Origin of the sequence: Bradyrhizobium sp. BWA-3-5 (genome assembly GCF_032917985.1) — a bacterium.
GTDB lineage: Bacteria > Pseudomonadota > Alphaproteobacteria > Rhizobiales > Xanthobacteraceae > Bradyrhizobium.
Genome location: NZ_CP136626.1, coordinates 4,504,802 through 4,618,222, shown reverse-complemented (window position 1 = coordinate 4,618,222; position 113,421 = coordinate 4,504,802). Strand labels below are relative to the sequence as shown.

Here is a 113,421-nt window from a genome sequence, read left to right as displayed (position 1 = left end):
TCGTGCCGCCGGAAACCCGGCTTCCCGCGCGCAACGACGGCGTCAAGGCGTGGGACGAGTACAGCGCGGATGAACGGCGCGTCTTCACGCGGCTGCAGGCGGCGTTTGCCGGCATGCTCGATCACGCCGACCAGCATCTGGCGCGGCTGATCGGCTTCCTCGACACTGCCGGCATCCGCGACAACACGCTGGTCCTGGTCCTCTCGGACAACGGCGCGAGTCAGGAAGGCGGCCCCTGGGGTTTCGTCAACGCGATGGGGCCGTATAATTTCCGCCCGGAGCCGATGGCGGAAAAGCTGCGAAGGATCGACGATATCGGCGGTCCGGACTCGCACAGCAATTTTCCGCATGGCTGGGCGATGGCGTCGAACACGCCGCTGCGCCGCTACAAGCAGAACACCCATGGCGGCGGCATTCGCGATCCCTTCATCATGAGCTGGCCGAACCGGATCAAGGCAAAGGGCGAACTGCGCCATCAATTCGTCCACGCCTGCGACCTGACGCCGACCCTGCTCGACCTGATCGGGATCGAGGCGCCGGCCGAAATCGGCGGTGTCGCGCAGATGCCGCTCGAAGGAGAGAGCTTTGCGCGCTCGATCAGCGATCCATCCGCCCCCTCAAAATCGTCGCCGCAATATTTCGAGATGTTCGGCCATCGCGGCCTCTGGCATGACGGCTGGAAGGCGGTGTCCTTCCACCCCTCGGGCACGCCGTTCGAGAACGACAAATGGGAGCTGTTTCACCTCGCGCAGGATTTTTCGGAAACGAACGACCTCGCGGAAAAGCACCCGGAGCGATTGGCGGAAATGATAAGACGGTGGTGGAGCGAGGCCGAGAAGCACAATGTGCTGCCGCTCGACGACCGGTTCGGCCCGCGCTTTGCCGAGAACGCGGCGCGCTTCCACGGCGCGCGCAACAAGTTCACCTTCCACGCCGGCATGGGCCATGTGCCGACCGACGTCGCGCCCGATGTGCGCAGCCGCAGCTACACCATCGAGGCCCATGTCGAGATCGGCGCTGAGGGGGCCGAGGGCGTGCTGATCGCCCATGGCGACGCCACGTCAGGCTATAGCCTCTACATCAAGGATGGCCTTTTGGTGCACGACCTCAACATCGGCGGCGGCCATGAGATCTTGACTTCCAATCGCAAGGTGCCGGCGGGCGCACACCGGCTCGGCGTCCATGTCGAGCGTCTGGTGCGCAAGGAAGCGCCGGCCAAGGGCGCCCGCACCGGCGTGACGGCCTATACGCTGCTGATCGACGGCGAGCCGGCCGGCACGCTCCAGACCCAGCTCGCCTTCAACAATTTCATCTCCTGGTCCGGCCTCGACATCGGCCGCGACCGCTCCAGCCCGGTCTCGCATTACGAGGCGCCGTTCGAGTTCACCGGGCAATTGCTGCGGGTGACGGTCGACATGCACGATGACCAGAAGCTGGACGGCGAGGGGGTTGGCGCGGCCGAGATGGCGCGGCAGTAGGGCAGCTGACCGAAGCTGTCGTCGCCCGCAGGCGGGCGATCCAGTATCCCAGAGACGCCCGCGATGAAAACGAGAGCCGCGGCGTACTGGGTTCCCCGCCTACGCGGGGAATGACAGTTTGGGCGGGGCGAGACTGCCTAATCCGCGAAACCAACGTCAAGTCATTCGGCCGCCTGCTTGACCGAGCGGTGGGCGTCCAACTGGGCTTCATGGTCAGGATTGGACGAACGGCCCCATCGTGCAAACGCATTAGAAAGACGGTCGAGATAGAGATAGACCACCGGCGTGGTGAACAGCGTCAGCGCCTGGCTGACAAGCAGGCCGCCGACCATGGCGTAGCCGAGCGGCTGGCGGATTTCCGATCCGGTGCCGTTGCCGAGCATCAGCGGCACGCCGCCGAGCAGGGCTGCCATCGTCGTCATCATGATCGGACGGAAACGCAGCAGCGCCGCCTTGCGGATCGCCGCTTCCGGCTCCAGGTTTTCGTCGCGCTCGGCCGTGATGGCGAAGTCGACCATCATGATGCCGTTCTTCTTCACGATGCCGATCAGAAGCACGATGCCGATCAAGGCGATCAGGCTGAAGTCGAACCCGAACAGCATCAGGATGGCGAGCGCGCCGACGCCGGCGGAGGGCAGCGTGGACAGAATCGTGATCGGATGGATGTAGCTTTCGTAGAGGATACCGAGGATCAGATACACCACGACGAGCGCCGCGAGGATCAATAGCGGTACGGTGCCGAGCGACTGCTGGAATGCCTGCGCGGTGCCCTGGAAGCTCGAATTGAGCGTCGCCGGCGCGCCGAGTTCGACCATCGCCCGCTGCACGGCGTCGGTCGCCTGTCCGAGCGCCACGCCCTGGGCGAGGTTGAAGCTGATCGTGGTCGCCGGAAACTGGCCCTGATGGCTGATCGACAGCGGCCGCACCGGCACGCTGGTCCAGGTGGCAAAGGTCGACAATGGTACCTGGTCGCCGGTCGTGGGCGATTTGACGTAGATCTTGTTCAGCGTGTCGATGCTGCCCTGCAGCTCCGGCAGTACCTCGAGCACCACCTTGTAGGTGTTGAGCTGGGTGAAATACTGCGTCACCTGGCGCTGGCCGAACGCGTCATAAAGCGTGTCGTCGATCAGTTGCGGCTGGATGCCGTAGCGCGCGGCGGTGTCGCGGTTGATCTTCAGCTCCACCGTGGTGCCGTTGGACTGCTGGTCGGTGGCGACGTCGCGCAGCTCGGGCAGCGTCTGCATCTTGGCCAAAATCTTCGGCGCCCATTCGTTCAGCTCCGCAAGGTCAGCGTCCTGCAGCGTGAACTCGAACTGGGTCCGCGTCGGCCGGCCGCCGAGCCGCACGTCCTGCGCCGCCTGCATATAGAGGCGGGCGCCTTCGACCTTCTCCAACTGGGGACGCAGCCGGGCAATGATCTGCTGCGCGGTCGCCTTGCGTTCGTCGCGCGGCTTTAGCGTGATGAAAAGATTGCCGTTGTTGCCGGCGCGGCCGCTGCCGCCGATCGCCATCGCGACCGAAGCGACATCCGGATCGGCCTGCACGATCCGGCCGAGCTCCTCCTGACGCCGCGACATCTCGGCGAATGAAATGTCCTGGCTCGCCTCCGAGGTCGCCGTGATCAGGCCATTGTCCTGCTGCGGAAAGAAACCCTTCGGGATGATGACGAACAGGTGGACCGACAAGGCCAGCGTCGCGAAGAAGATCATCAGGGTGGTGAACTTCCAGCGCAGCGCGAGGTCGAGGCCGCGTTCATAGGCGCGCAGCATCGCGTCAAAGGCGCGCTCGCTCCATTGGTAGAACCGGCCATGCCTGGTCTCGCCATGGGCGCGCAGGAAGCGCGAGGCCATCATCGGCGTCAGCGTCAGCGCCACGATCATCGAGACGAAGATGGTCATTGCCAGCACCACGGCGAATTCGCGGAACAGCCGCCCGATGATGCCGCCCATCAACAATAGCGGGATCAGCACGGCGACCAGCGAGACGCTGATCGACACGATGGTGAAGCCGATTTCGCTGGAACCCTTGAAGGCGGCCGCGAGCGGCTTTTCGCCTTCCTCGATGTAGCGCGTGATGTTTTCCAGGACGACGATGGCGTCGTCGACCACGAAGCCGACCGCGATGGTCAGCGCCATCAGCGAGAGATTGTCGAGCGTGTAGCCGAATACCCACATCAGCGCGCAGGCGCCGAGCAAGGCCAGCGGCACCGTCACCGTCGGGATCACGGTGGCCCAGAAGCTGCGCAGGAAGATGAAGATCACCATCACGACCAGCGCGATGGTCAGGAGCAGGGTGAACTGCACGTCCTCGACCGCGGCGCGGATGGTCTGGGTGCGGTCGCTGATCACCTCGATCTTGATCGCCGGCGGAATCGCCGCGACCAGCCGCGGCAGCGTCGCGTTGATCTTGTCGACGGTGTCGATGACGTTGGCGCCAGGCTGCTTGAAGACCACCAGGAACACGCCGCGCTTGCCGTTCGCCCAGGCCGCCTGCTTGGCGTCTTCCGGCCCGGTGACGGCCTGGCCGATATCTCGGATGCGCAAGGGGCCGCCGTTGCGGTAGGCGATGACGACGTCGTTCCAGTCCTTGGAGTTCGGCAACTGGTCGTTGGCGTAGATGGTATAGGCGCGGTGCGCGCCGTCGATATTGCCCTTTGGACTGTCGACGGTCGTGATCGCAATCTGGCTGCGCACGTCTTCCAGCGACAGGCCCTTGGCCACGAGCTTCGCCGGGTCGATCTGGATCCGGATCGCCGGCTTCTGCTGCCCGCCGATGATGACCTGGGCGACGCCGGAAATCTGGCTGATCTGCTGCGCAAGCTGGGCATCGACGGCGTCGCTCACAGTGGTGAGCGGCAGCGTGTCTGACGTTGCTGACAACAGCAGGATCGGCGAATCCGCCGGGTTGACCTTGCGGTAGGTCGGCGGCGAGGGCAGGCTCTTCGGCAGCTGGCCGCTGGCGGCATTGATCGCGGCCTGGACGTCGTTGGCGGCGGCATCGATTGGGCGGTTGAGGTCGAACTGGATGGTGATCGCCGCGGTGCCGAGATAGCTCGTCGAGGTCATCTGCGCGACGCCGGGAATTTGCGCGAGCTGACGCTCCAGCGGCTGCGCCACTGAAGATGCCATCGTTTCCGGGCTGCCGCCAGGCAGGGAAGCCGAGACCTGGATGGTCGGAAAGTCGACCTGCGGCAGCGGTGCGACCGGCAGCAGCGGATAGGCGACGAGGCCGACGAACAGGATCCCCGCCATCATTAGCGAGGTGCCGATCGGATAGCGGATGAAGGGGGCGGAAATTCCCTCGCTCATTCGCCGGCCGCCTTGCTCTGGGCCTGATCGGCGCTTGCGACCGCGGTCGTCACCAGCGTGCCCGGCTGAACCTTGAACTGGCCCGCCGTGATGACCTGCTCGCCGGGCACCAGCCCTTCGTCGACGACGGAGCGGCCGTCGATCGAGCGCGTCACCTTGATCTTGCGGAGCTCGGCCTTGTTCTCCTTGTTGACCAGATAGGCGTAAAGGCCGTTGGGGCCGTGCTGAACGGCGTCGTCCGGGATCACGGTGGCGTCCTTCAGCGTCGCGACGAGCAGCCGGGTCGAGACCGACTGGCCCGGCCACAGCGCGTGGTCCTTGTTGTCGAACACCGCCTTGAGGCGGACGGTGCCGCTCGACGTGTCGACCTGGTTGTTGATCAGGGAAAGCGTGCCGGTGGAAAGCACCCGCTTGCCGTCGGTGGAGAGCGCGATCGTTCTGGGAGAGCCGGCGTTGAGCGCCGCCTTGATCTCGGGCAACTGGTCTTCCGGCGCGGTGAAGATCACCGTGATCGGCTCGATCTGGGCGATGGTCACGATGCCGGTCTGCGTCGCGGCATTGACGATATTGCCGACATCGACCTGGCGCAGCCCGACGACGCCTGAGATCGGCGCCTTGACGGTGGCATAGTCGAGCTGGGTCTGCGCATTCTCGATCATCGCAGCGTCGGCCTGGATCTGCGCCGTCAGTTGCGCCACGGTCGAGCGCTGCGTGTCGGTCTGCTGCCGGGTCGCGAACTCGCCGAGCTTGGTGTAGCGCTGCAAATCGAGGTTGGCGTTGGCGAGATTGGCCTCGTCCTGCGCCTTTTTGGCCTTGGCCTGATCAAGCGTCGCCTGGAACGGCCGCGGGTCGATCTCGACCAGCGTGTCGCCTTCCTTGACGACCTGGCCTTCCTTGAAGGCGACGCGGTTGATCTGGCCGTCGACGCGGCTGCGGACGACGACCGTATTAAAGCCCTGCACGGTGCCAAGACCGGTCAGATAGACGGGAAAATCGGCCTTTTCGACCGCTGTGGTCCGCACCGGAACGGCGGCGCGGGCAGGCGAGGCTCGCCGCGCCTCAGCTTGCGCCTGATGGTCCGCGCCGTGAAAGCGCTGCCAGCCCAGATAACCCAGTGCAGCGGTCGCTGCGATCAGCAAGACCCAACGGACGGTGCGCGACCTCGACATAGCGGCTCACGGATTGACGGAGTTTCCCCAATGCCACGGATATAATGTTCGTGAGCGCGTCGTGTACAAACACTAAGGCTTGAGAATCCTAAACAATTGGAAAGGTTTGCACCGCCGGGCGTGCGACTTTGACGCCACTGTCCGCAGGCTTGCGATCTCTGCGTGTCCTTTTGCAAGCGGGGTTGAATGCGAGGAGGTTGTCGTTCATATCGCGCGCTTCAATGCTGACGAGGATCGGGAGTGCGCGATGGACGAACTGAACGGACGCATGATGGCGTGTCAGATTCTGATCACGGGACTGATCGCGCGCGTCGCAAACGATTCTCCCGACCCACTCCGATTCCTCACCGACTTTCGCGACGAGATCAAAGCCGTCGTCAAAGGCGTCAATATCGCCGGCATGGAGAACACCGAACGCGTTCGGCAGGTCGCGCAGTCGACCGTCGACGAATTGTTTTCGCTGATGAAGCCGCCGAGCAGTGAAGAATAGCGAGGAGGCGAAAACGCAATCCATCTCTGATTTTGCAGCGTTTGCTACGTCTCTTTAGAACGATTATTAGAACGCTTACAAATTAGATTTAGAACCGTTTCAAACTACCAATTTAGAATCGTTGTGATCTGGACCGATTCAATCGCAGTGTTGCCCCGATCGCGTTGACCCGAAAATTTCCGCTCGGTACCTACCGCACGGGACCATTCGCCGCATATCGATTTGCCGCGAATTGAAATTGATCAGGGGCACGTGATGAATGTTGTGAAGGCGCCGAGGTCGCTTCGTCTTGAAGCGGCGGTCTACTCACTCGGTCAGACGGTTGAAAGCAATTCCGGCAAGAAGGTCTCCGCAGTGGCGGGCCTCATTGCCGTCGCGTCGTTCTCCGGCGCTGAAGCGCAGCAGTCAAGCCTCCCGCCGGTGACGGTCGATGCCCCCGTCGCTCGCCCGCGTCCTGCCGCTTCAAGGCCCTCGGCGGATCAGCTCCGCGCCCGCAGCGCGCTGCGCCGCGCCGCCCGCCGCGCGCAGCCGGCGCAGGTCGCCGCCGTGCCGTTCCCCAACGCCGGCGCTCTGGCAGCCGACGCCAACCCCTATGCCGATGCGGCGGCGCCCTACAAGGTCGACCGCCTGCAGGCCTCCGGCAAGTTTCCGGAGCCGCTGCTCAACACGCCGAAGACCATCACGGTCATGAGCAAGGAAGTGCTCGCGGACAAGAACATCACCTCGCTGCGCGAAATCGGCCGCTCCACCGCCGGCGTGACGCTGGGGTCGGGCGAGGGCGGCAACGCGTTCGGCGACCGCTTCTTCATCCGCGGCTTTGACGCCCGCAACGACGTCTTCATCGACGGCATCCGCGATCCCGCGGTCTCGATCCGCGAAAACTTCTTCACCGAGCAGATCGAGATCCTGCGCGGCCCGGCCTCGTCCTATGCCGGCCGCGGCACCGCCGGCGGCGCCATCAACATCGTCACCAAGCAGGCTGCCGACCGCAACTTCTATAATGCCGAGAGCACGTTCGGCACCGACCATACCAAGCGCGTCACGCTCGACGTCAACCAGGTGATCTCGCCGACCTTTTCGGTGCGCACCGGCGGCATGTTCCAGGACGCTGGCGTCGCCGGCCGCAACTACGTGACCGACGATCGCTGGGGCGGCTTCATCTCGACCAAGTGGACGCCGACCGACAGCATCAAGATCACGACGAACTACGTCCACACCGATCTCAGCGGCTATCCGGATTTCGGCGTGCCCTATTACAAGCAAGGGAATGGGCCGGTCACCGATTTCGGTGTCCCGCGCGAGACCTGGTACGGCTTCCTCAACCGCGACTTCCAGACGGCGCGGCAGGATTTCGGCACGCTGACGGGCGAGTTCAAGGTCACCGACAGCATCACGGTGACCAGCCGCACCCGTGCCGAGCATTCGATGCTGGCCTATATCGGCACGCTGCCGAACACGACAGCGGCGCAAACGGCGAATCCCAACCCGCTGACGTGGACGTTCACCGCGAGCCCGCAGAGCCGCAACCAGTGGGTCGATATCCTGGCGAACCAGGAAGATGCCACGTTCAAGTTCGTCACGGGGTCGGTCAAGCACACGGCGACGGTGGGCGTGGAATTCGCCAACGAGCGCATCGGGATCGACCGCTATACGGGGCTTTCATCGGAAGCGTTTGGCAACAACCCGCCGGTGAATGGCTCGTTTCAGAACCAGTCGATCTATGGGCCAACCTACACGTTCTTCCCGTTCGGCATTCCGTCGCTTGCCGGCAACCCGGTCCGCTACAATGTCGACAGCAAGGCCTTCTACGTCATGGACACCGCCAACTGGCAGGACACGATCATCCTGAACGGCGGCGTGCGCTACGACGGATACGACATGCGTGGGGCGAACAACACGCAATCGTCCACGGTCAATTCGGATTTCGTCAATTATAACGTCGGCGCCGTCTTCAAGCCGATGCCCATCGGCAGTCTGTATGCCGCCTACGCGACGTCGACCAACCCGTTCGGCTCCGAACTCGATGCGACAGGTTTCGATTATGGTGGACTTCCGCTGACCGGTGTCATCTTTGGTCCCGAGCGCAACAAGGCGGCCGAAGTCGGCACCAAGTGGGAGCTGTTCGATCGCCATCTGCTGGTGACCGGCGCGCTGTTCCATACCGAGAAGGACAATGCGCGCGAAACCGTGCCCGTGAACGGCCAGAACACGCTGCAGTCGGGCGCGGCCTACCAGGTCGAGGGCATCGACCTCGAGGTCAGCGGCAAGATCACCGATCGCTGGAGCGTGTTCGGCGGCTTGGTGCTCATGCGGTCGAAGGTCACGCAGTCTGCAATCCCGGGCAACATCGGACTGCAGATGGCCAACATCGCCCATGAATCCTTCAGCATGTTGAGCAAGTATAAGTTCGACAATGGCTGGGAGCTTGGCGGGCAGGCGGTCTATCGCTCGAAGATCTATGGCGGCACCTTTGGCGCCAACCAGGGTACGGAGCTTCCGAGCTACTGGCGCTTCGATGCCTTTGTCGAGAAGAAGCTCGACAAGAACTTCACCGTAAAACTCTACGCGCAGAACCTGACCAACAAGCTGTACTACGACACGCTCTACCGCAGCGCCGTGCCATTCGTCGCGGTCGCCCCAGGGCGGGCATTCTACATCGTCACCTCTGCGAAGTTCTGATCGTGCTGGTCTGCGTCCCCAACGTGCTGAGCAAGGATGATGTGGCGGACTTCCGCCGCATCATGGACGCCGCCGACTGGGAGGACGGCCGTTCCACCGCCGGGGCGCAGTCGGCGAGGGTCAAGCGCAACGAGCAGCTTCCGCCTGATGGCGAGGTTGCGCGCGCACTTGGCAATCGGGTGCTTTCGGCGCTGACGGCCAGCCCGAAATTCATCTCGGCGGCGATCCCGCTGCAGATCTTCCCGCCGCTATTTAACCGCTACGTGGCCGCTGGCGGGCACCATTTCGGCCTCCATGTCGACAATGCGGTGAGGGGAGATCGGCTCACTGGCTTGCGGATCCGGACCGACCTGTCGGTGACGCTGTTTCTGTCCGAACCTGACGAGTACGACGGCGGCGAGCTGGTGGTGGAGGACCTCTATGGTTCCCACGAAATCAAGCTCGCAGCCGGGGACCTCGTGCTTTATCCTGCGTCTAGTTTGCATCTGGTAACGCCGGTCACGCGCGGTATGCGGGTGGCGTCTTTTTTCTGGCTGCAGAGCATGGTACGGGATGCGCATGCCCGGAGCCTGATCTTCGATCTCGATACGTCGATCCAGGCCCTGGTGGAGCGGCTGGGACGAGACGACCCTGAAACGGTCAAATTGACCGGTATCTATCACAACCTGATCCGCTACTGGGCCGAAGTATGAAGAACATGCCGTTTTCTCGCGCGACGACTTTTGCGGTGATGGCCGCGCTGGCGATGCTGGCGCTGGCGGCGCCGTCCATGGCCCAGCAGAATGCCAGCCCTGCAGCGCCGTCGGCGCCCGTGGCCCAGCAGGCGCCCGCGGGATCGCAGCCCCCGGCTGCGCAGCCTCAGCAGGCGACAGCGCCATCTGCACCTTCAGATGCCGCGGCGACACCGGTCGAACGTGAGGCGAAGGCTTTGAAGGCGGCCACGGCCGAGCTCAAGGAATTGTCACCCTGGACGATGTTCAAGTCGGCCGACGTGGTGGTCAAGGCGGTCATGATCGGCCTTGCCTTTGCATCGCTGGTGACCTGGACCATCTTCATCGCCAAGATGATCGAGCTGGCCGTGGTGCAGCGCAAGGTGCGCTCGGCGCTTGGCAAGATCGCCGACGCGCGGTCGCTGGCTGAAGCGCAATTCGCGCTGGGGGCCAAGGGCAGCGTGCTGGCTGCCTTCCTGGCGGCGGCCATGCGCGAGGCGCGGCTGTCGGCGGGCATCTCCAGCGATGCCGGCATCAAGGAACGCGCCGCCTCGAGCTTTGCGGAAATCGTCCGCGCCGAGGCGCGGCGTATCCGGCTCGGCATGGGCCTTCTGGCCACCATCGGCGCGACGTCGCCCTTCGTCGGCCTGTTCGGCACGGTCTGGGGCATCATGAACAGTTTTATCGGCATTTCGAAATCGCAGACCACGAACCTTGCCGTGGTGGCGCCCGGCATCGCCGAAGCGCTGCTCGCCACCGCGATCGGTCTGGTCGCGGCGATCCCGGCCGTCATCATCTACAATCACTTTTCGCGGGTGACCAAGGGCTATATGGAGCTGGTCAGCCGTGCGTCGGGCGCCGCGGGCCGGCTGTTGTCGCGCGATCTCGACCGCACCCATGTCAGCGGGCAACATGTCCGCGGAGCGGCGGAGTAGGCAATGGGCGCCTCGATCGCAGAACACGACCTTGATGACGACAGCGATTTCGCGGAATCGCACGAGATCAACGTCACGCCGTTCATCGACGTCATCCTCGTTCTCCTGATCATCTTCATGGTCGCGGCGCCGCTGTCGACTGTCGACCTGCCGATCGATCTGCCGACCTCGACCGCAACGCCGCAGAAGAAGCCGGACAAGCCGACTTATGTGAGCATCAAGCCGGATCTCTCGGTGGCGATCGGGGAGAACATGGTCAAGCGCGTCGACCTGGTGCGCTCGCTCGATGCGATGCCGGATGCCAGCAAGGAGCGTTACATCTTTCTGCGCGCCGACCGCGCTGTTCCTTACGGCGAATTGATGGACGTGCTCGAAATCCTGCGCGCCGGCGGCTATTCCAAGCTCAAGCTGGTGGCGCTCGAAGGCGTTCCTGATGCGGCGGCGGCGCAAGCGGCGCCGGCAAAACCTTGACCGGCCTCGAGGACCAGAAACCCTCCAGGCGGCTCTGGATTTCAGCCGCGGTGATCGCGCTCGCGCTGCATGTCGGCGGCGCGGCGCTCGCGATTGCGCATTTGCAGACCGAGGAAGCCGATGACGCCCTTGGCGCGACGGCGATCGAGATCGGGATCGAAATGGCCGCCGTGCGCCGCGAGGTGACCGACCTGCCGCCGGGCCCAGATACCGATGCTTCCGCAGCTTCGCCCCAGCTCAACGAGCAGAAGGCGGAGGTCAAGGAAACCGACCTGCCGCAGGACAAGCCGAACGAGCCCGAAGAGGCCGACCGGATGGTGACGGAGAACGAGTCCAAGAAGCCGAAAGAGGACGAGCAGAAGGTTGCGGCGGTGCAGACCCAAGCGTCCACCGAGTCGGTTGCCGCCGAGGCGACGGCGACGCCGAGCTCGGAGGCGATACCGGAAGGTCAGCGCTCCGTCGCGCCGGTGATTGGTACGGGGGAGAGCGCGCGGCGCATACGCGCGACCTGGCAGAAGGAGCTGGTCGCCCATCTCGACAAGCACAAGCGCTACCCGAAGGAGCGGCAGCAGAAATCCGCCGAGATCCAGGTTCGCTTCACGCTCGACCGCATGGGCCACGTGCTCGCGACTGAAATCGAAAAGGGCTCGGGCGATGCGGCCTTCGACGAGGCGGCGCTGGCAATGGTGCGGCGCTCCGATCCGGTGCCGATGCCGCCGCCTGTCATCGCCGACGAAGGCCTGACCTTCACGTTGCCGGTGATCTTCCGCGTCAAGACCAAGAGCTGACGCCGCGTATGCGGTCTCGGCGTAGCGATGCCAAGTGAGAATTGGACTGGCCGGGAACCCACGAATTGGCAGTTCTACCAGGCGTTGACTTCCTTACGATCGGCTGTGGCTCGCTCTCAAAGGGAGATGAACATGGCCAGTCAGCTTTCGCGGACAGCGCTGCCGGCCAAGCAAGCAAACGTCCAGGCGATTCACGGCACGCCGGAGCTTCCTTCCGCCGTCCCGCTGATGGCGCTTTCGACCGGTTTCTGGGCCTTCAAGACTCTGGCTGCGGCGCACGAGCTGGATCTCTTCAGCCGCCTTGCGGGCGGCGCCGGCGTCACGGTTGCCGGGCTGGCGGAAACGCTCGGTTTGCATCCACGCCCGGCCGAAATGCTGTTGACCGGCTGCGCCGCGCTCGGGCTTCTGGAGAAAGAGGACGGCCGTTATCGCAATACGCCGTTGAGCGAAGCCTACCTCGTGCGCGGCAAACCGTATTACTTCGGTGGCTTCGTACAGATGGCCGACAAGCGGCTCTACGCGGGCTGGGGAAGCCTTGCAGAGGCGCTGCGCACGAATCGGCCAACCACATGGGACCCGGCGGTGCAATCCTCGATGTTCGACGGCGAGGATCCGACGATGGTGGCCCTCTTCTGGGAGGCGATGCATTCGCTTTCCACGATGACCGCGCGCAAGCTCGGCGAAGCGGTCGATTTCAATCATTTCCGTCGCCTCCTGGACATCGGCGGCGGATCGGGCGCGTACGACATCGAGCTTTGCAAACTATATGGGACCTGCGCGCGACCGTATTTGATCTGCCGCATGTGGCCGCGATCGCCGCGGGAACAATTGCCGAGGCCGGCTTGACCCATCGGATCGCGACCGATCATCTGGTTCGACGCACCCGCCGCGAACGGCGCCGTGATCGGTCGCAAACCATAAGGCGCAACAAAATCGAAAATCATGCTGCGGATTTCTGTGCGGCTTGCGCTGGTGATTGCGTCGGTTATCGCACTTCTGGCGTTCGCGGCGAAGGTCGACGATTCACAGATCGCGCGCGGCAAATATCTCGTGACGATCGGCGGCTGCAACGACTGCCACACGCCGGGATACTTCCTGGGCAAGCCCGACATGTCACGCTTTCTCGGCGGCTCGGATGTAGGCTTCGAGATTCCGGGTCAAGGTGCCTTTGTCGGCTCGAACATCACGCCCGACAAAAAGACCGGCATTGGTAGCTGGACCCCGGAGCAGATCGTGAAGGCGATACAGGCTGGCGAACGGCCGGACGGCCATATTCTGGCGCCGATCACGCCCTCGCACGCTTTTGCGACACTGACACGGGATGACGCGATGGCGATCGCGGCTTTTCTGCAAAGTTTGAACCCGGTCAGCAACCAGACTCCCGGTCCGTTCAAGCCCGGCGAAAAGGTCTCGACCTTCATGTTCCGGATTTTGCCACCGGGCGAAGCCGCGGCGGCGGCCAAGTAGTCCGGGTCCGGTCCAGACGGTACGCCGCATTAGGAGTTGGGGCGGAACCTGGTGTCCGCAGGTTCAAATCCTACTGTGCATGGGGTTGTTTTCGATATTTTGCCTGCGGGCCTGCGCTGAAGGGCGTCTGAGCGGCGTCCGCTACGCCAAAACGCAAAACCCTCTCCCGGAACGGGAGAGGGCTGCATGAGGTCATCCGAAGCCGACGCTCACGTCTTCTTCAGCATCGGGCAGGCGCTCTTCTCGAGCGGGATGAAGGCTTCTGCCGCCGGGATCGTGGCGACGAGGCTGTAGTAGTCCCACGGATACCTTGAATCGGCCGGCTTCTTTACTTCGAACAGATAGGCCGGGTGGATCTTGCGGCCGTCGGCGCGGACCGAGCCCTTGCCGAACAAGGGGTCGTCGGTCGGCAGTTCCTTCATCTTGGCGACCACGGCGCGGCCGTCATGCGGATTGCCGCCGAGCGCTTCCAGCGCCTTGAAATAGTGGATCAGCGAGGAATAGACGCCGGCCTGCACCATCGTCGGCGGGCCTTTCTTATGCTTCTCGACGAAGCGCTTCGAGAAGGCGCGGGTCTGGTCGTTCATGTCCCAGTAGAACGTCTCGGTGAAGTTCAGGCCCTGCGCGACCTTGAGGCCCAGCGCATGAACGTCGGTGATGAACATCAGCATGCCCGCGAGCTTCTGCCCGCCGGAGACGATGCCGAACTCCGCCGCCTGCTTGATCGAGTTCGTCGTGTCGCCGCCGGCGTTTGCGAGCCCGATGATCTTGGCCTTCGAGCTCTGCGCCTGCAGCAGGAACGAGGAGAAGTCGGCATTGTTGAGCGGATGCTTGACGCCGCCGAGCACCTTGCCGCCATTGGCGATGACGACCGCCGCCGTGTCACGCTCCAGCGCATGACCGAAGGCGTAGTCGGCGGTGAGGAAGAACCAGCTGTCGCCGCCCGATTTCACCAGCGCCTTGCCGGTGCCGTTGGCGAGCATCCAGGTGTCGTAGACCCAGTGGATGGTGTTCGGCGAGCACTGTGCGCCGGTGAGGTCGGATGATGCCGAGCCGGAGTTCAAATTGACGACGTTCTTCTCCTTGGCGAGGTTGGCAATGGCGAGGCCCACGCCCGAGCTTGCGAGATCGACGAACACGTCGACCTTCTCGACGTCGATCCACTGCTTGCCGATATTGGTGCCGACGTCGGGCTTGTTCTGGTGATCGGCCGAGATCAGATCGATCTTCCAGCCCTTGGCGAGCAGCCCGGAATCCTCGATCGCCATCTGCGCGGCGATGGTCGAGCCGGGGCCGCCAATGTCGGCGTAGAGACCGGACTGGTCGCCGAGACTTCCGATCTTCACGACCTTGTCGAGCGTTTGCGCAAACGCGCCGCCGGCAAATACCAGGCTCGTGGTCATGACCAATGCTGCAATGGATCGCTTCATCACTCCTCCAGAAATCTTTTTTGAGCGTTCGTTGAAATAGCAGAGCCATTATGGCGGGCCTGGCGTTTGCCGCCTAGTCGTTGCGGCCAATCGTCATGCTGCGAATATTCCGCGGCGCGGCCAATTCGCGCGGGGATCGCCGATGATGTGAGAAAATGCGCGCGTCAGCGCCAGAGCATGCGAATGCTGACGTAGACGACGGCGAGACAGATGAAGATCAGCGCCACCGGCAGGCGCGGCTTTGCCGCCGCATCCGGTGCGGCTTGCTTCGGCCGCGCGGGCGGGCGGCGGAATGCAGTGACGTTGCCGTGGTCCTTCGGCGGCTCGCTGGCGCGGGAAGGGATCTGCGGCGGCGTTCCGCTGCCGCCCATCTCCGCATAGTAGCGCTTGTACATGAGCTGGATGGTGGCTTCGGAAGCATCGGCCTCCGTCTGGTTGGCGAGCATTTGCCGGTAGCTTTCGAGAAAGCTCTGCGCCTCCGGGGGCAGCGCGGAAAACCCGTTCAGCTTGGCCATCATTTTCCAGGTCGCAAAATCTGCCCTCGCACGCGTATCGGCGCGTCGTGCAATCAACATGTCGGCAGCTTTTGTTGGCATGGTCCGGGCGGTTCTTCCCTATGTCATTCTATCTGAAATTTAGGCGTTGCCGGTGATGAAGAGAAGGGCGGAGATCACATAGCCGGTCAGTGTCCGCAGTATCGCCGAAATAACATCAAGATTTAGGCCGAGCTGCGCGCCGATCACCGGAAGCAGGATGAGAAGTCCGAGCAGGATCAGCATTCCATGGGGTTCCAGCCGTGATAGCGGGTAAGCGAGCACCCGCGGCAGCAGCCCGACGGCCACCCGGCCACCATCCAGCGGGGGGATCGGCATCATGTTGAAGATCGCCAGCACAATATTGATCAGGAAAGCATTTTTCAGGTTGTCCGCGGTCCATTTGGCGGCCTCGGCCGGCACCAAGGGCAGGGCGTGGAAGGCAAACGCCGCGATAACAGCCAGGATGATGTTGGTGGCAGGGCCGGCGAGCGCCACCCAGACCATGTCGAGCCTGGGATGGTTAAGGTTCCGGAAATTCACCGGGACCGGCTTGGCATAGCCGAACAGGAACGGGGAATGCGACAACAGCAGAACGCCCGGCAGAATCACCGTCCCGAACGGATCGATATGCTTGATCGGGTTGAAGCTAACCCGGCCGAGCTGCCAGGCGGTATTGTCGCCGAGCTTGTATGCCACAAAGCCGTGGGCGGCCTCGTGGAAGGTGATGGCGATGAGAAGGGGGAGGATCCAGACGGAGATGTCGTACAGCGAGATGTTCAAACGGCATGCCCCGGTTTGCGCTTCGAGGCCGCCAACCTAGCACGCCTGCCTTACTGGGGAACCGTCTCCTGATATTGCGGTAAATCATCATCGAGCCGCACCCAGGCGATCTTTTCCGAGACCCAGATGTGTTCGGTCGGGGCAAAGGCGTTGCGGTCGTCGAACGTCGCCAGCGCGACGCCGATCGCGGTGCCGTTGGTGCGCCGGGAAAACAGCCTTGTGCCGCAGACCTTGCAGAACACCCGGTCGACTGCCTCGGAGGAGGGATAGCGCTCGGTCTCTCCCTCGACCGTCAGCGCGCGCTGGTCGAACAGCGCACGGGCAAAGAACGGCGAGCCCATCGCCTTCTGGCAGTTGCGGCAATGGCAGATCCGGACATTCAGCGGCTCGCCTTCGGCCTTGAAGCGGACTGCGCCGCAGAAACAACCGCCTTCCCGGATCGTGCCCATTTCAGTACGTCGCCCGGCCGCCGGAAATGTCGAACACTGCGCCAGTCGAGAAGGCGCAATCCTCCGACGCCAGCCACGCCACCATCGCCGCGAGCTCCTCGACCAGGACAAAGCGGTTCTTTGGAATCTTCGACAGCATGAAGTCGATGTGCTGCTGCGTCAGCTGATCGAAGATCGCGGTTTTCGCCGCTGCTGGCGTCACCGCGTTGACGAGGATGTCGTGCTGCGCAAGCTCCTTGCCGAGTGATTTGGTCAGCGCGATCAGGCCGGCCTTCGAGGCGGAATAATGCGCGGCGTTCGGGTTGCCTTCCTTGCCGGCGATCGAGGCAATGTTGACGATGCGGCCGTATTTCTGCCGGATCATCGCGGGCACGACTGCCTTGCAGCAGATGAAGGGGCCGTCGAGATTGATACGTAGCACCTTGCGCCATTCGTCGAGATCGGTTTCCCACACCGTGGCATTGACGCCGGCGATGCCGGCATTGTTGACGAGGATATCGATCTTGCCGAACGCCTTCAGCGTCTCGTCGCGGGTCTTCTCGACGGCGGCGAGATCCGAGACGTCGACCTTGAAGGCCGAGACGGCAGGGCCGATTTCCCTGGCGGTCTTTTCAGCCAGCGGCAGGTCAAAATCCCAGATCGCGACCTTCGCGCCGGATGCGATGAATCGCTCGGCGATGGCGCGGCCAAACCCCTGCGCCCCGCCGGTGACGACGGCGCAGCGGCCGTTGAGATCGATCTTGTTCATGGAGTTTTTCCTCTCGAACCCTGCTTCGCGAATGGTCTGCTCCCTCGCCCCGCTCTTCGCGGGGAGAGGTTAAGGTCACAACGTCCAGCCGCCGTCGATGAGGTGTGCGACGCCGGTGGTGAAGGCGCTTTCGTCGCTGGCGAGATAGACCGCGAGCGCGGCGATTTCCTCCGCGGTGCCGAGCCGTCCCATTGGCTGCCGTGCGATGAACATCGCGCGTCCGTTCGGGCCGGCGGCCGCAGCGCGCTGCAGCATCGAGGGCGTCTCGACGGTGCCGGGGCAGATGCAGTTGCAGCGGATGCCCTTGCCGATGAAATCGGTGGCAACCGACCGCGTCAGCGCCGCGACCGCAGCCTTGGTCGCGGCGTAGACGTAACGGTTCGGCGCCGCCTTGAACACGCCGGCGGCGGAGGAGATGTTAACGATGGTGCCGCGGCCGTTCTCCAGCATATCAGGCAGGAACGCGCGGATCGTGCGGTGCATCGACTTGACGTTGAGGTCAAACGAAAAATCAAAATCGTCGTCAGAGCAGTCGAGTATCGTGCCGTGATGCACGAAGCCGGCGGCGTTGAGCAGGATGTCGGTCTTGCCGGCACGCTTGGCCATGGCGGCGACCGCTGCAGTGTCGCGTACGTCGAGCCTCGCGACCTCAGCGATGCCTTCGTTCTTGAGCGCGGCGAGCTTGGCCTCGTCGATGTCGGTGGCGAACACCGTGGCGCCTTCGCGCGCGAAAGCCAGAGCGCAGGCGCGGCCAATTCCGACGGCGGCGGCGGTGACGAAGGCGCGCTTGCCCTTCAAGCGGTCTGACATGGTTTCTCCCTTAGGCGATCGAGGATTGTTTCAAGGTGTCATACGCGGGCTTGACCCGCGTATCCATCTTCTTCGCATAAGGATGGATTGCCGGGTCAAGCCCGGCAATGACAGTGTGGCTGCCTAATGATTATCCCGCGCCACGCCGACGGTGCCGGCGATATTCTGATAGCGCGTGGCGAGCTCCATACAGGCGCCGGTGGCCTGCTGGCCGACGGTCGAGCGATAGACCTCCTGCCACGGCGTCTGGTTGGCCGGGTAGGGAAAGCCGCCCTTGGCCTTCAATTCAGTGCGGCGCCTCTTCAGTTCGTCGCTTGATATCAGGATGTTGGCGTCGCCGGTATTGAGGTCGATGCGCACCTTATCGCCGGTCTGCAGGATCGCGAGCCCGCCGTCTGCGGCGGCTTCAGGCGAGGCGTTGAGGATCGACGGCGAACCCGAGGTGCCCGACTGCCGTCCGTCGCCGATGCAGGGCAGCGAGAGGATGCCGCGTTTGATCAGCGCCGCCGGGGGCTGCATGTTCACGACCTCGGCACCGCCGGGATAGCCGATCGGTCCGGCGCCGCGGATGAACAGCACGCAATGCTCGTCGATGTTGAGCGAGGGGTCGTCGATCCGCTCGTGATAGTCCTCGGGCCCTTCGAACACGATCGCACGTCCCTCGAACGCGTTGGGGTCCTTGGGGTTGTTCAGATAGCGTTCGCGAAACTCCTTGGAGATCACGGAGGTCTTCATGATCGCGGAATCAAAGAGATTGCCGCGCAGCACCAGGAAGCCGGCATCTTTAACCAGCGGCTTGTCGTAGCTGCGGATCACGTCGCCATCGGGCTTGGGCGCTGTGCTGCAGTTCTCGCCGATGCTGCGGCCGTTAACCGTGATGGCGTCTTCGTGGATGCGCTTCTGCGCCATCAATTCACGCACCACCGCCGGCACGCCGCCGGCGCGATGGTATTCCTCGCCGAGATAGAAACCAGCCGGCTGCATGTTGACCAGGAGCGGAATGTCGTGGCCGTGCTTCTGCCAGTCGTCGATCGAGAGCTCGACGCCGATATGCCGCGCCAGCGCATTGATATGAATCGGCGCGTTCGTGGAGCCGCCGATCGCCGAGTTCACCGCGATACAGTTCTCGAATGCCTTGCGGGTCAGGATGTCGGAAGGCTTGAGGTCCTCCCAGACCATCTCGACGATCCGCTTCCCGGTCTCGTAGGCGATCTGGCCGCGCTCGCGGTAGGGCGCGGGGATCGCCGCGCATCCCGGCAGCGACATGCCGAGCGCTTCAGCGAGAGAGTTCATGGTCGAGGCGGTGCCCATCGTGTTACAATGGCCGACCGACGGCGCGGAGGAGGCCACGATCTCGATGAATTCATTGTAGTCGATCTCGCCGGCGGCAAGCCGTTCGCGCTGCTTCCAGACGATCGTGCCGGATCCGGTGCGTTCGCCATTGAACCAGCCGTTCAGCATCGGGCCGCCCGAAAGCACGATGGCGGGCAGATTGACGGTCGCCGCCGCCATCAGGCAGGCCGGCGTCGTCTTGTCGCAGCCGGTGGTCAACACCACGCCGTCAAGCGGATAGCCGAACAGGACTTCGACCAGGCCGAGATAGGCGAGGTTACGGTCGAGCGCCGCGGTCGGCCGCTTACCGGTCTCCTGGATCGGATGGGTCGGAAACTCCATCGCGATACCGCCGGCCGCGCGGATGCCTTCTCGCACTCGGTGCGCCAGTTCGAGGTGATGGCGGTTGCAGGGCGACAGGTCGTTGCCGGTCTGGGCGATGCCGATGATTGGCTTGCCGGACTGCAGTTCCTCGCGCGTCAGGCCGTAGTTCAGGTAGCGCTCGAGATAGAGCGCGGTCATCCCTGGATTATGCGGGTTGTCGAACCATTCGAGGGAACGCAGCCTGCGGCCCTTGCCGTTGGTCGGGGCCTTGTTGTCGGTTTTTTTCATTGGATTCCTCCCGCACTGCAAATTGGTCGCGGCTTAGAGCATGGGGCAGCCTTTGCACCATGCTGAAAATTACTTCCGCTGCAACGCGGCCGCCGCACCAATTCGAATTTTTGTCGATGCGATCTTAATCTGGCACAAAAGGTAGCGCTACCATTTTCTGCCGCACCGCTGGCCGGGGCAAGGGGCGGCGCATCAGATGTTCGAGGGTGTCGAGCTTTCGCGGACCATCAGTTGAAAGCCGAGGTCGATCACCGGCTCCTGCGGGCGGCGGCCCTCGATCGCGTCAATTACCATGGTGACAGCGTGCCGTCCCATTTCGTAACGGTTGGTGCGCACGCTGCTGAGCGAGGGAACCGCGGCGGCGGCAAATTCCAGATCGTTGAACCCGACGATGGCAACATCGTGCGGTACCACGATCTGGCGGCGCTGACATTCGAACAATGTCCCGAGCGCCAGGTCGTCGTTGACGCAGAAGACGGCATCGATGTCGGGCGCCTGTGCGAGCAAATCAGTGAACAGCGTCCCGCCGAGCGTCACGGTGGTGGGCACCGACGTGGTGACGACGAGGCTGGGGTCGAACAGCGATGCCCCCTTCATGGCATCACGATACCCGTCGAGCCGCCGCTGCACGCGTGGGTCCATGCGCGCGCCGAGAAAACCGATTCGTCGGCGCCCCTGTTCGAGGATGTGCGAAATGGCCGAAAATGCCGCATCATAGTGTGAGAAGCCGACCATCATGTCGACGGGACTGTCGCCGATCTCCATGATCTGCGTGACTGGGCAATTCATGGAGTCCAGGACCTTGCGCGATTCCGCGGTCTGGTTGATCCCGGTGACGATCAGGCCCGCGGGCTTCTGCGCCCGGAACAGGCGCAACAGCTTTTCCTCCTGCAGGATGCTGTAGCGCGTATTGGCAAGCTGGATGGTGTAGCGGCTACCTTCGGAAGAATCGTAGATGCCTCGCAACACATCGGCGAATACGTTGTTGGTGAGGGAGGGGATGACGACGCCGATGACTTCGGTGCGGTGCGAGGCGAGGGCACGTGCAGCGAGATTGGGCACGTAGCCCAGTTCCTTCACCGCGCTATCGACGCGTTCCCGCTTCGCTAGTGACAGTGCTTCGGGATTTCTGAAAAAGCGCGATGCCGTAATGGGACTGACGCCAGCGAGCTTGGCGACTTCGGTGAGGCGGATTTTGCCAGACTTGGTCTGTTTTCGTCCCATCTTGCGCTCATACCACAACAAATTAGACGTTTGAACAATTATTGACAGCGCTACCATTGGATTGCTAAAAGCCGCCAAACTGCGGATGATAGGGCCCGTTGAATTCGGCTTCCGGGCGTTAAAGTCGAAAAGACAGCAAGGCGCCGCTGCCCGCTTGCGGCGCCAATAACAGAAAATGAGGGGAGTGAATTCGATGTCGTCGGTACAGATTCGCGACGTGCGCAAGTCGTTCGGTAATTTTGAAGTTTTGCACGGCGTGTCGATTCCGATCGAGGACGGCGAGTTCGTCGTGCTGGTAGGCCCCTCCGGCTGCGGCAAGTCGACCCTGCTGCGCATGCTGGCGGGCCTTGAAAACATCACCTCGGGCACGATTTCGATCGGCGAGCGCGTGGTCAACAATGTCCAGCCGAAAGAGCGCGACATTGCGATGGTGTTCCAGAACTACGCGCTCTATCCGCACATGACGGTCGCCGACAATATGGGCTTTTCGCTCAAGCTGCGCGGCGCCAAGCAGGAGGAGATCGGCAGTCGCGTCAAGCGCGCCGCCGAGATCCTGGCGCTGACGCCGCTGCTCGAGCGTTATCCGCGGCAACTCTCCGGCGGCCAGCGCCAGCGCGTCGCCATGGGTCGCGCTATCGTGCGCGATCCGCAAGTGTTTCTGTTCGACGAGCCGCTGTCGAACCTCGATGCCAAGCTGCGCGTCGCCATGCGCACCGAAATCAAGGAGCTGCATCAGCGGCTGAAGACCACCACCGTCTACGTCACCCACGACCAGATCGAGGCCATGACCATGGCCGACAAGATCGTGGTGATGCATGATGGCATCGTCGAGCAGATGGGCACGCCGCTCGAACTTTACGACAAGCCGGACAATCAGTTCGTTGCCGGCTTCATTGGTTCGCCGGCGATGAATTTCCTCAAGGGCAAGCTGAAGGTGAACGGCGCGGCCACGTTCGAGGGGCCGAACGGTGTTGCGCTGCCCCTGAAGACGGCGCCCAGCAATTCCGACGGCAAGCCGGTGGTCTATGGCGTGCGGCCGGAGCACTTCACCATTGCCGATGATGGCGCGGAAGCCGAAATCATCGTGGTCGAGCCGACCGGCTCGGAAACCCAGGTGTTCGCCAAGCTGGGCGGCGAGCAGGTCGTCGCCGTGTTCCGCGAGCGCCACCAATTCAGTCCGGGCGACAAGGTGCGGCTCAAGCCGGATCCGTCGCTCGTGCACTTGTTCGATGAGGCAACAGGAAAGCGACTGAATGGCTGAGTAATAGGTAAGGTGGCTGAGCAATAACTAAAAAACATTACAAAGGGAGGATGGACTATGCACGATTTTACCCGCCGCTCTCTGCTTCAGGGTGGCACCGCGCTTGCCGCGGCCGGCGCGCTCACCGGGCCGGCACTGTTCGATTTCGCCAAGGCCTGGGCGCAGAGCTCGCCGTGGAAAGCCGAGTCCGGCGCCAAGCTGACGGTGATGCGCTGGAAGCGCTTCGTGCCGGCGGAAGACGATGCGTTCAACGCCATGGTCGCGGCGTTCAAGTCCGCGACCGGCACCGAGATGAACGTGTTCTCTGAATCCTTCGAGGACGTGCAGCCAAAGGCCTCCGTCGCCGCCAACACCGGCTCGGGCCTCGATCTCGCCTGGGGCCTGCACACGCTGCCGCAGCTGTTCCCGACCAAGGTCCTGAAGATGAACGACGTTGCCGATTACCTCGGCAAGAAATATGGCGGCTGGACCGACGCGGCGCAGAAGACCTGCATGCTCGGCAATGACTGGCTCGGCATTCCCGTCGCCACCATCGGCGGCTACATGACGTACCGCAAGTCAGCGACCGACAAGGCCGGCTTCAAGGAGTTCCCCAAGGACTTCCCAAGCTTCCTCGAAATGTGCAAGGCGATGAAGGCGAACAACACGCCGGCCGGCTTTGCGCTCGGTCACGCCTCGGGCGACGCCAACGCCTGGCTGCACTGGATCCTGTGGGGCCACAACGCCTGGACCGTCGACAAGGACGACAAGGTCATCATCAACTCGCCGGAAACGGCGAAGGCGCTGGAATACTGCAAGGCGCTCGCCGATACCTTCGTGCCCGGCACGGCCTCCTGGAACGACTCCTCGAACAACAAGGCGTTTCTGGCCGGGGAATTGTACTGCACGGCGAACGGCATTTCGATCTACGTAGCGGCCAAGGACGATGCCAGCAAGAAGGAGCTGGCCGAGGATACCTATCACGGTCTCTGGCCGGTGGGCCCGATCGGCAAGCCGACGGAACTGCAGCTTGCGGTGCCGATCCTGGCCTTCAACTTCACGAAGTATCCCAATGCCGCGAAGGCCTTCGTCGCCTTCATGCTGGAGAAGGAAAATTACGACAAGTGGCTAACCGGCGCGCGGGGTTATCTGACCCACACGCTCAATTCCTATGACGCCGCGCCGGTGTGGACCGCCGATCCGAAGAACGCGGTATTCGCCCAGGCTTCCAAGCGCGCGCTGCCGGCTTCCGGCATCGGCAAGGTCGGGGAGAAGGCCGCGACTGCGATCGCCGACTTCATCGTCGTCGACATGTTCGCTAACTACTGCACGGGCGCCAAGGATGCCAAGGCTGCCATGACGGAGGCCGAGCGGCAGCTCAAGCGCATCTATCGCTAAGATGTGAAAGCGGGCGGCGGCTCGTTCGCCGCCCGTTCGACTTAGGCTAACGGGACACCGTTCAGAAAACCGCCAGGATCGGCCCAAAAAACTGGTCCAAAGGAAACTGGCTCAAGGAAACCGGCTCATGGCTGACATCGCACTCACGCCGGCAAAGGCCAAATCGCAGCTTCGCGAAGCGACGTCGTGGGACCAGCTCAAGCACAACAGGAATTGGCTCGGCTTCTGGTTCATGGTGCCGGCAATGGCATTCCTGATCCTGTTCCTGGCCTATCCGTTGGGGCTCGGCATCTGGCTGTCGTTCACCGACCAGAAGATCGGCAGGATCGGGCAATTCATCGGCATCGAGAACTACGAGTGGCTGTGGGACGACGCGATCTTCTGGCTCTCGGTGTTCAACACGCTGCTCTATACGTTCGTCGCCAGCGCCATCAAATTCGGCATCGGCCTTTATCTGGCGCTGCTGCTCAACGAGAATATGCCGTTCAAGGCGATGCTGCGCGCCGCGGTGCTGATCCCCTTCATCGTGCCGACCGTGCTGTCGGCGCTGGCCTTCTGGTGGATCTTCGATTCCCAGTTCTCGATCATATCGTGGTCGTTGAAGCATCTCGGTATCATCAACCAGAACATCAATTTTCTCGGCGACACGACATGGGCGCGGATCTGCGTGATCTTCGCCAATATCTGGCGCGGCGTGCCGTTCGTCGCGATCACACTGCTGGCGGGACTGCAGACGGTGTCGCCCTCGCTCTATGAGGCGGCGACGCTCGATGGGGCCTCGCGCTGGCAGATGTTCCGCTTCATCACCTATCCCTTGCTGACGCCGATCATCGCGGTCGTGATGACCTTCTCCGTGCTGTTCACCTTCACCGACTTCCAATTGATCTGGGCAATGACCCGCGGCGGACCGGTCAACGCGACGCATCTGATGGCGACCTTGTCCTACCAGCGCGCGATCATTGCCGGGCAACTGGGCGAGGGTGCCGCCATCGCGAGCGCCATGATCCCGTTCCTGCTCGCGGCCATCATGGTTTCCTGGTTCGGCTTGCAGCGCCGCAAGTGGCAGCAGGGAGAGAACAATGACTGACCTCCCAACCACTCACGTCAATCTCAAGGGTGTGCTGACGTCTTCCGCAAGGGAGGACCACTCCGAGGGCATGAGCTATCTGCAGTCGGTGCCGCGGCGGATAGTGACGCTCTATCTGCCGCTGTCGATCATCGTGTTCGTGCTGCTGTTCCCGTTCTACTGGATGGCGCTCACAGCCGTGAAGCCGGACGCGCAGCTCCTGGATATGGAAACCTACTCTCCGTTCTGGACCTGGAATCCGACCTTCAAGCATTTCTACAAGCTGCTGTTCGAAAGCCACTATCCGATGTGGCTCTGGAACACGATGTATGTGGCGGTTTGTGCGACGTTCCTGTCGATCGTGGCTTCCGTGCTCGCCGCCTATGCGATCGTGCGGCTGCGCTACAAGGGCGCCAATCTGGTCGGCGGCCTGATCTTCCTGGCTTACCTGGTGCCGCCGTCGATCCTGTTCATTCCGCTCGCCACCGTCGTGTTCCAGTACGGCCTGTTCGACTCGCCGCTCGCGCTGATCCTGACCTATCCGACGATCTTGATCCCATTCTCGACCTGGCTGTTGATGGGTTATTTCAAGACCATCCCGTTCGAATTGGAGGAATGCGCGCTGATCGACGGCGCCAGCCGCTGGCAGATCCTGATCAAGATCGTGCTGCCGCTGGCGATCCCGGGCCTGATCTCGGCGTTCATCTTCTGCTTCACGCTGTGCTGGAACGAGTTCATCTACGCGCTCACCTTCCTGCAATCGACCGCAAACAAGACCGTGCCGGTCGCGATCGTCAACGAGTTCGTCGACGGCGACGTCTATCGCTGGGGCTCGCTGATGGCGGGCGCGTTGGCCGGCTCGCTGCCGCTGGTGATCCTCTACGCCTTCTTCGTCGAACACTATGTGTCGGCCATGACGGGGGCCGTGAAAGAGTAAGCGGCCGCAACAATCATCAATGAAACCATCGCTGTCGTCCCTGCCAAAGCAGCGACACATAACCACCGGCGGCAATTGTTGAGACGAAGCCGTCGACCATCGTGCTTTGACACGCTCGGCCGCGGCGTATGGGTCCCGGCTCAAGGCCGGGGCGACGAATAAGAATAAGGAGACGGGTCTTGCACATTCTCATTCTCGGCGCCGCCGGCATGGTGGGCCGCAAATTGACCGAACGGCTGCTCCGCGAGGGCCGGCTCGGCAAGCATGATATCACCCGCATGACGCTGCAGGACGTGGTGGCGCCCGCCAAGCCCGCAAATGCCTCGATCCCGATCGAAGTTATAGCTTCCGACTTTGCCGACCCGGGCGCGGCGGAGCCGCTGATCGCCCATCGGCCAGAGGTGATCTTCCATCTTGCCGCGATCGTCTCCGGCGAGGCCGAGGCCGAGTTCGACAAGGGCTACCGGATCAATCTCGACGGCACGCGCTATCTGATCGACGCCATCCGCCATGCCGGCGGCGGCTACAAGCCGCGGCTGGTGTTCACCTCCTCGATCGCGGTGTTCGGCGCGCCGTTCCCGGAAAAGATCGGCGACGAATTTTTCCATACGCCGCTGACAAGCTACGGCACGCAGAAGTCGATCTGCGAACTTCTGATCAACGACTATACCCGCAAAGGCCTGCTCGACGGCATCAGTATCCGCCTGCCGACGATCTGCGTGCGGCCGGGCAAGCCGAACAAGGCGGCGTCGGGCTTCTTCTCCAACATCATCCGCGAGCCGCTGGCGGGCGAGGAGGCGGTGCTGCCGGTCTCCGAGGACGTGCGGCACTGGCACGCGTCGCCGAAATCGGCGGTCGGTTTCCTCGTGCATGCCGGCACCATGGATCTTGATGCAGTGGGGCCGCGTCGCAATCTGAGCATGCCCGGCATGTCGGTCACCGTCGGCGAGCAGATCGCGGCGCTCGACCGCGTCGCCGGCAAGAATGTCACCGCGCGCATCAAGCGGGTACCTGATCCGACCATCATCGGCATCGTCTCCGGCTGGCCGCGCGATTTCGTCACCGACCGCGCGCTCAAGCTCGGCTTTACCACCGCCGAGAAGACGTTCGACGACATCATCCGGATTCACATTGAGGATGAGCTCGGCGGCAAGTTCGCGGCTTGAAGTGATCTCACGCCAAATCGCGCGGATGCGGTCATGAGCAAGGTAGCCTGCATCGGCGAATGCATGGTCGAACTGAAGCAGGCCCAAGAGAGCGGGGCCGGCGGCCTGTATTCGCGCGGCTTTGGCGGCGACACGCTCAATACCGCCGTCTACCTTGCGCGCCTTGGCGTTGGCGCCGACTACATCACCGCGCTCGGCGACGACGCCTTGAGCGATGAGATGATCGCCGGCTGGGCGGCGGAGGGCGTCGGAACCGCTTGGGTAGCGCGGCTGCCGGGCAAGCTTCCGGGCCTCTACATGATCCAGACCGACGACAAGGGCGAGCGGCGCTTCTTCCATTGGCGCGACAGCGCCGCCGCGCGCAGCCTGATGGATTTGCCGGAGACGCCTGATATCCTCGATTCATTGGCCGGTTATGATGTGGTCTATCTCTCCGCGATCACACTCTCGCTGTACGGCGCGGCGGGCAGGACAAGGCTGTTTGCGGCCCTGAACCGCGCCCGCGAGAGGGGCGCACGTTTCGCCTTCGACACCAATTTCCGCGCCCGCGGCTGGCCCGACCTCGATGTCGCACGCACGGTTTTCCAGGAGGCGTTTGCGCTAGCCGATATCCTGCTGGCGTCCACGGAGGATCTGCTGCCGCTGTATCCAGCAATGAGCAACGAAGCCTTGCTGGCGCGGATTCCGGGCACTGAAGTGGTGCTGAAACTGTCCGAGCCGGCGAGCATCGTGCGCCTCGAAGGCGTCTCCTATCCGATCAAGGCAAAGCCGGTGGAGGCGCCCGTCGTCGACACCACCGCGGCCGGCGACAGTTTCGCGGCGGCCTACGTGGCCGCGCGCCTGGTCGGTGCCGACCCGATCGAGGCCGCCCGCGCTGGGCATCGTCTCGCCGGCGTTGTGGTATGTCATCCCGGCGCGATCATCCCGCGCGCGGAGATGCCGTCCGGCCTCATCCAAAACCACGCCAATTCTCATTGAGGCATCGCCATGACCGCAGCCGCCAGGCAGGAACAACTCGTAGGCATCTTCAAGTCTGCGACCGTGATCCCCGTGCTCACCATCGAGCGGATCGAAGATGCGGTGCCGCTGGCACGTGCGCTGGTGGCCGGCGGCATCCGCGTGCTGGAAGTCACCTTGCGGACCCCGGTCGCCGCCGAGGCCGCCAAGGCGATGATCGCGGAGGTGCCGGACGCCATCGTCGGCATCGGCACGATTTTGAACGGCGACGATCTGGCGCGGGCGCGGGCGCTAGGGGCCAAATTCGGCATCAGCCCGGGCGCGACGCCGGAGCTCCTCAAGGCCGCCGCGGCAAGCGACCTGCCTTTCGCGCCGGGCATCGCCACCGCGTCCGAGCTGATGCAGGCGCTGGCCGCCGGCTTCGATATCGTCAAATTCTTCCCGGCCGAGCAGGCCGGCGGTATCAAGGCACTTCGGGCCCTGGCAGGGCCGTTTCCGAACATCCGGGTTTGCCCAACCGGTGGCATCGGCGAGGCCAATGCGGCGACCTGGCTGGCTGAGCCGAACGTGGTGGCGGTCGGCGGTTCCTGGCTCTGTCCGGCAGCGGACATCCGCGCTGGCAACTGGGCCGGCATAACCGCCATGTGCGCGCGGACGCTGAATCGCTGAAACCGGCGTGAAGTCTTTTTCCCGATAGGCTACAAAGGCTTCCGAAACCGGAACAAGGGAGAACGACCATGACAGCCAGCATCGTGGGGTGGGCGCACACGCCATTCGGCAAGTTCGACGCGGAAACCGTCGAGAGCCTGGTGGTGAAGGTTGCGACCGATGCGTTGGCGGACGCCGGCATTTCCGCCGAAGACGTCGACGAGATTGTGCTCGGACATTTCAACGCCGGCTTCTCGCCGCAGGATTTTACCGCCTCGCTGGTGCTGCAGGCCGACCCCAAACTGCGCTTCAAGCCGGCGACCCGGGTCGAGAACGCCTGCGCCACCGGCTCGGCGGCGGTGCATCAGGGCATCCGGGCGATCGCCTCCGGCGCGGCCAGGACCGTGCTGGTGGTCGGCGTCGAGCAGATGACGCGGACGCCGGGACCGGAGATCGGGAAGTATCTCCTGAAGGCTTCCTATCTGCCCGAGGACGGCGACACGGTCGGCGGCTTTGCCGGAGTGTTCGGCAAGATCGCGCAAAGCTATTTCCAGAAATATGGCGACCAGTCGGATGCGCTGGCGATGATCGCGGCGAAGAACCACAAGAACGGCGTTGCCAATCCCTATGCGCAGATGCGCAAGGATTTCGGCTACGAGTTCTGCCGCGCCGAGAGCGAAAAGAACCCGTTCGTCGCTGGCCCCCTGAAGCGCACCGACTGCTCGCTGGTGTCGGACGGCGCAGCGGCGCTGGTGCTGATGGATTCCGAGAGCGCAAAGACCATGGGCAAGGCGGTGAACTTCCGCGCCACGGCGCATGCACAGGATTTCCTGCCGATGTCCAAGCGCGACATCCTGCAATTCGAAGGCTGCACGGTGGCCTGGCAGCGCGCCCTGGCGCAGGCCGGTGTGCAGCTTTCCGATCTGTCCTTTGTCGAAACCCACGACTGCTTCACCGTCGCCGAGCTGATCGAATATGAAGCGATGGGCCTGACGCCGCGCGGGCAGGGTGCCCGTGCCATCAAGGAAGGCTGGACTCAAAAGGACGGCAAGCTGCCGGTCAATCCGTCCGGCGGCCTCAAGGCCAAGGGCCATCCGATCGGCGCCACCGGCGTTTCCATGCATGTGATGACCGCGATGCAGCTCGTCGGCCAGGCGCCGGAGGGTATGCAGCTCAAGAACGCCAGTCTGGGCGGCATCTTCAACATGGGCGGCGCGGCGGTCGCGAACTACGTCTCCGTGCTGGAGCCGGTGAAGTAGCCGCAAAACGTGGTACCGTAGCGTGGGCAAACGCGCTTGCGCCGCGCCCAGCGTTAACAGCGCGAGATGAGACTGGTGGGCGCGCTTCGCTGTGCCCACCCTACGTTTCCGGAGCGTGCACTATGGCTAACGAAAGTTCGCTGTCTCAGGCAGAACTGAACAACCGGATCAGAATTCTGGAAGACAACATCCGGCAGTTGATCGAACAGGCCGCGGCCGCCTCCGGCGAACAGAACGAGGCGCGCATCGCCGACCGCCTCAGCCAGCAAAACGAAGAGCTGGAACGCCTGACCAAAGAGCGCGACGCCAGAGCCAAGAACGAGCCCCCGAAGAAATAGAAGCTGCTCCGCGCATACGGCCATACGCTGGGCGCGCCTTGATCTTCGCAAGCGCCTGCCGTTACTTGGCTGCCACAATTGCCGGCCGGGAAATGGCCGCATAGCGGGAGCAGGGCGTTCATGGGACCACTAGCTGGCATCAAGGTCATCGACATGACCACCGTGCTGATGGGGCCCTACGCAACCCAGATGCTCGGCGATTACGGCGCCGACGTCATCAAGGTTGAATCGCACGACGGCGACGTGACTCGGCAGATCGGCCCGACGCGCCATCCCGGCATGGGGCCGGTGTTCCTCAACACCAACCGCAACAAGCGCTCGATCTGCCTCGATCTGAAGAAACCCGCCGGGCGCGACGCCGTGCTGCGGCTGATCAAGTCAGCCGACGTGCTGGTATATAACGTGCGCCCGCAGGCGATGGCGCGGCTGAACCTCGGCTATGACGTGGTCTCGGAGGCCAACCCGCGCCTGATCTATGCCGGCGTATTCGGCTTCGGCCAGGATGGGCCCTATGCGGCCAAGCCGGCCTATGACGACCTTATCCAGGGCGCGACCGCGCTGCCGGCGCTGATGGCACAGACCGCCGACGGCGTGCCGCGCTACGTCCCCAACGCGCTGGTCGACCGCATCGTGGGCCTGACGGCGGTCGGCGCGATCTGCGCCAGCCTCGTCGACCGCAACCGTTCCGGGCGCGGCCAGCGCGTCGACATCCCGATGTTCGAAACCATGGCCGGTTTCGTGATGGGCGACCACATGGGCGGCCTGACCTATGAGCCGCCGCTCGACAAGGGCGGCTATGCGCGGCATCTGTCGCCGGATCGCAGGCCCTACAAGACCTCCGACGGCTATATCTGCGTGATCGTCTATAACGACAAGCAGTGGCAGAATTTCTTCGATGCCACCGGCCGCGACGATCTTCGCGTTCATCCGAAATTTGCGACCTTCGCCGGCCGCGCCGCCAATATCGACGTGGTCTACGCCGAGCTGGCGCGCATCCTCGAGACCAAAACCACCGCCGAGTGGATGGCTATCCTGGAGAAGGCCGACGTACCGGTGATGCCGATGCACGATCTCGAAAGCCTGCTCGGCGATCCCCACATCGCCGCGACCAATTTCTTCCCCGTGGTCGACCATCCGACCGAGGGCCGCATCCGCAACATGCGGCCGTCGGCGCGGTTCTCTGAGACTCCGGTCGAGACGCAACGGCTGGCGCCGCGCCTCAGCGAGCACAGCGCGGAAATTCTGCAAGAGGCCGGTTTTTCGCCGGACGAAATCGCAGTGCTGGTGCGCGACGGCGTCACCAAAACCGCAGCCAACAATTGAGGACGGGATAGATGGATTTTGCGCTGTCGGCCAACCAGGAATCGATCATCGATGCGGTCGGAAAAATCTGCTCGCGTTTTGACGACGCCTATTGGCTGAAGAAGGACAAGGAGGGCGGCTATCCCGCCGACTTCCACCGCGCGCTGGCGGATGCTGGCTGGCTCGGCATCTGCATCCCCGAGGAATTTGGCGGCTCGGGACTTGGCATTACCGATGCCGCGCTCATGATGCGGACGATTGCGGAATCGGGCGCCGGCATGTCCGGCGCGTCGGCCGTGCACATGAACGTGTTCGGGCTCAATCCCGTCGTCGTGTTCGGCACCAAGGAGCAATGCACGCGCATGCTGCCACCGATCATCGACGGGCGCGACAAGTCGTGTTTTGCGGTGACGGAGCCCAACACCGGACTCAACACGACGCAGCTAAAGACCCGCGCGGTGCGTAAAGGCGACAAATACGTCGTCAACGGCCAGAAGGTCTGGATCTCCACCGCGCAGGTCGCCAACAAGATCCTGCTGCTGGCACGCACCACCCCGCTTGAGGAGGTGAAGAACCCGACCCACGGGCTCAGCCTGTTCTACACCGATTTCGACAAGCAGCGCGTCACCGTGCACGAGATCGAGAAGATGGGCCGCAAGCCGGTCGATTCCAACGAGCTGTTTTTCGAGAATTTCGAGATCCCGGTCGAAGACCGCCTCGGCGAGGAGGGCCGCGGCTTCGAATATATCCTGCACGGCATGAATCCCGAGCGCATCCTGATTGCGGCCGAAGCGGTCGGGCTCGGCCAGATCGCGCTGTCGCGGGCCGCGGGCTATGCCAAAAACCGCATCGTGTTCAACCGTCCGATCGGCATGAACCAGGGCATCCAGCATCCGCTGGCCAAAAACTGGATGGAGCTGGAAGCCGCCTGGATGATGGTGCTACGCGCCGGCTGGCAATACGACCAGGGCATGCCGTGCGGCCCGGCCGCCAATGCCGCCAAATATCTCGCCGCCGAAGCCGGCTTCCACGCCTGCGAGCAGGCGGTGATGACGCATGGCGGTTTTGGGTACGCGAAGGAATATCACGTCGAACGCTATTTGCGGGAATCCCTGATCCCGCGCATCGCGCCGATCAGCCCGCAGCTTATTCTCAGCTTTATTGCGGAGAAGGTGCTCGGTTTGCCGAAGTCGTATTGAGATGGAAGGCGGTCTCTCCACAGCGTCATTCCGGGATGGTCCGGAGGACCAGACCTCAGGTGCGCAATTGCGCACGGGGGAATCTCGAGATTCCAGGTTCGTCGCTTCGCGCCGCCCCGGAATGACAGTGATCGAGAAATTCCAATGAGCTTCATCACCGGCGTCGGACTAACGTCCTATGGTAAGCATGAAGGCTCGTCCTCGCTCGATCTCATGAGCAAGGCGGCTGAGCTTGCCATTGCCGATGCCGGGCTCAAGCGATCCAAGATCGACGGCGTTCTCTACGGCTATTCCACGGTCTCGCCGCACATCATGCTCGCCACCGTGTTCGCCGAGCATTTTGGCATTCGGCCGTCCTATGCCCACGCCGTGCAGGTCGGCGGCGCCACCGGGCTCGCCATGACCATGCTGGCGCATCATCTGGTCGATGCCGGCGTCGCCAAACATGTGCTCGTCGTCGGCGGCGAGAACCGTCTCACTGGTCAGAGCCGCGACGCCTCGATCCAGGCGCTGGCGCAGGTTGGGCATCCCGATTACGAGGTGCCGCTGGGACCGACGATCCCCGCTTATTACGGCCTCGTTGCGTCGCGCTACATGCACGAATATGGAGTGACGGAAGAAGACCTCGCCGAATTCGCGGTGTTGATGCGCGCCCACGCGCTGGCCCATCCCGGCGCGCAGTTCCACGATCCGATCACGGTCGCCGACGTGATGGCCTCGAAGCCAGTGGCGCTGCCGCTCAAATTGCTGGATTGCTGCCCGGTGTCCGATGGCGGCGCCGCGTTCGTGGTCAGTCGCGAACCAACCGGCGCGAGCCGCATTCGCGTGCGCGGCTGCGCGCAGGCGCATACCCATCAGCACGTCACGGCCGCGCCTGGCTTAAGCGAACTCGGCGCCGAGATCGCGATTGCCAAGGCCAAGGCTGCGTCCGGCGTCGCGATCTCGGATGTGCGCTACGCCGCCGTCTACGACAGCTTTACGATCACGCTCGCAATGCTTCTCGAAGACCTCGGCCTCGCCGGGCGCGGCGAGGCCGCGGCACGGGTGCGGGCAGGGTATTTTGGCCGCGACGGCACTGTGCCACTCAATACCCATGGCGGGCTGTTGAGCTACGGCCATTGCGGCGTCGGCGGTGCGATGGCGCATCTGGTCGAGACCCATCTGCAGATGACCGGGCGGGCCGGCCCGCGGCAGGTCCGCGATGCCTCAGTCGCGCTATTGCATGGCGATGGCGGCGTGCTGTCCTCGCATGTCAGCATGTTCCTGGAGCGGGTACGATGACCGAACGGCTAGCTGATTGGACCAGGGGCGCGGAGGCCATCGTCTATCAATCCTGCAGCGCTTGCAGGAAGGTGCAGTATTTCCACCGTGCGTTCTGCGCCGCCTGCGGCGCGCCTGATCCGGTCGAGAAGCGCGCCAGCGGGGCAGGGACGGTCTATGCAACATCGCTGGTCTGCCGCGCCGCGACATCAGAGACGCGCGCGCACGTTCCCTACAACATCGTGCTGGTCGACACAGTAGAAGGCTTTCGCATCATGGCTCACGGAACCAACGATCTTGCGATCGGCGATAAGGTGGCCGCAAACTACCGGCCGTTTGCGGGAAGGCTGGTTCCCTATTTCGAGAAGACGAGGTGAGTTTCAGGCGAAATGCTCACGCAGCGAAGCAACCCAGATTACGCGGAACGGGTAAAAATCTGAGTGCTTCGACGCGTCAACATTCAGTGCCAGTAGAACACAACACTGGCGATGACGAGCATCGCTGTTACCGCCAGCGTTTGCGCAAGCGCTTCCGAGGCCGCCTTCCTGGTGGCTTCCTTCATGCCTAACTCCCTAGACTTGGGCACTTGACTTGGGCATGAGTCATCGTTGCCCGTGAAGGCCCGATGAGCTCAGTCTGGTTTACTCGGAACACCCCGCGACGAGTATTCGCTCTCTTGAGTCCCCACTCAGCGAATATCGACAGGTGTGAAAATCGACCAGCATTGAGGCGGCAATTTGGCTCGCTCGCAGCCGGTTTGTGCACGAGAAAGGGAGTTTTTTGGCGCGTCTGGAGCGGCTTAGGAGGGGGCTTCACCCCGCCGGAGAGTCGTCTCCGTGGTTGATCGGCCCGCTGCTGCGGTGCATGATCCCTCTGTCAGCAAATCAGAAAATCGTGAAAACCCCAAGGTGACGAATGGCACGCATCGACTACAGCGATCCCGCCAAGCACAACGAACGCACCCGCGAATTGCTCGGTAAAAACCGCAATGCGAACATCTTCCGGATGATGGCGCATTCGCCGAGCTATCTCGAACAGTATTGTCGGTTGGGTGGTGCGATTCGACACCGGGGTGAATTGGACCCGATCGTGCGGGAGCTTGCCATCACCCGCACCGGTATCCTGTGCGAGGCGCCCTACGAAATCGTCGCCCACAAGCGGATCGGCAAGAATGTCGGCGTCACCGACGAGCAGAACGAGGCGCTGGAGAACTGGGAAGCGGCGACCTGCTTCAATGACGTGCAGCGCGCTGCGCTCGCCTTCACCGATGAAATCGTCAGGCAGCACAAGCCGACGGATGCGACATTCAACGCCATCGCGTCCAAACTCACGCCGGCTGCCTTGGTCGAGCTGCAGCTCTCGGTCGGCTTCTACATCATGACGTCGAAGTTTCTGGAGACCTTTGCCATCGACATGCAGCCCGTCACCGAAGTGGTGGGCTGATCGGCGATTGTCTCAGCGCAAGGGCCCGTATCGACGTAGCGCTTCCAGCGTCAATCCCTTGCCGACGGCACCAAAAATGTCGCCTTCGACGATGCGCGCCGCCGGCACCGCCTTGGTGATCGCCTTGCGCACATGGGCGAGCTTTACCGAGCCGCCGGTCAGGAACACGGCGTCGATCGCCTCGGCGGTCAGTCCGGCCTGAACCAGACAGTTCTTGATGCGCGCCGAAATGCGCGTCGCGAGCTGCCTGGTGTGAGTGACGAGGTCGCCCTGGCTGATGGCAGCGCTCAACTCCGCCGCGACCCAGGCGAGCGGGATTTCTGACCGGGCTTTCTCCGACAGCGCGATCTTGGCGTCTTCGACTTCCATCGCCAGCGTATGGCCGCGCTGTTCATGGATCACGCGGATCAGCCGGTCGAGCAGTTCCGGCTTCGCCGCCTCCTGCCGCACCTGGCGTATATCGGCCAGCACGCGCGGCTCATACATCCGGTTGATGCTCGACCACGTCGCGAGGTCGTGGAAATAGCTGGAGGGCACATCAAGCCCGGCGCGCTTCATGGCGCTGCCGAAGCCGAACAGCGGCATCACCACGCCGAGGCTGAGCTGACGGTCGAAATCGGTGCCGCCGATACGGACGCCGTCATTGGCCAGGATATCGGCCGCGCGATCGGCCTTGCCGTGACGCTCGGGCCCGAGCCGCACAATCGAAAAGTCTGAGGTACCGCCGCCGATATCGGCGATCAAGGCGAGTTCCTCGGCCCTGATCTGCCGCTCATAGTCGAGGGCCGCCGCAATCGGTTCGAACTGGAACGTGACGTCCTCGAAACCGATTCCTTTGGCAATCGTTCGCAGGGTGTCTTCGGCCTTGCGATCGGCATCTGGCGCATTGTCGACGAAGTGGACCGGGCGGCCGTGGACGACATTGCGCAACTCTCGACCGGTGGCCTGTTCCGCACGGCGCTTGATCGCCCCGAGGTAGTTGGCAATCACATCGCGGAAACCGACCCGCGCGCGGCCGAGGCGGGTGGTTTCCTCGATCAGTGATGTCCCGAGCACTGATTTGAGGCTGCGCATCAGGCGGCCAGCCGTGCCTTCGACATAGGCCTCCATGGCCCTGCGGCCGATCAGGACATTGCCATCCGCCGCGTAGAAGATGGCGCTCGGAATCGTGGTGTGCGCCGATTCTAGCGGTGCCAGATCGGGTGTCCGGCCGTCGATGGTGCCGAGCGTCGTATTCGACGTTCCGAAATCAAGGCCGCAGATCGACATGGGAAGCTCCGGGAAGGGAGCGCCCGTTTACACATTCCGGGGCCATCAATCCACCCTTATCTCATTGTGATTTCGCGGCGAATCTCATGTGTTGCTGATCAGCCGACAGGGCCGAATCCACAGATCAATTTCTTTCGTCCAGCGCCTTGGCAAATCAATCCGGGATGGTCCATAAGCTGCGTCCCGCGGCGGGTTATGCTGCCGCAAACGGCTTTGGAATGAGGTCGCGTGGCAAACATCAACCGACAGATTGCGCAAGAGCTTGGCGTTCGCGAGGAACAGATCGCGGCAACCGTCGAATTGCTGGACGGCGGCGCTACCGTTCCGTTCGTGGCGCGCTACCGCAAGGAAATCACCGGCGGGCTCGATGACGCCCAGCTGCGCACCCTCGAAGAACGCCTGACCTACTTGCGCGAGCTCGAAGAGCGCCGCGTTGCCGTCCTCAATTCGATCCGCGAGCAGGGCAAGCTCGATGCCGCGCTGGAAGCCCAGATCATGGCGGCGGATAGCAAGGGCCGCCTGGAAGACATCTATCTGCCGTTCAAGCCGAAGCGCCGCACCAAGGCCGAGATTGCCAAGGAAGCCGGCCTCGAGCCGCTGTCCGAATTGCTGCTGACGCAGCCGCAGAACGATCCGCAGGCCGTTGCCGCGAGCTTCGTCAATGCCGAGAAGCAGGTGGCGGACGTCGCTGCTGCGCTGGAAGGCGCGCGTGCGATTCTGGTCGAACGATTCGCGGAAGATGCGGACCTGATCGGCCGGCTGCGCGAGGATGTCTGGTCGGGCGGGCTGATGACCTCGACCGTGCGCAAGGGCAAGAAGACCGAGGGCGAAAAGTTCAAGGACTATTTCGACTACAACGGCGCACTCCACAAGCTGCCGTCGCACCGCATTCTCGCGCTGTTCCGCGGCGAGAAGGAAGAAATCCTCGAACTGCAGATCCAGCCCGAGGTGAACCCGCCCGCGGCCGGCGTTCCCGGCACGTATGAGCTCAAGATCATGCAGCGCTTCGGCATCACCGATCAGGGCCGGCCGGGCGACCGCTGGCTGATCGATACCGCGCGCTGGGCCTGGCGCACGAAAATCCAGGTGCATCTCAACATCGACTTGCGGATGCGGCTGTGGACCGCGGCCGAGACCGAGGGCGTGCGTGTGTTCGCCTCGAACCTGCGCGACCTCCTGCTGGCGGCGCCGGCCGGCGCGCGCGTCACCATGGGCCTCGATCCCGGCTACCGCTCCGGCGTCAAGACGGCGATCGTCGACGCGACGGGCAAGGTGGTTGCGACCACGACGATCTATCCGCACGAGCCGCAGCGGCAGTGGAACGAGGCGCTGGCGATCCTCGGCAAGCTTGCGGTCACGCACAAGGTCGATCTGATCGCGATCGGCAACGGCACGGCCTCGCGCGAGACCGACAAGCTGGCGACCGAGCTGGTCAAGATGCTGCCGGATCTGAAGATGTCGAAGATCGTGGTATCGGAGGCCGGCGCGTCGGTCTACTCCGCCTCGGCCTTCGCCTCCGAGGAACTGCCCGAACTCGACGTTACCTTGCGCGGCGCGGTATCGATCGCGCGGCGCCTGCAGGATCCGCTCGCCGAACTCGTCAAGATCGATCCGAAGGCGATCGGCGTCGGGCAATATCAGCACGACCTCGGCGAAACCAAGCTGGCGCGCTCGCTTGATGCCGTGGTCGAAGACTGCGTCAATGCCGTCGGCGTCGATGCTAATACAGCCTCAGCGCCGCTGCTCGCGCGGGTGTCGGGCATTGGGGCAGGCTTGGCGCAGAGTATCGTGCAGCACCGCGACGCCAACGGGCCGTTCAAGTCGCGCAAGGCGCTGAAGGATGTGCCGCGGCTCGGACCAAAGGCATTCGAGCAATGCGCCGGATTTCTGCGCATCAACGGCGGCGAAGACCCGCTGGATTCGTCCGGCGTGCACCCCGAGGCCTATCCGGTGGTGCGGCGGATTCTTGCCGCGACCAAGAGCGATATCAAGGCGCTGCTTGGCAACGCCGAGATCGTGCGCCAGTTGAAGCCGCAGGCTTTCGTCGACGAGACGTTTGGCCTGCCGACAGTGACCGACATCCTGCGCGAGCTGGAAAAGCCCGGCCGCGACCCGCGCCCGGCGTTCAAGGCCGCGGTGTTCAAGGAAGGCGTCGAGGAGATCAAGGACCTCAAGCCGGGGATGATCCTGGAGGGCACCGTGACCAACGTCGCGGCGTTCGGTGCCTTCGTCGATATTGGTGTGCATCAGGACGGCCTCGTGCACATCTCGGCAATGTCGAAAAACTTCATCAAGGATCCGCGCGAGGTGGTGAAGCCGGGCGATATCGTCAAGGTCAAGGTGCTGGAGGTCGAGGTTGCCCGCAAGCGCATCGCGCTGACGCTTCGGCTTGACGATGAAGTCGGCGCTAAGAGCGAGCGGGCACCGCAAGGCAAGCCGCGCGAATTCTCCAAGGCATCGATGACGTCGTCCGCGCCGCGGAAGGCGCAAGAGCAGGGCGGCGCACTCGCCGAAGCGCTGCGGCGTGCGGCCGAGAAGAGCGGGCGCGGCAAGGCGGGATAGGCGCCTGGGCGTTCCCCGGACGCTGCGCAGCGCGGAGCGATGCGCAGCTGATCCGGGGTCCAGTGCGGCGGTCATGGTCCCGGCTCTGCGGAGCAGCGTGAAGAACGCTGCACCGCGTCCGGGACACGGAAGTTCACCCCGACGTCAGCAAATTCAGCCTGGCGTTCGCCATGATCAGCCGGTCGGCCAACAGCTGCGCAAGGTTGCGCATGATCTGTTCGCCGGCGCGCGGGTGCTGTTTGCGGAAACGTTCGAAATCGCGCAATGGGATCTCATACGCCGTGGCGGCCATGTCGGCGAAGACATCGGCCGAACGGCGCGGCTCCAATAGCGCCATCTCGCCATAGGGCATTCCGGCCGTCAACGTCGCCAGGCGGATGCCGTCGGGCAGGGTGACATGGACCACGCCGCTTCTGAGGAAGAACAGCGAAGCGGCCGGCTCGCCGGTCGTGATGATCTTTTCATTGGCCTGATAGGTCCTGACCGTGGCGAGTGATGCCAGGTCGGTTAGTTCCTCCTCCGTCAGTCCGGCGAGCAGTGACTGTTCGGCGAGTTCAGTTGCCTCGAAGAAGTCGATCGCCCCGCCATAGCGGTACACCACCTGATCTTCGGCCCATTCGATCGCGGCGTCGAGCAAATAGTAGTTGCGGATGTTGCTGAGCCCCTCGGTCCATTCCGCGATCATCTTCCAGTCCGGCGATGCGCGGCGGATGCCTGATAGGATCACGGTGACGTGGTATGCCGCGAGCTCGCGGAACTCCTCGGCGAGCAAACGGGCGCCGGCGCGCGTCATGGCGGTGACGCGGCGCAGGTCGAAAATGACGAGTTGCGGACGCGGCCTGGCCGCAAGCTGGCGCGAGACGTAGTCGACATTTGAGAATGACAGCGTCCCGACCAGCTCGATGACGCGGACGTCCTGGTGGTGGGCGGCGAGGATGCTCTGTTCCTGCGCGCGGCGCACGCGCCGCGACGGACTATTGCCGATGTCGTAATCGGCGATGATGCTGTTGCGGGCATCGTCGCTGCGGTTGAGCATATGCAGGTCGTAATGCGCCGAAATCGCCTCGCAGACCTTGATGCCGCGCACGCTGTTGCCATGCTTGTCGAGCTTTGGCGAATAGCTGCCAAGCCCGAGCCGGGCCGGGAGCGCAGCCAGAATGCCGCCGCCGACGCCGCTCTTGGCGGGGATGCCGACCCGGTAGATCCATTCGCCGGCATAGTCGTACATGCCGGAGGAGGTCATCACCGAAAGCGTCCGCGAGATGGCGTAGGCGCTCATCACCCGCTCACCGGTCACCGGGTTGATGCCGCGGTTGGCGAGCGTCGCCGCCATCACAGCGATATCGCGCGCCGTCACGAGGACGGCGCATTGCCGAAAATAGACTTCCAGCACCTCGGCCACCTTGTCCTTGATGACCGCGTTGGTGCGCAAGAGATAGCCGATCGCGCGGTTGCGGTCGCCGGTCAAGCTTTCGGAAGCATAGACCGCGTCGTCGACGTCGAGCTCGCGGCCGGCAAAACGGCCCAGCGCCTGCCTGATGTGCTCGAACGCAGCGTCGCCCTTGGCCTCGTGGATCAGGCCGGAGCAGGCGATCGCGCCGGCATTGACCATTGGGTTGAAGGGATGGTTTTCGGCATTGAGCCGGATCGAGTTGAAGGGATCGCCCGAGGGCTCGACGCCGATCACGCTTTCGACCCGTGCCGCGCCGAGCGTGTCCAGCGCCAGCGCAAACACGAACGGCTTTGACATCGACTGGATGGTGAAGGGGACCTGCGTATCGCCGACCTCATAGACATGGCCGTCGAGGGTGGCGAGGCTGATACCGAAATGGTCGGGGTTGGCCTTGCCGAGCTCCGGGATGTAGTCGGCGACCGCGCCGCGGGTCTCGGGCGTGAAGTCATCGTGACAGGCGGTCAGGAACCGCAGCAGCGGCGGCTTCGAACGGGTCCAGACGGCCGGAGGCGCCGGGAAAGGAGGAGGCAATGCTTTCATCGCCTCCTCTTGTGCAACGCAATCAGGGAGCGTGCAACTGGTTCGGCGCCAGCGCTGCCTGACGGCGGATCAGGAAAAGGGCAAGGAGGATCGCCGGTATGATGATCGCAAGCCCCAGCGCCGTGATCTGCGTCTGCGACAACGGCATGATGCCGCCGCCGGGCGTCGCGATCACGAAGCCGCCGATCACGAGCAGCACGCGCAGCGGCCATTCCATCATGCCGGCGCGCCTGAGGTCGCCGACGAAGGCCTGATAGCCCTGGATGCCGCCGCAGATGAAGACAATGCCGAAGCAGGCAAGTCCCGTCAGGCCCAGCGCCTCCAGATAGGGATTGCTTCCCTGCAGCAGGAGCGCCGGGTTCAGCACGAAGAAAAACGGGATGAAGTAGATGATGCTGCCGACCCACATGCTCTCCCAGCCCGTCTTCATGGCGGGCGCGCCGGCGATTCCGGCGGCGGCAAAGGAGGCGATGGCGACAGGCGGCGTGATCGACGACAGCATGCCCCAGTAGAAGATGAACATGTGCACGGCCATCTTGTTCAGGCCGAGCTTCTCCAGCGCCGGCGCCACCAGAATCGCCAGGAAGATGTAGCAGGACGTCGTGGTCAGCCCGAGGCCCAGGATCAGGCTCGTGATCGCGCACATGATCAGCAGCAGGAAGGCATCGCCCCCTGCGATATTGAGCAGGTCGTTGGCGAGGCTCGAGATCACGCCCGTCAGCGAGAATGCGCCGATCAGCAGGCCGCAGCCGGCGAGGATCGCGATCAGCTCGACGAAGGTCTTGCCGTTCAGTTCAAGGAACTGAAGCCACCGCTGGCCGCCCCAGTTCTTGCCGGGAAAGAATTCGTTGAGGGCGGCCAGCAGGCACATTCCCCACAGCACGGCGTTGAGCACGTCGAACCAGAGCATGGCGGCTGTCACCAGAATCGAGAACGCAAGGACGGCGGTATTGCCCCGTTTCCACGGTGCCGGGCCGGACCATTGGTGCAGGATGACGAGGAGCGCGGTGGCGTAGAACGGCGCATGGCTCTCGCGCTTGAAATACAGCAGCATCACCACGAGGATGACGATGACGAACAGGTAGTACCAGCCGTCCTTGAAGGCATCCCAGAATCGCGGCAGCTCGGCGCGCGGGATGCCTTCCAGCTTGTGGCGGGCGGCGTAGGCGTCGACCTGCGCGAACAGACCGACATAATACAGCACCGACGGGATGGTCGCGGCGAGCGCGACGTCGGCATAGCTCGTGTTCATGAACTGCGCCATCACGAAGGCGGTGGCGCCGAGCACCGGCGGGGCCAGCACCGCGCCGGTCGACGCGCACGCTTCGATCGCGCCGGAATAGGAGGGCGTAAATCCCGTCTTCTTCATCGCCGGGATGGTCATGGTGCCCGCGGTCAGCACGTTGGAGACGATGCTGCCGCCGACCGTGCCGAGCAGGCCGGACGCGAACACGCAGACCTTTGCGGCGCCGCCGCGGAACGTTCCGCACATCGCAAAGGCGATATTGATGAAGAACTTCCCGGCGCCTGTCATCATCAGCGCCGTGCCGAACACCAGGAAGCCGATCACCGTGTCGGCAAAGGCCTGGATCGGGATGCCGAGCAGGCTTTCGCCCGAAAGCATGTGATAGGAGGTGGTTTGCTCCAGGGTCGATTGCGTGCCGCGGAACGGGCCCAGCCACTTCGAATCGGCAAACATCGGGTAGAACGTGAAGGGAAGCACGCTGAGCAGCAGGCTCCAGCCGCCGGTGCGGCGCAGCGCTTCCATCAGCACGAACCACATCACGATGCCGGCGGCGATGACGTTTTTCGGTGCGCCGTCGAACTCCCAGCCGAGCGCTGCGGCCTTGCGGATGTTGAGCATCAGCCAGACCGCGGAGCCGAACGTCAGCACGAACAGCAGCAGGTCGTACCAGGGAATCCGGTCGAGCGGCGCCTTCTCCGATCCCGGAAAGATCAGGAACGTGAAGGGAAGCATCAGCGCTATCAGGAGATAGAAATATTCGGTGTTGAGCTGGGTGAAGTCGATGAAGAACCGCAGCGAGAACTGCTGGTTCATGCACAACAGGATGGTCGCGGCGGTCGCCACCATCAGCGTCCAGCGCCACGCGCCCCGCAAGGTGCGGATGCGCGTGACCTCGGATTCCTGCAGGTCGGCCGAAGCTGCAAGGTGCGGATCGGTAATCTCGATTCCGGCCAGCACCGTTGGACTGCCGGCGGCCACTGACGCAGACGCCTGCGAACTATCGGAGGAGGGGGCTGACATTTATCGATTCTAATAGTTATTGCAGACGCCGGCTTACAGAAAATGCGTGACGGATTTATTCGAACCCGTTCGGCATGTTGGCCTTGGTCAGCGCCGCCGCGCGTGCCTTCATCCAGCCGTCGAGAAACGCCTTGTCATCCGACGGCGGATTGGACTTGCCGTAGTCCGTCCACGCCGCTGCCAGAACCTGCTGGCGCTTCAAGAGCTCCTTGTTATGGGCTTCCTGGGCGTCGGTCCACTGACCGGCTTCCTTCAGGGCCTTTGCGGCGCCCGGGTGCACCGGCACCACCCAGTTCTTGGTCTGACGGTCGGCCCCGAGGCCCGCCGCGCCCGGCGCGGAATCCTTGTAAGCGTCGTAGCCGGTGATCATCGCCTTGGTGATGGCGTAGACGTCAGCTTCGGGCAGCGTGCCGTAGACCATGAAGATCGGGTAGGGGTAGTTGCCGAGTTCGACCGGCTTGTCCTTGGAAATGCCGGCGCCGCAGGTCGCAACATGCGGGAAGAAGAACGATCCGACCTTTTTCACGCGCTCCCAGCCGGCCTTGTCGCTGGCAGGCAACGGCGGCCAGACGACGCCGCGCGGCGATGTCTCCAGCTCCTTCGCCGGACCGGTGATGGTGGTGGCGAAGGCGGCGTCGACGTCGTTGTTGATCATGCCTTTCCACATCGCGCCGTAGCTCGAGAACTCGACGACCTTGACGTCGCTCTGCTTGAGGTCGCCGAACGCCAGCACTGCAAGTGCATTCTGGTTCAGCGCGGGCGAACCGACCACGAAGCCGACACGCTTGCCCTTGAGCTGCTTGATCTCGGTGACGCCGGTGTCCTTGGCGACGCCGAGCGAGCCGGCGTTGCAGTCGACCGACGACAGCACGAGTTGCAGCGGCTGCGGTCCCCATTCCTTGGTGCCGAACTCGAACACGCCTTCCTGGGCGAAATAGGTGCCCGAACCCATCGCCGACATCACCGCTCGCTTGGCGCGGAGCGGCGCCAGCCGAGCCACGTCGTTGCCGGCGGGCAGTACGCGGACGTCGGTGCCGTACTTGTCTTTCATCATCTTGCCGACGCCAACCGCGATGTTGAAGCCGGCGGTGCCCGTATCGTAGGCGGTGACGACCATGGTCGCCGGCAGCTTGACGTCCTCGGCACAGGCCACGGACAAGGTCAGCCACGAAATACCTGCAAGTGCGGCCGGCGCGAGCGCTTTCAAGCGATGAATCATCATTTTCCCCTGAGATTGTTTTTCGCGATGCGAGATACCTCGTTACCGTCAATCATGTCATCGGCTGCTGGCGATGGCAACGTTAGGCACGTACGACTAAACATCTAAGCTGGACAGATTGTCGCGGAAACTTGTGGGCGAATAGTTCTATGCCGCGATCTCGTTAAGCTTCGATGATCGCGACCACCTGTCCTTCGGCGATGACATCGTCGAGCTCGACCAGGATCGCCTTGATTTTTCCTGCTGCCGTCGACGTAACCGGAATTTCCATCTTCATCGCTTCAACGAACGCGACCTCGTCGCCATCGCCGACATTGCTACCGGTTGCAATGGGGATCGCGCACACGCGTCCGGCGACTTCGGTGACGATTTTGATATCTGGCATTTCCGTTCTCCCAAGGACCGTCTGACGGACTGGTTGTCCTCGTGAACGGCTTTTTGTTGTGGCGGCAGATTGCCTGAGGTAGTTTGTTCTGCAAGTGGAATTTTATTCCGCAGAGCGGAATGGAGCCAATAACAATGGGAAGACGCTCGGAACGGCTTAGCAAGCAGGGAATGCTCGCCAGCGACCTCAGTGGCGAGGGGGATGTGATCCAGGTGGTGTCGCGGGCGTTCGACGTCCTGCGTTGCTTCGAGGGTCATGAAGCGAGACTCGGCAATCTGGAGATTTCCAGCCGTTGTGGTCTGCCGCGCTCGACGGTGTCGCGGCTCACCCACACGCTGACGCGGATGGGCCAGCTCGTCTATCTGCCGCGCGACCAGAAATACCGCATCGGCCCCAGCGCAGTGGCGATGAGCACCTCGATGATGAAGGGGTTGCAGCTTCGGAACCTGATCAGGCTGCGCCTGCAGGACGTTGCCGATCAACTGCCGGGGACCGTCGGCTTCGTGATTCCCGACCGCTATCATCTGGTTTATCTCGAATTCGCGCGCGCCGCGAACGCGCTCGGCCTGCACGAGGGAACCGGCAGCCGTATCTCGATGACGAGCACGGCGGCGGGTTTTGCCTATACCGCAGCGCTCGACACCGACGTCGGCGACGCCCTGATCGCCGAAATGGAGCGTGAGATCCCGGATGCTGCCGGGCAGTTGAAGTCGCGCATCGAGGACAACCGCCGGCACTTACGCGAACGCGGCTATGTCGTCGGCTGCGGCACCTGGAGCCCGCACATCAACGGCTGCGCGGTGCCGGTGTGGTCGCCGCAATATCAGACTTTCGTCGTCGTCACGATCGGCCTTCTCTCCGCAATGTTCGATGAGGAGCGGCTACACAGAGAGGTGGCGCCGCAGATGATCGAACTCGGCGCTGCGATCGGCGGCCTGCTCGAAGGTAGCGAGGGCGACATCTTCACGAACCGAATCGAGAGAAAGCCGCTCCCGGTGCCGGCCCATAACAACAAGATCATCAAGACGGAGGATATGAATGAACTGGAAGCCGGAGCTCGACGAGCTCGCTCGGCGCGAAGCGTTCGCGCGCGAGATGGGAGGCGTTGACAAGGTCAAGCGCCAGCATGACCAGGGCCGGCTTACGGTTCGTGAGCGTATCGACAGACTGATCGACAAGAATACCTTCCACGAGATCGGCGCGATTTCCGGCATCGCCGAATACGACGAAAACAGCGAGCTGAAGCACCTGACGCCGGCCAACTGCGTGTTCGGCCGCGGCAAGGTCGACGGCCGTACCGTGGTCGTTGTCGGCGACGATTTCACCGTGCGCGGCGGCTCCGCCGACGCTTCTATTTCCGCCAAGCCGCTGATGGCCGAGGAGATGGCGCATGATTTCCGCCTGCCGATCATCCGGGTGATCGAAGGTTCCGGCGGCGGCGGCTCGGTGAAGACGATCGAGACCCGCGGCGCGGCCAATCTGCCCGGCGGCGTCGGCGGGACGCGCTGGTACTGGTTCACGACGGCGAACATGGCGCGCGTGCCCGTGGTCGCACTCGGGCTCGGCTCGGTCGCGGGCCTCGGCGCGGCGCGGCTCGCTGCCAGCCACTATTCGGTCATGACGCGGAATTCCGCGATGTTCGTCGCCGGTCCGCCGGTCGTGAAGCGACTCGGCCAGGACCTGACCAAGACGGAACTCGGCGGCGCCGACATCCAGACCCGCGCCGGCGGCGTCGACGATGCCGTCGATACCGAGGAGGAGGCGTTCGAGCGCGCCCGGCGGTTCCTGTCCTATCTGCCGTCCTCGGTCTTCGACCTGCCGCCGACCATTCCCTGCGATGACGATCCCGAGCGCGCGGAGGAATCGCTGCTCAAGGCGGTGCCGCGCAGCCGCCGCCAGGTCTACAAGATGCGGCCGATCATCGAGGCCGTCGTCGACAAGCGTTCATTCTTCGAGGTCAACGCCAATTTCGGCCGCCCAATCATCACGGGCCTTGCCCGGCTTGAAGGTCGCGCGGTGCTGCTGCTGGCCAGCGATCCCTTCCACTACGGCGGGTCGTGGACGGCGGAGGCCTGCCAGAAGCTGGTGCGCTGGGTCGATTTCGCCGAGACCTTTCATCTGCCGGTCGTCTATCTGATGGATTGCCCCGGCTTCATGATCGGGCTTGAGGCGGAGAAATCGGCGACTATCCGGCATGGCGTGCGCGCGATGGCGGCGGTCAACCAGTCCACTGTGCCCTGGTGCACCATCATCGTGCGCAACGCGTTCGGCGTCGCCGGCGTCGTGCATCAACCGGCCAACCGCTATTCGATGCGCTACGCCTGGCCGTCGGCCTATTGGGGTTCGCTGCCGCTGGAAGGTGGCATCGAGGCGGCTTACCGCGCCGACATCGACGCGGCGGAGGACCCCACCGCGAAGCTGAAGGAGATCGAGGACCGCCTCAACAAGCTGCGCTCGCCGTTCCGCTCGGCCGAAAAATTCTGGATCGAGGAGGTGATCGACCCGCGCAAGACGCGTTCGCTGCTCTGCGAATTCGCGCGATTGGCGGAGCCAATCCGGCAGGTGGGTCCGCCGACGAACATGTCGACGCGGCCGTAGGCTTGCCGGTAGCGAATGGCCAATAGCGAGTGGGGTTTTCCATTCGCTATTCGCTACTCACCATTCGCCCATTAGGTCGCCACGGTCTTCGCCGGCGTCCGCGAGATCGCCAGCACGATCAACGCCGCCACCACGCAGAGCGCACCGGCGACGAAGAACGCCGGCAGGTAGCTCTGCAGCAGCGTCCGCGACAGGCCGGCGCCGAAGGCGGCCGTGCCGGCGCCGAGCTGATGGCCGGCAAAGATCCAGCCGAACACGAGGTTCGCGCGCTCGGCGCCGAACCGCTGCGCCGTGAGCCGCACCGTCGGCGGCACGGTCGCGATCCAGTCGAGCCCATAGAACATCGCGAACAGCGAAAGCCCGTAAAGCGTGAAATCGGAGAACGGCAGGAACAAGAGCGACAGGCCGCGCAGCCCGTAATACCAGAACAGCAGATAGCGGTTGTCGTAGCGGTCGGACAGCCAGCCGGAAGCGATGGTGCCGACGAAATCGAAGATACCCATCGCCGCGAGCAGGCTTGCCGCCTGCACCTGCGGGATGCCGAAATCGAGGCACATCGGAATCAGATGCACCTGGACGAGGCCGTTGGTCGAAGCGCCGCAGATGAAGAAGGTCGCGAACAGGATCCAGAATACGCCGGATTTCGAGGCGTCGCGCAGGGTGCCGAGCGCGGCCGCCATGATCGGCGTGGTGTTCGGCGGCGGCGCCGGTAGCGGCTCGGTGCCTTCCTCGCCGAATGGCCTTAAGTTCACATCGCTCGGCCGGTCGCGCATGATCAGGAGCACGCCGAAGGCCGATACGCCCAGCATGACGCACACCAGCGTCAGCGCGACCCGCCAGCCATAGGCTTCTGTCAGGCTCGCCAGCAGCGGCAGGAAGGCGAGCTGTCCGGTAGCGACGCTTGCCGTCAGGATGCCGACGACGAGGCCGCGCCGCGCCACGAACCAGCGCGCGGCAATCGTAGCCCCCAGTACCAGCGCGGTCATGCCGGTGCCGATCCCGATCACGACGCCCCACAGCAGCATCAGGTGCCACACCTTGGTCATCGCCAGCGACGCAACGAGGCCGGAGACGACGATGAGCTGCGCCGAGAGCGCCACGTTGCGCAGGCCGTAGCGGTTCATCAGCGCGGCCGCGAACGGCGCCATCAGCCCGAACAGGATGAAGCGGATCGACAGCGCCGAGGAAATCTCGGCCGTGGTCCAGCCGAATTCCTTCTGCAGGGGCACAATGAAGACGCCGGGCGCGCCGACCGTGCCGGCTGATATCAGGGCGGTCAGGAAGGTCACTGCGACCATCGCCCAGCCATAATGGATGTTACGGCGAGCGAGGGCGGCGGACAGCCAGTTCGAGATCATTTGGCCTCGGTCGATTCGGATGGGAAGGTTAGTTCGGCTTTGCCTATTGTGACGCGCGGTACGTCTGACGGAAATGCCATACTTCCCTCATTTCAGGACACGGCGTCAACGGCGACACGCAGATCGTCCATTGGATTATGCTGATAATATTACCCGTGATGGAAATCGCAATAGGCTCGGGCTCGCGCCCCGCCGCGAAGCGGGGATGGTGGAAATAGAGCCGGCAGGGCTCATCCCGCCTCCACCTATCTTCTTGTGGCGTCTATTTCTTGCGGTCGAGAAATCCCTGCATCAGCCGCTGTGGCTCGCCGGTCAGGAACGACTTTCCGAACACGCCGACGCTCAAATTGACCGACTCGGTCAGCGGCAGCTCCTCCCATTGGCGGAGCAAGTCCTTCTGGATGCGCAGCGCTTCCGGGCCGCATTCGAGCAGCGCCTTCACCGTGTGCTCGACCGCGTCGTCCAGCCCGCCTTCCTTGGCGACGACGTCGACGAGGCCCCAGGCGAGCGCGGTGGGCGCGTCGATATTTTCCGCGGTCATCACCAGCCAGCGGGCGCGGCCCCAGCCGATCAGCCGCGGCAAGAGCGCCGCGTGGATCACCGAGGGGATGCCGACGCGCACCTCCGGCATGCCGAATTTGGCGTCGTGGGCGCAAATGCGGAAATCGCAGGCAGCGGCGACTTCGAGGCCGCCGCCGAGGCACCAGCCGGGCAGGCGCGCGATTACCGGTGCTGGAAACTGGCGCACGGCCTCGCAGAGGTCGCGCAAGCGCGTGATGAAGGCTTCGGCGGATTTCTGGTCGAGCTTCGCCATCTCCTTGATGTCGGCCCCGCCGATCATGCTCTTTTCGCTCTGGCCGGCAAGGATCACCGCGCGGATGCTTTTGTCGCCGGCGAGCTTTTCAAATCCCTCACGCACGCCATCGGTGACGGCCGAGGAGAGGATGTTGAGCGAGCCTGCATTGCAGATCGCAAGGCGCACGACGCCTCTGCTATCGCGCGTGATGCCGCAATGGGGATTGAGCATTTCCATGGTTATCGTTGTGGCTCCCTTGATGGCTTCTTGGGCGGGCGCGCCGAGGGTGCCACTTCCTCGGCAAGGGCGGGCCTTGTCAAGGGTCGCGGGCGCAGGGCGGCCCGCGCCTCAAGCCGATGCGGAATGGATGCGCCGCGAGGCCGCCTCGTAGGCCGCGGCTTCCGTCGCCGCCAGCCGTTCCAGCCGCACCGGGACGTGCTTGTGATAGGGCGTGCCGGCAATGGGATCGCGGTTGCCGCTCTCGGTCAGCACATTGACGCGCGGGCCGTTATTCAGCCGCTCGCCGTCGGCGGCCGGATAGTCCTGGCCATAGCCGTGCGGCAGCGCAAGCTGGCCGCTGCGCATGCTGTCGTCGCGCTTGCAGCGCGCAACCACGCGGCCGGCGGCGGATTGCACCGCGATCCAATCGCCATCCGCAGCGCCGAGCGATGCCAGATCGGCGGCGCTGATCAGCAGCGCACCATCGGGATCGTCGCGGCGCCAGGCCGGATCGCGAAAGATCTGGTTGGCGTTGAACATGCGCCGCTGTCCGGCGGCGAGCACGAAGGGATAGTCGCCACGAGGGACGGCGTCCGCCGGGTCGAGCCTGCCGAGCCATTCCAGCATCGGTGCGATCGCAAGGTGGACCTTGCGGTCCGGATGCGAGATCAGCGACCATACCTCGTCGTAATCGTGCTCGGTGAAGGCTAAGCCGTTGCGCGATCCGATGATGGCGTCGAACAGCACTTCACCGAGCATTTCGTCCGGGATTTCACGGTCCGCATCGAGTGCGCGGCGCACGGCGTGCGGCGAGCGTTTGGCGCAGAGATGCGCGGCCTGCCACAATGGCGCGGCAGCGGCCGTGCCGTCGGGCAGAGTGGCGCCCAGCGTGTTGTAAAGCACAAGCGCGCCGAGCGCTGCTGCTTGCGGATTGGCGCCCATGAAGGCGCGCAATTCCGCGGCGAAGGCGAGGCGGGAACGGAAGGCGGTTGCGCGCAGTGGCGCCAGCGCGTTGTCGCCGGGCAAAAGGCCCAGCGCGCGGCTGAGCCGCGTATAGATTTCCGGTTCGGGCAGGGTGCCTGCCAGAGGCGTCACCACGCCGGCGCGGACATGGAAATAGTTTTTCGGGAATTCGAAGTTGAACAGCGTGAATTCGGTCTTCTCATATTGCGAGGAGGCCGGCAGCACGTAATGCGCCAGTTGTGCCGTCTCGGTCATGGCGACATCGACCACGACGACGAGATCGAGCGCTCGTAGGGCCTGCTCGACCTGCGCGGTATTCGCCGCGGTGTTGGCGGGGTTGGAACTGTCGATCCATACCGCGTGCAGGCGGTCGGGGTGATCTGATAGCACCGCATCCGGAAACAGGTTGGGCGGCAATAGTCCGCCGATCACCTCGATATCGGCGGCGGCAAAGCGCTGGTTCGGCGAGTTGCCCCACAGCGGCACCAGCCAGCTATGCAACTGGTTGGTGCCCTTGCGGCCAAAGCTGCCGGTCAGCATGATCAGCAGCTTTTCGAGATAGGAATTGAGGGTCGAGTTGACGCCCTGCTGGATGCCGAGTTCGACGCGGACAGTCATCGCTTTAGCCGCAACGATCATGTCGACGCATTGCTCGATCTGCGCGAGCGGGATGTCGGCGGCAGCAGCCCATTGCTCGACCGGAATCCGCGTTAGCGCGTCCCTGACCTCCGCATAGCCGGTGGTGTGCACCGCGATGAAGTCATGATCCACCACGTCGCGCTGGATCAGCCGGGCGAGGATCGCACCCAGCAGGAAGGCATCGGTGCCGGGACGGCATGCCAGATGCAGGTCGGCGCGTTCGGCGGTCTCCGAGCGGCGGGGATCGATCACGATCATCCTGCGGGTGGGATCCTTGCGGATGTCGTTGAGATGGTCGCGCGCATTGGGAAAGCCGTGGGCGATCCAGGGATTGGCGCCGATCACGAACAGCAGGTCGCAATGGTGCACGTCCTCGGCGGTGTGGCAGGTCTGGCTGCCGAACATGTGGCCGTTGACCCAGAAATCACCGGTCTTCTCCTGCGACAGCGCGTTGAAGACATGGCGCGAGCCGAGCGCGCGCAATAGCGCCGTGGCATAGGCGCCCCCGGCATGATTGCCCTGGCCACCGCCGCCATAGAGCGCAAGGCTGTTGCCGCCGTAGCGATCGACGACGTCGCGCAGCCTTGCGGCAATCTCGGCAATCGCGGTGTCCCAGTCGATCGCGTCAAAGCCGCCATCGGCGCGCCGGCGCAGCGGCGTGGTCAGGCGGTCGCGATGATGCGCATAGAAGGGAATGCGCGCCGCCTTATTGCAGAGATAGCCTTTCGATTTCGGGTTGTCGCGGTCGCCGCGCACCTTTGTGATGCGGTCATTTTCGATCCTTACCTCGAGGCCGCAATTCACATAGCAGAGATTGCAGGCGGTCTTCCGCCAGTCGGTGCTCGGCATGGCCATCTCTTCCCTGTTGGACTCGGTCAGTATATATGATGATCGTAATTCAATCAATCGGCCCGCCGGCCGTCATTGGGAGAGCGATCATGACCGCGGACAGCGCCCAACGAGCCCTGGAAATTTCCGACCTGTTTTCCTTCGATACGCGCCGGCATCGCGTGGTGGACTGGCAGGCGCCGGGCCCGGTGGCGAAGGCCGCCCTCGGCATGTCCGGGCTCGAGATCATGTGCGCGATCCGCGACGGCATGTTGCCACCGCCGCCGATGGCGCGCCTGATCGGCTTCACGATGACCGTCGCAGAACAAGGACGGATCGTAATGGAACTTGATCCGGAGGAGAGCCTGGAAAACACCATTGGTTTGCTCCATGGCGCAACATCAGCGGCACTATTGGATACCGCCATGGGATGCGCCATTGCGACCATGCAGCCGGCGGGACAGACGTCGGTCACGCTAGACCTCAAACTGACCTATCTGCGGCCGCTCTCGGTACGGTCGGGCCGGATCGCGGCGGAGGGCAAGGTGGTAAAATTAGGCCGCCAGACCAGCTACGCAGAAGGTTTCGTTCGCGACGGCGCAAGCAATCTTGCGGTGCACGCAACCGCGACATTTTCGATGATTGGGGCTGAAAAAGCGAAATAGCTGCAGCTTTTTCCGGCCACAACTGTTATTATATGACTAGGGACATGCAATAGGACCCCGCATGCGTTATTCGAAAGAGCACAAGCAGGAAACTCACGCCAGGATCGTCAGAAAAGCCTCGGTGCGGCTGCGCGAGAAGGGCGCGCATGGCATCGGCGTTGCCGACCTGATGAAGGAGGCGGGCCTGACCCACGGCGGATTCTACGCCCATTTCGATTCCCGCGAGGCGCTGGTGATCGAGGCCTTTGCCTATGCGATGGATCGCTCGGTCGAGCACTGGCGCAAGATCGCTGCTGAAATGCCGCCGGAGAAACGGTTGTCGACGATCGTCGATACCTACGTCTCGACGGTGCATCGTGACGATCCCGGCCGCGGCTGCGCGGTTCCGACGCTCGGCGCCGAGATCGCCCGCGAGAGCGCCAAGACGCGCAAGGCGTTTTCCGCCAAGCTCGATCAGTTGATCGATGTCATGGCCGACCAGATTCCTGACGTGCCGCGCAAGACGGCCCGCCGGCAGGCCATGGGCACGCTGGCGACGATGATGGGCACGCTGGTGATGTCCCGCGTCGCAGGCAGTGGTGAACTGTCAGACGAAATTCTCGCCGCCGGCCGCGAGGCCGCGCTGGCGCGCGCGGTGCCAGCGAAGAAGGCGCGGGCGAAGGTGAATTAGAACAAACAACCTCTCCCCGTCGTCCCGGCGAAGGCCGGGACCCATACGCCGCGGCCCATGGAAGGGGCACAAGGGGAGACGGGTTTTGTCGTCATCTACATCGGTGAGCATACTGGGTCTTCACCGCTCCCCGAACAGCGCGCGCTCACGCTCCACCGTCTCATGGATGTAATCGGCGACCGCGCGTATGCGCGCGAGATCCTTGCTGTCGGCGTGCATCAGCATCCAGAACGAGCGCGAAATCCTGACCTCGTCCGGCAGCACGGCGCGCAATTCCGGGTGCGACGTCGCCATGAAGTGCGGCAGCACGGCGATGCCGAAGCCAGCGATGGTGGCGTTGAGCTGCGCGATCAGATTGGCGCTGCGGAATTTGGCCGAGATTTTTGGCGAGACCTGCGGCAGGTAGTCCAGCTCCGGCGTGAACAGCAATTCCTCGATATAGCCGACGAAACGATGCTGCGGCAGGTCGCTGCGGCTCCTGATTTTTGGCGCCTGGTCCAGATAGGCCGGCGCGGCATAGAGTCCGAGGCTGTAGTCGAGCAGCTTGCGGCCGACGATGCGGCCCTCCTTAGGCATCGAGAGGCTGATCGCAATGTCGGCCTCGCGCTTCGACAGGCTGAACAGGCGGGCGGTGGCGACGAGCTGGAGGTCGAGATCGGGATACCGCTCGGTGAACTTCACCAACCGCGAGGCGAGGAAGTGGCTGCCAAAACCGTCGGGCGCGCCGATCCGAACCGTGCCGGTGAGCTGGGCGCGCGAGCCGCCAACCGCCTCCTGGTTGGCGACGATGGTCGATTCCATGGCTTCCGCACTGTCGGCAACACGCTGGCCGGCTTCGGTCAGGAGGTAGCCGGTCTTGCGGCGGTCGAACAGTTTTGCGGAGAGGTGCCGCTCCAGCCGGTCGACGCGGCGGATCACGGTGGCATGGTCGACCGATAGCTGCTTGGCGGCAGCCGAAACCGAGCCGCCGCGCACGATCGCCAGCACAAAACGGAAGTCATCCCAGTCGATCGTCCCGGAGCCTTGATCCAGCATTTCCGCACATCTAAGGTGCAATATATTGGACTTGTATCCCAAGAAATGCAGGTCAAAAAGGGGCTCGAAAGCGATCCCGGACGGGACCTTAGGGAGATCATTCATGCGCTCAATCGGACACTTCATCGGCGGCAAAGAGGTCAAGGGCACGTCGGGCCGCACGGCCGACGTTTTCGAGCCGATGACCGGCGACGTCCAAGCCAAGGTGGCGCTGGCCTCGAAGGCGGAGGTCCGTGCCGCCGTCGAAAACGCCGCGCTGGCCCAGCCCGAATGGGCCAACACCAATCCGCAGCGCCGCGCGCGCGTGATGATGAAGTTCGTCGAACTGGTGCAGCGCGACTATGACAAGCTCGCCGAGCTCTTAGCGCGCGAGCACGGCAAGACCGTTCCCGACGCCAAGGGTGACATCCAGCGCGGCCTTGAAGTGGCCGAGTTTGCCTGCGGCATTCCGCATCTGATGAAAGGCGAATATACCGAAGGGGCCGGTCCCGGCATTGACATCTACTCGCTGCGGCAGCCGCTCGGCGTCGTCGCCGGCATCACACCGTTCAATTTCCCGGCGATGATCCCGATGTGGAAGTTCGCGCCCGCGATCGCCTGCGGCAACGCCTTCATCCTGAAGCCCAGCGAGCGCGACCCGGGCGTGCCGATGCTGCTCGCCGAACTGATGATGGAAGCGGGGCTGCCGGCCGGCATCCTCAATGTCGTCAACGGCGACAAGGAAGCCGTCGATGCCATCCTCGACGATCCCGATATCAAGGCCATCGGCTTCGTCGGCTCGACGCCGATCGCGCAGTACATCTATGAGCGCGCCGCGCAGACCGGCAAGCGTTGCCAGTGCTTTGGCGGCGCCAAGAACCACGCCATCGTGATGCCAGATGCGGACATGGACCAGGCCGTCGACGCGCTGATCGGCGCCGGCTACGGCTCGGCCGGCGAGCGTTGCATGGCGGTGTCGGTCGCCGTCCCCGTCGGCAAGACCACCGCCGACCGCCTGATGGAAAGGCTGATCCCGCGCGTCGAATCCTTAAAGATCGGCACCTCGATCGATCCCTCGGCCGACTACGGCCCGCTGGTGACGCGCGAGGCGGTCGAGAAGGTCAAGAGCTACATCGATATCGGCATCAAAGAAGGCGCGACGCTCGCCGTCGACGGCCGCGGCTTCAAGATGCAGGGCTATGAAAAGGGATTCTATCTCGGCGGCTCGCTGTTCGACAATGTCACCAAGGACATGCGGATCTACAAGGAAGAGATCTTCGGCCCGGTGCTCTCGGTGGTGCGCGCCCATGACTACAAGGAGGCGCTGGCGCTGCCGTCCGAACATGATTACGGCAACGGCGTTGCGATCTTCACCCGCGACGGCGACGCCGCCCGCGACTTCGCCGCCAAGGTCAATGTCGGCATGGTCGGCATCAACGTGCCGATCCCGGTGCCGATCGCGTACTACACCTTCGGCGGCTGGAAGAAGTCCGGCTTCGGCGACCTCAACCAGCACGGCCCGGACTCGGTTCGCTTCTACACCAAGACCAAGACGGTCACCTCGCGCTGGCCGTCCGGCGTCAAGGAAGGCGCGGAGTTCTCGATCCCGCTGATGAAATAAGTCCGCGAGCGAGCGCAAGATGCAGTTCGCTCTCAATGAGGATCAGGTGGCGGTTCGCGACATGGCGCGCGAATTCGCCGCCGAAAAGATCGCGCCCCATGCGCTGCGCTGGGACGAGGAGAAGCATTTTCCCGTCGACGTGATGCGCGAGGCGGCGACCCTCGGCATGGGCGGCATCTACATCAAGGACGATGTCGGCGGCTCGGCGATGACCCGCTTCGACGCCGCGCTGATCTTCGAGGCGCTGGCGACGGGATGCCCGACCGTGTCGGCGTTCATCTCGATCCACAACATGGCGTCCTGGATGATCGATGCCTATGGCAACGACACCCAGCGGCAGAAGTGGCTGCCGAAACTCTGCACGATGGAGCTGATCGCAAGCTACTGCCTCACCGAGCCGGGCGCCGGCTCGGACGCCGCGGCGCTGCGCACCCGCGCGGTGCGCGAGGGCGATCATTACATCCTGAACGGCCAGAAGCAGTTCATTTCGGGCGCCGGCGGCACTGATGTGCTGGTCGCGATGGTGCGGACCGGCGACGATGGTCCCGGCGGCGTCTCGACGATTGTCATCGACGGCAAGACATCAGGCGTGTCCTTCGGCGCCAATGAACGCAAGATGGGTTGGAACGCGCAGCCGACACGAGCGGTGATCTTCGAGAACGCCCGCGTTCCGATCGAGAACCGGCTGGGCGAGGAGGGCATCGGCTTCAAGATCGCGATGGCCGGGCTCGATGGCGGACGCCTCAACATCGCGGCGTGTTCGCTCGGCGGCGCGCAAAGCGCGCTCGACAAGTCGCTCGCCTACATGAAGGAACGCAAAGCCTTCGGCAAACGTCTCGACGAGTTCCAGGCGCTGCAGTTTCGCCTCGCCGACATGGCGACGGAGCTCGAGGCGGCACGGACGTTTCTGTGGCGCGCGGCGGCGGCGCTCGACCGCAAGGATGCGGATGCCACCATGCTGTGCGCGATGGCAAAACGCTTCGGCACCGATGTCGGCTTCGAGGTCGCCAACCAGGCACTGCAACTGCATGGCGGCTATGGCTATCTCAGCGAATACGGCATCGAAAAGATCGTGCGCGATCTGCGCGTGCATCAGATCCTGGAAGGGACCAACGAAATCATGCGGCTGATCGTGTCGCGCAAGCTGATCGAGGGCGCGCGATGACGGATGCCGCTGTGGAAGAGGGCGATCTGATCGCGCGCAAGGAAGGCTCGGCCGGCATTGTCCGCTTGAACCGGCCGAAAGCCATCAATGCCGTGACGTTGGAGATGTTTCACGACATCGACAAGGCGCTTGATGCCTTCGAGGCGGATCCCGCGGTTGCCGTGATCGTGCTGGAAGGCGCTGGCGAGCGCGGCCTGTGTGCCGGCGGCGACATCCGCGCGCTCTGGGAAAGCTCGAAAGTGAAGGGCGATCTCGGCAAAATCCTCTGGCGCGACGAATATATCCTCAACGCCCGCATCAAGAAATTCCCAAAGCCCTATGTTGCTTTCATGGATGGCATCGTGATGGGTGGCGGCGTCGGACTGTCCGCGCACGCCAGCCACCGCGTTGTCACCGACAAGACGAAACTAGCGATGCCGGAGGTCGGCCTCGGCTTTTTTCCCGATGTCGGGGGCACCTGGCTGCTGTCGCATTCGCCGGGCGAGATCGGCACCTATTTTGGCTTGACCGGCCAGACCATGAACGGCCCGGATGCGATCCACGCAAAGTTTGCCGACGCGGTGGTGCCGTCGGCAAAACTACCAATGTTGCGTGAGGCGCTGACCAAGATCGTCCCGGCTACGTCGTCGGCCGACGTCAGAAAACTGATCGAGAGCTTCTCGACCGGCGAGACGTCCGGGCCGGTTGCCGCGCAGCAGGCGAAGATCGATGCGCTGTTTTCTCACGACCGCATGGAAGACGTCATCACGGCGCTGCAGCGCGATGGATCCGACTTCGCGCAGACAACCCTGAAGACGCTGAACGAAAAATCGCCGCGCGGCATGGTGGTGACGCTGAAGCTCTTGCGCCTTGCACGCACGGCTTCCTCTCTCGAGGAATGCCTGGTGCGGGAATATCGCGCGGCGCTGGAAGTGTTTGCCAGCGACGATTTTCGCGAGGGCGTGCGCGCGGCCGTGATTGACAAGGACCGCAATCCAAAATGGTCGCCGGCGCGAATTGAAGACGTGACGGCGGAAATGGTCGCGCCTTATTTCGCCGAGATCGGCGCGGACGAGCTCAAATTTCCCTGATTAAAACAGAAAAGACGCAAGCGGAGGATTCGAGATGGCAAATATCGCATTCATTGGCCTCGGCAATATGGGCGGGCCGATGGCGGCCAATCTGGTCAAGGCCGGCCACAAGGTCACCGCGTTCGATCTGGTCGCCGCCTCGCGCGATCAGGCCAAGGCTGACGGCGCTTCCATCGCCGAGAGTTCGGTGGCCGCCGTGAGGGACGCCGATGTCGTGATCACCATGCTGCCGGCCGGCAAGCATGTGCTGTCGGTCTGGAACGAAGTGGTTCCTGCCATGACCAAGGGCACGCTGATCATCGATTGCTCGACCATCGATGTCGAAAGCGCCAAGCAGGCGCATGTGCTAGCGGCCAAGCATGGCGCGCTCTCGGTCGACGCGCCGGTGTCCGGCGGCACCGGCGGCGCCAAGGGCGCGACGCTCACTTTCATGTGCGGCGGCGAGGAGAAGGCGTTTGCGGCGGCCAAGCCTGCGCTGGAGAACATGGGCAAGAAGATCGTGCACTGCGGCGGCGCCGGGGCGGGGCAGGCGGCCAAGATCTGCAACAACATGATCCTCGGCATTTCCATGATCGGCGTCGGCGAGGCCTTTGCGCTCGCCGAAAAGCTTGGCCTGTCGCATCAGGCGCTGTTCGACGTCGCCTCGACCTCCTCGGGCCAGTGCTGGGCGCTGACGTCCTATTGCCCGGTGCCGGGCCCGGTTCCGGCGTCACCCGCCAATAACGGGTACAAGCCGGGCTTTGCCTCCAATCTGATGGTGAAGGACCTGACGCTGGCGCAGGATGCCGCCAATGCGGCAGGCGCGGTGACGCCGCTCGGCAAGCATGCGCAGGAGATCTACAAGGCGTTCGACGCCGCGGGCCATGGCGGGGTGGATTTTTCCGGTATTATCCAGCACGTTAGGAGCCTTGCTGCGAAATAACGGGGACCTGATGACGAGTTTTCAGGAAGCGCGCGCCTTCTTGCTCAAGCACCGCACCGATTACGATGCGGCCGTGAAGGGTTTTCGCTGGCCCGACCCGGTTCCGTTCAACTGGGCGCTCGACTGGTTCGATGCGGAACTGGCGCACAATCCTGATAGCCGGGACCGCACCGCGCTCTGGATCGTCGATCCCGGCGACAAGGAAACAAAGCTTTCCTTTGCCACGCTGTCGCGCCGCTCCAACCAGGTCGCCAACTTCCTTCGCGCGCAGGGGCTGAAGCGGGGCGATCACCTGCTGCTCCTCCTCGGCAATGTCGTGCCGCTGTGGGAGACCATGCTGGCGGCGATGAAGCTCGGCGTCGTCGTGATCCCCGCCACCACGCTGCTGACGCCGGATGAACTGCGCGACCGCCTCGATCGCGGCAGAGCGCGGGCGGTGGTCGCCACGCAGGATCAGGTCGCCAAGTTTGCCGGCCTCGGCGGCGACAAGCTCGTTCGCATCGTGGTCGGCGCAACCGCCGAGCACGACGGCTGGCTGCCGTTCGAAGAAGCGGGCAGCGCGCCGGAAGATTTTGCGCCTGATGGCCCGACGAATGCCGACGACCCGATGCTGCTCTATTTCACCTCGGGCACCACAGCAAAACCGAAGCTGGTGCGGCACAGCCAGCGCAGCTATCCGGTGGGCCATCTCTCGACCATGTTCTGGCTCGGTCTGCAGCCGGGGGATGTGCACCTGAACATCTCGTCGCCCGGCTGGGCCAAGCATGCCTGGAGCTGTTTCTTCGCGCCGTGGAACGCGGGCGCCACGATCTTCGTGGTCAACCAGCCGCGCTTTGACGCCAAGGCGCTGCTCGCAACCGTCAGCCGCTGCGGCGTCACCACGCTGTGCGCGCCGCCGACGGTGTGGCGGCTGTTCATTCAGGAGAAGCTCGCCGACTTCAAGGTCAGCCTGCGCGAGGTCTGCGGTGCCGGCGAGCCGCTCAATCCGGAAGTGATCGATCAGGTGAAGGCGGCGTGGGGCCTGACGATCCGCGACGGCTACGGCCAGACCGAGACCGCTGCGCTGGCCGGCAATTCGCCGGGCCAGAAGGTCAAGATCGGGTCGATGGGCCGCCCGCTGCCGGGTTATCGCGTGCAGATCACGGATATCGACGGCAATCTCACCAAGGAGGGCGAGGTGACGCTGGTGCTCGGCGCCGATCGGCCCGCCGGCCTGATGCAGGGCTATCAGGGCGAGGACGGCAAACTCGCCGGCGCCGACGGCGATCTCTACCGCTCGGGCGATGTCGTGTTTGCCGACGACGAGGGCTATCTCACCTTCGTCGGCCGCTCCGACGACGTCTTCAAATCCTCCGATTACCGCATCAGCCCGTTCGAACTGGAAAGCGTGCTGTTGGAGCATGAGCAGGTGGCGGAAGCCGCCGTCGTGCCGAGCCCCGATCCGATCCGGCTCGCGATCCCAAAGGCCTATGTGCTGCTGACAGCGGGCGTGGAGCGTTCGCCGGAGACGGCGCTGTCGATCTTCAAGCATCTGCACACGCGCCTCGCGCCGTTCAAGCGCATCAGGAAGATCGAGCTGGTGACGGAATTGCCGAAGACGATTTCCGGCAAAATCCGTCGCGTGCAGTTGCGCCGGCTCGAACAGGAGAATAATCGCAGTGACGCGCTGCGTGGCGCCGAGTTCCGCGAGGAAGAATTCCCGGAGCTGCAGAAGGTGCGGACCGCCGGGCTGGAGAGCTAGCGAATGAATGAAGTCTGGAAGAAACCGCCGGTCTCGCTGTCGGCCTATCAGGCCATGGTCGGCAAGGAGATCGGCGTGTCATCCTGGCACCTGATCGACCAGAGCCGGATCAACCTCTATGCCGACGTGATCGAGGACCACCAGTTCATCCACGTCGACCCTGAAAGGGCAAAAAAGGAAACCGCGTTCGGCAACACCATCGCGCATGGGTTCCTGACAATGTCCCTGATGAGCATCATGTCCTACGAGGTGATGCCGGTCATCGAGGGCACCTCGATGGGCGTCAATTATGGTTTCGACAAGCTGCGTTTCCTCTCGCCGGTGCGCGCCGGCTCACGCGTCCGCGGACGGTTCACGCTGATGGAAGCCAAGCTGCGCAAGCCGAAGGAACTGCAGTCCCGCACCAATGTCACGGTTGAGATCGAGGGCGAGGACAAGCCGGCACTGGTCGCCGATTGGATCGGGCTGATTTACTTTGATTGACGACCTCTGCCGTCATTGCGGGGCTTGACCCGGCAATCTATCCTTGATCAAAAACTGTTAATCGCGCGCTGAGGCCTTACCCTCTCCCCTTGTGGGAGAGGGTGGCTTCGCGAAGCGAAGACGGGTGAGGGGTTCTCTCCGCGAGTTCGTCTCTGAGAGACAACCCCTCACCGGCGCTTCGCGCCACCTTCTCCCACAAGGGGAGAAGGGAAGAACACGGGAAATTTCACTATGGCAATCAGGTTTGACGGACGCGTCGCCATCGTCACCGGCGCGGGCAATGGTCTGGGACGGGCTCATGCGCTGGGGCTGGCGAGCCGCGGCGCCAAGGTGGTGGTCAATGATTTCGGCGGCGCGCGTGATGGCACCGGCGGCTCGCTGTCGCCGGCGGAAGCCGTGGTCGAGGAAATCCGTAAAGCGGGCGGCACCGCGATGGCCGACGGCGCTGATGTCTCCAAGTTCGGGCAAGTCACGGCGATGGTCGAGCGGGCAACCAAGGAGTGGGGCAGTGTCGATCTGCTCTGCGCCAATGCCGGCATTCTGCGCGACAAGTCGTTTGGAAAAATGGACGTGGCCGACTTTGCCAAGGTGCTCGATGTCCACCTCGTCGGCACCTTCTACTGCTGCAAAGCGGTCTGGGATGGCATGCGCGAACGCAACTATGGCCGCATCGTGCTGACCACCTCGTCATCCGGCCTGTTCGGCAATTTCGGCCAGGCCAATTACGCCGCGGCAAAAGCCGGCATGGTCGGCCTGATGAACGTCTTGGCCGAGGAAGGCCGCAAGAACAACATCCGCGTCAACACGATCTCGCCGACCGCGGCGACCCGCATGACCGAGGAACTGCTACCGCCGCAAGCGCTGGCCCTGATGAAGCCCGAGGCGATCACGCCGGCGGTGGAGTTTTTGCTTAGTGAAGACGCGCCGACCCGCACCATCATGGGTGCCGGCGCCGGCTCGTTCGCGGTGATCAAGATCATCGAGACCGAAGGCATCAACTTGGCGCAGTCCGACTGGACGCCGGACGCGATTGCCGCGCACTTTGCCGAGATCGACGACGTGTCGAAGGCCAAGGCGTTGCAGGGCGCCTTCGAGCAGACGCAGAAGTATGTCGCCCAGGCTGCGGCCCGGGCGGGGATCAAGCTGTAGCTCGCATCTCTCTCCGCCGTCATGGCCGGGCCTGACCCGGCCATCCAACTCCTTCACCGCCGCAAGCCCAAACGTGGATGCCTGGGAAAAGCCCGGGCATGACAACTGTTATTGTGGCGACGAATTCGGCCTACACTCCCGCCATGTCATCGCCCTCCAAGAACGTCGCCGTCATCGGCGCCGGCCCCGCCGGCCTGATGGCGGCCGAGGTGCTGGCGCAGGGCGGCGCTCAGGTTACCGTCTACGACGCGATGCCCTCGGCGGGGCGCAAATTCCTGATGGCCGGGCGAGGCGGGCTCAATCTCACCCACAGCGAACCGCTGCCGCAGTTTCTCGCGCGCTACCGCAGGGCGCTGCGGCATCTGAGAGCTGCCATCGAAGCCTTTCCGCCGCAGGCCCTGCGCGACTGGAGCGAGGCGCTGGGGCAGGAGACCTTTGTCGGCTCCAGCGGCCGGGTGTTTCCGAAGGCCTTCAAGGCCTCGCCGTTGCTGCGGGCATGGTTGCGGCGGCTGGATTCGCTCGGCGTAAAACTATCGCTGCGTCACCGCTGGACCGGTTGGGACGAGCAAGGCCGCTTGCGCTTCGAAACGTCTGACGGAGCGCATATCGTCGATATCAGAGCGACTGTGCTGGCGCTCGGCGGTGCAAGTTGGCCGCGGTTAGGCTCCGATGGCGCGTGGGCGGAGATTCTTGCTGCCAAGGGTGTGAAGGTACCTCCACTGGGGCCGGCCAATTCCGGCTTCACCGCCGCCTGGTCGGACATCTTCCGCGACCGCTTTGAGGGGCTGCCGCTCAAGGGCGTGGCGTTGACGTCAGGTCAAGCAACGGTGCGCGGTGAAGCGATCATCACCCGGGCCGGCATCGAAGGGGGCGCTGTCTATGCGCTTTCGGCCGAACTGCGCGAAACCATCCTGCGCGATGGACACGCCACGCTTAACATCGCCTTGCGTCCCGACATGGAGATTGGCGAACTGACGATGAAATTATCGGCCGCGAAGGGCAAGCAATCCTTCTCGAATTTCCTTCGCAAGGCGGCTAATCTCTCGCCCGTCGCGATTGGGCTGTTGCAGGAGAGTGCCAAAACGTCCGGTAGTTCGCTGGCCGCGCTTTCTCCAACCGATCTCGCGCGGTTGATCCAGGCGGTACCCGTGCAACTCACCGGCGTTGCGCCGATCGCCCGCGCGATTTCAACTGCGGGCGGCATTTCGTTTGACGAACTCGATGCCGATTTCATGCTCCGACGCTTGCCCGGCGTGTTTGTCGCGGGCGAAATGCTCGACTGGGAAGCCCCGACCGGCGGCTATTTGCTGCAGGCATCGTTTGCGACCGGGGCTGCTGCGGGGCGCGGCGCCATGAAGTGGCTGGAGCGCTAAATCTAAAGCTCGTCATTGCGAGCGAAGCGAAGCAATCCATCGTGCCGCAAGTGGAGAGGTGGATTGCTTCGCTGCGCCCGCAATGGCGAAGGATGGCGCAGGTGACAGCTACCGCAGCTTCCCCCGCGCCGCGACCGGCAACACGCCCACAATCTCCTCGCCGCGCACCATCACCACCTCGTCCATCATGTTGACGACGACGCAGACGTGGTTGGGCACGATCCGCACGACATCCCCGACATTCGGCCTGGTGTTGCTGCGGGCGAGATCGAGGAAGCCGTGCTCTTCGGCAAAGCGCGCGATCTTCGCTTCGGGGTGCTCGAGGATAAGGCCGTAGCCGTCGAGCCCGCCGCCGGGGTCCGACGTCAGCGTCTTCGAGCCGGCGTCCAGAATGCCGCGCTCCGGGCCGGCGCGGCTGACAACCGTCGAATAGATGTTCAGCGCGCAATCATCCCAACTGGCGACGCCGGCCGCGACCTGCATGCGGTCGTTGTAAATGTAAGTGCCGGGCCGGTGCTCGGTCGCACCCTTGAGCTTGCCGAGGTTGATCAGGTTCGGCGAGCCGCCGGTTGAGACCATCGCTGCATCGAGCCCGTGTGCGCGGACGCCTGCCAGCGCCTCGTCGTAGAATTTTTGTGCCTCGGTCCAGCCGGTCTCGGTCGGGTAGAGCATGAAGCCCGCGAACTTCAGGCCCTTCGAGCCGGAAATCTCGCGGGCCAGCGCGATCGCTTCGGCCGGCGTCTCGACACCGGCGCGCTTGCGGCCGGTGTCGCATTCGACCACGACGTTGAGCGTGCGCCCGGAGGCCGCGGCGGCTTTCGGCAGGTCGGCGACGACGACGGAATTATCGGCGGCGACCGTCATGTTCGCCTTGGCCTGCAGCGCGGCGAGGCGCGCCATCTTCTCTTCGCCGAGCAGATTGTAGCTGATCAGGATGTCGTCGATCCCGGCGTCCGCCATCACCTCGGCTTCGCCGATCTTCTGGCAGGTGATGCCCTTCGCTCCGGCGGCGACTTGCATCTGCGCCAGCATCGGGCTCTTGTGGGTCTTGATGTGCGGCCGGTTGGCGACGCCGGCCTTGTCGCAGGCGACCTGGACCCGCGCGATGTTGCGCTCGACCCGGTCCATGTCGATGACGGCGCAGGGTGTGCCGTATTCCCTGGCAATTTTGGCGGCGAGGGGCGTTGTCATGCTCTTCTCTCTTCAATTACACGCATTATGCCTGTTCGATTTCTTCCCGCAAAACTTCCAGCTCCAGCCAGCGGTCTTCGGCAGCTGAAAGTTCTTCATGCGCCTTGGCGATCGCGGCGGAGGCGGCGTCGAACTTCTTGCGATCCTTGGCGTAGAGATCGGGATCGTCAAGCAGCTTCTGCTGTTTGGCGATCTCGGCCTGTAACTTTGCCATCGTCTTCGGCAGCGTTTCCAGCGCGTGCTTCTCATTGAAGCTGAGCCGGCGCTTTGGCGTGGCCGTAGGCGTCGCCTTTGCTTCCTTCTTTTCCTCGGCAACGGGCGCGGCCTTGACCGCTTCGCGCGTCAGATCGGCGCCGCGCTGCGCCAGCATGTCGCTATAGCCGCCGGCATATTCGATCCAGCGGCCATTACCCTCTGGCACGATCACCGAGGTCACCACGCGGTCGAGGAAGTCGCGGTCATGGCTGATCAGGATCACCGTACCCTCGTAATCGCCGAGCATTTCCTCGAGCACATCGAGCGTCTCGAGGTCGAGGTCGTTGGTTGGCTCGTCCAGCACCAATAAGTTCGACGGTTTTGCCAGCGCGCGCGCCAGCATCAGCCGGCCGCGCTCACCGCCGGAGAGTGCCTCCAGCGGCGTGCCGCGTTGTATCTCGGCGAACAGAAAATCCTTCATATAGCCGATGACGTGTTTTGGCTTGCCGCCGACATTGACGTGATCGCCGCGTCCGCCGGTCAAGGCTTCGGCGAGCGTCGATTTCGGATCGAGGCTTTCGCGGTGCTGGTCGAGCGTAGCCATCTCGATATTGGCGCCGAGCCGGATCGTGCCGCTGTCAGGCGGATCAGTGCCGATCAGAAGATGCACCAGCGTGGTCTTGCCGGCGCCGTTCGGGCCGACAATGCCGACGCGGTCGCCGCGCTGGATGCGGATCGAAAAGTTGTCCACGATCGGCCGGTCGCCATAGGCCTTGCCGATGCCCTTCGCCTCGATCACCAGCCGCCCGGATTTTTCGGCTTCCGCCGCTGCGAGATTGGCGCTGCCGGTCGCGCCGCGATAGTTCCGGCGCTGATCGCGCAATGCATGCAGATTGCCGAGCCGCTTGACGTTACGCTTGCGGCGGCCGGAGACGCCGTAGCGCAGCCAGTGCTCCTCGTTGACGATCTTGCGGTCGAGCTTGTGCTGCTCGCGCTCTTCCTCCGCCAGGACCTCGTCGCGCCAGGCCTCAAAGGCGGAGAAGCCGCGGTCGATCTGTCTGATCTGGCCGCGATCGAGCCAGGCGGTCGCGCGCGACAGGTTGGAGAGGAAGCGGCGGTCGTGGCTGATCAGGACCAGGGCGCACTTTCTGCTTTCCAATTCGCCTTCCAGCCACTCGATGGTGGGAAGATCGAGATGGTTGGTCGGTTCATCCAGCAGCAAGATGTCAGGCGAGGGCGCCAGCACCCGCGCCAGCGCCGCGCGGCGGGCCTCGCCGCCCGAAATGTGGGCGGGGTCCTCTTCGCCGGAGAGCCCGAGCTGCTCGACCAGATAGCGCGCCTGGTAGTGATCGTCGCCGGGGCCGAGACCGGCCTCGACATAGGCCAGCGTCGTCTTGTGCTCGCCGAAATCGGGCTCCTGCGGCAGATAGCGGATGGTGGCGCCCGGCTGCACGAAGCGGCTGCCGCCGTCGGGCTCGACCAGGCCGGCCGCGATCTTGAGCAGCGTCGATTTGCCGGAGCCGTTGCGGCCGATCAGGCAGACGCGCTCGCCTGATGATACTGACAGTTCAACGCCGGACAGCAGCGGCGTGCCGCCAAAGGTCAGGCGAATATCTTTCAATTGGATCAGCGGCGGCGCCATCGTCTAGCCCTGGTTCGGCGCGGGCTGCTGGGCCCGCTGGCGCTGGATGCGGCGGATGGTCTGGTCGAGCGTGGACAGGAAAGCCGCGCGGTCGCGCGGCGCGAACGATCTCGGTCCACCCGTCACTTCGCCCGAGGAGCGCAGGTCGGTCATCAAATTGCGTACTGCCAGCGTCATGCCGATCGATTCTTCCGTGAACGGCTTGCCGTTCGGCGCGATCACCGCCGCGCCCGCCTTGATGCAGCGGCTGGCGAGCGGGATATCCGAGGTGATGACGATATCGCCCTTGCCGGCGCGTTCGGCGATCCAGTCATCGGCGGCATCCATACCGGAACCGGCAGCGATGCGCTCGATCAGCGGGTCCTGCGGTACGCGGATGAAATTGCCCGCGACCACGCTGACCGGCAAGCCGTGGCGGATCGCGACGCGATAGATCTCGTCCTTCACCGGGCAGGCGTCGGCATCGACATAGATGCGGGTGGGATTCACGTCAGGCATATCGGTTCAAGAGGGTTATTGCCCGCGCGTGGTAACCCATTCGATGGCGGAATGCGAGGAAAACAGGGGGCGGAACACGCTTGCCACGGCATATTCTTTGCGTACGATAACTGCCTGAAAACAACAAAGAATAAGAGGAAGCGGGCATGCCCATCCAGCCCCATCGGGTCTCGGCCTACAACACGTCAAAACACTCCGAAAACAAGATGCACGATGACACCGTCGCCAAGCGCTACGGTTTTGTCGGCGGGCTGGTGCCCGGCGTTGACGTGATGGCCTACATGATGCACCTGCCAGTCGCCAAATGGGGCCGCGCCTTCCTCGAACGCGGCCTGATCGAGGCACGCTTCGTCAAGCCCGTCTATGACGGCGAATTGACCGATATCACCGGCGAAGAGCGTGGCGGCGTGCTCACGATCCAGGTCGAGAGCCGGGGTGAGCTTTGCGCGACCGGCACCGCCTCGCTGCCGCCGGCGGCGCCATCCTTTTCCCTGTCCGACTTCGTCGAGGTTGCAGCGGTGGCTGAGCGCAAGCCGGTGGACGCGACCTCCTATGCCCTCGGCAAATGGCTGGGCGCGATCCCGCGCACCTGGGCGGCGGATGCGGCCAAAGAGTATCTTTCGGACATTCGCGAAACCGAAGAGATCTACGCCAGAGAAGGGCTCGGCCACCCCGGCCTGTTGCCGCGGGTGATGAACAAGGTGCTGGTCGACAACGCGATTCTGGGCCCCTGGATTCACGTCGGCACAAGGATGCAGTTGCTGTCGGCGGCCTGCATCGGCGATGAATTGACTGCGCGCGCCAAGGTGACCGGCAACTACGACAAGAAGGGCCACCGCTTCGTCGAGCTCGACGCCCTCGTGGTCGGCAACGGCACGACACCGCTGGCGCATTGCCACCACATCGCGATCTACCAACCGCGCGAACAGGCGGCGGCGTAACCATGGCCATCACCATTACCTATTATCTGTCGCTCAACTCGCCCTGGACGTATATCGGCAGCGCGCCGTTTGCCGAGATTGCGCGGCGATACGGCGCTGAAGTCGACGTTAAGCCAGCCAAGTTCGGCCCGATCTTCGAGCAGACCGGTGGCCTGCCGCTGCCAAAGCGCTCGCCGCAGCGGCGCGCCTACCGGTTGATGGAGCTCAGGCGCTGGCGCGAGGTGAGGGGCATTCCGCTCAACGTCGAGCCCAAATATTTCCCCAGCGATGACCTCGCGGCCGTACGCCTGGTGATATCTGCCAAGCTGCAGGGCAAGGACGCGCACCTGTTGTCGCTGGAGTTCGGCCGCGCGATCTGGGAGCGAGAGGAATCGCTCGCCGACACCGCCGTGATGGCGGCCGCCGCGCAACGCGCCGGCCTCGACGCGGCGGCCTTGCGCGCCAACGGTCCGCCGAATGCCGAGCTCGATGCGCTGTACGAACAGTACACGCAGGATGCGCTTAAGGCCGGCGTGTTCGGCGCGCCGAGCTACGTGCTGCCGTCAGGCGAGATCTTCTGGGGCCAGGACCGGCTGGAGCTTCTGGAGCGCGCGCTGAAGCAGGCCTAACGCATCGCGGCTACAAATACGCTATGATCCGGGTCTAACGAGAAAACGAAAAAGGAGTACACGATGCCCAGTTCAGTCAAGGACCTGCTCGCAGCGGCCAACAGCTCGGTCCCAACCATCAGCCCACAGGATGCCAAAGCGCTAATTGAGAGTGGCAAGGTTTTGGTCGTCGATGTGCGCGACGGCACCGAACTGCAAGCGACCGGCAAGGTTCAGGGCGCGAAGCACGTCTCGCGCGGCATGCTGGAATTTCGCGCCGATCCTGAAAGCCCCTATTACGACAACGCATTCGATCGGGAGAAAACCGTGATTGTCTATTGCGCCTCCGGCGGCCGATCCGCGCTCGCCGGCAAGACGCTGCAGGACCTCGGCTACAAGGACGTGCGTAATCTCGGCGGCTTCAAGGGCTGGGCCGAAAGCGGCGGCGCGGTCGAGAAGGTGTGAAGCCTATTCTCGCCATGCGCAACTTGTCGTTCCCCGCGAAGGCGGGAAATCCAGTACACCCGCGGCTCCTAGGCTCTATCGCTGACGCCTCTGGAATACTGGGTCACCCGCCCCAGTGCGCAATTGCGCACAAGGCGGGTGACGACAGCTTTGGGCGTGGCGGCAGTGACGTCCTACGCCGCTTGCTTTGCCTTCGCATCCTGGATCGCGCGCCACACCCGTTCCGGCGTGAGCGGCATGTCGATGTGGCTGATGCCATACTCCCACAGCGCGTCGATCACTGCGTTGACGATGCAGACGAGGCTGCCGGCGCAGCCGGCTTCGCCGCAGCCCTTGGTGCCCAGCGGATTGGATTTTGCGGGCGAGGGGTGGTCGCCAATTTCCATCAGCGGAATATCCTCCGCCCGCGGCAGCGCGTAGTCCATGAATGAACCCGTGATCGGCTGTCCGCTGGCATCGTAGCTGACCTGCTCCATCAGCGCCTGGCCGATGCCCTGCGCCACGCCGCCATGGAGTTGCCCGGCGACGATCATTGGATTGACCACCGTGCCGAAATCATTGACCGCGAAATAGCGGATGATCTTGACCGCGCCCGTTTCAGGGTCGATCTCGACCTCTGCGACGTGGCAGCCGTTGGGGAAGGTGGACGGCGTGTCCTTGGTGGCATGGTCGACGTCGAGCGACAGCGGCGCCCCCGCCGGCATCTTGCCCTCGCGCAGGCGCTTGGCCAGATCCATGATGCCGATCGAGCGGTCGGTGCCGGCGATGGTGAAGCGGCCACCGGCGAACTCGATGTCGCCCTCGGACGCTTCCAACAGATGCGCGGCGGCCTGCTTGCCCTTCTCGATCACCAGCGCGGAGGCTTCGACGATCGCCTGTCCCGTCGCCGTGATCGAGCGCGAGCCGCCGGTGCCGTTGCCGAAGCGGACGAGGTCGCTGTCGTTCTGCTCGATCGTGATCTTCTCGAAGGGCACGCCGAGCTGCGCCGACAGCACCTGCGCGAACGGGGTGGCGTGGCCCTGGCCGTAGTCGAGCGTGCCGGTCGTCAGCTTCACCGAGCCGTCCGGCTCGAAGGTGATCTTGCCGAGCTCGCCGCTCGGCGGCGCGGTGACTTCGAGATAGGAGCCGACGGCAATGCCACGCAGCTTGCCGAGCTTTTTGCTTTCTTTCTTCCGCTTCGCAAAATTGGCGTGGTCGGAAATCTCCAGCGCCTTGTTGAAGACCCCGGCGAAATCGCCGCTGTCATAGGTGACGCCGCTGGCGGCCGCGAACGGCAGCTGCGACGGCTTGATGAAGTTGCGCTTGCGCAGCGTCAGGCGATTGATGCCCATTTCATCGGCGGCGCGGTCGATCAGCCGCTCCATATAGTAATTGGCCTCGGGCCGGCCGGCGCCGCGATAGGCGCCCATCAGCGTGGTGTTGGTCAAGACGGTCTTGATGTCGACGCCAAGCAGCGGCGTGCGGTAGACGCTGGCGAGATTCTTGCCGGTGTTGAGCGACAATGGCCCCGGCGCCACGCCGGTGATGTAGGCGCCGAGATTGCCGTAACCGGAAAGCCGCACCGCGAGAAACTTGCCTTCGGCGTCCAGCGCCAGCTCTGCATGAATCAGCTGCGCGCGGCCGTGGCTGTCGGAAAGGAAGCTGGTCGAGCGCTCGTCGGTCCATTTCACCGGACGGTCCAGCGCCTTCGCGGCGTGCAGGATGCAGGTATATTCGGGATAGCTGACGTTCTTCATGCCGAAAGAGCCGCCGACATTGGCGGTCAGGATGCGAACCTTGTCGTTCGGCACGTTGAGGATCTTTGCCAGCGTCACCTTGTTGCCGGAGACGCCCTGCGTCGGCACCTGCAGCGTGAAGCGCTCGGTGGCCTTGTCGAACGCCGCCAGCGCCACGCGCGGCTCCATCGACACCACGGCAACGCGGGTGTTGACGATGTCGAGTTTTGTCACATGCGCAGCGGAGGCAAACGCGGCGTCGATCTTGGCGGCATCGCCGTAGTGATAGTCGAGCGCGACGTTGTTCGGGATGTGATCATAGAGCTGCGGCGCGCCGGGCTTGGCGGCTTCCGCGGCATCGGTCACCGCCGGCAGCGGCTCGATGTCGAGCTCGACAGCCTCCGCCGCATCACGCGCCTGTGCCAGCGTTTCCGCGACCACGAAGGCGATGGGGTCGCCGACAAAGCGCACCTTGTCGGTCGCCAGCGCCGGGCGGTTGGTCTGCAACAGCGGCGAGCCGTCGCGGCTCTTCAGCGGCAGGCCGCAGGTGAAGGGGGCATAGCCGGCGGCGGCGAGATCCTTGCCGGTCCAGACGCCGAGCACGCCGGGCATCGCCCGGGCAGTCGCCGTGTCGATGCCCTTGATGATTCCATGGGCATGGCTGGAGCGCACCATCCAGCAATAGGCCTGGCCCGGCAGGGTGAAGTCGTCGGTATATTTGCCCTTGCCGCGGACCAGCGTGTCGTCCTCCTTGCGGCGCACCGGTTGCCCCACGCCGTATTTTTGCAGTGCGATAGCGTTGTCCAGCGAGGAAGGTGACGTGTGATCTTGCATTGCAAACACCTGAAATACGTGGGAATCGCCGGGATTTTCGGGGTTCCGTGGGTTCCTGGTCAGATAACGCACTGCGTCATGCCGGACAACGCCTGATTGGGCATAGTCCTATGTGATGGGTTGTTGCTTACCCCTTTGGCGCTGCTAAAGTTTCCGTGAACGGTAATTTTCTTCGGCGGCCGGAAGCGGCCTGCGGAAAGACAGTTTTGATGAAGGAAGATACGCGGCTGCGCGACGGCCTTGATGCCTGCGCAAGCCCGTCAGGGTCGGTCGCGACATCAGCGGCAAACGGTGTTTACGCCGCGCTCGACCTTGGCACCAATAATTGCCGGCTTTTGATCGCCAGCCCGACCGGCGACGGCTTTCGCGTGGTGGATTCGTTTTCGCGGATCATCCGGCTCGGAGAAGGCATTTCCGCGACCGGTTCCATCAGCGAGGCGGCCATCGAGCGTGCCATCGCCGCGCTCAGCATCTGCAGCGACAAGATTCGTTACCGCAAAGCCAAGCGCCTGCGGCTGATCGCGACCGAAGCCTGCCGCGCCGCCGCCAATGCCGACAGCTTCCGCGCGCGCGTCGCGCAGGAAACTGGCATCCGGCTCGAGGTGATCGACCGCGAGACCGAGGCGACGCTGGCGGTGATCGGCTGCTCGCCGCTGCTCGACACCAAAGGGCGGGGCGCCATCCTGTTCGACATCGGCGGCGGCTCGACCGAACTGGTGCGGATCGAGCGCGATCCGACTGCACAGAATGCGCCGCCGCGGATCAAGGCGTGGATGTCGATCCCGCTCGGCGTCGTCACGCTGGCCGAACATTTCGGCGGCCGCGACGTTACGGCTGAATCCTACGAACGCATGGTGCGCGAAGTGACGCAGCATGTGGCGCCGTTCGCGGCCGAGCATGGCCAGGATTTGCGCGACATGCATATGCTCGGCACATCGGGCACGGTGACGACGCTGGCCGGCGTCCACCTCAACCTGGCGCGCTATGATCGTCGTCGCATCGACGGCATCTGGATGAACGGGTCTGATGTTTCGGCCGTGATCCATCGGCTGCTTGCCATGAGCTATCAGGAACGCGCCAACAATAGTTGCATCAGCATCGAGCGCGCCGATCTGGTGCTGGCCGGCTGCGCCATCCTTGACGCGATCAGGGACGCCTTCCCGCTGCCGCGGCTGCGCGTCGCCGACCGCGGCCTGCGCGAGGGCATGCTGGTCGAGATGATGCGTGAAGACGGCGTGCTCAGGCCGTGCTGATCTAGGTCGGGCCGATATCCGTGTATTAGAGCAGGTGTACCTCCCGGGAACGAGAAGGGCGGCCGAGCGTTGGGCCGCTCTTCTTCCAAGACCGAACCGCGACCTCCAGGGCTACGCGGCGCGCCGGATCTCATCCATACTTTTGCTGATCTGCTTTCCGGCATCATCCGCCATTTGGATCGACATGTCGGCTATTCGGCGGCTGCTCTGCAGAACCGATTCCACGGTCTCGCGCACTATGTCACTGTGTATCGCTGCAAAGTCTTGAGGGGTTCGGCAAGACCACAATTCATTCATATGATCCATGTTCTTCTCGACCTGGTGCCGGACCATCTGGAAGTACTCGTGCGAGATGCCACCCATCACTTTGGCAGCCGCGGTACCGGTGTAGAGCACAGTTTGGGTGTTGCGAGCCGACCGTTCCGTTGCCTGTTGCACGCCGTCTCCCGACAAGCCGAGCGTGCGACCAAATTGCTCTGTCGATCGGCCCATCACCGAAGTCGCCATTTCCAGGCCGCAGCGCCATGCGTCTTGTAATGTTTCGGCGTTCTGCTTGAGCAGGCTAGCGCTTGCACGAGCCACTTCCTCTCCTGCTTCAGCTGCGACTTGTCCGACACGGGCCGTCTGCTCGGCTGTCGCCTGTCCGAAACGGTTGGCTTGTTCCGCAGCCTTCTCGCCGGCGTGGCGCGCCGTGTCTTCCATTCCTTGGGTAGGTTTTTCCTCTTGGCGTGGATTTGCCATCTTATTTCTCCGCTAATTGCAGGTTGATGACTTGCCCCCAGCTCCGTCCGAGCAACGCCGCCGCTGGGAAAACCGTTCCCGATCGTGTCGGTGTTTTCCGTGCTCATCGTTGGATTGAAAACGACAAGTTAGGAACGACGGCAACATGTCCCTGTTATGCCGCAAACCAGCTACTCGGCCGCCGTAATTCGGCGGGCTATGCACATCATGAGGCTCAGCGAATGTCCACCACTGCTACCATCCTCGCGATCCTCGCCACTGCTCTCGTCGTGCTGGTGATCGCGAATGTCGTGTTCTCGTTCGTGGCTGAACGGAAGAACCCGCCGATCGGCAGTTTCATCGAGTGCGAGGGTGTGCGGCTACATTACTTTGAACGAGGCAACCCGGCAGCGCGGTGCGTCGTACTGTTCCATGGTAACGGCACGATGATCCAGGACTTCATCCTCAGCGGGCTCGTTGATCATCTTGCCGGCCGCAGCCGGGTCATATGCTTTGATCGGCCGGGCTTCGGATACAGCCAGCGGCCGCGCGCACGGATTTGGACTGCAACATCCCAGGCGGCTCTGTTTGTAAAAGCCCTTAATCAGCTCGGCGTGCGCGATCCCGTCGTGCTCGGGCACTCCTGGGGTGCGTTGGTCGCCGCGGCCATCGGGTTTCAAAATGAGTACCCGATTCGAGGTCTCGTGCTTGCCTCTGGATACTACTTTCCTACGCAGCGATGGGACTTCTGGATGTTGTCAGGCCCAGCGATACCGGTCCTGGGGGATCTGGTTCGGTACACGGTCGCGCCGATCATCTCATGGGCCATTTTGCCCGGCCTCATTCGCAAGCTCTTCGCTCCGCGATCCGTTCCGGATAATTTTAAGCATGACTTTCCAGCGTCCCTGACTCTCAGGCCAAAGCAGCTGCGGGCGGCTGCGGAGGAAAGTGCGTTCCTTATCCCAGAAGCCACGCGATTCCAGTCTCGTTATCCGAGCATTCGATGCCCGGTCCATATTTTCCATGGAACGCAGGATCATATCATCGAGCCCGAACAGGCCGGGCGTCTACACAAAGCGTTGGGTCGTTCCGACTTGCACCTCGTTCGGGATGCCGGCCACATGGTGACCTATGCCGACAGCACCGCAATTGCGCAGGCTGTCGAGTCCCTCCAAAGTGCCATGGCCAAATCGGACCGTGCTTAGGGGTGCCGTCGGCAATCCTGTCCTGTTGTCGACATGGGTCGCCCGGAGTTGGAGCCGGAGCGCGGCTCATACTCGCTTCAATGCGCATCCAGTTCCGTGCTACTGATGCTAGGCTCCGGATCCGGGGCTGACATTTCAAGACAAGTAGCGATATGGCAAAGGACACCACCGGGCGGCTGCACGTCACGGTCAAGACCGCGGGCAAGCGCAAGCTGTCGTCAAAGCTCTGGCTGGAGCGGCAGCTCAACGATCCCTATGTCGCGAAAGCCAGGCGGGAGGGCTATCGCTCGCGCGCGGCCTACAAGCTGATCGAGATGGATGACAAGCACCGCTTTCTCAAGCCCGGCATGGCGGTGGTCGATCTCGGCGCCGCGCCCGGCGGCTGGAGCCAGATCGCCGCCCGGCGGGTCGGCACGGCCAATGGCAAGGGCAAGGTGGTCGCAATTGATCTGCTCGAGATGGGCGAAATTCCCGGCGTCACCTTCGCGCAGCTCGACTTTCTGGCCGATGCCGCGCCTGAAAAGCTGATGGCGATGATCGGCGGCCGTGCCGATGTCGTGATGTCCGACATGGCGGCCAACACGACCGGCCACCGCAAGACCGATCAGCTCCGCATCATCGGCCTCGTCGAAACGGCGGCCGCGTTTGCCGCCGAAGTGCTCAATCCCGGCGGTACGTTTTTGGCAAAGGTGTTCCAAAGCGGCGCCGATGCCGAACTGGTCGCGCAGTTGAAGCGTGATTACGCCAGCGTGCGCCATGTGAAGCCGGCGTCGAGCCGGCAGGATTCCTCGGAGCGTTACGTGTTGGCAATGGGCTTTCGCGGGCAGTCCAATCGCCTCTAACCTCAACTGCACCGCGCGGGACTTGGCGTGGCTCTGTCATGATTGCGACAAGACTCAAGCCATTGGAACTTTTTCCCGAATGGAGTATTTTAACGGTTCGGCGCGGCCTGCTTAGGCTTGGTGCCTCAAGTACTTCTGCAGTGTAAGGCGCGTCCGTCTGGGAGGAGTTTTCCCGTGATGGAGCACAGGGCCAGGGTTGGTAATCTGCTGTTAGCTGCGCTACCGCAGCCAGACCTTCAACTCCTTGTGCGTCATTTCCGAATGATACAGCTTGAACGTGATGCTGTGCTATTGCGGTCGGGGGACCCGGTAGACCGGATTTATTTCCCGCTTAGCGGCCTGATTGCTTTCATCATGGACATGCCGAATGGTCAAACGGTCGCGACCGCCATTGTCGGCAATGAGGGAGCCGTCGGCGTGCTGTCTACGCTCGGCCCGGTTCGTTCTCCAATGACAGCGGTGGTGCGGGTCGCGGGGCTCGCATTGCAGATTTCGTCGACACGATTTCAGTCAGTGCTTGGCGATAGCAATGCCTTGAACGGCGCGGTACAAACTCACGCCAGGGCGTTGATGGCGCAATTCCAGCACGTCGCGGCCTGCAATGCGCTCCACTCGGTTGAGGCGCGTCTGGCAAGATGGTTGCTGCACGTCCATGACCGGGTCGAGGGTGATGTCCTGCCGTTGACGCAGGAAACGCTCGCGGAATTTCTTGGCGTGCGGCGGACCACCGTGACACAGGTTATTTCCAAACTCCGCGAGCAGGGCGCAATCCGTTCCAACCGGCGGAGTTGGATCGAGATCGACCGGCCGCGGCTCGAAGCAGCGGCCTGCGAGTGTTATCATCTCATGCGCCAACGGATCGGCCGGATCGTGCAGCCGGAAGAAATGAAGCCGCCTGGTCAGACCGGGTCCGCGGAACACCGACGCGCTCAAACGTCCTTGAGAGCAAGGCATCATTGATGAACTGCAGCGCGCTAACCCTATGCCGGCTCCACGGCAAGCGCGACCTTCGGCGCGTTGCGCTTCTCGTCCACCTCGTGAACCCAGGCCTCCCTGGCGAACCATTCGTGGCTGGATTTGCAGATCGCACAAAAGGTGCGCCCGAAGAACACCGGGCTTCGGCTGAAGCGTTCTCGATCCGCTTCCATGCCGGTCGCAATGGCGCGTCCGCTCTCGGGGCATTTGATCATGACGATGCCCATTTCACTCCTCCCTGGATATTCGTTCCGTCGGCATGGCGCCTCCCTCGGCTGGAGTGCGCTCTTCTGATGGGAGCGCTGCTCCAGCCGATGCCGCCGCTGCAGAGGTTTGACTGAAGACTAGGCCGCCTTTGGCAGCGCGCCGGCAATGCCCTTCTTGAGGGGTTCAGCGGTCTCGGTCGCGACCTTGCGCGCGAGCTCCCAAAGCTCGCGGTTTTGCGAGGTCGTGGCCTCGAAGCTCTTGCGGCCGTGGCTGATGGAGAGTTGCACCGCTTCCGAGGGGGATTTCACGCCCATGAGCTGGGCGAGAAAATCCAGGGTGGCGTCGGTATTGGCCCCTGAAAATTCGATCACCTTGGCCGTATACTCGGCAGCGCGCCTAGCGTTATTCGAACAGGCATCGCGGAGCGCATCGTTGATGGCGCTCGCGGCAGATTTCATCTGCTCGATGCCTTCTCGTGCCCGCGTCATGTTCTGCTCGGCTAGCCCATCGAAAGCCGGCGTCACTGCGAGGAATGGGAAGCCCGAGCGACCATTTTCGTCGGCGGCTTTCGAATCGACATTCGTTTGCTTCGTATTCGCTTCCACTGTGTTTCACCCTTTTTATCGAACCAGATTGAACGTTCCGCGCTGGTTTCACAGGGTATGGCGCCTCATGGCAGAATCTTCCGTTCGCTTTCTGACTCTCATCGACATTTTTGATGGTCGAGCGAGTCAGTATTTGGCCAGCAGCCGGATAGGGAAGATTGTTCGATGCGAGCGACCCACGGTCACGGCTGGCGTCGGATATGCGACGAAACGGCGCGCCCGAACAGGCGTGTCAGCCCAATCGCTGATCCCGCGCGTCCTCGGTGCCCTCGCTGGCCGCCTTGCTCGCGGCCTTGGCCGCGCCCTTGCGGCTGGCAATCTCGGTGACCTTGCGGCCTGAGATTTCGTGGCCGGCATCATCAGGCATTTGCCAGAAGAACCAGGCCGACACCGCCGAGATGATCGCGACCACGAGGAAGGCGGGCGGGAACACGCCGGCACTGAGTTCGGTGACGCGCTGATAGAGCATCGTCGATTCCACCGTGGCGGCGCCGACGGCGACGCCGGCGGAAATCGCCAGCTGCTGGTTGACGCTGACGAGCGTGGTGGCGCGGCTCATCTGCCCCGGCTCGACCTCGGCATAGGCGACGGTGTTGATCGCGGTGAACTGCAGCGAGCGAAAGAAGCCGCCGACGACCAGGATGATGAAGATCAGCATCAAGGGCGTCGTCACCGTGAACAGCGCGCAGGCGGCGAGGAAGACCGCGCTGATCACGGCATTGACCGCCATCATGTTGCGGAAACCGAAAGCGCGGATGATGCGCGCGGCCAGCGTCTTCATGCCCATGGCGCCGACCGCCGAGGCGAACGTCACGAGGCCGGACTGGAACGGCGTCAGCCCAAAACCTTCCTGCATCAGAAGCGGCAGCAGGAACGGCAATGCGCCGATGCCGAGCCGGAACAGGAAACCGCCGATGATGGCGGCGCGCATGGTGGCGAGCCGCAGCAGCGAAAAGTCCAGCACCGGCGAGCCGGTGCGTCTTGCGTGCATCACGTAGAGCGTCATCGAGATCGTGCCGATCGCAACGAGGCCGGCCACGATCGGCCATGGCAGCAAATTGAGCCCGGCGACCGAGAGACCGAAGGCGATGCCGGCAAGGCCGATGCCGGCCAGCACCAGCCCGTAGAGATCGAAGCGCTCGGGATCGGTGCTCTTGATCGGGTCGATGTACTTCATCGCCATGAAGATGCCGAGCAGCCCGATCGGGATATTGATCAGGAAGATCCAGTGCCAGGAGAAATAAGTGGTGATGAAGCCGCCGAGCGGCGGGCCGATCACAGGCCCGATCAGCGCGGGCACCGTCACCCAAGTCATCGCGTTGACCAGTGCGCTCTTGTCGATGGAGCGTAATAGCACCAGCCGCCCCACCGGCGTCATCATCGCCCCGCCCATGCCCTGCAGGATGCGCGCGATCACGAAATGGGTCACGTTCTGCGACAGCGCGCAGCCGATCGAGCCGACCATGAACACGCCGATCGCGATGGAGAACACCATGCGCGCGCCGAAGCGGTCGGCGGTCCAGCCGCTGGCCGGAATGAACACGGCAAGCGACAGCAGATAGGAGGTGATGGCAAGCTTCAGCGTCAGCGGGCTGGTGCCGATGTCAGACGCGATCGCCGGCAGCGAGGTCGCGATGACCGTTGAGTCCATGTTCTCCATGAACAGGGCGGTGGCGACGATCAGCGGGATCAGGCGTTCTTTGGTCATGGGGATCGGCGGGCTGAAGAAAAAGGCAGGCGAGGGGCCTGTATCATCCCGCTGCCGTGCAAGCCATTGCGGAGGCGCGCAAACCACCTAAATCCTGCGTGACGCTGGTATGCACCACCAGCCGCGGAGGACCCTGAATGATCTACGTTCTCGCCGCCTTGTTGCCGCCGCTCGGGCTGCTGCTGAACGGGCAGCCGTTTTCGGCGATCTTCAACCTGGTCCTGATCGTGTTCTGCCTGGTTTTCGGGCTGATTTTCCACGTCCTGCTGCTGGTGCCGTCGGCGCATGCGCTGATCGCGGTTCACATGAAGCGGGAGGACCGCCGCCACCGCGAGGTGGTTGAGGCGATCCGCCAGCACGGGCCGCCGCCCGGCTATCCGCGCTGAGGGCCCGCCGCTAACCCATTGGGATTGCGGCATTTCCTGAAAAGCCTATGCATAGCTGGCAAACGCTTTGATTCGGCGTGCCGCCATGCTATCGACCACCGTCAACCCCACCGATGGGCTTCGATTCGACGGTGATGCGGAAAGCATCGCCCAGGGCGACGTTCATCCATAGAATTGATCGCGGCGGTGAGCCGCCGAAAGGAGTTGGCAAATGGCGCAGGGACTTCAGGGTATCCGTGAAGCCTTCACGTTCGACGATGTGCTTCTCAAGCCCGGTCTCTCGGATATTCTGCCCTCGGAGGCGGACATCCGCTCTCGCGTGACACGCGCAATCCCGCTGAACATCCCGATCGTCGCGTCCGCCATGGACACGGTCACCGAGGCCCGCATGGCGATCGCGATGGCCCAGGCCGGCGGCATCGGCGTCATTCACCGCAATTTCGACCCCGAGGGACAGGCCGCTCAGGTGCGGCAGGTCAAGAAGTATGAATCCGGCATGGTGGTCAATCCGCTGACCATCGGCCCCGACGCGATGCTGTCGGACGCGCTGGCCCTGATGAAGGATCACGGCTTCTCCGGCATTCCCGTCGTCACCGGCGCCAGCAAGAACGCGCCCGGCAAGCTGATCGGCATTCTCACCAACCGCGACGTCCGCTTCGCCACCGACCCCCGGCAGAAGGTGTCGGAGCTGATGACGCATGAAAATCTCGTCACGGTGCGCGAAGGCGTCGGCCAGGACGAGGCCAAGCGGATGCTGCACAAGCACCGCATCGAAAAGCTTCTGGTTGTCGACGATCAGTATCGCTGCGTCGGCCTGATTACCGTCAAGGACATGGAAAAGGCGGTTGCGCATCCGCTCGCCTGCAAGGACGCGCAGGGCCGGCTGCGCGTGGCCGCTGCGACGACGGTCGGCGAGGGCGGCTTTGAGCGCACCGAGCGGCTGATCGATGCCGGCGTCGATCTGGTCGTGGTCGACACCGCACACGGCCATTCCTCGCGTGTGCTGGAGGCCGTCAACCGCATCAAGCGGCTTTCCAACGCGGTGCAGGTGATCGCCGGCAACATCGCCACGAAAGAGGGCGCACAGGCGCTGATCGATGCGGGCGCGGATGCCATCAAGGTCGGCATCGGCCCGGGCTCGATCTGCACCACGCGCATCGTCGCTGGCGTCGGCGTGCCGCAGCTCACCGCCATCATGGATGCGGTGGAGGCGGCGAAGAAGGCGGATGTCCCCGTGATCGCCGACGGCGGCATCAAATATTCCGGCGATCTCGCCAAGGCGCTCGCCGCCGGCGCCGATATCGCGATGGTCGGCTCGCTGCTCGCCGGCACCGACGAGACGCCGGGCGAAGTGTTTCTGTGGCAGGGCCGCTCCTATAAGGCCTATCGCGGCATGGGCTCGGTCGGCGCGATGGCGCGCGGCTCGGCCGACCGTTACTTCCAGCAGGACATCAAGGACACGCTGAAACTGGTGCCCGAGGGCATCGAGGGCCAGGTGCCGTATAAAGGCCCGGTCGGCAACGTCATGCACCAGCTCGCCGGCGGCCTCCGTGCCGCGATGGGCTATGTCGGCGCGCGCAACCTCGCCGAATTCCACGACAAGGCCCAGTTCGTCCGCATCACCGGCGCCGGCCTGCGCGAAAGCCACGTCCACGACGTGACGATCACGCGGGAAAGCCCGAACTACCCGGGCGGGGTGTAATTCTCGCCACAAACGCCGTCATTCCGGGGCGCGAAGCGAACTATGGTGCGCAATTGCGCACCAGAGAATCTCGAGATTCCGGGTTCGGTTCTGCGGACCGCCCCGAAATGACGATGCTCGGGCAGGGACGACGCCATTCTCCGCCGTCATTGCCAGGAGCGTAGCGACGAAGCTATCCATTCTTTTTCGTTGACGAAACTGGATTGCTTCGCTTCGCTCGCAATGACGAGCTTCAACAATAAGACCGGAGAAAACCTCATGTCCCAGGGCAAACGCATCGTCCTCGCCTCGCGCCCCGTCGGCGAACCAAAGCCTTCCGATTTCCGCCTTGAAGACTGCGCCATCCCGACGCCGGCCGCCGGCGAAGTGCTGCTGCGCACGATCTGGCTGTCGCTCGATCCCTATATGCGCGGGCGCATGAGCGACGGTCCGTCTTATGCGCAGCCGGTGCCGGTCGGCGGCGTGATGGAGGCCGGCACGGTCAGCGAGGTGATCGCGTCCAACAATCCTGCCTTCGCCAAGGGGGACGTCGTGTTGTCGCGCGCCGGTTGGCAGACGCATGCGATCTCCGACGGCAAGGGGCTTGCGAAGATCGATCCAAAGATTGCGCCGATCTCGACCGCCGTCGGCGTGCTCGGCATGCCCGGCATGACCGCGTATACGGGCCTGCTCGATATCGGCAAGCCGCAGGCTGGCGAGACCGTGGTCGTTGCGGCGGCTTCCGGCGCGGTCGGCTCGGCGGTCGGGCAGATCGCGAAGATCAAGGGCGCGCGCGCCATCGGCATTGCCGGCGGCAAGGACAAGTGCGCCTATGTCAAGAACGAGCTCGGCTTCGACGATTGCCTGGATCACCACGAAACCGATCTCGCTGCAAAACTGAAGTTCGCATGCCCAAAGGGCATCGACGTCTATTTCGAAAATGTCGGCGGTGCGGTGTTCGAGGCGGTGTTCCCACTGCTCAACGCCTTCGCGCGCGTTCCCGTCTGCGGCCTGATCGCGCACTACAACGACACGCAGGCGGTGGCGCCGAAATGGGCGCCGTCGTTGATGCGCGCAGTGCTGACCAAGCGGCTCACCATCCGCGGTTTCATCGTCAGCGATTTCGCCGCGCGCCACGGCGATTTCCTGCGCGACATGTCGGGATGGGTGCGCGAGGGCAAGGTCAAGCACAAGGAGTTCGTCACCGAGGGCCTGGAGAACGCGCCGGCCGCGTTCATGGGGCTTCTCAAGGGCGCCAATTTCGGCAAGCAGCTGGTGCGCGTCGGGGCCGACAAGGCGTGACGTAAGTTGCGGTGGATGTGGGGGAACACGCAAAGTGAACCTCACGCTCACTTGAGAGCGGTGGCGGAACGCCCCTTTGCGCGCATCGTTTGGCCCTGACATCCAATGGAGAAGCCAAATGATGAACTGCAAGAAACTATCGCTCGGCCTGGTTGCCGCCACGATGCTGGCCACTCCGGTGATGGCTCAAGAAGTCTATCAGGAACCCGGCATGATCGGCTTTAGTTATCCGAACTCCGCTTACACGACGGGCGGCTACGGCGTTCGGGTTTCGCCCGGCCCGGGCTATTATTACGGCAACCGGTTTCATCCGGCGCCACGGGTAGGGGCGTTCGCGACAGCCCCTTGGGATGATGGCTCCTACGGCTCCTATGGCCTCGTCGAGCGGCAGTGGTGATGCGCTCTGATATCTGAAGCGCGATCCAAGGATACGACGGAGTATCTGATGGAGCGGGTGACGAAAGTCGCCCGCTCCGTCATTTGCGGCGGTTCAGCGAATCCAGATCAACTTCGGTTTGTCCCGCCGGCTTGATGTGCCGGACCTCGAAGGCGTCCGGCTGGAAGCGATATTCCACCAACCCGACTTCCTTCGTCCCGATGACGGGCTGGATTCGGTCGGGGAGCGTGAAGCTGGTCGGCGGCGCCCAGATATGACGCGTATGGCCATGGGTGAAGTCGCGGCGCTGATGGATATGGCCGGCGGCGACCAACCGCAGATCGATCTTCGAAAACATTTCGATCAACGTTCTGCGCCGGGGCTGCGGCACATAACGGATCGCCGTGTCTTCCGTCTCGGCATCGTCAGGTGCATTCAGGAATAGCGGCTTGTGCAGGAACAGCGCGACCGGCCTGCCGTTCACGCGCGTCAGTTCCGATGCGAGCCAGTCGAACTGCGCGGCCTCGCTTTCGATGCCGGTATTCATGATCAGCGAGTTCAGCCCGATGAAGCTCCAGCCGGCTTCGTCGAACCGCCAGCGGTCTTCGCCGATCACGGCGAGATAATTTTGTCGCTCCGTCTCGGTCGCCGGCTGCCTCGGGGGCTGGCCGACCGCTGTCGGGTTGTCGCCGATGTCGTGATTGCCCGGCAGATGCCGGCACGGCACCGGCAGCGCGGCATGCAGCTCCTTGGCAAACATCAGATCGTCGCGGCTGGTCGGCGCGTCATAGGCGAGATCGCCGGTGTTGACGACAATGTCCGGCCGCGTCGCATCAATGTGCTCGCTGACGCGATGAAAATTGTCGGTGAGCTGCTGCAGGCGCCGGGTGAGGTGGCTATCGGAAATCTGGGTCAGGCGAAATTCGCTCATGCAGTATTCCTTTTGAAATGGATCATAGGCAGACGGAAAAGTCAGAACGATGACGATGGAAGTGGTGAGCCCGAATGTCGCCACGCGCTCAATGTCATACTCCGCGAAGCCGGAGTATCCAGTACGCCGCGGCCTCTCGGCTCAAGCGCCGACGTCTCTGGAATACTGGATCACCCCGCTTTCGCGGGTGATGACAGGCTTCAGCGTGGCACGACCAGGCTCACCCCAGCGTCCGCCGCCAGAACGCCAGCATATCCGCCTTGAACAGCTCCGCATCCCCATCGCGGCTGCCGATTTTTGCGCCTTTGCGGCCATAGCCGGCCTTCAGCGCATAGACCATCAAGTCGCGGTCGGTCAGTTTGCTGTCGGCAATCCCCGTGAGTGGATGGATGAAGGCGCCGTCATTGGCGATGTAGGCGGTCGGCGCGGCGGGGGAGACCGATGCGTCGGCAACGTTCTCGATATCAGTGCCGCGATCAAAACTGTGCTGCGCGCCGCCGATCAGCCGCATCGTCGCCCGTCCGCCGGACAGGCGGATCGCCTGGCAATGGCCCTGCACCTGCATCGGCGAGCACCATTCGTCCGCATCACCCATCAAGACGCGGATTTCGGTCTCGTCGACGGAAGGATCGACGAATTGATGGCCGCTCCAGGGATAGGCGGCGAGCACGCTGCGAAATCCCGCGCCGGCGCCGACCACCGCATCGGCAAAACGCCGCGTCGCTGCCGTCAGCACGGCCGAGCCGCCGCGGCTGTGGCCCTGCGCGCCGATCCTAGATGCATCGATCTGGGGATGGTCAGACAGCACCTGCCAGGCCGCGAGCACATCGTAAGCGCTCGCCGCAAACGAAAACTGCGTCTGATTGGCGACGGTCGAGGTCACATCGCGCGCGCCAAAACAGTCGAGCACAAAGCTGGCAAAGCCGTCACTGAGCATCGTCTCGGCATGCGCCAGATGCGAGGGCGCTACACCAAGGCTGCCCGGCACCACCATCACCAGCGGCAGCTTGCCATTGCGCCGGCGGCTGTCAGAGGCCGGCAGGAACAGCTTGCCGTCGATCGCAAGCCTCGGCAGGTCGATGGAATGGCTGATGACGTGGAAGTAGTTGAGGGGGTTGGCGGTGGGGATCCTGAAATTCTCCCCTCTGACGCCGCCAGCGAAAACAATGTCCTGATCGCGAAATCGCAAGGTTGAAATCCTCCCCTGCGGCCGCTCTTTGTCGGCGGCCGTCGTGGCCAGTGTAATGCCAAGTTCCCCGCCTGTATCGGTTTTTGCGGGAAAAAGATCAGTATACAACTATTTGGAGCATAAAATACACATCACAGTTGCGCGTTGAGCCTGCACGACGGCCGTCGCTGAGGCAAGGGAGGATTGTGTGGCGCCAAGGTTCGGTTCGACGCCCAAGCGTTTGCCCGCACGCGCTGACGGGCCAGCGTCTAAGGTTTCGGTAAGTTCTCATCCCATACAAATTCAGTTCCGGCCAAGCTGATGTGTAACCTGAATGTGGCTTTCGAAAGCAGCGCGATTCAACAGCGAAGGCGGCGGCTCCAATCCGAGTCAGGCCGTGCGTCTACTCTGGTTTCTCTTGTTCTTCCTGTCGCCGATGGCCTCAGTCGCATACGTCTCGCAGTTCGAACTGAGGCATGCGGGCGCCGATGCGCTGATCCACATCCTTTGGATATCCGCGGCTTCGCTGGCGGTGACCCTGTTTTGCGCCGTGGCTCAGCCGATCCAGATTATCGACGAAGCAACAATGACGAAACTGGCGCGGGCCAATTTGTGCTTTGCCCTGATCGATACGTTGTTCTTTGTGATTCTGGTCCGGGATTTCTCGGCGATTGACCAGGCCTGTCAACCCGGAGCGGCGTGCCGCACCTACCCGGTGGGCTGGCTGGCGCTGGCGGGAATGCATTATTGCTACGCGGCCTGGGCGTATGTCACCATGCTGGTCAATCGATAGCGTGCAGGTGAGGGCGGTCGAGGGAGTTCAAACGATTGTCTTCAACAAGGTCGTTGTCATGGGCAAGTTCTTACGAGCAGATCCAGGAGGCAATCGCCGCCTTGGAGAACTACTCTCCCGGTATTTGGGAGAACATGAAGAAGCTAGCCCCGATCACGGACCCTCTCAATGACGAGCAAGAGAGAGCAAAAACAGCCATCGTGCGCGCATTGACAATCGTCTTGCCCAAGGTGTCGTTTGTCGCGCAAGCGGAGAACAGGTTTGAAGCTGAAAACCGTCTAATCCTAGACGTGCGCAATGCTGTTCAGGCTGCAATCGAATCCGTGCCCCCTCAAAGCACGCGATAGCGGATCGCAAACGTATCGTGGATTTCCGTCGTCACCGTGCCGCCGCTGACCGGCACGATGCCGTCGGCGAGGTGCCACGGCCCGAAGCCTTGCGAGCGCGACGGGCTTGCCGGCAGCCGCAGGCGGAAGGTGCTTTGCGCCTGGCCGGGCAGGTTGAGCAGCATCACGCGCTCGGTGGTGCGGTAATCCAGCGTCACGGTGCCGCGCAAAATGCTGTGGCCGTCGTCGGTGGCGCGCAGCGCCTCCTGAAGCTTTGCCAGTTTCTGGTTCCGGTCGGTCAACAGCTCGATCTGGGTATCGGCCGCAGTCGTCAACGTTCCCTTCGGCAGGCGTATCTCGAATTCCACCGCCGGCTTGGCCGGATTGAGGCCGAGATAGGCCTGTGCCGCCTGCCGCAAGTCGACCACCACGAAGGCGAGCAGGACGAACACCGCTGATGCGGCGAGCCCGTGCCTGACGACATCGCGGCGGCTGCGATGGCCGGTGCGGAAATAGACCGACAGCATGATCGCGACCGCGAGCGCCGCGGCGACGCCCGACAGCGCCGACATCGCGATGCCGAGCCCGCCGTCGGCCCCGTCGCTGAAGCCGATGCTCCGGAGCAGGGAGGTCATGGAATCGCCGGGCAGCTGGGCGGCATGGCCGGCGCCGGTCAGGAGGGGGGTGGTGATGTTCATCGCGGGCTCGCGAGGGGTTCAAATGGCTGGTCCGGGACCAGAACAAAAGCAATTCTCGATAGTTGGTCGCTGGCGTTCCACCTGCGGTTCAAGGCGTGCAGCTAAGTCGATTTGTCAGGTGAGGGACGGGCCGTTATTGCTTGCAGCAACTCGCAGGCTTTGGGGGAGATTCGCATGTCGCTTCAAATGGTTTTGCTGCCGGTCTTCGTTCAGATCGGGCTCACTTTCTTCCTGTTGCTGTGGATGGTGACCGCCCGGACCAAGGCGATCAAGGCGAGGGAAACCAGCCTCAGGGACATCGCGGCGGGGCAGCCGAAATATCCGCCCCAGGCGGCCCAGGTCGGCAATTGCTTCTCGAACCAGTTCGAAGTACCCGTCCTGTTCTACTTCCTGATCGCGCTGGAGCTGCCGCTGCGCCGCGCCGATCTCTTCATCGTGCTGATGTCCTGGGTGTTCGTGGTGACACGCTTTGCCCATGCCGGCATTTTCGTCACCTCCAACAACATCCAGCAGCGCAGCATGGCCTGGTTTGCCGGCGTGCTGGTGCTGCTGGCGATGTGGCTCTACTTCGCGCTGAAGCTGTTGCTGCTCATTTAGAAAGCACTTGATGACCCCCGCTGCCCGGCTGTCCGCTGCCATCGAATTGATCGAGACCATCGACGCCGATCGCGTTCCGGCGGCCAAGGCGCTGAAGGAGTGGGGCACGGCGCATCGTTATGCCGGCTCGGGCGACCGCGCCGCGATTTCCGGCCTGATCTGGGATGTGCTGCGCCGCCGCTCGTCGAGCGCCTTTCTGATGGACGCCGACACGCCGCGCGCCCGTGTGCTCGGCATGCTCAAGCTGGAGCGCGGCATGGATGCGGACGCCATATCAGCGCTGTGCGACGGCTCGCGCTTTGCCCCGGAGCCGCTGACGGAAGGCGAACGCTCGGCGCTAGCCGCACGCTCACTTGCCGGCGCACCGCCGCACATCGCCGGCGACTATCCGGAATGGCTCGATCCGCACCTCGCCGCCGTGTTCGGCGAGGATCGCGTCGCCGAGGCCACCGCGATGGCGAGCCGCGCGCCGCTCGATCTGCGCGTCAACACGCTGAAGGCCAAGCGCGAGAAGGTGCAGGCCTCGCTGAAGCATCTCGGTGCGACAGCGACTCCGTGGTCGCGGACCGGCCTACGCATCGCGCTCGGCGCCGACGCGCGCAATCCCGGGATCTCAGCGGAAGAGGATTTCATCAAGGGCGCGATCGAGGTCCAGGACGAGGGCTCGCAGCTTGCCGCCCTGTTCACGGCGGCAAAGCCCGGCGAGCAGGTGATCGATCTCTGCGCCGGCGCCGGCGGCAAGACGCTGGCGCTCGCGGCGATGATGGGCGGCAAGGGCCGCTTGATCGCAACCGACCGCGACAAGCGCCAGCTGGCGCCGATCTTCGAGCGGCTGTCGCGCGCCGGCGTCCATAACGCCGAAGTGCGCCCGCCCAAGGGCGACGCTGATCCATTGGCCGACATCAGCTCATCGGCCGACCTCGTGCTGATCGACGCGCCCTGCACCGGCACCGGCACCTGGCGCCGCAACCCCGACGCCAAATGGCGCATGCGCCCCGGCGCACTCGAAATCCGCTTGAAGGACCAGGCCGAAGTGCTCGATCGCGCGGCCGGCATGGTGAAGCCCGGCGGCCGCATCGCCTATGTCACCTGCTCGGTGCTGCCTGCCGAAAACGGCGAGCAGGTGCGCAGCTTCGGCGCGCGTCATCCGGAATTTTCGATTCAGCGATTGAACGAGACCGCGAGCGTGCTCTGGGACAAGGCGGAAGAGTTTGAAAGCGCCGCACTGAAGTTGCCCGAAGGCTGGCTGATGACGCCGCGCCGCACCGGCACAGACGGGTTTTTTGTGTCGGTGCTGAAGAAGGCGTGACGCTCTTTCCCCGTCCCTCAATCCACGATGAACAGCTTCGCGCCCGTTTTGGTCGACGAGCGGTGCGCCGCATCGCCGAAATCCGACACCTGATAGCTCATGCCCGGCTTCAGCGTGAACCTCCGTCCGTCGCGCAGCTCGGTCTCCAATTCGCCTTCCAGCACGTAGAGCACATGCCCGCGGTCGCACCAGTGATTGGCGAGATAGCCCGGCGAATATTCGACCATGCGGAGGCGGAGATCGCCGATGTTGAGCGTGCGCCAGTGCGCCTGCCCGATCTCGCCGGGATGCGTGGTGGCCGGCATCTGGCTCCAGTCGGTGACGGTGAAGGGCAAGGTGGGGATTTTCATGCGGTGGAATCCAGCGGTGAGAGGAACAATCTCCCGTCAAACGCAAATTAGGTCAATAATACTGACCTATGGCGCCATGTCCATCCCCCAAGAAGAATGTGGGCCGCCCGTTTGACGCGGTTGCGAGGCCGCCCCCCGTCGCGTATCTGCTTGCCATGACAGCCCTCAAGCAAGACCGCGAGTCGTCGACGCCCTCCGTGGCCTCGGCGCATGACAAGATTCTGATCGTCGATTTCGGCAGTCAGGTGACGCAATTGATCGCCCGCCGCGTGCGCGAGGAGGGCGTCTATTCCGAGATCGTGCCGTTCCAGAAGGCGGAGGCCGCCTTTGACGAGATGAAGCCGAAAGCGGTGATCCTCTCCGGCGGCCCGGAATCGGTGCATGAAGTAGGCTCGCCCCGCGCGCCGCAAAAGATCTTCGATTCCGGCGTTCCCGTGCTCGGCATCTGCTACGGCCAGATGACCATGGCCGCCCAGCTCGGCGGCGAGGTCGAGGGCGGACACGCCAGGGAGTTCGGCCGCGCCGATGTCGAGGTGAAGGCGGAAAGCAGCCTGTTCGAATCCACCTGGGGCAAGGGCGAGAAGCATCCGGTCTGGATGAGCCATGGCGACCGCATTACAAAAATGCCGCCGGGCTTCACGGTCGCCGGCGTCTCGGCGAATGCGCCGTTCGCGGTCATCCAGGACGAGAAGCGCAAATATTACGGCCTGATGTTCCACCCCGAAGTGGTGCACACGCCGGACGGCGCAAAACTCTTGCGCAATTTCGTCCGCAAGGTCGCCGGGCTGACCGGCGACTGGACCATGCGCGCGTTTCGTGAAGAGGCGATCGAAAAGATCCGCGCCCAGGTCGGCAAAGGCAGGGTGATCTGCGGCCTCTCTGGCGGCGTCGATTCCGCCGTCGCCGCGGTCCTGATCCACGAGGCGATCGGCGATCAGCTCACCTGTGTGTTCGTCGACCATGGCCTCTTGCGCCTCAAGGAAGCCGAGACCGTCGTCGACCTGTTCCGCGGCCACTACAACATCCCGCTGGTGCATGTCGACGCGTCAAAACAATTCCTCGGCGAGCTCGAAGGCGTCACCGATCCCGAAAGCAAGCGCAAGACCATCGGCCGCCTCTTCATCGACGTGTTCGAGCAGGAGGCCAAGAAGATCGGCGGCGCCGAATTTTTGGCGCAGGGCACGCTCTATCCCGACGTGATCGAGAGCGTCTCCTTCACCGGCGGCCCTTCGGTCACCATCAAGTCGCACCACAATGTCGGCGGTCTGCCTGACCGCATGAACATGAAGCTGGTCGAGCCGCTCCGCGAACTGTTCAAGGACGAAGTCCGCGTGCTCGGCCGCGAGCTAGGCTTGCCCGAAATCTTCGTCGGCCGCCACCCGTTTCCGGGCCCGGGCCTTGCCATCCGCTGCCCCGGCGACATTACGAAAGAAAAGCTCGACATCCTCCGCAATGCCGATGCCGTCTATATCGACCAGATCCGAAAGCACGGCCTCTACGATGCGATCTGGCAGGCGTTTGCCGTGCTGCTGCCGGTGAAGACGGTGGGCGTGATGGGCGACGGCCGGACCTACGAATATGTCGTCGGCCTCCGCGCCGTGACGTCAACCGACGGCATGACCGCCGACTTCTATCCCTTCGACATGAAATTCCTCGGCGAGACCGCCACGCGGATCATCAACGAGGTGAAGGGGGTGAACCGGGTGGTGTACGACGTGACGAGCAAGCCGCCGGGGACTATTGAGTGGGAGTGAGAGAGCCTATGGCACCTTCCGCGCCGCTCGAAGAAGTCATCTAGTGTGGAGTAACGCCCGAGCTTTTCTAGTGTCAGTTATTGATATAGGCGGCAAGCTCATCAGGCGTCCCCATGGGAAAGGCCTGCTTCAGATGGTCGAGGAACGCTGACACCCGAGCGCTCAGTAGCCGCCTGGATGGATAGAGCGTCCACAGGGCAATGTCGGGTTCATCGATATCACCCCAGTGCGCGAGCGTGCCATCGGCTAAATCTTGGCTCACGAGCGACAGGGGGAGACGGCCAGCGCCAACGCCCGCGCGCACCGCATCCCGAACCATGATGAGCGATGACAGCGCGAGGACCGGCGCGACCGCGATCGTCGACCGGTCAGTGGTCGTCTTCAGGTTCCAGGGAAGTCGATCACCTGCCGAGCGGATGACGGCAGGCGCGGCAAGATCTCCGGCCGGCCGGGCGAGGTTGGGACTTGCGACAGCCACCAGCCGATCGCGCAGGAAGACTCGTCCAACCAGGCTGTCGTCGGGATCCGGATTGACCCGAATCACCAGGTCAAATCCCTCCTCGATCATGTCGACCGCACGGTCTTCGGTCGTGACTTCGAGCCTCACCTCCGGATACTTAAGGGCGAACCCAGCGGCGATCTTTCCCATCGCGGTCTGAGAGAAGAGCAGCGGGGCACTGATCCGCAACCTGCCTCGCGGCTTTTCACCGCCCGAGGCGATCGCCGCCGCCGTCTCTTCGAGTTCGGTGAGCAGGAGGCCCGCTCGCTCGAACAGCGCGCGTCCTTCCTCTGTGAGCTTCAGCGAACGCCCCCCGCGTTCGAACAGGCGCAGGTTGAGCGCCGCCTCCAGTTCGGCGACCCGGCGCGAGAGGGTCGCCTTTGGGCGCCCCGCGGCCCGGGCGGCACGGCCAAACCCTCCGTTTCGGGCAACAAGATTGAAATCCGCAAGCGCAAGCAGGTCCATGTGTTCCACCAGTGAGACGGTATGTCCAAATATATCGTCTATCGGCCCGCATATGGATCAATATTTTCGGGGATGTTTTTTGACACCAACCCGGAGTGATCTCCATGACCATCCTCGTAACAGGCGCCACCGGCCGCGTCGGCCGCCACGTCGTCCAGCAACTCGTCAAGCGCGGCGCCGACCTGCGCGTTCTCGTCCGCGATCCCGCGAAGGCCAACTTTCCCGCCAGCGTGGAGGTTGTGCAGGGCGACCTGCTCGATATCGACTCGCTGCGCACTGCGTTCACGGGCGTCCGCACGCTATTCCTGCTCAATGCCGTGGCGGGAGACGAATTCACCCAGGCGCTCATCGCGCTGAACATTGCTCGCGAGTCAGGCGTCGAGCGGGTGGTTTATCTGTCGGTGTTCCACAGCGATCGCTTCGTCAACGTGCCGCACTTCGCGGTGAAATCCGGCGCCGAACGGATGATCGAACGGATGGGTTTCAGTGCCACGATCCTTCGCCCGTCCTACTTCATCGACAACGAGCTCATGATCAAGGACGTCATTCTCAACCACGGCATCTATCCGATGCCGATCGGCGGCAAGGGTGTTGCCATGGTCGACGCCCGCGACATTGCAGAGGTCGCAGCGATCGAGCTGATCCGCCGCGATCATGCGCCGGACAAGCTGCCGATCGAAATCATCAATCTGGTCGGGCCTGACACGCTGAAAGGTTCGGACGTCGCCGCGATCTGGTCCGATGTCCTGGGCCGCCTCGTTTCCTATGGCGGCGATGACCCGACCGCATTCGAGCAGAATCTGGCGACCTTCATGCCGAAGTGGATGGCGTACGAAATGCGCTTGATGGCCGAGCGCTACGTCAGCGACGGCATGATCCCGGCGGCCGGCGACGTCGAGCGTCTCACACAGATACTGGGCCGCCCGCTGCATTCCTATCGCAACTTCGCGAGCGAGATTGCGAGCGCCGCGGCCTAACGGGCGAGCACTCTGGGATCACAAGCAAGCGTAGCCCGGGTGAGCACGGCGACACCCGGGACCGCTCCCTCGCACTTCGCTTCGCTGCTGCGGGCCGCAACTCTGCTCGTTGCGCCGATCACCCCCGCTTAAACGCTACCTGTGCCTTGCGCATCGACATGTTACGACTCCGCAATCCTCTCCTCCGGAGCCCGACTTCATGTCCGTCGCAACCGCTGCAAATCAGCCCGCCACCGCCACCGAAACCGACCCGCAAACGCTCGGCTGGATGCAGGGCTTCCCGCCGCCGCCGGACAAGACCATCACCTTCCACAACGGCTCCTTCCGCAGCTTCCCCGAACTGCGCTGGGCCTGGAGCAATATCCGCCAGTTGGTGCCGACGGTGAATGTCTGGCGCGGCGCGGGGCCTGCGTCGGTATTGTCGCGCGAGGAGCACGACATCGGCGCGTCGGCTTCGGTCACCATGGACGGTCGTCCCATGACCTTTGCGCGGATGCTGGAAGAAACCTATGCCGACGGCATCGCCGTGTTGCATCGGGGCAAGCTGATCTACGAGCGCTACTTTGGCGCGCTGAAGCCGCACAAGCCGCACATCGCGATGTCCGTGACTAAATCGTTCACCGGCACGCTTGCCGGCATTCTCGTCGCGGAGGGCAAGATCGATCCGCAGGCGCCGGTCACCGACTATGTGCCGGAGCTGAAGGCCAGCGCCTTCGGTGACGCGCGCGTGCACGAGACCATGGATATGACCACAGGGCTCGAATACACGGAAGTCTATACCGACAGGAATTCCGGCGTGTTTGGCCTCAGGCGGGCGAACGGCATGGCGCCGATCGAACCGGGCTATGAGGGCGCGACCAATATTTTCGATTTCCTGTGCGGGCAGAAGAAGCAGGGCGAGCACGGCAAGGCGTTTTCCTACAAGACCGTCAATTCGGACGTGCTGGCCTTTATCTGCCGGCGGGCGAGCGGCATGAGCCTGTCCGATCTGCTCTCGGAGAGGATATGGATTCCGATGGGGGCCGAGGAGGACGCGCATTATCATGTCGACCGCATCGGCATCGAAAGCGGCGGCGGTGGGCTTTCGACCAGCTTGCGCGATCTCGCCCGCTTCGGCGAGACGATCCGCAATCACGGCCGCTTCAATGGCCGCCAGATCGTGCCGTCGCAGGTTGTCGAGGACATCGCGCGCGGCGGCGATCCCGAAAAGTTCAAGCCGGCCGGCTATACCACGCTGCTAGGGGCCTCCTACCGGAACCAGTGGTGGGTGACGCACAACGCGCACGGCGCCTTCATGGCGCGCGGCGTGCACGGGCAGGGCATCTATATCGATCCGAAGGCGGAGATGGTGATCGCCCGCTATGCCTCGCATCCGGCCGCCGGCAACGCCGCCAACGACCCCGTGACGCTGCCGGCCTACATGGCGCTGGCGAAGGATTTGATGGCGGGGGGCTGACGCGATGCCGTGGCCCGGGTGAGCCAACGGGTCGCGCGAATGCGCGCCTCAGCGACCCGGGTCGGCTGGTCCCGCATATCTGCGCTCATGCGGGCTACGAACATCAGCTTCGGACAGCCTATCGACGCACATCAATCCGCGATGCTGATATGCGCATCCGTGATGACCTTGGTCCATCGATCGACATCGCTGGCAACAAGGTTTCTCAGATAGGCTTGCGACTGCTGTTCGGGCGCAGGGGCCACGGCGCCCAGCTTCTCGAGCCGGCTGATCGTATCAGGATCAGCCATCGCCTTTGCATAGGCGGCATGGATCTTCGCCATGATGTCTTCGGGCAATCCCTTCGGGGAGAAAAATGCCGTCCATGCGTCGGCCTGGTAGGCTTTCAGGCCGCCTTCATCCGACGTGGCCGTGTCCGGAAGCACCTTCGAGCGCTGCAGAGAGGCGACGACGAATGCCTTGATCGTGCCGGCCGAAACCTGCGGGGCGACCGTGATCACCTGGTCGCAGGAATAGTCGATGGCGCCAGCGAGCAGATCATTCATCAGCGGGCCGTTGCCGCGGTAGGGGATTTCGGTAGGCTTGGTGCCGACCAGGGCATTCAGCAACGTGCATGTGAGGTGAGCGTTGGAGCCGACGCCGGAATGACCGACCTTGAAATCGGGGCCGTTCTGCTTCATCAGCCCGATAAATTCATGGAACGTCGTTGCGGGCAGGTCCTTTCGGCCAAAGACCACGATGGGCGCCGAGGCCGCGAGGCCAATCGGCTCGAAATCGGTTCGCGGATCGTATTTCCGCTTCTCGTACAGGGCGTAGGACGACGCGTGGGTTCCCATATGCCCGGTCAGCAGCGTGTAGCCATCGGGCGCAGCCCGCATGACGCGGATCGAGCCGATCGTACCGCCAGCGCCAGCCACGTTTTCGATGATGATCGGCTTGCCGAGGTGCCTGGACATGCCTTCCGCAACAATCCTGGCGATGACGTCCGTCGCGCCGCCTGCCGCAAAGGGAACGACCATGGTGATGGCCCGGTTCGGGTAATCCGCCTGTGCTGACGCCAAGAGGGCCGTCAATGGAGCCATCAACACGCTGAACGCCGAAGCCATCAGCGTCAGAGCCGTCACCCTTCTCATTCCAGTTCCTCCTTTTTTGCTTTTTGGTCGATCGCGGCACGACCTTGTTTATGCGCGCAAGTGCGCCCGGCCGGCAGGATCATCGTATGTTCGTGGTCATTCCGGCAGACCTGTTGTATCGAGATAGTTGAGACCGTCCTCGGCGACGGCACAATAGCCGCGCGAACATAGCAGCGCGGACCGGGAGAGATATCGTGAACCTCTACGCAAAACTCCTTGCGCGCGAAGCAGAGCGGCGCCCCATCAGAGTTGGCTTGATCGGCGCAGGAAAGTTCGGCGCGATGTACCTGCATCAGGCGCCGCGAACGCCAGGCGTGCATCTCGTCGGTATCGCCGATTTGTCGCCGTCACGCGCGATCGAGAATCTGAAGCGCGTCGGGTGGCCTGAGCAGCGCTATGGCGCGGCTTCGCTCGATGACGCCCTCAGGAACGGCACGACGCATCTGACCGACGACTGGGAAGCGCTGATCAAATTCCATGGCATCGACGTGATCGCCGAATGCACCGGCAATCCGCCGGCCGCCGTCGAGCACTGCCTGGCGGCATTTGCTTCCCGTAAACCGATCATCAACGTGACGGTCGAGGCTGACGCGTTCTGCGGACCGATCCTGGCCCACAAGGCGCGGCAGGCCGGCGTGATCTACAGCCTGGCCTATGGCGATCAGCCGGCTTTGGCCTGCGATCTCGTGGATTGGGCGCGGGCATGCGGCTTCCCGGTGGTCGCGGCCGGTCGCGGCCACAAATGGCTGCCTCAATACCGGGAATCGACACCAGAAACGGTCTGGGATCACTGGGGGCTGACGGCCGAGCAGGCGGCGCGCGGCGGCATGAACCCAAAAATGTTCAACGCCTTCCTCGACGGATCGAAGCCGGCGATCGAGTCCGCCGCCATCGCCAACGCGACAGGCCTGGAAGCGCCGTCGCAGGGCCTGGCATTCCCGCCGGGATCGGTGAACGACATTCCGACGCTGATGCGTCCGCGCGCGGAAGGCGGCGTGCTCGAAGCCAAGGGGCAGGTCGAGGTCGTGTCCTGCCTCACGGCCGACGGCGCCCAGATCCCGAACGACATAAGAAAAGGCGTCTGGGTCTGCTTTGAAGGCGACAGCGAGTACATCCGCAATTGCTTCCAGGAGTACAGCGTCGTGACTGATCCGTCCGGCCGCTACATGAGCTCCTACAAGAAGTGGCACCTGATCGGCCTGGAGCTCGGAATATCCGTCGCCGCCATTGCGCTTCGCGGCGAACCGACCGGCGTCGCTACATGCTTCAACGCCGACGTCGCCGCGACCGCCAAAAAGGATCTGCGCCCGGGAGATACGCTCGACGGCGAGGGCGGCTACACCGTGTTCGGAAAGCTGACGCCATCAGGCACGTCGCTGGCAAAGGGATATCTGCCCTTGGGCCTCGCACACGACGTGCGATTGATCCGGCCGGTCACCAAGGACGTCTGCATCACCTGGGCCGATGTCGCGGTCGACGAGACGCTGCCCGCCGTTCGCATCCGCAAGGAACAGGAGGCGCTTTATTCTTCGGTGGCGGGGGACGGAACAGGCCGAAGCAAGATGCTGAGCGCAGACGCAGCGCCCCGCCAGAATGCCGCTTCATATTCGGTCGTCACCCGCGCAGGCGGGTGAACCAGTATTCCAGAGGCAGCTGCTATTGAACCGATACGTCACGGCATACTGGATCCCCTCGGGTCGCGGGGATGGCGGTCGAGATACTATCGGACACATTGATTTGTCCGGCGTGAAGGTCCAGCATCTCTGCAGATCTCCGATCTCCAATCAGGAACTGCCCATGTCACGCGTATCGATCAAGACCAGGGACGATCTGCCGACGGAGCTGAAGCCGCTGTGGGACAGGATGACGACCTATGGCGCGTTCGAGAACCAGGCCGGCGTGATGGCGCACCGGCCCCCGATCTTCAAGCATACATGGTCGCTGCTGGTCGATCTCGCCGATAACGGCACCTTGTCGAAGCGCCATCTGGAGATCGCGCTGGTCGCGGTGTCCCTGCTGAACAAGTGCGATTACTGCGTGTCGCACCACGCGCCAAAGCTGGCGATCCAGGGCGTATCGGAAGCAGGCGCCGATCGCCTGCTCGACTACCAGGATCATCCGGAACTCGACGCCGTCGACAAGCTCGTCGTCGAATATTCGATCGCCGTGAACAACAACTGGAGCAAGACGCGCGACGAGATTTTCATCAGGCTCCGCGAACATTTCTCCGAAGCTGAGATCGTCGAGCTGACCTGGCGCATCGCGCTGTGCGGCGCCTTCAATCGCTTCACCGACATCCTGCAGTGCGAAGTCGAGCAGGGTGTTCCCGCGCACGAAGCCGCCGAATAGCAGGCGATGTCTGGCGAATTGAACTGGCTGTCCGCCCGCGAGATGACGCGACGCTTCGCAGGCGGCGAGTTGTCGCCGGTCGACGTGCTGGATGCCGTGCTGGCGCAACTGCATCGGGTCAATCCGGCGCTTAATGCCATCTGCCTGCTCGATGAGCCGCAGGGCCGGCGTCTCGCCGCGGAGGCGGCGGAGCGTTGGCGCCGGGGCGCACCGCTCGGGCCGCTCGACGGCGTGCCCGTCGCCATCAAGGATACGGCGCATGTCGCGGGCTGGCCGACGCGCATCGGCTCGCATGCGACTGCGGCGGCGCCGAGTGCGGAGGATACGCCCGGCGTTGCCCGCCTGCGCGAGGCCGGCGCCGTGTTCTTCTGCAAGACGACGACGCCGGAATTCGGCTGGAAGGGCATCACCCACGGCCCGTTGACCGGCATCACGCGCAATCCCTGGGATACATCCCGCACGCCCGGCGGCTCCAGCGGCGGATCGGCCGCGGTGGTGGCCGCTGGCGTCGTGCCGCTGGCGACCGGCGGCGATGGCGGCGGCTCGATCCGGATACCGGCGGCGTTCAGCGGCGTGTTCGGCTTGAAGCCGAGCTACGGCGTGGTGCCGAATTTCCTGGGGCCGTTGGGACCGCTCGCGGTCTATGGCGGCCTATCGCGCGATGTCGCCGACAGCGCGTTGCTGCTGAACGTGCTGACGCAGCCGGACGCGCGCGATTCCTTCGCCATTCCCGATCGCGGCATCGATTACCTCGACGGCCTCGACGCTGGCGTGGCGGGCCTGCGGGTCGCATGGTCGCCCGATCTCGGTTTCTCAGGTGCCGACCCCGCCGTCGTGGCCGGCATGCAGCCGGCGATCGACGCGCTGGTGAAGGCCGGCGCTGACGTAAAGCAGGTCGATCTCGATCTCTCCGCTGCGCAACCGGTGCTGGAGGTGATCTGGGGCGCATCGCATGCCGCGCTGGTGCGTGATTTCGACGGCGCGCAACTGGCAGCGCTCGATCCCGGCCTGCTGCGGCTGGTCATGTCAGCACAGGACATTTCCGCGAGCGAATTGCAGGCGGCCTATGCCGAAATGCGCGCGCTGAGCCAGGCGATGCACGCGTTTCACCGCGATTACGATCTGCTACTGACGCCGACCATTCCCATCACTGCATTCGCCGCCGGCATCGATACGCCCGACGCCGTGCGTTTCCCGCAATGGTTCGACTGGACGCCATTGACATGGCCGTTCAACCTCACGCGCCAGCCCGCGGCCTCGGTGCCTTGCGGATTTGTCGAGGGGCTGCCGATCGGATTGCAGATCGTGGGGCCGATGTTCGCAGAGCAGGCGATCCTGCGAGCGAGCCGCTGCGTCGAGCAGGCCTGTGCGACCGGTGCGCGGCCGGCGCTTCGAGCGGGTGCATCCTGACGGATGGGCAGGACGTCGTTTCGGCCCGCCATCTGCCTCGGCGCAATATAAGTGTTGACTTATATAAGTGAACATCGATACTCCGTCTGAAAAATTGGCAAAGGAGGGACGGTATGCAGATCGATGTCGCCAGGGTCTTGGGGCTGGTCACGCGCTCGGTGCGCCATTTTGAGAAGGACGGCAAACCGGCGAGCGCGGTAACGCTGACACGGCTTTACGACACGGGTGTCGATGACCTCTGGGACGCCGTGACCGGCAAGGAGCGCATCCCGCGATGGTTCTTGCCGGTCGAGGGAGAGCTCCAACTCGGCGGCAGGTATCAGCTCAAGGGGAATGCGGGCGGGACCATCACGGCGTGCGCGCCGCCGACGCATTTTGCGGCGACGTGGGAATTCGGCGGTGGGACAAGCTGGATCGAGGTCATGCTGGCCGCAGAACGCGACAAGGCGCGGCTGACGCTTGAGCACACCACTATTGTCGAGGACCATTGGAATCAGTTCGGTCCGGGCGCGGTGGGCATCGGTTGGGATCTCGCGCTCGCGGGCCTCGAGCGCTATCTTGCGACGGGCAACTCGGTCGACCATGAAGCGGCGGAGGCATGGATGGGCTCCCCAGAAGGCAAAGCGTTCGTGACCGAGAGCGGCGAGTCTTGGCGTGCGGCGCATGTCGCCAGCGGCATCGATCCGGCCTTGGCCAAGGAGCGGTCGGACCGTACAATCGCTTTCTATCGCGGCGAAATGCCGCCCGATATCGCGCACCCCGGCACAGGAAGCTGATGCACGTCTTCGAAGTTCTCGCCGATCCGGTGCGCCGTCGCATCCTCGAACTGCTGGGGTTGCGGGAAATGGCGTCCGGCGAAGTGGTGGAGGCGATCGGCGCCGAGTTCGGCATCACGCAGGCGGCGGTGTCGCAGCATCTCAAGGTGCTGCGTGAAAGCGGCTTTGCGCGCGTCCGCGCGGACGCGCAGCGACGGCTTTATTCGGTCGACGAGGCGGGGCTTCAGGCAGTGGACGCGTGGCTCGGCCGATTCAGGAATTTCTGGGAGCCGAAACTCGACGCGCTGGCGACAGAGATCGCGCGCGGCAAACGCGAGCGGCGTCATGCACCGCTGACCAAACGGAGCGGGAAGAGGGCTTAGCCCGTTGATGGGCCGTCTCACCAGACGAGCGGAATCAGACGCCAGCGCACTCGGCGCGCATAGTCGTCATAGCCCTCGAGGCCCGAACGCAGCGCCTGTTCCTCGATACCGATTCGGATGCCGAGCAAGAGGGTGAGAACCGGAACTGTGACAAGCCCCCACCACGAGCCGAGCACGAGCGAGGTACCGGCCATATAGAACAGCGCGCCCAAATACATCGGATGGCGGACGATGGCATAAGGGCCTGTCGTGATGACCGCCTGGCCACGGTCCTTTTGTATTTTTACGACGGGCGCGGCGAAGCTGTTCGCGCGCATGGTCCAGTACATGAATAAGAATGCCGCCAGGAGCAGGCCGCATCCTGCCCACTGCACGGACGGTGGCATCATTGACCAGCGCCAGCGCGCAGCATCCGCGGCCATGAAACCCATCCCTCCGAACATGAGGAGCAGGACCGGGATCAGGACCAGCTTGTCCGCGAGCGGCTGATCCTTCTGCACGGGCGGCTTCAGCCGCTCCCTGAGCAGGCCGGGATCGACGCGCATCATGTGCGCTCCAAATATGACCGAGAGGGCGACCATCGCACCGAGGTAGAGCCACCCTCCGTCGTAGTCCATTGTGCCCGCGGCGCCGAAGATGATCGCGCCCATGAAGCCGAACCAGACGATCGTCTGGACGATAAAATTTAAGACGAGACCCATTGTTTCGCCTCCTGTCGAAGCTGTTGATTTTTCCTGACCGCTGCGCCGCGCGGGATTTCCTGCCTATCGCGGCCGCCGGTTACGCTTCTTCCAACGGCCCATGGCGTCCTCCATGGCGCCCCGCATCGTCAGATAGAATTCCGCCATGTCCTCAAGACGCGCGCTGACCGTCCTCGACGTGGCTATGCCGGATCCGGCATTGAGCTGCCCGGCCAACGCGTCCAGCAGACGGCTCTGCTGCCGGATCATGGCTTCGTAGTCGTCGGCCACGGCATAAAGCGCACGCTTTGTTCCAGGCTCGCTATGGCGATGCGCCAACGTGTAGCTCTCCAGCAGCCGCGCGGCCACGCTTGCACTGCTCTTGCTGATCCCGAGATCCCCGACGATCTCGTCGAGGCTGACGGGACGAGGGCAGAGCAGCAGATACCCGTAGAGGCGGGCGGCGACGGGCGGCATGCCCCAAGGCGTCAGCAGCCGAGCCACGTCCTCCATGAACCGCCGCTCATGCTTGCGCGCTTCGTTTGATATATTCGGCATATTCCGAATATACAGAAGTAAGACCTGGCTGGCAAGTTTCCAGGCCGGGAGATGCTCATGCTTCGCTATCTCGTTGCCGCGATCATCATCATCGACTGCCAACGCTCTACGTCGCCGTGCGATACCGCGAGTACCGCAAGTTCCTCGCTGGCGCGTTCTTGCGAGCGTCCGTAGTTGGATCATCAAGCGCAACAAAGCTGGCGCAATGGGCAAATCACTTCGTATTTTCAGAAACCGTGTCAAGCCACAAATTTCTGAGAATCAGAAATATTCCGCTTCCGTTTTCCCCCAAATCAGCGGCATAACTATCGCCGTCTCACCGCGGGATGAGGGGCGTTGGCCATCGTCACCGGCGCGCGGTAAGATGCGATGGACGCGGATGCCATGACAGACGAGTGTGGCTGACGCGTACGGTGAAGTCGTATGGTTCTGGCGCCGTGGTGCTGGCGTTAAGTCCGCAAGAGGCGAAAGCGTCTTGCCGGCGACGGAGGCAAAAGAGCCGTTCTCCGGGAAGAGTACGAAGTAAGCCGTAAAGCCATTGCGCAGGGAAGGCCGGGATGCTCCCCGCCGAACCTGTATGCTCGTGTGCATCTTTTGCTAATGCGCATAATGGCACACGGGACCGCGGGTGCGGCGCGCACCCGGTCTTCCCTGCGCCCTCATTGTTGGTGAGGGCGGAAGTTGTCTGGCAAAACCTCGGGCAAATCATGTCGCGAGATCGCCGCCTCACACTCAGTCGTCGTCCTCCGCCTTGTGCGCAATTGCGCACTGGGGCGGGCAATCCAGCAATCCGAGACACCGATGATTGAACCGAGAAGCCGCGGCGTGATGGATCCTCCGCCTGCGCGGAGGATGATACCGAGTTTGATGCGGGATGACGTGGCCACGCTGTTGCGAAGCGATGCCGTGCGCCACTAAGCGCTCACCTCAACCTCAATACCGCGGCGTGTTGAACTGTGGGCAGCGATGCACGTAGTCCCAGGGAATGTCATAGACGCAGGTGTAGCGGAGATCGTCAGATTGCTTGATGATCGGCGGGGCCTCGACGACCGGCTGCTCGACGTCGGCCGGCAGGCCGTAGAACACGCCCGGGCCGCCCGGAAAGAAGCCGGTGCCGCGATGATGGTGGTGATGATGATTCATCGAGCGGAATGCCGGAAAAGCCGGGCGGGCCGGCGCAACGCCAGGACCGGCGGGTGCAGCGGCCGGGGCGGGCGCACCGACTGGATTGGCAAGGGCCTCGCCCGCGGCAAGGACAAGCGCGGCTGCGCCGAGAGACGCGATCAGCGTCGTTCGATAGGTCATGAGACTCAACCCCGTTATAGGTCGTTCGGCAGTTTTCCTAACGCTATGCCCTGCCTTTCGTGCCCGCAAAGGCATAATTAATGAATGGTTAAGGCGTAATCTTAATGGGCGGGCGCCTCGGGAGATTCGCATGAATTGGACGGGAGCCGCGTCATCCGGGTGAGGCGAGGTGCGGCTTGACGGTCGCGTCATCCCTGCAGGATGACATCGATACGGCTAAGTGGGTATGTGCAACATCCGCATGGACGACATCTACGATCCTGTCTTGGTGAAAGGCGTATTGGATCGCTGCTCGGATCGCTACATCGCGTTCACCCTCGTCTGTTCGTTCGAGCGCTCCGGGCCGTCAAGGATTCCAGCCGCCGCTACCGTATTCCTTGGTTATGATTTCAAGGAGATGCCCATTGGTCTCCTTGAAGTAGACGCCACGCCCGCCGTCGTGGTGATTGATCTCGCCCTGTCGGGTTTGTCCGGGGTCGGCCCAGTAGAGGAGCTGCCGTTCCTTGATTCTGCCGAAGATCATGTCGAACTCGCTCTCGCTGGTCAGAAATGCGTAGTGCTGCGGAGCGATGTCGCCATCGACGTCCATGTAGTCGAGATTGGCGCCATTTTCGGTGGTGACCATGTAAAACGGTCCCCACTTCCGCGGGGCAGGGAGGCCGAGCATCTCGGCCAGGAACGTTGCCGATGCCTTTTTGTCGTGGGTCGAAAGGATCGTGTGGTTGAAGTGGATGGCCATGGCGCTCTCCCAGGTGGGAACAACTCGATCGTTTCTGCAGCTAGGCTGGTTAACTGGCGCGCAGGTTGTATCGTTCCACTGATGAAGCGCCCTACGAGCCGCGTGATAACTTGTCAAATCGCTTGATCAGCCGCTCACGCTTGAGGCGGGACAGCCGTCGGATCCAGAATACGCCATCGAGCTGGTCGATCTCGTGCTGGTGGCAGACCGCGCGCAGCCCGTGTGACTCCTCGGTCTGCAAGACGCCGTCAAGATCGTGATAGCTGACCCGGACCCGCGCATGGCGGCTGACCTCGTCGTTGACGCCGGGCATCGAGACGCTGCCCTCTTGGTGCAGGATCGTTTCCGGCGACGCCCAGCTGATCTCCGGATTGACGTAGGTCCGTGCACCCTCGGCCGGGTCGAGTTCGAGCACCACGACCCGCAGCGCGATGCCGATATGCGGCGCGGTGATGCCGATACCCGGCGCGGCGCGCATCGTCTCCAGCAGGTCGGCTGCGAGCCCGCGCAACGCTTCGTCGAACGCGGTCACGGGCTGTGCGGGGATCGCAAGCCGCGGATCGGGATAACGGATGATCGGGCGGATGGTCGTCATGATTCTGCGGTCCATTAGGCCGGTCGAGCCTGCGAAGTACAGTGGCGCAGGCTTGGGGACGGCACTTTGCCTGGTCTGGTCCGCTCGCAAAAAAGTGAGCAGCCGTTGTAGCTTTCGGCCATCCCCGTTCGTCTTCCAGCAGGACAGCCAACCGGGAGACCAGGAAATGACCAATTTGCAGTACCGCTGGGTGATCGTCGCGGCCGGGGGCCTGCTCGGCTGCGTCGCGATCGGCGGGATGTTTTCGCTACCGGTGTTTTTGCAGCCGATCGCGCGCGACACCGGCTGGTCGGTGACCGGCATCTCCAGCGCCATGACCATCGGTTTCCTCGCGATGGCGTTCACCAGCATGATCTGGGGCACCTTGTCGGATCGCTTTGGGCCGTTGCCGGTGGTGCTGACCGGCTCGATCGTGCTGGCATCGAGCCTTGGGCTTGCGAGCATCGCGACCTCGCTGGTCGTGTTTCAGTTCGTGTTCGGGTTGATGGTCGGCGGCGCGGCGGCTGCGATCTTCGCGCCGATGATGGCGACCGTCACCGGCTGGTTCGATAACCATCGCAGCCTCGCGGTGTCGCTGGTCTCGGCCGGTATGGGTATGGCACCGATGACGATGGCGCCGCTCGCCGCCTGGCTGGTCTCGGACCACGACTGGCGGACCTCGATGCAGCTCATCGCCCTCGTCGTCGCCGCGATCATGATTCCGGTCTCGCTCCTGGTGCGCCGTCCGCCCGCGCTCGCAACTGCGCCTGCCACGCCGTCGGGCGAGGCCGCACCGCCGGAGATGTCCCTGGCAGAGGCGCTGCGCTCGCCGCAATTCATTACGCTGGTGCTGACGAATTTCTTCTGCTGCGCCACGCATTCGGGCCCGATCATCCATACCGTGAGCTACGCCATCAGCTGCGGCATTCCGATGATAGCGGCCGTTACCATCTACAGCGTGGAGGGCCTCGCCGGCATGGGCGGCCGCATCGCCTTCGGCCTGCTCGGCGATCGCTTCGGAGCCAAGCGCGTGCTCGTCTTCGGCCTGCTGGCGCAGGCGTTCGGCGCGCTCGGTTACGTCTTCGTGCGCGAACTCGCCGCGTTCTACGCGGTCGCCGCGCTATTCGGCTTCCTCTATGCCGGCACTATGCCGCTCTACGCCGTGCTCGTGCGCGAGAATTTTCCGCTGCGGATGATGGGCACGGTGATCGGCGGCACGGCGATGGCGGGCAGCCTCGGCATGGCAACAGGGCCGCTCGCCGGCGGTCTGATCTACGACACCTTTGCCAGCTACGCTTGGCTCTACATCGGCTCGTGGGTCATGGGGATCGGCGCCTTCCTGATCATCATGACATTCCGCCCGGTGCCGACGGCGCGGACGGTTCCGGCGCCGGCGTGAAAGTCACGCCGCCTCCGATATGGCGAGAAATGTACAACGCCGAGGCCAATGGCAGCCGGATGGAACGTCAGACAGCCGGAAGTAGATTTTTACTACTTTTGCGCCGTAGACTTGCCGTATTATCTTACCAGACTCGCCACAACTATTTCCTCTGAAATCGTTGGAACTGCTGCGACGCAGCCGCCAGTTCACAGCTCCCGGATTCCGGTCGACGCATTCAAGTCAAGCGCGAGGTAGTGAGCGATGAAGGTAATTTTTTCGGTCATTGTGCTTGCCATGTCGCTTGCGGCTCCGCCCCAGATGGGAATTGTCACAGGTGGAGTAACCGGCACCTACATCAAGATCGGCGAGGACATCAAGAAGATCGTCGAACCGAGCCGCATCTCCATGCAGGTTCTTGAATCCGCCGGCTCTATTCAGAACGTATTCGACGTTCGCAGAAAGCGCGGTGTCCAACTCGGGATCGTGCAGTCGGACGTGCTCGACTATATCCGCGACATCTCGGACGACCACGAGCTGAAAGCCATCGCCGCCAAGCTTGCCGCCGTTTATCCGCTTTACAAGGAGGAGGTGCATGTCCTCGGCGATCTCTCGCTGAAAACGTTGCAGGACCTGCACGGCAAACGCGTTGCGATAGGCCCGCAACGAAGTGGCACCTACCTGACCGCAAAGACGATTTTCTTCCAGACCGGGGTCACGCCTTCGCAGGAAGTCTTTCTCGGAGGCAAGGAAGCGCTCGACGCGCTGCGCAAGGGCGAGATCGATGCAATGTTCTATGTGGCCGGCGCGCCGGCAACGCTGTTTTCGGAGAGCACAACGGCCGATGATAAATTCCAGCTCATCGGGATAGATGACAAAGCCCTCGACAGCTATCTCACGGCCGTCATCCCGTCGGGTACCTACAAATGGCAGGAATCCGACGTGAGAACGGTGGCGGTCAAAGCCGTTCTGATCACGTTCAGCTACGCCGGCGAGCAGTGCCAGAACGTCGCCAAGGTGGCCAAGATCATCCGCGAGAACAAGGCTTGGCTCGATGTGAACGGCCATCCGAAATGGCGCGAGGTCAATCTCGACGAACGATTGCCGAAGTGGCCGCAATATGAATGTGTGGCCGCAACGAAGGAGCAGCCGCAGGCCAAGCCGAAGGGCCCGGATATCAAGATCGTGCGCTAGAACGAGCGGCTGCCTTCGCTACCTCTTTTGGCGACCGGCATCCCGGCGCCCATCCTCAGGGCTGCTGATCTTCCTTGCGCCCTCAACTGATCGAGAGGGTAAGGAACGAGGCGCATACGATACTTCATGCCGCCAGGATGCGAACGCTTGTGCTACCCCGTCCCGAACCATTTCCGCAGCTGCGGGTTGTATCTGCCGGCGCCGCGATGATGGGGCGAAGGCCCGGCCGCAGGAGGGCAGCAATGGAGCTCGTCACACACAAGAAGATGAAGGGCGGCAAGTTGATGCCCTGGGGAAAGGGCACGGTTGTCTATGGTGGAAAGGGATATGTCTTTCTGGCCGGCAACACGGCCACCACAGAGAACTACGATCCCACGAGCGGCCGCGGCGGCGCAGCCGGCGATGCGGCGACGCAATGGCGTTCCATCCTGACCAATATCAAGGCTGATCTCGAAGAGCTCGGCAGTTCACTGGAGCACCTCGTCAAGATCACGCAATACGTCAAGGGGCCGTTTCCGAACGGTGGCGTCCTCAGTTCCCCCAACTTCCGCCTTGACGTCATGGATGAATTCTTTGCCGAGCACTGTCCGAAGCATTGCAGCTACAACAACCCGCCGCCATCGGAGGTGATCGGGGTCGCAGCGCTGGCGCATCCCGACCTCGTCGTCGAGATCGTCGCCATCGCCGTACTGCCGGATTGAGCGCTGCGATGTTCGAGGGCTTTACGGCAATCGAGATCGATGCCGGTGCGGCGCGGATCTTCGCACGCCGGGCAGGCTCCGGCCCGCCGGTTCTGCTGTTGCACGGCTTTCCCGAGACGCATCTGATGTGGCGCGACATCGCTCCGCGCCTCGCCGAGACACATACGGTGGTCTGCGCCGACCTGCGCGGCTATGGCCGAAGCGGCTGTCCGGAAAGCAGGCCCGACCACGCGGCCTATTCCAAGCGGGCGTTCGCCGGGGATATGCTTGTGCTGATGGAACAGCTCGGCTTTTCGCGTTTCGCCGTCGCAGGGCACGACCGTGGCGGTCGGGTTGCGCAGCGCCTCGCGCTGGACGCACCCGACAAGATAGAAGCGGTCGCCGTCCTTGATGTCATTCCGGTGTCCGACGCATGGGATCGCGCCGACGATCGCCTGGCGCTGGCGTTCTGGCCATGGTCGCTGCTGGCGCAGCAATCGCCGCTTCCGGAAGTCATCCTCACCCGTTGCGGCGATGCCATCGTCGCCAACGCCGCGGCGAACTGGGGTTCCGCGAATGCAATTCCCGACGAGGTGCAGCGGGAATATGCGGCCATGCTGCGGGATGACGCGCACGCGCATGCCATCTGCGAAGAGTATCGCGCAGCTGCCGCGATCGATCGCGATCACGACCGGCAGGATCGGGAGGCGGGGCGGAAGATTGCCTGTCCGACACTCGCGTTGTGGAGCGGCGCAGGCCCACTTGCGACATGGTACGAGGAGGAGGGCGGGCCGCTGGCGATCTGGCGGCGCTGGTGCTGCGATGTGAAAGGCTGGCCGGTGGATGGCGGTCACTTTTTCCCGGAGGAAAAATCGAAGGAGACGGCCGAGGCGCTCTCCTCGTTTCTGCAAAGGCCGAACGGCTGAATTCAAGTGTCGTCGGACGACACAGCGAGAAAACTACGCGCAGCAGGGCGGGGCTGCGTGCCCAGCAGCCCCGGTCCATCCTGTCTCAATGGGATGCCTTGTCCGCGTGCTGCTTCACGAGGGTCACCAGCGGCTTGCCTTTCTCGACGATGTAAGTGGCGAGTTCGCTGCCTTTGACGTTGCCCGGGTTTCTGGCCGAATGCACCGTTCCTGCGGGAATGAACAGCACGTCGCCCGCCTTGAGCGTGACAGGCAGCTTGTCCTCGATCTGATATTCGAGCTCGCCTTCGAGCAAATAGATCACCTCTTCGCCGGGGTGCGTGTGCTTGCCAAAGGCGACACCGGGAGCGAGATCGACGCGGACCTGGATCGCCTCGCGCCCCTGCGCGCTGAGATCGTGCCGCTGCAGGTCGGTCCGCGTGACACCGTTCTGCTGCGCCTGCACGCCGGAAGGCGCCAGGAAAACGCCGGCGACAAGCGCGGCCAGGGCAATGCTTTGCAACTTCTTCATCATGGTCATGTCGAACTCCCTTGGTTGATATCCGTCACCGGCGGCCTGGCCGCCGATGACCGGGATCGTTTTGCCTGTTCACGCCGCTTGCTGCTGGCCGGCCTGCTCGCGGATGATGTAGTCGGCGTACCAGTCCGGCCAGTTGACGTCGTACTGGCCGCCATTGCGCTTCTCATATTCGCCATGGGCGACAGAGGCGCGGCGCAATGCAGCCGCGAGGTCGGCCGAAGAGTTGAATGAGGTGGCGTTGCCGTCGATGCGGCCGGGCAATCGCGCCGTCACTTCCTGCAGCAGCCAGCCATTGCCGTCGGGATCGCTGAACGACGCGTAGGAACGATAGCTGCCGCGCGCGGGATCCGCGCCGCTCAAGCGGACGCGCCCGAACAGGTACGGCTCGTCGGTGCCGACATGCACGTCACCGCCGGCGTGGAACGTTTTGCTGATGGCAACGCCACGGCCGAGCAGTTCCTTGCGGGCGGCCTCGATGTCGGAGACGATCAGATAAAGCCCCTGGGCGGAGCCGGGCGCGGCCGGGGTGACGTTCTTGCCGAAGATCACCGAGGCGTTGGAGCCGGGCGGGGTGAACTGGATCACCCGGTAGTCGTCGGGGCCGGCGAAATCGGCGTCGAGCCGCCAGCCGAGGTTCGCGTAAAACTGCTTCGAACGTTCAACGTCGGATACCGGGATGACGATGACTTCGAGCTTCAGATCGACGGCTGGCGTGTGGGCGGTAGCGGTCATGGTTCCTCTCCCTCTACTAGATCGTGTACGATGTAATCGAATGCGAGTTATAAAACTCCTCTGAAAGCCAAAGTCAACCCTTCCGATTTAATCGGATGCGAGATATATGGATGCGAGATTTCACATGTTCGTGTCGGAAAGGACGAACCATGAGACCGAATGACGGTCCCCAGATCGGCTCAAGCGCCCGTTCCAGGGAAAATTCCAGAGACAGTTCAAAGGGCAATCAAAAGCCCAAGCTCGCCGGCGAGCGGTGCCTCGGCGACTTTCTGTGCTTTGCGATCTACTCGGCGAACCTCGCCTTCGGCCGCGCCTATAAGAAGGGCCTCGATGAACTCGGCCTGACCTACCCGCAATGGATCGCCATCGTGGCGCTGTGGGAGCAGGACGGCCAAACGGTGAGCGAGCTGGGCGCAAAGATGTTCCTTGAGTCCAACACGCTGACGCCGATCCTGAAAAAGCTGGAGCAGGGTGGCTATCTGCGCCGCCAGCGCGATCCCGGGGACGAGCGGCAGGTGCGCGTCAGCCTGACTGAGGCCGGGCGAAAGCTGCGCGAAAGGGGCATGCACATGAACCTGGTTGAGGCGACCGGATTGAAACCGGACGAGTTCGCACGGCTGCAGCACAGTGTCGTCACGCTCCGCGATAATCTGATCGAGGCAACGGCCGAGAAGTAACAGCTCCATCGGCGCGGCGATGTGGAGGAAGCTGCAATGAATGTCGCGTCACATGAAGGTACTCTTCGCGGGCGTATCGCCGTCGTTGCGGGTGCAACACGCGGCGCCGGCCGCGGGATCGCCGCGGCGCTCGGCGAGGCCGGCGCGACGGTGATTTGCACCGGCCGTAGCAGCGCCCGCCCGGATGCATCGACGCGCTCGGATTATGACCGGCGTGAGACGATTGAAGAGACCGCGGAGCTCGTGACCAGCCTCGGCGGCAACGGCATCGCCATTGCTGTCGACCATCTCGAACCTTCGCAGGTCGCGGCGCTGGCGAAGCGTATCCGCGCCGAGCATGGCCATATCGATGTGCTGGTGAACGACATCTGGGGCGCCGAAGTGCTGAAGGGCGGGCCGCCGCAGTGGAACACGCCGATCTGGAAGCTCGACCTGCAGAAGGGTCTGCGAATCCTGCGCCTCGGCATCGAGACGCATCTGGTGACGTCGCATTACCTGCTGCCGCTATTGGTCGCGCAGCCCGGCGGCCTCCTGGTCGAAGTCACCGACGGCACCGCCGACTATAACGCGCAGCATTATCGGATTTCGGTGTTCTACGATCTCGCCAAGCAGAGCGTGAATCGTCTGGCCTTTTCGCAAGGCCACGAACTCGCGCCGCACGGTGGGACTGCCGTAGCGATCACGCCCGGCTGGCTGCGTTCCGAGATGATGCTGGAGAATGTCGGCGTCACCGAAACGAACTGGCGCGATGCGCTGACCGCTCGGGAAGGCCGTCACCAGGCGCCGCCGGATTTCGCGCTATCGGAATCGCCGCGCTATGTCGGCCGCGCGGTCGCGGCGCTCGCTGCCGATCCGGATCGCGGCAGGTGGAATCAGAAATCGGTCAGCTCTGGCGAGCTCGCGCGGCACTACAGCTTTACGGACATCGACGGCTCGCGGCCCGATATCTGGCGCTATACGGCTGAGGTTCGCGAGGGCGGCAAGGTGGCCGATCTTGATGATTATCGTTAGCGATTGCCGTTCAAATGGCTGGCGGAAACATCACGCGGGCAAGCCCGACCTGGCCGGCAACACGATCGCAAGAATGGCGGTGATGGACACGGCGTCCATATTTATCCGTCCGAGCGCCGGCCTTCACCTATGCACGTAAACTGTTGCGGACTGTCCAGATTGCGACGCCAACACTTCCGGCAATGCGCCAACTCATTGGTTTGTCCTTCAACGCGCGATAGTTCAGGAGCGTGACCGCCAACGCAGCGCGCAGTGCCGTCCGCCAATGAACAAAGGAAGTTGTGTGATGTCCGCTAGCGATGCACCCGACCATCCGCTCGACCAGCCGATCTGGACCGCACTGACGACCACGCAGCGGGCGTTGGCCGAAGGCGACGGACGCGCGCGGCGCTATCCGACGGCAATGACGCCGTTCGCCGACATGCCGGACATGTCGCCCGAAAGCTTCTCGGCGCTTGGCGCGCTGATGTCGCCAACGGATATCGCTGTGCTGTTCACGCCGGCCGTCGTCAAGCCGCCCGCGGGCTTCAACGTCATGCTGGCAGAGACCGGCGAGCAGATGACCGGAACGCCGGTCGAGATGCCGGCCGATGGGGTCGATATCGTCACCCTTGGCGCGGACGACGTTCCCGACATGATCGAGCTGACCGCGCTTACCAAGCCGGGTCCGTTCAGCACGCGGACCCATGAACTCGGCACCTTTCTCGGCATTCGCGTCGACGGCCAGCTCGCCGCAATGATCGGCGAGCGGATGAAGCCGGCCAACTACACCGAGATCACTGCCGTCTGTGTGCATCCATCGCATCGCGGCCGTGGCTACGGCCAAATGCTGCTGTCCGCGATCTCCCGCCAGATCGTATCGCGCGGCGAGATACCTTTCCTGCACGTGTTCACCAGCAATCACTCCGCGATCGCGCTCTACCGGCGTCAGGGCATGGAAATCCGGCGTCAGTTTCACGTGACGGTGCTGAAGAAGGCGGAGCGATAGCCGACGCGATGCGCGCCTCGACCGATACCATCGTCACGCGTTGCGGGTGCCGTTCGGTCCTCGGTCCGGTCCGGGGTCCTCACCTGACGCAACCTTGGTCAGCCGGCCGATATAATGCGCCCAGCCCTTGGCGTGGCTCGCCTGGTGCGCGGCGCTGGGCAGGCCGCTATGAGTCATGCGC

General features: G+C 63.4%; 107 protein-coding genes (2 of these 107 only partly in view). 66 read left to right on the top strand and 41 right to left on the bottom strand.

All coding sequences use genetic code 11. The features are described from left to right. On the top strand, positions 1-1,478 hold the 3' portion of the coding sequence (locus tag RX331_RS22465; protein WP_317252094.1) for an arylsulfatase. Its footprint begins 811 nt before the window's first position; only the last 1,478 of its 2,289 coding nucleotides appear in the window; its start codon lies beyond the left edge, outside the window; it ends in the stop codon at positions 1,476-1,478. 161 nt (positions 1,479-1,639) lie between these two features. Here the strand turns inward: RX331_RS22465 and RX331_RS22460 are convergent, their stop codons facing one another. Together RX331_RS22460 and RX331_RS22455 are read right to left on the bottom strand one after the other, a co-directional pair. After that, positions 1,640-4,786 (bottom strand): multidrug efflux RND transporter permease subunit, encoded by a 3,147-nt coding sequence (locus RX331_RS22460; protein ID WP_317252093.1) that lies wholly within the window; start codon positions 4,784-4,786, stop codon positions 1,640-1,642. Continuing rightward, entirely contained in the window at positions 4,783-5,955 is a 1,173-nt protein-coding gene (locus RX331_RS22455) for an efflux RND transporter periplasmic adaptor subunit (RefSeq protein ID WP_317252092.1), read from the bottom strand. Before RX331_RS22455 ends, RX331_RS22460 begins: the two co-directional genes overlap by 4 nt. A gap of 247 nt (positions 5,956-6,202) precedes the next feature. Here RX331_RS22455 and RX331_RS22450 point away from each other — a divergent pair, with 247 nt between their 5' ends. From RX331_RS22450 to RX331_RS22415, 8 genes are all read left to right on the top strand, one after another. After that, positions 6,203-6,445 carry a hypothetical protein gene (locus RX331_RS22450; RefSeq protein ID WP_317252091.1) on the top strand — a complete coding sequence of 81 codons (243 nt, stop codon included), beginning with the start codon at positions 6,203-6,205 and terminating at the stop codon, positions 6,443-6,445. 255 nt (positions 6,446-6,700) lie between these two features. Beyond that, the gene (locus tag RX331_RS22445) at positions 6,701-9,124 is read left to right on the top strand and encodes a TonB-dependent receptor (protein WP_317252090.1); all 2,424 of its coding nucleotides are present in this window, start codon (positions 6,701-6,703) and stop codon (positions 9,122-9,124) included. Positions 9,125-9,126: 2 nt separating this feature from the next. After that, positions 9,127-9,816 carry a Fe2+-dependent dioxygenase gene (locus RX331_RS22440; RefSeq protein WP_317252089.1) on the top strand — a complete coding sequence of 230 codons (690 nt, stop codon included), beginning with the start codon at positions 9,127-9,129 and terminating at the stop codon, positions 9,814-9,816. Then, positions 9,813-10,769, top strand: coding sequence for a tonB-system energizer ExbB (gene exbB, locus RX331_RS22435; RefSeq protein ID WP_317252088.1), 957 nt, complete (start codon positions 9,813-9,815; stop codon positions 10,767-10,769). Before RX331_RS22440 ends, exbB begins: the two co-directional genes overlap by 4 nt. Before the next feature lie 3 nt (positions 10,770-10,772). Further along, a complete protein-coding gene (exbD, locus tag RX331_RS22430) occupies positions 10,773-11,240 on the top strand; it encodes a TonB system transport protein ExbD (RefSeq protein WP_317252087.1) in 468 nt (155 codons plus the stop codon). Next, positions 11,237-12,028 (top strand): energy transducer TonB, encoded by a 792-nt coding sequence (locus RX331_RS22425; protein WP_317252086.1) that lies wholly within the window; start codon positions 11,237-11,239, stop codon positions 12,026-12,028. The genes exbD and RX331_RS22425 overlap by 4 nt, the downstream gene beginning before the upstream one ends. 132 nt (positions 12,029-12,160) lie before the next feature. After that, positions 12,161-12,874: a methyltransferase dimerization domain-containing protein gene (locus tag RX331_RS22420; protein WP_317252085.1), complete on the top strand. Its 714-nt coding sequence runs from the start codon at positions 12,161-12,163 to the stop codon at positions 12,872-12,874. A 96-nt stretch (positions 12,875-12,970) separates the two neighbouring features. Then, positions 12,971-13,495 carry a cytochrome c gene (locus RX331_RS22415; protein WP_317252084.1) on the top strand — a complete coding sequence of 175 codons (525 nt, stop codon included), beginning with the start codon at positions 12,971-12,973 and terminating at the stop codon, positions 13,493-13,495. Positions 13,496-13,704: 209 nt separating this feature from the next. On the opposite strand, the gene RX331_RS22410 is transcribed toward RX331_RS22415, so the two are convergent. The 8 genes from RX331_RS22410 to RX331_RS22375 all read right to left on the bottom strand — a co-directional run bounded on the left by RX331_RS22410 (position 13,705) and on the right by RX331_RS22375 (position 21,416). Continuing rightward, the gene (locus RX331_RS22410; RefSeq protein ID WP_317252083.1) at positions 13,705-14,925 is read right to left on the bottom strand and encodes an ABC transporter substrate-binding protein; all 1,221 of its coding nucleotides are present in this window, start codon (positions 14,923-14,925) and stop codon (positions 13,705-13,707) included. 164 nt (positions 14,926-15,089) lie between these two features. After that, positions 15,090-15,521: a hypothetical protein gene (locus RX331_RS22405; RefSeq protein WP_317252082.1), complete on the bottom strand. Its 432-nt coding sequence runs from the start codon at positions 15,519-15,521 to the stop codon at positions 15,090-15,092. A gap of 39 nt (positions 15,522-15,560) precedes the next feature. Further along, positions 15,561-16,241, bottom strand: coding sequence for a site-2 protease family protein (locus RX331_RS22400; RefSeq protein ID WP_317252081.1), 681 nt, complete (start codon positions 16,239-16,241; stop codon positions 15,561-15,563). A 50-nt stretch (positions 16,242-16,291) separates the two neighbouring features. Then, positions 16,292-16,690: a GFA family protein gene (locus RX331_RS22395; protein WP_317252080.1), complete on the bottom strand. Its 399-nt coding sequence runs from the start codon at positions 16,688-16,690 to the stop codon at positions 16,292-16,294. A gap of 1 nt (position 16,691) precedes the next feature. After that, positions 16,692-17,438 carry an SDR family NAD(P)-dependent oxidoreductase gene (locus RX331_RS22390; protein ID WP_283028284.1) on the bottom strand — a complete coding sequence of 249 codons (747 nt, stop codon included), beginning with the start codon at positions 17,436-17,438 and terminating at the stop codon, positions 16,692-16,694. A gap of 75 nt (positions 17,439-17,513) precedes the next feature. Then, the gene (locus RX331_RS22385) at positions 17,514-18,248 is read right to left on the bottom strand and encodes an SDR family oxidoreductase (RefSeq protein ID WP_317252079.1); all 735 of its coding nucleotides are present in this window, start codon (positions 18,246-18,248) and stop codon (positions 17,514-17,516) included. 123 nt (positions 18,249-18,371) lie between these two features. Beyond that, a complete protein-coding gene (locus tag RX331_RS22380; protein ID WP_317252078.1) occupies positions 18,372-20,192 on the bottom strand; it encodes an IlvD/Edd family dehydratase in 1,821 nt (606 codons plus the stop codon). A gap of 192 nt (positions 20,193-20,384) precedes the next feature. Then, positions 20,385-21,416, bottom strand: a complete 1,032-nt coding sequence (locus RX331_RS22375; protein ID WP_317258210.1) for a LacI family DNA-binding transcriptional regulator — start codon at positions 21,414-21,416, stop codon at positions 20,385-20,387. A gap of 193 nt (positions 21,417-21,609) precedes the next feature. On the opposite strand from RX331_RS22375, the gene RX331_RS22370 reads away from it, so the two are divergent. The 14 genes from RX331_RS22370 to RX331_RS22305 all read left to right on the top strand — a co-directional run bounded on the left by RX331_RS22370 (position 21,610) and on the right by RX331_RS22305 (position 35,629). After that, entirely contained in the window at positions 21,610-22,677 is a 1,068-nt protein-coding gene (locus RX331_RS22370; protein ID WP_317252077.1) for a sn-glycerol-3-phosphate ABC transporter ATP-binding protein UgpC, read from the top strand. Between the two features lie 57 nt (positions 22,678-22,734). Beyond that, positions 22,735-24,054, top strand: a complete 1,320-nt coding sequence (locus tag RX331_RS22365) for an ABC transporter substrate-binding protein (RefSeq protein WP_317252076.1) — start codon at positions 22,735-22,737, stop codon at positions 24,052-24,054. 127 nt (positions 24,055-24,181) lie between these two features. Further along, positions 24,182-25,141 carry a sugar ABC transporter permease gene (locus tag RX331_RS22360; RefSeq protein ID WP_317252075.1) on the top strand — a complete coding sequence of 320 codons (960 nt, stop codon included), beginning with the start codon at positions 24,182-24,184 and terminating at the stop codon, positions 25,139-25,141. Next, positions 25,134-26,057: a carbohydrate ABC transporter permease gene (locus RX331_RS22355; RefSeq protein ID WP_317252074.1), complete on the top strand. Its 924-nt coding sequence runs from the start codon at positions 25,134-25,136 to the stop codon at positions 26,055-26,057. Before RX331_RS22360 ends, RX331_RS22355 begins: the two co-directional genes overlap by 8 nt. A gap of 179 nt (positions 26,058-26,236) precedes the next feature. Beyond that, the gene (gene denD, locus RX331_RS22350) at positions 26,237-27,223 is read left to right on the top strand and encodes a D-erythronate dehydrogenase (RefSeq protein ID WP_317252073.1); all 987 of its coding nucleotides are present in this window, start codon (positions 26,237-26,239) and stop codon (positions 27,221-27,223) included. Between the two features lie 33 nt (positions 27,224-27,256). After that, positions 27,257-28,201, top strand: coding sequence for a sugar kinase (locus RX331_RS22345; protein WP_317252072.1), 945 nt, complete (start codon positions 27,257-27,259; stop codon positions 28,199-28,201). A gap of 9 nt (positions 28,202-28,210) precedes the next feature. Continuing rightward, positions 28,211-28,849 carry a bifunctional 4-hydroxy-2-oxoglutarate aldolase/2-dehydro-3-deoxy-phosphogluconate aldolase gene (gene eda / locus RX331_RS22340; RefSeq protein WP_317252071.1) on the top strand — a complete coding sequence of 213 codons (639 nt, stop codon included), beginning with the start codon at positions 28,211-28,213 and terminating at the stop codon, positions 28,847-28,849. A gap of 68 nt (positions 28,850-28,917) precedes the next feature. Then, on the top strand, positions 28,918-30,087 hold the full coding sequence (locus RX331_RS22335) for an acetyl-CoA acetyltransferase (protein ID WP_317252070.1): 1,170 nt from the start codon (positions 28,918-28,920) through the stop codon (positions 30,085-30,087). Between the two features lie 122 nt (positions 30,088-30,209). Next, positions 30,210-30,425: a hypothetical protein gene (locus RX331_RS22330; protein WP_317252069.1), complete on the top strand. Its 216-nt coding sequence runs from the start codon at positions 30,210-30,212 to the stop codon at positions 30,423-30,425. Positions 30,426-30,545: 120 nt separating this feature from the next. Then, positions 30,546-31,748, top strand: coding sequence for a CoA transferase (locus tag RX331_RS22325; RefSeq protein ID WP_317252068.1), 1,203 nt, complete (start codon positions 30,546-30,548; stop codon positions 31,746-31,748). An 11-nt stretch (positions 31,749-31,759) separates the two neighbouring features. Continuing rightward, entirely contained in the window at positions 31,760-32,926 is a 1,167-nt protein-coding gene (locus RX331_RS22320) for an acyl-CoA dehydrogenase family protein (protein ID WP_317252067.1), read from the top strand. 144 nt (positions 32,927-33,070) lie between these two features. Continuing rightward, positions 33,071-34,207, top strand: coding sequence for a thiolase family protein (locus RX331_RS22315; RefSeq protein ID WP_317252066.1), 1,137 nt, complete (start codon positions 33,071-33,073; stop codon positions 34,205-34,207). Next, entirely contained in the window at positions 34,204-34,563 is a 360-nt protein-coding gene (locus RX331_RS22310; RefSeq protein WP_317252065.1) for a Zn-ribbon domain-containing OB-fold protein, read from the top strand. The genes RX331_RS22315 and RX331_RS22310 overlap by 4 nt, the downstream gene beginning before the upstream one ends. A gap of 538 nt (positions 34,564-35,101) precedes the next feature. After that, positions 35,102-35,629: a carboxymuconolactone decarboxylase family protein gene (locus tag RX331_RS22305; protein WP_317252064.1), complete on the top strand. Its 528-nt coding sequence runs from the start codon at positions 35,102-35,104 to the stop codon at positions 35,627-35,629. Positions 35,630-35,641: 12 nt separating this feature from the next. Here the strand turns inward: RX331_RS22305 and RX331_RS22300 are convergent, their stop codons facing one another. Continuing rightward, entirely contained in the window at positions 35,642-36,898 is a 1,257-nt protein-coding gene (locus RX331_RS22300; RefSeq protein ID WP_317252063.1) for an Hsp70 family protein, read from the bottom strand. 228 nt (positions 36,899-37,126) lie between these two features. Here RX331_RS22300 and RX331_RS22295 point away from each other — a divergent pair, with 228 nt between their 5' ends. After that, positions 37,127-39,460: a Tex family protein gene (locus RX331_RS22295; RefSeq protein WP_317252062.1), complete on the top strand. Its 2,334-nt coding sequence runs from the start codon at positions 37,127-37,129 to the stop codon at positions 39,458-39,460. 133 nt (positions 39,461-39,593) lie between these two features. Here the strand turns inward: RX331_RS22295 and glsA are convergent, their stop codons facing one another. The 4 genes from glsA to RX331_RS22275 form a co-directional block, all read right to left on the bottom strand. After that, entirely contained in the window at positions 39,594-41,453 is a 1,860-nt protein-coding gene (glsA, locus tag RX331_RS22290; RefSeq protein WP_317252061.1) for a glutaminase A, read from the bottom strand. A 22-nt stretch (positions 41,454-41,475) separates the two neighbouring features. Next, the gene (locus RX331_RS22285; RefSeq protein ID WP_317252060.1) at positions 41,476-43,719 is read right to left on the bottom strand and encodes a TRAP transporter permease; all 2,244 of its coding nucleotides are present in this window, start codon (positions 43,717-43,719) and stop codon (positions 41,476-41,478) included. A gap of 55 nt (positions 43,720-43,774) precedes the next feature. Next, positions 43,775-44,938 carry a TAXI family TRAP transporter solute-binding subunit gene (locus RX331_RS22280; protein ID WP_317252059.1) on the bottom strand — a complete coding sequence of 388 codons (1,164 nt, stop codon included), beginning with the start codon at positions 44,936-44,938 and terminating at the stop codon, positions 43,775-43,777. Positions 44,939-45,101: 163 nt separating this feature from the next. Continuing rightward, positions 45,102-45,323, bottom strand: coding sequence for an acetyl-CoA carboxylase biotin carboxyl carrier protein subunit (locus tag RX331_RS22275; RefSeq protein WP_317252058.1), 222 nt, complete (start codon positions 45,321-45,323; stop codon positions 45,102-45,104). Between the two features lie 134 nt (positions 45,324-45,457). Here RX331_RS22275 and RX331_RS22270 point away from each other — a divergent pair, with 134 nt between their 5' ends. Together RX331_RS22270 and RX331_RS22265 are read left to right on the top strand one after the other, a co-directional pair. Then, the gene (locus RX331_RS22270) at positions 45,458-46,432 is read left to right on the top strand and encodes an IclR family transcriptional regulator (protein ID WP_317252057.1); all 975 of its coding nucleotides are present in this window, start codon (positions 45,458-45,460) and stop codon (positions 46,430-46,432) included. Continuing rightward, positions 46,362-47,921 (top strand): acyl-CoA carboxylase subunit beta, encoded by a 1,560-nt coding sequence (locus RX331_RS22265; protein ID WP_317252056.1) that lies wholly within the window; start codon positions 46,362-46,364, stop codon positions 47,919-47,921. Before RX331_RS22270 ends, RX331_RS22265 begins: the two co-directional genes overlap by 71 nt. 71 nt (positions 47,922-47,992) lie before the next feature. Here the strand turns inward: RX331_RS22265 and RX331_RS22260 are convergent, their stop codons facing one another. From RX331_RS22260 to RX331_RS22250, 3 genes are all read right to left on the bottom strand, one after another. Continuing rightward, the gene (locus RX331_RS22260; protein WP_317252055.1) at positions 47,993-49,279 is read right to left on the bottom strand and encodes an MFS transporter; all 1,287 of its coding nucleotides are present in this window, start codon (positions 49,277-49,279) and stop codon (positions 47,993-47,995) included. A gap of 262 nt (positions 49,280-49,541) precedes the next feature. Continuing rightward, entirely contained in the window at positions 49,542-50,312 is a 771-nt protein-coding gene (locus tag RX331_RS22255; RefSeq protein ID WP_317252054.1) for an enoyl-CoA hydratase, read from the bottom strand. 111 nt (positions 50,313-50,423) lie between these two features. Continuing rightward, positions 50,424-52,745, bottom strand: coding sequence for a molybdopterin-dependent oxidoreductase (locus tag RX331_RS22250; protein WP_317252053.1), 2,322 nt, complete (start codon positions 52,743-52,745; stop codon positions 50,424-50,426). 89 nt (positions 52,746-52,834) lie between these two features. Here RX331_RS22250 and RX331_RS22245 point away from each other — a divergent pair, with 89 nt between their 5' ends. Both RX331_RS22245 and RX331_RS22240 read left to right on the top strand, forming a co-directional pair. After that, on the top strand, positions 52,835-53,389 hold the full coding sequence (locus tag RX331_RS22245; RefSeq protein ID WP_317252052.1) for a PaaI family thioesterase: 555 nt from the start codon (positions 52,835-52,837) through the stop codon (positions 53,387-53,389). Between the two features lie 61 nt (positions 53,390-53,450). Further along, positions 53,451-54,059, top strand: a complete 609-nt coding sequence (locus RX331_RS22240) for a TetR/AcrR family transcriptional regulator (RefSeq protein WP_317252051.1) — start codon at positions 53,451-53,453, stop codon at positions 54,057-54,059. A gap of 120 nt (positions 54,060-54,179) precedes the next feature. Here the strand turns inward: RX331_RS22240 and RX331_RS22235 are convergent, their stop codons facing one another. Continuing rightward, complete coding sequence (locus tag RX331_RS22235) at positions 54,180-55,094, bottom strand: LysR family transcriptional regulator (RefSeq protein ID WP_317252050.1); 915 nt, start codon at positions 55,092-55,094, stop codon at positions 54,180-54,182. 103 nt (positions 55,095-55,197) lie between these two features. Here RX331_RS22235 and RX331_RS22230 point away from each other — a divergent pair, with 103 nt between their 5' ends. From RX331_RS22230 to RX331_RS22195, 8 genes are all read left to right on the top strand, one after another. Further along, complete coding sequence (locus tag RX331_RS22230) at positions 55,198-56,694, top strand: CoA-acylating methylmalonate-semialdehyde dehydrogenase (protein ID WP_317252049.1); 1,497 nt, start codon at positions 55,198-55,200, stop codon at positions 56,692-56,694. 19 nt (positions 56,695-56,713) lie between these two features. Beyond that, positions 56,714-57,859 carry an isobutyryl-CoA dehydrogenase gene (locus tag RX331_RS22225; protein WP_317252048.1) on the top strand — a complete coding sequence of 382 codons (1,146 nt, stop codon included), beginning with the start codon at positions 56,714-56,716 and terminating at the stop codon, positions 57,857-57,859. Further along, positions 57,856-58,929, top strand: a complete 1,074-nt coding sequence (locus RX331_RS22220; RefSeq protein ID WP_317252047.1) for an enoyl-CoA hydratase/isomerase family protein — start codon at positions 57,856-57,858, stop codon at positions 58,927-58,929. Before RX331_RS22225 ends, RX331_RS22220 begins: the two co-directional genes overlap by 4 nt. Positions 58,930-58,963: 34 nt before the next feature. After that, positions 58,964-59,851, top strand: coding sequence for a 3-hydroxyisobutyrate dehydrogenase (mmsB, locus tag RX331_RS22215; protein ID WP_317252046.1), 888 nt, complete (start codon positions 58,964-58,966; stop codon positions 59,849-59,851). A gap of 10 nt (positions 59,852-59,861) precedes the next feature. Next, positions 59,862-61,592, top strand: a complete 1,731-nt coding sequence (locus RX331_RS22210) for an AMP-binding protein (protein ID WP_317252045.1) — start codon at positions 59,862-59,864, stop codon at positions 61,590-61,592. A 3-nt stretch (positions 61,593-61,595) separates the two neighbouring features. Continuing rightward, positions 61,596-62,075, top strand: a complete 480-nt coding sequence (locus tag RX331_RS22205) for a MaoC family dehydratase (RefSeq protein WP_317252044.1) — start codon at positions 61,596-61,598, stop codon at positions 62,073-62,075. 231 nt (positions 62,076-62,306) lie between these two features. Beyond that, a complete protein-coding gene (locus tag RX331_RS22200; RefSeq protein ID WP_317252043.1) occupies positions 62,307-63,224 on the top strand; it encodes an SDR family NAD(P)-dependent oxidoreductase in 918 nt (305 codons plus the stop codon). 197 nt (positions 63,225-63,421) lie between these two features. Then, the gene (locus RX331_RS22195; protein WP_317258209.1) at positions 63,422-64,597 is read left to right on the top strand and encodes a TIGR03862 family flavoprotein; all 1,176 of its coding nucleotides are present in this window, start codon (positions 63,422-63,424) and stop codon (positions 64,595-64,597) included. A 108-nt stretch (positions 64,598-64,705) separates the two neighbouring features. On the opposite strand, the gene RX331_RS22190 is transcribed toward RX331_RS22195, so the two are convergent. Genes RX331_RS22190 through RX331_RS22180 form a run of 3 tightly spaced genes read right to left on the bottom strand, consistent with a single transcriptional unit; the run spans position 64,706 to position 68,123 of the window. Further along, positions 64,706-65,788 carry a D-TA family PLP-dependent enzyme gene (locus RX331_RS22190; RefSeq protein ID WP_317252042.1) on the bottom strand — a complete coding sequence of 361 codons (1,083 nt, stop codon included), beginning with the start codon at positions 65,786-65,788 and terminating at the stop codon, positions 64,706-64,708. A gap of 25 nt (positions 65,789-65,813) precedes the next feature. Next, the gene (locus tag RX331_RS22185) at positions 65,814-67,625 is read right to left on the bottom strand and encodes an ABC-F family ATP-binding cassette domain-containing protein (RefSeq protein WP_317252041.1); all 1,812 of its coding nucleotides are present in this window, start codon (positions 67,623-67,625) and stop codon (positions 65,814-65,816) included. Between the two features lie 3 nt (positions 67,626-67,628). Then, positions 67,629-68,123, bottom strand: a complete 495-nt coding sequence (locus RX331_RS22180) for a YaiI/YqxD family protein (RefSeq protein WP_317252040.1) — start codon at positions 68,121-68,123, stop codon at positions 67,629-67,631. A 146-nt stretch (positions 68,124-68,269) separates the two neighbouring features. On the opposite strand from RX331_RS22180, the gene RX331_RS22175 reads away from it, so the two are divergent. The 3 genes from RX331_RS22175 (at position 68,270) to RX331_RS22165 (ending at position 70,116) form a co-directional block, all read left to right on the top strand. Next, positions 68,270-69,064: a hypothetical protein gene (locus RX331_RS22175; RefSeq protein WP_317252039.1), complete on the top strand. Its 795-nt coding sequence runs from the start codon at positions 68,270-68,272 to the stop codon at positions 69,062-69,064. A gap of 2 nt (positions 69,065-69,066) precedes the next feature. Beyond that, positions 69,067-69,672 (top strand): 2-hydroxychromene-2-carboxylate isomerase, encoded by a 606-nt coding sequence (locus tag RX331_RS22170; RefSeq protein ID WP_317252038.1) that lies wholly within the window; start codon positions 69,067-69,069, stop codon positions 69,670-69,672. A gap of 63 nt (positions 69,673-69,735) precedes the next feature. After that, the gene (locus tag RX331_RS22165) at positions 69,736-70,116 is read left to right on the top strand and encodes a rhodanese-like domain-containing protein (protein ID WP_317252037.1); all 381 of its coding nucleotides are present in this window, start codon (positions 69,736-69,738) and stop codon (positions 70,114-70,116) included. Between the two features lie 173 nt (positions 70,117-70,289). Here RX331_RS22165 and RX331_RS22160 read toward each other — a convergent pair whose 3' ends face one another. Next, positions 70,290-72,665, bottom strand: a complete 2,376-nt coding sequence (locus tag RX331_RS22160; RefSeq protein ID WP_317252036.1) for a xanthine dehydrogenase family protein molybdopterin-binding subunit — start codon at positions 72,663-72,665, stop codon at positions 70,290-70,292. A gap of 209 nt (positions 72,666-72,874) precedes the next feature. Here RX331_RS22160 and RX331_RS22155 point away from each other — a divergent pair, with 209 nt between their 5' ends. Beyond that, entirely contained in the window at positions 72,875-73,918 is a 1,044-nt protein-coding gene (locus RX331_RS22155) for a Ppx/GppA phosphatase family protein (protein WP_317252035.1), read from the top strand. A gap of 111 nt (positions 73,919-74,029) precedes the next feature. Here the strand turns inward: RX331_RS22155 and RX331_RS22150 are convergent, their stop codons facing one another. Continuing rightward, positions 74,030-74,659: a phasin family protein gene (locus RX331_RS22150; RefSeq protein WP_317252034.1), complete on the bottom strand. Its 630-nt coding sequence runs from the start codon at positions 74,657-74,659 to the stop codon at positions 74,030-74,032. Positions 74,660-74,880: 221 nt separating this feature from the next. Here RX331_RS22150 and RX331_RS22145 point away from each other — a divergent pair, with 221 nt between their 5' ends. The 3 genes from RX331_RS22145 to RX331_RS22135 all read left to right on the top strand — a co-directional run bounded on the left by RX331_RS22145 (position 74,881) and on the right by RX331_RS22135 (position 77,645). Next, the gene (locus RX331_RS22145) at positions 74,881-75,843 is read left to right on the top strand and encodes an alpha/beta hydrolase (protein WP_317252033.1); all 963 of its coding nucleotides are present in this window, start codon (positions 74,881-74,883) and stop codon (positions 75,841-75,843) included. Between the two features lie 152 nt (positions 75,844-75,995). Continuing rightward, a complete protein-coding gene (locus RX331_RS22140; RefSeq protein WP_317252032.1) occupies positions 75,996-76,685 on the top strand; it encodes an RlmE family RNA methyltransferase in 690 nt (229 codons plus the stop codon). A 177-nt stretch (positions 76,686-76,862) separates the two neighbouring features. Beyond that, positions 76,863-77,645, top strand: coding sequence for a Crp/Fnr family transcriptional regulator (locus RX331_RS22135; protein WP_317258208.1), 783 nt, complete (start codon positions 76,863-76,865; stop codon positions 77,643-77,645). Between the two features lie 20 nt (positions 77,646-77,665). Here the strand turns inward: RX331_RS22135 and RX331_RS22130 are convergent, their stop codons facing one another. From RX331_RS22130 to RX331_RS22120, 3 genes are all read right to left on the bottom strand, one after another. Continuing rightward, on the bottom strand, positions 77,666-77,887 hold the full coding sequence (locus RX331_RS22130) for a hypothetical protein (RefSeq protein WP_317252031.1): 222 nt from the start codon (positions 77,885-77,887) through the stop codon (positions 77,666-77,668). Between the two features lie 117 nt (positions 77,888-78,004). Continuing rightward, the gene (locus RX331_RS22125; RefSeq protein ID WP_317258207.1) at positions 78,005-78,391 is read right to left on the bottom strand and encodes a phasin; all 387 of its coding nucleotides are present in this window, start codon (positions 78,389-78,391) and stop codon (positions 78,005-78,007) included. Positions 78,392-78,704: 313 nt separating this feature from the next. Next, on the bottom strand, positions 78,705-80,180 hold the full coding sequence (locus RX331_RS22120; protein WP_317252030.1) for an MFS transporter: 1,476 nt from the start codon (positions 80,178-80,180) through the stop codon (positions 78,705-78,707). Positions 80,181-80,317: 137 nt separating this feature from the next. On the opposite strand from RX331_RS22120, the gene RX331_RS22115 reads away from it, so the two are divergent. From RX331_RS22115 to RX331_RS22100, 4 genes are all read left to right on the top strand, one after another. Beyond that, positions 80,318-80,566: a hypothetical protein gene (locus RX331_RS22115; protein WP_317252029.1), complete on the top strand. Its 249-nt coding sequence runs from the start codon at positions 80,318-80,320 to the stop codon at positions 80,564-80,566. Between the two features lie 211 nt (positions 80,567-80,777). Continuing rightward, a complete protein-coding gene (gene guaB, locus RX331_RS22110; protein WP_317252028.1) occupies positions 80,778-82,268 on the top strand; it encodes an IMP dehydrogenase in 1,491 nt (496 codons plus the stop codon). A gap of 258 nt (positions 82,269-82,526) precedes the next feature. Continuing rightward, positions 82,527-83,549 (top strand): NADP-dependent oxidoreductase, encoded by a 1,023-nt coding sequence (locus RX331_RS22105; protein ID WP_317252027.1) that lies wholly within the window; start codon positions 82,527-82,529, stop codon positions 83,547-83,549. 121 nt (positions 83,550-83,670) lie between these two features. Further along, complete coding sequence (locus RX331_RS22100) at positions 83,671-83,946, top strand: hypothetical protein (RefSeq protein WP_317252026.1); 276 nt, start codon at positions 83,671-83,673, stop codon at positions 83,944-83,946. A gap of 79 nt (positions 83,947-84,025) precedes the next feature. Here the strand turns inward: RX331_RS22100 and RX331_RS22095 are convergent, their stop codons facing one another. Next, on the bottom strand, positions 84,026-84,856 hold the full coding sequence (locus RX331_RS22095; RefSeq protein WP_317252025.1) for a metallophosphoesterase: 831 nt from the start codon (positions 84,854-84,856) through the stop codon (positions 84,026-84,028). A gap of 220 nt (positions 84,857-85,076) precedes the next feature. Next, on the bottom strand, positions 85,077-86,045 hold the full coding sequence (locus RX331_RS22090) for a dienelactone hydrolase family protein (protein ID WP_317252024.1): 969 nt from the start codon (positions 86,043-86,045) through the stop codon (positions 85,077-85,079). A gap of 313 nt (positions 86,046-86,358) precedes the next feature. On the opposite strand from RX331_RS22090, the gene RX331_RS22085 reads away from it, so the two are divergent. Together RX331_RS22085 and RX331_RS22080 are read left to right on the top strand one after the other, a co-directional pair. Continuing rightward, positions 86,359-86,817, top strand: coding sequence for a hypothetical protein (locus RX331_RS22085; protein ID WP_317252023.1), 459 nt, complete (start codon positions 86,359-86,361; stop codon positions 86,815-86,817). A 134-nt stretch (positions 86,818-86,951) separates the two neighbouring features. Further along, positions 86,952-87,164, top strand: coding sequence for a hypothetical protein (locus RX331_RS22080; protein ID WP_317252022.1), 213 nt, complete (start codon positions 86,952-86,954; stop codon positions 87,162-87,164). On the opposite strand, the gene RX331_RS22075 is transcribed toward RX331_RS22080, so the two are convergent. Next, positions 87,149-87,841: an acriflavin resistance protein gene (locus RX331_RS22075; RefSeq protein WP_317252021.1), complete on the bottom strand. Its 693-nt coding sequence runs from the start codon at positions 87,839-87,841 to the stop codon at positions 87,149-87,151. The two genes, RX331_RS22080 and RX331_RS22075, sit on opposite strands and share 16 nt — an antisense overlap. A gap of 174 nt (positions 87,842-88,015) precedes the next feature. On the opposite strand from RX331_RS22075, the gene RX331_RS22070 reads away from it, so the two are divergent. Together RX331_RS22070 and RX331_RS22065 are read left to right on the top strand one after the other, a co-directional pair. Then, positions 88,016-88,438, top strand: a complete 423-nt coding sequence (locus tag RX331_RS22070; protein WP_317252020.1) for an MAPEG family protein — start codon at positions 88,016-88,018, stop codon at positions 88,436-88,438. A 10-nt stretch (positions 88,439-88,448) separates the two neighbouring features. Further along, complete coding sequence (locus tag RX331_RS22065) at positions 88,449-89,747, top strand: RsmB/NOP family class I SAM-dependent RNA methyltransferase (RefSeq protein ID WP_317252019.1); 1,299 nt, start codon at positions 88,449-88,451, stop codon at positions 89,745-89,747. Between the two features lie 17 nt (positions 89,748-89,764). Here the strand turns inward: RX331_RS22065 and RX331_RS22060 are convergent, their stop codons facing one another. Next, entirely contained in the window at positions 89,765-90,097 is a 333-nt protein-coding gene (locus RX331_RS22060; RefSeq protein ID WP_317252018.1) for a DHCW motif cupin fold protein, read from the bottom strand. Positions 90,098-90,252: 155 nt separating this feature from the next. Here RX331_RS22060 and guaA point away from each other — a divergent pair, with 155 nt between their 5' ends. Next, positions 90,253-91,851, top strand: coding sequence for a glutamine-hydrolyzing GMP synthase (gene guaA / locus RX331_RS22055; protein ID WP_317252017.1), 1,599 nt, complete (start codon positions 90,253-90,255; stop codon positions 91,849-91,851). Between the two features lie 73 nt (positions 91,852-91,924). Here the strand turns inward: guaA and RX331_RS22050 are convergent, their stop codons facing one another. Then, entirely contained in the window at positions 91,925-92,815 is an 891-nt protein-coding gene (locus tag RX331_RS22050; protein WP_317252016.1) for a LysR family transcriptional regulator, read from the bottom strand. Positions 92,816-92,919: 104 nt separating this feature from the next. Between RX331_RS22050 and RX331_RS22045 the strand changes: the two genes are divergently transcribed. After that, entirely contained in the window at positions 92,920-93,792 is an 873-nt protein-coding gene (locus tag RX331_RS22045) for an SDR family oxidoreductase (RefSeq protein ID WP_317252015.1), read from the top strand. Positions 93,793-93,991: 199 nt separating this feature from the next. Continuing rightward, complete coding sequence (locus RX331_RS22040; protein ID WP_317252014.1) at positions 93,992-95,248, top strand: serine hydrolase; 1,257 nt, start codon at positions 93,992-93,994, stop codon at positions 95,246-95,248. Between the two features lie 131 nt (positions 95,249-95,379). Here RX331_RS22040 and RX331_RS22035 read toward each other — a convergent pair whose 3' ends face one another. Then, complete coding sequence (locus RX331_RS22035; protein WP_317252013.1) at positions 95,380-96,381, bottom strand: tripartite tricarboxylate transporter substrate-binding protein; 1,002 nt, start codon at positions 96,379-96,381, stop codon at positions 95,380-95,382. 194 nt (positions 96,382-96,575) lie between these two features. Between RX331_RS22035 and RX331_RS22030 the strand changes: the two genes are divergently transcribed. The 5 genes from RX331_RS22030 to RX331_RS22010 all read left to right on the top strand — a co-directional run bounded on the left by RX331_RS22030 (position 96,576) and on the right by RX331_RS22010 (position 101,278). Further along, complete coding sequence (locus RX331_RS22030) at positions 96,576-98,015, top strand: flagellar biosynthesis protein FlgA (protein ID WP_317252012.1); 1,440 nt, start codon at positions 96,576-96,578, stop codon at positions 98,013-98,015. 163 nt (positions 98,016-98,178) lie between these two features. After that, positions 98,179-98,730 carry a carboxymuconolactone decarboxylase family protein gene (locus tag RX331_RS22025; protein ID WP_317252011.1) on the top strand — a complete coding sequence of 184 codons (552 nt, stop codon included), beginning with the start codon at positions 98,179-98,181 and terminating at the stop codon, positions 98,728-98,730. Positions 98,731-98,736: 6 nt separating this feature from the next. Continuing rightward, positions 98,737-100,140 carry an amidase gene (locus RX331_RS22020; protein ID WP_317252010.1) on the top strand — a complete coding sequence of 468 codons (1,404 nt, stop codon included), beginning with the start codon at positions 98,737-98,739 and terminating at the stop codon, positions 100,138-100,140. A 113-nt stretch (positions 100,141-100,253) separates the two neighbouring features. Next, positions 100,254-100,916: an SRPBCC family protein gene (locus RX331_RS22015; protein ID WP_317252009.1), complete on the top strand. Its 663-nt coding sequence runs from the start codon at positions 100,254-100,256 to the stop codon at positions 100,914-100,916. Continuing rightward, positions 100,916-101,278, top strand: a complete 363-nt coding sequence (locus RX331_RS22010; RefSeq protein ID WP_317252008.1) for a metalloregulator ArsR/SmtB family transcription factor — start codon at positions 100,916-100,918, stop codon at positions 101,276-101,278. The genes RX331_RS22015 and RX331_RS22010 overlap by 1 nt, the downstream gene beginning before the upstream one ends. A gap of 17 nt (positions 101,279-101,295) precedes the next feature. Here RX331_RS22010 and RX331_RS22005 read toward each other — a convergent pair whose 3' ends face one another. The 5 genes from RX331_RS22005 to RX331_RS21985 all read right to left on the bottom strand — a co-directional run bounded on the left by RX331_RS22005 (position 101,296) and on the right by RX331_RS21985 (position 105,155). Next, positions 101,296-101,979, bottom strand: coding sequence for an isoprenylcysteine carboxylmethyltransferase family protein (locus RX331_RS22005; protein ID WP_317252007.1), 684 nt, complete (start codon positions 101,977-101,979; stop codon positions 101,296-101,298). Between the two features lie 63 nt (positions 101,980-102,042). Continuing rightward, positions 102,043-102,618: a hypothetical protein gene (locus tag RX331_RS22000; RefSeq protein ID WP_317252006.1), complete on the bottom strand. Its 576-nt coding sequence runs from the start codon at positions 102,616-102,618 to the stop codon at positions 102,043-102,045. 831 nt (positions 102,619-103,449) lie between these two features. Then, a complete protein-coding gene (locus tag RX331_RS21995) occupies positions 103,450-103,821 on the bottom strand; it encodes a hypothetical protein (RefSeq protein WP_317252005.1) in 372 nt (123 codons plus the stop codon). Positions 103,822-104,167: 346 nt separating this feature from the next. Beyond that, entirely contained in the window at positions 104,168-104,560 is a 393-nt protein-coding gene (locus RX331_RS21990) for a VOC family protein (protein WP_317252004.1), read from the bottom strand. Between the two features lie 91 nt (positions 104,561-104,651). Next, positions 104,652-105,155 carry a peptide deformylase gene (locus RX331_RS21985; protein ID WP_317252003.1) on the bottom strand — a complete coding sequence of 168 codons (504 nt, stop codon included), beginning with the start codon at positions 105,153-105,155 and terminating at the stop codon, positions 104,652-104,654. Positions 105,156-105,321: 166 nt separating this feature from the next. On the opposite strand from RX331_RS21985, the gene RX331_RS21980 reads away from it, so the two are divergent. The 4 genes from RX331_RS21980 to RX331_RS21965 all read left to right on the top strand — a co-directional run bounded on the left by RX331_RS21980 (position 105,322) and on the right by RX331_RS21965 (position 109,312). Next, positions 105,322-106,533, top strand: a complete 1,212-nt coding sequence (locus tag RX331_RS21980; RefSeq protein ID WP_317252002.1) for an MFS transporter — start codon at positions 105,322-105,324, stop codon at positions 106,531-106,533. Positions 106,534-106,776: 243 nt separating this feature from the next. Next, positions 106,777-107,706: a TAXI family TRAP transporter solute-binding subunit gene (locus RX331_RS21975; RefSeq protein ID WP_317252001.1), complete on the top strand. Its 930-nt coding sequence runs from the start codon at positions 106,777-106,779 to the stop codon at positions 107,704-107,706. A gap of 242 nt (positions 107,707-107,948) precedes the next feature. Next, positions 107,949-108,407, top strand: a complete 459-nt coding sequence (locus tag RX331_RS21970; RefSeq protein ID WP_317252000.1) for a RidA family protein — start codon at positions 107,949-107,951, stop codon at positions 108,405-108,407. A gap of 8 nt (positions 108,408-108,415) precedes the next feature. Continuing rightward, positions 108,416-109,312, top strand: a complete 897-nt coding sequence (locus RX331_RS21965; protein ID WP_317251999.1) for an alpha/beta hydrolase — start codon at positions 108,416-108,418, stop codon at positions 109,310-109,312. An 85-nt stretch (positions 109,313-109,397) separates the two neighbouring features. Here the strand turns inward: RX331_RS21965 and RX331_RS21960 are convergent, their stop codons facing one another. Continuing rightward, positions 109,398-109,823, bottom strand: a complete 426-nt coding sequence (locus RX331_RS21960; protein ID WP_317258206.1) for a cupin domain-containing protein — start codon at positions 109,821-109,823, stop codon at positions 109,398-109,400. A gap of 78 nt (positions 109,824-109,901) precedes the next feature. Further along, positions 109,902-110,564, bottom strand: coding sequence for a VOC family protein (locus tag RX331_RS21955; protein WP_317251998.1), 663 nt, complete (start codon positions 110,562-110,564; stop codon positions 109,902-109,904). 149 nt (positions 110,565-110,713) lie between these two features. Here RX331_RS21955 and RX331_RS21950 point away from each other — a divergent pair, with 149 nt between their 5' ends. The 3 genes from RX331_RS21950 (at position 110,714) to RX331_RS21940 (ending at position 113,240) form a co-directional block, all read left to right on the top strand. After that, positions 110,714-111,241, top strand: coding sequence for a MarR family transcriptional regulator (locus tag RX331_RS21950; RefSeq protein WP_317251997.1), 528 nt, complete (start codon positions 110,714-110,716; stop codon positions 111,239-111,241). Positions 111,242-111,277: 36 nt separating this feature from the next. Next, entirely contained in the window at positions 111,278-112,252 is a 975-nt protein-coding gene (locus RX331_RS21945; protein WP_317251996.1) for an SDR family oxidoreductase, read from the top strand. A 286-nt stretch (positions 112,253-112,538) separates the two neighbouring features. After that, the gene (locus RX331_RS21940) at positions 112,539-113,240 is read left to right on the top strand and encodes a GNAT family N-acetyltransferase (protein WP_317251995.1); all 702 of its coding nucleotides are present in this window, start codon (positions 112,539-112,541) and stop codon (positions 113,238-113,240) included. Between the two features lie 33 nt (positions 113,241-113,273). Here the strand turns inward: RX331_RS21940 and RX331_RS21935 are convergent, their stop codons facing one another. Further along, positions 113,274-113,421 carry the 3' portion of an SRPBCC family protein gene (locus RX331_RS21935; RefSeq protein ID WP_317251994.1) on the bottom strand. 308 nt of this gene lie beyond the right edge of the window, so the window shows 148 of its 456 coding nt (coding positions 309-456); the start codon falls outside the window, past its right edge — the gene reads right to left on this strand; the stop codon is at positions 113,274-113,276.

Excerpts from the sequence above, each read along its gene's own strand:
- RX331_RS22380 (WP_317252078.1), bottom strand. The coding sequence starts at position 20,192 with ATGAAAAAAACCGACAACAAGGCCCCGACCAACGGCAAGGGCCGCAGG.
- RX331_RS21970 (WP_317252000.1), top strand. The coding sequence starts at position 107,949 with ATGGAGCTCGTCACACACAAGAAGATGAAGGGCGGCAAGTTGATGCCC.
- eda (WP_317252071.1), top strand. The coding sequence starts at position 28,211 with ATGACCGCAGCCGCCAGGCAGGAACAACTCGTAGGCATCTTCAAGTCT.
- RX331_RS22365 (WP_317252076.1), top strand. The coding sequence starts at position 22,735 with ATGCACGATTTTACCCGCCGCTCTCTGCTTCAGGGTGGCACCGCGCTT.
- RX331_RS22360 (WP_317252075.1), top strand. The coding sequence starts at position 24,182 with ATGGCTGACATCGCACTCACGCCGGCAAAGGCCAAATCGCAGCTTCGC.
- guaB (WP_317252028.1), top strand. The coding sequence starts at position 80,778 with ATGGCGCAGGGACTTCAGGGTATCCGTGAAGCCTTCACGTTCGACGAT.
- RX331_RS21945 (WP_317251996.1), top strand. The coding sequence starts at position 111,278 with ATGAATGTCGCGTCACATGAAGGTACTCTTCGCGGGCGTATCGCCGTC.
- RX331_RS22035 (WP_317252013.1), bottom strand. The coding sequence starts at position 96,381 with ATGAGAAGGGTGACGGCTCTGACGCTGATGGCTTCGGCGTTCAGCGTG.
- RX331_RS22265 (WP_317252056.1), top strand. The coding sequence starts at position 46,362 with ATGAACTGGAAGCCGGAGCTCGACGAGCTCGCTCGGCGCGAAGCGTTC.
- RX331_RS22175 (WP_317252039.1), top strand. The coding sequence starts at position 68,270 with ATGCCCATCCAGCCCCATCGGGTCTCGGCCTACAACACGTCAAAACAC.
- RX331_RS22180 (WP_317252040.1), bottom strand. The coding sequence starts at position 68,123 with ATGCCTGACGTGAATCCCACCCGCATCTATGTCGATGCCGACGCCTGC.
- RX331_RS22310 (WP_317252065.1), top strand. The coding sequence starts at position 34,204 with ATGACCGAACGGCTAGCTGATTGGACCAGGGGCGCGGAGGCCATCGTC.
- RX331_RS22245 (WP_317252052.1), top strand. The coding sequence starts at position 52,835 with ATGACCGCGGACAGCGCCCAACGAGCCCTGGAAATTTCCGACCTGTTT.
- RX331_RS22460 (WP_317252093.1), bottom strand. The coding sequence starts at position 4,786 with ATGAGCGAGGGAATTTCCGCCCCCTTCATCCGCTATCCGATCGGCACC.
- RX331_RS22275 (WP_317252058.1), bottom strand. The coding sequence starts at position 45,323 with ATGCCAGATATCAAAATCGTCACCGAAGTCGCCGGACGCGTGTGCGCG.
- RX331_RS22375 (WP_317258210.1), bottom strand. The coding sequence starts at position 21,416 with ATGGGACGAAAACAGACCAAGTCTGGCAAAATCCGCCTCACCGAAGTC.
- RX331_RS22370 (WP_317252077.1), top strand. The coding sequence starts at position 21,610 with ATGTCGTCGGTACAGATTCGCGACGTGCGCAAGTCGTTCGGTAATTTT.
- RX331_RS22345 (WP_317252072.1), top strand. The coding sequence starts at position 27,257 with ATGAGCAAGGTAGCCTGCATCGGCGAATGCATGGTCGAACTGAAGCAG.
- RX331_RS21940 (WP_317251995.1), top strand. The coding sequence starts at position 112,539 with ATGTCCGCTAGCGATGCACCCGACCATCCGCTCGACCAGCCGATCTGG.
- RX331_RS22060 (WP_317252018.1), bottom strand. The coding sequence starts at position 90,097 with ATGAAAATCCCCACCTTGCCCTTCACCGTCACCGACTGGAGCCAGATG.
- RX331_RS22220 (WP_317252047.1), top strand. The coding sequence starts at position 57,856 with ATGACGGATGCCGCTGTGGAAGAGGGCGATCTGATCGCGCGCAAGGAA.
- exbD (WP_317252087.1), top strand. The coding sequence starts at position 10,773 with ATGGGCGCCTCGATCGCAGAACACGACCTTGATGACGACAGCGATTTC.
- RX331_RS22315 (WP_317252066.1), top strand. The coding sequence starts at position 33,071 with ATGAGCTTCATCACCGGCGTCGGACTAACGTCCTATGGTAAGCATGAA.
- RX331_RS22420 (WP_317252085.1), top strand. The coding sequence starts at position 12,161 with ATGGCCAGTCAGCTTTCGCGGACAGCGCTGCCGGCCAAGCAAGCAAAC.
- RX331_RS22005 (WP_317252007.1), bottom strand. The coding sequence starts at position 101,979 with ATGGGTCTCGTCTTAAATTTTATCGTCCAGACGATCGTCTGGTTCGGC.
- RX331_RS22100 (WP_317252026.1), top strand. The coding sequence starts at position 83,671 with ATGAACTGCAAGAAACTATCGCTCGGCCTGGTTGCCGCCACGATGCTG.
- RX331_RS22025 (WP_317252011.1), top strand. The coding sequence starts at position 98,179 with ATGTCACGCGTATCGATCAAGACCAGGGACGATCTGCCGACGGAGCTG.
- RX331_RS22145 (WP_317252033.1), top strand. The coding sequence starts at position 74,881 with ATGTCCACCACTGCTACCATCCTCGCGATCCTCGCCACTGCTCTCGTC.
- RX331_RS21985 (WP_317252003.1), bottom strand. The coding sequence starts at position 105,155 with ATGACGACCATCCGCCCGATCATCCGTTATCCCGATCCGCGGCTTGCG.
- RX331_RS22280 (WP_317252059.1), bottom strand. The coding sequence starts at position 44,938 with ATGATTCATCGCTTGAAAGCGCTCGCGCCGGCCGCACTTGCAGGTATT.
- RX331_RS22120 (WP_317252030.1), bottom strand. The coding sequence starts at position 80,180 with ATGACCAAAGAACGCCTGATCCCGCTGATCGTCGCCACCGCCCTGTTC.
- RX331_RS22320 (WP_317252067.1), top strand. The coding sequence starts at position 31,760 with ATGGATTTTGCGCTGTCGGCCAACCAGGAATCGATCATCGATGCGGTC.
- RX331_RS22300 (WP_317252063.1), bottom strand. The coding sequence starts at position 36,898 with ATGTCGATCTGCGGCCTTGATTTCGGAACGTCGAATACGACGCTCGGC.
- RX331_RS22200 (WP_317252043.1), top strand. The coding sequence starts at position 62,307 with ATGGCAATCAGGTTTGACGGACGCGTCGCCATCGTCACCGGCGCGGGC.
- RX331_RS22225 (WP_317252048.1), top strand. The coding sequence starts at position 56,714 with ATGCAGTTCGCTCTCAATGAGGATCAGGTGGCGGTTCGCGACATGGCG.
- RX331_RS22065 (WP_317252019.1), top strand. The coding sequence starts at position 88,449 with ATGACCCCCGCTGCCCGGCTGTCCGCTGCCATCGAATTGATCGAGACC.
- RX331_RS22205 (WP_317252044.1), top strand. The coding sequence starts at position 61,596 with ATGAATGAAGTCTGGAAGAAACCGCCGGTCTCGCTGTCGGCCTATCAG.
- RX331_RS22095 (WP_317252025.1), bottom strand. The coding sequence starts at position 84,856 with ATGAGCGAATTTCGCCTGACCCAGATTTCCGATAGCCACCTCACCCGG.
- RX331_RS22105 (WP_317252027.1), top strand. The coding sequence starts at position 82,527 with ATGTCCCAGGGCAAACGCATCGTCCTCGCCTCGCGCCCCGTCGGCGAA.
- RX331_RS21975 (WP_317252001.1), top strand. The coding sequence starts at position 106,777 with ATGAAGGTAATTTTTTCGGTCATTGTGCTTGCCATGTCGCTTGCGGCT.
- RX331_RS22165 (WP_317252037.1), top strand. The coding sequence starts at position 69,736 with ATGCCCAGTTCAGTCAAGGACCTGCTCGCAGCGGCCAACAGCTCGGTC.
- RX331_RS22210 (WP_317252045.1), top strand. The coding sequence starts at position 59,862 with ATGACGAGTTTTCAGGAAGCGCGCGCCTTCTTGCTCAAGCACCGCACC.
- RX331_RS22070 (WP_317252020.1), top strand. The coding sequence starts at position 88,016 with ATGTCGCTTCAAATGGTTTTGCTGCCGGTCTTCGTTCAGATCGGGCTC.
- RX331_RS22195 (WP_317258209.1), top strand. The coding sequence starts at position 63,422 with ATGGCGGCCGAGGTGCTGGCGCAGGGCGGCGCTCAGGTTACCGTCTAC.
- RX331_RS22170 (WP_317252038.1), top strand. The coding sequence starts at position 69,067 with ATGGCCATCACCATTACCTATTATCTGTCGCTCAACTCGCCCTGGACG.
- RX331_RS22050 (WP_317252016.1), bottom strand. The coding sequence starts at position 92,815 with ATGGACCTGCTTGCGCTTGCGGATTTCAATCTTGTTGCCCGAAACGGA.
- RX331_RS22010 (WP_317252008.1), top strand. The coding sequence starts at position 100,916 with ATGCACGTCTTCGAAGTTCTCGCCGATCCGGTGCGCCGTCGCATCCTC.
- RX331_RS22015 (WP_317252009.1), top strand. The coding sequence starts at position 100,254 with ATGCAGATCGATGTCGCCAGGGTCTTGGGGCTGGTCACGCGCTCGGTG.
- RX331_RS22285 (WP_317252060.1), bottom strand. The coding sequence starts at position 43,719 with ATGTCAGCCCCCTCCTCCGATAGTTCGCAGGCGTCTGCGTCAGTGGCC.
- exbB (WP_317252088.1), top strand. The coding sequence starts at position 9,813 with ATGAAGAACATGCCGTTTTCTCGCGCGACGACTTTTGCGGTGATGGCC.
- RX331_RS22190 (WP_317252042.1), bottom strand. The coding sequence starts at position 65,788 with ATGACAACGCCCCTCGCCGCCAAAATTGCCAGGGAATACGGCACACCC.
- RX331_RS22450 (WP_317252091.1), top strand. The coding sequence starts at position 6,203 with ATGGACGAACTGAACGGACGCATGATGGCGTGTCAGATTCTGATCACG.
- RX331_RS22185 (WP_317252041.1), bottom strand. The coding sequence starts at position 67,625 with ATGGCGCCGCCGCTGATCCAATTGAAAGATATTCGCCTGACCTTTGGC.
- RX331_RS22085 (WP_317252023.1), top strand. The coding sequence starts at position 86,359 with ATGTGGCTTTCGAAAGCAGCGCGATTCAACAGCGAAGGCGGCGGCTCC.
- RX331_RS22250 (WP_317252053.1), bottom strand. The coding sequence starts at position 52,745 with ATGCCGAGCACCGACTGGCGGAAGACCGCCTGCAATCTCTGCTATGTG.
- RX331_RS22410 (WP_317252083.1), bottom strand. The coding sequence starts at position 14,925 with ATGAAGCGATCCATTGCAGCATTGGTCATGACCACGAGCCTGGTATTT.
- glsA (WP_317252061.1), bottom strand. The coding sequence starts at position 41,453 with ATGAAAGCATTGCCTCCTCCTTTCCCGGCGCCTCCGGCCGTCTGGACC.
- RX331_RS22330 (WP_317252069.1), top strand. The coding sequence starts at position 30,210 with ATGGCTAACGAAAGTTCGCTGTCTCAGGCAGAACTGAACAACCGGATC.
- mmsB (WP_317252046.1), top strand. The coding sequence starts at position 58,964 with ATGGCAAATATCGCATTCATTGGCCTCGGCAATATGGGCGGGCCGATG.
- RX331_RS22230 (WP_317252049.1), top strand. The coding sequence starts at position 55,198 with ATGCGCTCAATCGGACACTTCATCGGCGGCAAAGAGGTCAAGGGCACG.
- RX331_RS21995 (WP_317252005.1), bottom strand. The coding sequence starts at position 103,821 with ATGACCTATCGAACGACGCTGATCGCGTCTCTCGGCGCAGCCGCGCTT.
- RX331_RS22115 (WP_317252029.1), top strand. The coding sequence starts at position 80,318 with ATGATCTACGTTCTCGCCGCCTTGTTGCCGCCGCTCGGGCTGCTGCTG.
- RX331_RS22270 (WP_317252057.1), top strand. The coding sequence starts at position 45,458 with ATGGGAAGACGCTCGGAACGGCTTAGCAAGCAGGGAATGCTCGCCAGC.
- RX331_RS22395 (WP_317252080.1), bottom strand. The coding sequence starts at position 16,690 with ATGGGCACGATCCGGGAAGGCGGTTGTTTCTGCGGCGCAGTCCGCTTC.
- RX331_RS22075 (WP_317252021.1), bottom strand. The coding sequence starts at position 87,841 with ATGAACATCACCACCCCCCTCCTGACCGGCGCCGGCCATGCCGCCCAG.
- RX331_RS22135 (WP_317258208.1), top strand. The coding sequence starts at position 76,863 with ATGGAGCACAGGGCCAGGGTTGGTAATCTGCTGTTAGCTGCGCTACCG.
- RX331_RS22455 (WP_317252092.1), bottom strand. The coding sequence starts at position 5,955 with ATGTCGAGGTCGCGCACCGTCCGTTGGGTCTTGCTGATCGCAGCGACC.
- RX331_RS22335 (WP_317252070.1), top strand. The coding sequence starts at position 28,918 with ATGACAGCCAGCATCGTGGGGTGGGCGCACACGCCATTCGGCAAGTTC.
- RX331_RS22150 (WP_317252034.1), bottom strand. The coding sequence starts at position 74,659 with ATGGCAAATCCACGCCAAGAGGAAAAACCTACCCAAGGAATGGAAGAC.
- RX331_RS22235 (WP_317252050.1), bottom strand. The coding sequence starts at position 55,094 with ATGCTGGATCAAGGCTCCGGGACGATCGACTGGGATGACTTCCGTTTT.
- RX331_RS22045 (WP_317252015.1), top strand. The coding sequence starts at position 92,920 with ATGACCATCCTCGTAACAGGCGCCACCGGCCGCGTCGGCCGCCACGTC.
- RX331_RS22405 (WP_317252082.1), bottom strand. The coding sequence starts at position 15,521 with ATGCCAACAAAAGCTGCCGACATGTTGATTGCACGACGCGCCGATACG.
- RX331_RS22240 (WP_317252051.1), top strand. The coding sequence starts at position 53,451 with ATGCGTTATTCGAAAGAGCACAAGCAGGAAACTCACGCCAGGATCGTC.
- RX331_RS22445 (WP_317252090.1), top strand. The coding sequence starts at position 6,701 with ATGAATGTTGTGAAGGCGCCGAGGTCGCTTCGTCTTGAAGCGGCGGTC.
- RX331_RS21960 (WP_317258206.1), bottom strand. The coding sequence starts at position 109,823 with ATGAAGAAGTTGCAAAGCATTGCCCTGGCCGCGCTTGTCGCCGGCGTT.
- RX331_RS22020 (WP_317252010.1), top strand. The coding sequence starts at position 98,737 with ATGTCTGGCGAATTGAACTGGCTGTCCGCCCGCGAGATGACGCGACGC.
- RX331_RS22325 (WP_317252068.1), top strand. The coding sequence starts at position 30,546 with ATGGGACCACTAGCTGGCATCAAGGTCATCGACATGACCACCGTGCTG.
- RX331_RS22140 (WP_317252032.1), top strand. The coding sequence starts at position 75,996 with ATGGCAAAGGACACCACCGGGCGGCTGCACGTCACGGTCAAGACCGCG.
- RX331_RS22385 (WP_317252079.1), bottom strand. The coding sequence starts at position 18,248 with ATGTCAGACCGCTTGAAGGGCAAGCGCGCCTTCGTCACCGCCGCCGCC.
- RX331_RS22305 (WP_317252064.1), top strand. The coding sequence starts at position 35,102 with ATGGCACGCATCGACTACAGCGATCCCGCCAAGCACAACGAACGCACC.
- RX331_RS22260 (WP_317252055.1), bottom strand. The coding sequence starts at position 49,279 with ATGATCTCGAACTGGCTGTCCGCCGCCCTCGCTCGCCGTAACATCCAT.
- RX331_RS21965 (WP_317251999.1), top strand. The coding sequence starts at position 108,416 with ATGTTCGAGGGCTTTACGGCAATCGAGATCGATGCCGGTGCGGCGCGG.
- RX331_RS22390 (WP_283028284.1), bottom strand. The coding sequence starts at position 17,438 with ATGAACAAGATCGATCTCAACGGCCGCTGCGCCGTCGTCACCGGCGGG.
- RX331_RS22415 (WP_317252084.1), top strand. The coding sequence starts at position 12,971 with ATGCTGCGGATTTCTGTGCGGCTTGCGCTGGTGATTGCGTCGGTTATC.
- RX331_RS21980 (WP_317252002.1), top strand. The coding sequence starts at position 105,322 with ATGACCAATTTGCAGTACCGCTGGGTGATCGTCGCGGCCGGGGGCCTG.
- RX331_RS22130 (WP_317252031.1), bottom strand. The coding sequence starts at position 77,887 with ATGGGCATCGTCATGATCAAATGCCCCGAGAGCGGACGCGCCATTGCG.
- RX331_RS22040 (WP_317252014.1), top strand. The coding sequence starts at position 93,992 with ATGTCCGTCGCAACCGCTGCAAATCAGCCCGCCACCGCCACCGAAACC.
- RX331_RS21990 (WP_317252004.1), bottom strand. The coding sequence starts at position 104,560 with ATGGCCATCCACTTCAACCACACGATCCTTTCGACCCACGACAAAAAG.
- RX331_RS22080 (WP_317252022.1), top strand. The coding sequence starts at position 86,952 with ATGAAGAAGCTAGCCCCGATCACGGACCCTCTCAATGACGAGCAAGAG.
- RX331_RS22155 (WP_317252035.1), top strand. The coding sequence starts at position 72,875 with ATGAAGGAAGATACGCGGCTGCGCGACGGCCTTGATGCCTGCGCAAGC.
- RX331_RS22355 (WP_317252074.1), top strand. The coding sequence starts at position 25,134 with ATGACTGACCTCCCAACCACTCACGTCAATCTCAAGGGTGTGCTGACG.
- RX331_RS21950 (WP_317251997.1), top strand. The coding sequence starts at position 110,714 with ATGAGACCGAATGACGGTCCCCAGATCGGCTCAAGCGCCCGTTCCAGG.
- RX331_RS21955 (WP_317251998.1), bottom strand. The coding sequence starts at position 110,564 with ATGACCGCTACCGCCCACACGCCAGCCGTCGATCTGAAGCTCGAAGTC.
- guaA (WP_317252017.1), top strand. The coding sequence starts at position 90,253 with ATGACAGCCCTCAAGCAAGACCGCGAGTCGTCGACGCCCTCCGTGGCC.
- RX331_RS22255 (WP_317252054.1), bottom strand. The coding sequence starts at position 50,312 with ATGGAAATGCTCAATCCCCATTGCGGCATCACGCGCGATAGCAGAGGC.
- RX331_RS22160 (WP_317252036.1), bottom strand. The coding sequence starts at position 72,665 with ATGCAAGATCACACGTCACCTTCCTCGCTGGACAACGCTATCGCACTG.